Raw genomic sequence first — 115,343 nt, forward strand, 5'->3', positions numbered from 1 at the left:
GTTGATACTAGATTATTAAACGCATAATCAGAAGTTACCTGACCATTAAAGTCAGTATCACAAGTATCAGCACCACACGATTCTAATGCAGCAATGTTCGCAGCATTCCAATCGTTAGCTAAAGTTTCGTTATCAGTACCAGAACACTCAATAGCCTGGTCAGTAACAGAACAGTTATCAAGGTTAGGAGGTGTAGTATCTTCTAAAGTTAATGTTGCATTTAAAGTTGTTGCGTTTCCACAATCATCAGTAATAGTATAAACAACGGCAATTGTACCACCTTGACCACAGGTAGAACTTAAGTTGTTAAAGTCATAATTAGAAGTTACAGTAACACCAAGATCATCAGCACAATTTTCAAGAGCAGTAATATTAGCTGCATTCCAATCGTTAGCTAAAGTTTGATTATCAGTACCAGAACACTCAATAGCCTGGTCAGTAACAGAACAATTAGATAAATCAGGAATTGTTCCATCATCAAAAGTAAGTGTTGCTGTAAGAGACGAAGAATTTCCACAATCATCAGTTATGGTATAGATTACATTTATAGTTCCACAAGGACCACAAGTTGTATTTAAATTATTAAAATCATAGTTAGAAGTCACTTGGCCAGTTAGGTCATCATCACAAGAATCTGTAGCACAAGCTTCAATCGCAGCAATATTTGCTAAATTCCAGGCATCGGCAAGTGTTTCATTATTTGTATCAGAACATTCTAATACAGTATTTTCTATTGTACAAGCGGATAAATTAGGTGCTATATTATCTTCAACGGAAATCGTTTGTGTATCAGATACCGAGTTTCCACATGCATCAGTAGCAGTCCAAGTTCTAGTAATAGTTTGAGTATTACCACAAGCTGCAACAGCACTATCAGTAAATGTTACCGTAGCTGTACCACATGTATCGGTAGCAGTAGCCGTTCCTGTAGCTGAAGGTTCCGTACTTTGGGTACATTCCACAGTAGCATCCGCAGGAACCGTTAACACAGGATCAGTAGTGTCTTCAACAGAAATGGTTTGTATATCAGAAACAGAATTTCCACATGCATCAGTAGCAGTCCATGTTCTAGTAATAGTTTGAGTATTACCACAAGCTGCAACAGCACTATCAGTAAATGTTACTGTTGTTGTTCCACAAGTATCAGTCGCAGTAGCCGTTCCAGTAGCAGAAGGGTCCGTACTTTGAGTACATTCCACAGTAGCATCAGCAGGAACCGTTAACACAGGATCAGTAGTATCTTCAACGGTAATGATTTGTGTATCAGAAATAGAGTTTCCACATTCATCAGTGGCAGTCCAAGTTCTTGTAATAGTTTGGGTATTACCACAAGCAGCAACAGCACTATCAGTAAACGTCACAGTAGTTGTTCCACAGGTATCATTAGCAGTAGCCGTTCCAGTAGCAGAAGGGTCCGTACTTTGAGTACATTCCACAGTAGCATCAGCAGGAACCGTTAATACAGGATTAGTATGATCTTCAACAGTAATAATTTGTGTATCAGAAACAGAATTTCCACATGCATCAGTTGCCGTCCATGTTCTAGTAATAGTTTGAGTATTACCACAATTGCTAACTGAGTTATCCGTAAAAGTCACAGTAGTAGTTCCACAAGTATCAGTCGCAGTAGCGGTTCCAGTAAATGGAGGATTTGTATTTTCAGTACATTCTCTGTTTTTATTTGGTGGAATTGTTAATGTAGGTGGAGTTGTATCTTCAACAGAAATCGTTTGTGTGTCAGACACAGAGTTTCCACATGCATCAGTAGCAGTCCATGTTCTCGTAATAGTTTCAGTATTTCCACAAGCAGCAACAGCACTATCAGTAAATGTTACAGTTGTTGTTCCACAAGTATCAGTCGCAGTAGCCGTTCCAGTAGCAGAAGGGTCCGTACTTTGAGTACATTCCACAGTAGCATCAGCAGGAACCGTTAACACAGGATCAGTAGTATCTTCAACAGAAATCGTTTGTGTATCAGAAACAGAATTTCCACATGCATCAGTAGCAGTCCATGTTCTCGTAATAGTTTGAGAACTACCACATGCTGCAACAGCACTATCAGTAAATGTTACTGTTGTTGTTCCACAAGTATCAGTCGCAGTAGCCGTTCCAGTAGCAGAAGGGTCAGTACTTTGAGTACATTCCACAGTAGCATCAGCAGGAACCGTTAACACAGGATCAGTAGTGTCTTCAACAGAAATCGTTTGTGTATCAGAAACAGAATTTCCACATGCATCAGTAGCAGTCCAAGTTCTAGTAATAGTTTGAGTATTACCACAAGATGCAACAGCACTATCAGTAAACGTCACAGTAGTTGTTCCACAAGTATCAGTCGCAGTAGCCGTTCCAGTAGCAGAAGGGTCCGTACTTTGAGTACATTCCACAGTAGCATCAGCAGGAACCGTTAACACAGGATTAGTATTATCTTCAACAGAAATCGTTTGTGTATCAGAAACAGAATTTCCACATGCATCAGTTGCCGTCCAAGTTCTAGTAATAGTTTCAGTATTACCACAAGCAGCAACAGCACTATCAGTAAACGTCACTGTAGTTGTTCCACAAGTATCAGTGGCAGTAGCCGTTCCAGTAGCAGAAGGGTCCGTACTTTGAGTACATTCCACAGTAGCATCAGCAGGAACCGTTAACACAGGATCTGTATTATCTTCAACTGTTATGGTTTGTGTATCAGACGCAGCGTTTCCACATGCATCAGTAGCAGTCCATGTTCTAGTAATAGTTTCGGTATTACCACAAGCTGCAACAGCACTATCAGTAAATGTTACTGTTGTTGTTCCACAAGTATCAGTCGCAGTAGCCGTTCCAGTAGTAGAAGGGTCCGTACTTTGAGTACATTCCACAGTAGCATCCGCAGGAACCGTTAACACAGGATCTGTATTATCTTCAACTGTTATGGTTTGTGTATCAGACGCAGCGTTTCCACATGCATCAGTTGCCGTCCAAGTTCTAGTAATTATTTCTGTATTACCACAGGCAGCAACAGCACTATCAGTAAACGTCACAGTAGTTGTTCCACAAGTATCAGTCGCAGTAGCAGTTCCAGTGGCAGAAGGGTTAGTACTTTGAGTACATTCTACAGTAGCATCAGCAGGAACCGTTAAAACAGGGTCAGTTGTATCCACAACTGTTATCGTTTGATTTAGAGATACAGCGTTTCCACAAGCATCAGTTGCTGTCCATGTTCTAGTAATAGTTTCAGTATTTCCACAAGCAGATACAGAACTATCTGAATATGTTACAGTAGTTGTTCCACAAGTATCAGTAGCTGTAGCAGTACCAGTGGAAGAAGGGTTCGTGTTTTCAGTACACTCTCTGTTTTTATTAGGAGGAATGATTAAATTAGGAGCTGTAGTATCTTCAATAGTTATAGTTTGTGTGTCTGTATCAGAATTACCACAAGCATCAGTAACTGTAAAAGTTCTAGTAACTATTATAGTACAAGATCCAGAACTCACATCAGCATATGTGATTGTAGCTATAGTTCCATCTAAATCCGAAGCTGTTCCATTTCCATTTAAAGCATTTTCAAGTTGAGCTAATGTAATTGTTGTCGTTGTTTCGTTATAGGTTAAACCAGTAATTGCTGAAACACTACAACCCTCTAAAGTATAGTCATCTGGAGCAGTGATTTCAGGATTTTCAGTATCATCGTTATTAATAGTAATATTGTTTACAGAAGTAGTACAACCATTGTCATCAAGAATATCAATTGTATATGTACCTTGACCCAGGTTAGCAAATGTACCAGTTGCTTGATAGTTAGTTCCACCATTAATTGAATACGAATAAGGAGGAACACCACCTGAAGCTTCAACAATTATTTCTCCTGTAGTATTTCCAGTACAGTCCGCATTAGATGTAGACGTTACACTTGCAGTTAATTCAGTTGGTTGGGTTACTTCATTATCACTAATAATTACATTACAACCTGATGAATCCGTTATTGTAACAGAATAATTTCCGGCTGTTATACCAGATAAATCTTGGCTAACTTCTCCATTATTCCATAAATAAGTATAAGGCGGAGTACCACCAATTACAGTAATGTCAATTGCTCCAGTAGCATCATCGTAACAAAGAACATCTGTTATGGATGCTGTCGCTTCAAGGATATCAGGTAAATTTATTCCTACCTGTGCATCAATACTAGGCAAGGAACATGTAGTTCCAAAAGTACCAGTGTATGTCAATTCAGCAGTAAAATTGCCAACAAAATCATTCGGTCCTGTATATGCGAATGTTCCAGTAAGATCACCAGATATACCAATTAAGTCTCCGTTTAAACGAAATTCCCAGAAAAATGTATCTCCTGTAGAAACACATCCATTTTGATCTAATGTAGCTGAATAATCTATTGAATTTGTACATCCAACTCTTGTTACACTAGGTGTTAATTCTGGACAAGGCACACAAAATTCTGGATTATCAAACACTAATGCGGTCGTTTGACACATAGCGTTTTCATAATTAATAACTGTATTTCCAGAGGTTTGAGGTCCACAGACTGATGAGTCAGTTGGGACAATTGTATATTCTAATGTAATCGTTTCTTCAAATACATCTGCAACAAACCATGATAAAAGTTGACCACTGTAAGTTGTAGTTCCTTTGCTTGGATCGATAGTTCCAGGTACAATTGTAAAACCGGCAGCAATGGTATCAGAAACAAGGGCTTGACCAGGTAACTGCGTTGCCGCAGGAACTAATTGACCTAAAATAGCATCATAAATAGAGGTTAAATCAGCATTGTTTTCAGTTGAAAATGCACCAGCATTCTGTATTCCATTTAGGGTGTTTAAAGCAATTGTTTCTTCAGTTCCACTAATAGCTCCTATTAAACCAATAGTAAAAACACTTTGATTATATACGTCTCCACTAACATTTGTAGTTTGTGCATTAACACCAGCACTTATTGCTGCTGTTTGACATGCAGTATTAGAAGTTGTTGAGCTACATGTAGAACTTGTGCCATTTCTTTTTGTAGCGACTCCATCGGAAAGTAAAATAATACTTCTAGATGTAGCACAGTCGAATGTACCATTATTAGTAAGTTCATTATCTGCAGCTATAATACCAGCTTGAGTATTAGTATAACCTCCTGTAGTTATCAGGTTAATTACCGTTGTAATTGCAGCTTGACCAATACTACCAGTTAAACCAATGTCTAATGTAGCGGAATCACTAAAACTTACTACTGCAACCTTATTTAAACCCGTTGGATTGTTAGCAGGTAAAAAGAAATTATTAACAAATTCTATTGCTGCATCTTTTGCATAGTCAATAGGTTCTGGTACAGGACCATCATCCATACTTCCTGATCTATCAATAACTAATACAACTTCTTGCGGACTTTTAGGCGGTTTACCTATAATTTCCAAAGTGACATCAAATTGATTACAAACAGTTGGGTTTACTACTATATCTTTATTAACAATAACTTGTTGTCCAAAAAGAGTATTAATAGAAAATAGAAATGATATAGCAAACAATAGTTTAGCTATATTTTTGGCATTTCTTTTTTGAAATTGTAATTTATTTCTCATCGAGTTTCTCTTTAAAACGATTCTTTAATCTTATTTTAAATAATAAATATTATTCTTCTGAAGGGTCTACAACAAATACACTTAGTGTTTTTGTTTCAGACAATGATTTACAATCTGAAGACTTAGCTTCAACCTCAATACAACACCATGTATTAAAAGGTGTTCCTTTAGGAACCTTTACGTTAACAATGAATTTATAAGATTCACCACTATTTAATGTGATATCTAATTGAGGGGAAGAATTAGCATTATTTCTATTTAAACTATTATTTTGAATAGAAACATCTAATACAGAATTACTAGAACCAGTACTTCTATTGTATTGTGATTTATTATTATGACAAGGTTCTGTTAGTTGTTTGGAAGACAAATTGAATGTCTTTGTATCACTAGAACTATTAGTAAGTACTAATATAAATTGGGCACCTTCTTCATCGGCTGATTTAAAGCTTCTATCTTTTTCAACAATAAGTTGGGCACTACAATCGTTAGAGGTCGCTGCGTTTTTATCTGTTTTAGACAATGTCACAGCAAGACATGCTATAATTAAGGTTGCTATTAATTTCATAGTTTAAAATTTAATTCAAATTTTATATTCGCTTAGCGATGTTTAAAATACTGTTGTACAAATAGAACTTTAGCCAAGTATGTGATGATACTTAATTAAACGTCCAATATGTTTTGAGGGAAGTACGGTGGTATGACATACCACGTAAATGGATTTATTAATATATTTTTGATTTGGGGTCATAAACATTATATTTAATCTTAACAAATCAAATGATAACCACAATGGTTAACAAATTAATATGTTAAAGGGACGAAAATAATCGTTAAAACGGAAATATGCAACATTTTATCGATAAAATATTACACTTCATCGAGTAGATATGAAACAATTAGTACTAATTAGACATGCAAAATCATCATGGGAATATGATGTTAATGATGATGAAAGACCACTAAATAAGAGAGGTTTTAGGGATGCAGAACTGGTTGCAAAATCATTTCAAAGTGCATCTTTTGCTCCAGATATTATTTTTTCAAGTTTTGCTAATAGAGCGTTGTCAACCTGTAAGATTTTTATGAAAACACTCAATTTTGAGGATAAAATCTTACATATAAAGGACGAATTATATGATTTTGGAGGAGAAAATGTGATAAATTTTATAACTAATATCGATGATCATTATGAAAAGGTTATGATTTTTGGACATAACCATGCTTTCACATCTATTTGCAATATATTTGGAGACCAATTTATTGATAACCTACCAACAAGTGGTTTAGTGGTTATACATTTTGATGTCACCTCGTGGCAGAACATAAAAAAAGGGATAACAAAACTTACAATTTTTCCAAGAGATTTAAAATAATGGTTAAAGACAAAAATAAATACATTAATAGAGAATTAAGTTGGCTTCAGTTTAATGAAAGAGTTTTACAAGAAGCAGAAGATGAAAGTGTACCTCTGATAGAACGATTGCGATTTTTAGGGATTTTTTCAAATAATCTAGATGAGTTTTTTAAAGTTCGATATGCAACTGTAAAACGAATAGATGAAGCTGGTAAAGGTGGGAAAAGCGAATTAGGTGGTGTTAAAGCCGGAGACTTATTAGAAATTATAACTAAAATAGTCATCAAACAACAAAGCTATAGTCTACAAATTCTAAGCAAAATTCAAAAAGCACTTGAAAATGAAAGCATCTTTATTATTAATGAAATGCATATTGATGAGTCTCAACATAAATTTATTAAAGAGTATTTCATCGAACATGTAAGTCCAGCCTTAGTCACAATTATACTAAATGATTTAATTGAAATTCCTTTATTAAAGGATAGTGCAGCATATTTGGCCGTTAAAATGGTTTTAAATAATGAGGAAAAACAATTTGCTTTAATTGAGATCCCAAAAACTATCGATCGTTTTGTTGTATTGCCGAAAAAAGGAGATGATAATTACATTATTATTTTAGATGACTTATTGCGCTATTGTTTAAATGATATTTTTAATATTTTCAATTATAAATCTATTTCTGCACACATGATTAAGATTACTAGAGATGGTGAACTTGATTTTGACAGTGATTTAAGTAAGAGTTTTATTGAGAAAATTTCAGATAGTGTAAAAGATCGACAAATTGGAGAACCTGTAAGATTTGTTTATGATAAAACTATAGATGAAGAAACTTTAGAGTATTTAATGTCTAAAATGGGGATCGATTCTAAAGATAGTGTCATTCCTGGAGGTAGATATCACAATAGAAGAGATTATATGGACTTTCCAAGTTTAGGTCGAACGGATCTTTTATATAATAAGATTCAGCCATTGCAAATAAAAGGTTTGAGTCTTCAAAGTAGTATTTTTACCTCTATATCGCAAAAAGACTATTTACTTCATACACCTTATCAAACCTTTTCTTATGTCGTGAAATTTTTAAGAGAAGCTGCTCTAGATCCAAAAGTTAAGACTATTAAAATCACGATATATAGGTTAGCACAAATCTCGCACGTTGCGAGTTCGTTGATAAATGCAGCAAAAAACGGAAAAAAAGTAACGGTAGTCATTGAATTACGCGCCAGATTTGATGAACAGGCAAATATTGATTACGCTGAACAAATGCAATCGGAAGGCGTCAACCTTCTGTTTGGTATTGCAGGTTTGAAAGTACATAGCAAAATGTGTGTAATTGAACGAGAAGAAGATCACAAATTAAAGCGTTACGGATTTATTAGTACTGGAAATTTTAACGAATCTACAGCTAAAATCTATACCGATTTCGTATTATTTACTTCAAATTCTAAACTATTAAAGGATGTCAACAAAGTGTTTAATTTCCTTCAAACTAATTATTTAATTTATAGGTATAAGCACATTATCACCTCTCCTCATTATACAAAATCTAAACTTTTTGCATTAATCGACACTGAAATTAATAATGTCAAACAAGGTAAGCCTGCATTTATTAAACTAAAACTTAATAGTATTTCTAGTTATAGTATGATTGATAAGTTATATGAGGCTAGTAGAGCAGGTGTTAAAATTCAAATGATTGTAAGAGGTATTTGTTGTTTGGTCCCTGGAGTTAAAGGAATGAGCGAGAATATTGAAGTAATAAGTATTATCGATAAATTTTTAGAGCATACTAGATTATATGTCTTTTGCAATAATGATGATACTAAAGTATATATTTCTTCGGCAGATTGGATGACTAGAAATATTGAAAATAGAGTAGAAGTTAGTTGTCCGATTTATCAAGATGATTTAAAAGAAGAGTTGCTAAATATTTTCGATATTTGCTGGAGTGATAACGTAAAAGCAAGAGTGATTGATGAATCTCAAAGTAATGAATACCGTAGAAATGACAATCCTAAAGTTAGAGCACAATTTGCACTTTATGATTATTTTAAAGAAAAACTGAATTCATAGCATGTTAAATATAAAAAAATATGCAGCGATTGATATTGGTTCAAATGCTGTAAGACTTTTGGTTTCAAGTATCATAGAACAAAAAGGTCAACCTACAAAATTCAAAAAGACCTCCTTAGTGCGAGTTCCAATTCGACTTGGAGCTGATGTGTTTTTGAATGGCGCAATTTCTGAAGATAATATACAACGCATGCTTGATACCATGACCGCTTTTAAATTGTTGATGCAGTCTCACAAAATCGTAAAGTATAAAGCGTGTGCAACATCAGCAATGCGCGAAGCTGATAATGGTAAAGAGGTTGTTAAACTGATAGCTAAAAAAGCTAAAATTGAAATTGATATTATTGATGGTGAAGAAGAGGCTGCTATTATTGCTGCAACAGATTTACATTCTTATATTAAAGAAGATAAAACCTATTTATATGTTGATGTTGGTGGTGGTAGTACTGAATTTTCAGTGATTCACCACGGAAAAACAATTGCATCAAAATCATTTAGAATAGGCACTGTAAGACTTCTGAATGATATTGTAAAAAAAGAAACTTGGCTTGAATTAGAAGAGTGGATTAAAACCAATACTAAAGGATATCATACCATTGATTTAATTGGTTCTGGTGGTAACATCAATAAAATCTTTAAAATCTCTGGGAAAGCCATAGGTAAACCACTGACGTACTTTTATTTAACGACCTACTATAATAAGTTGCAAACCTATTCCTATGAAGAGCGAATTACCGAATTAGAGCTAAATCAAGATAGAGCAGATGTTATTATCCCAGCTACAAGAATATACCTTTCTGCTATGAAATGGAGTGGAGCAAAAGATGTGTATGTACCTAAAATTGGACTTTCAGATGGAATAATTAAAAGTGTTTATTTTGGAACAGTCTCTAGTGTAAACCTTTAAAAATAAGGTTGTTTGACCTCTTTTTTGACATGACATCCATTATTTATTTCTTAATTTCAATTTTCATTATATATTAGCAGTCTCAAATCTATGTTATTTTATATGACATCATTTTGAAAAAACTCAATTAAAACGGTTGAGTCTATTTAAAACAAAATATTATGAATATGAAATCACTTATCCTTACATTATTATTTGTTAGTGTTACCACACTATCTTTTGCTCAAGGTACCAGCTATGGTGTTAGAGGAGCAGTAAATATTTCGAATTTAGATTTTGATCCAAATGCAACTTTTGTAAACCAACACAGAAATGGTTTCGCTTTTGCAGGTTTTGTTGATTATGGTGTTAGCGATACTTTTTCAATTTTAGCCGAATTGCAGTATTCTGCCGAAGGTGGTAAAGCTGAAGAATTAAGAGCTGATTATATTCAATTACCAATTATGGCACGTTTCGCTATTGGTAATAAATTCACAGTTGGTGCTGGTCCTATGATTAGTTTAAAAACTTGGGAGAATCTTGATGGATTTGCAACCTTTACTTTCTCAGGTGTTGGTGGAGTAGAGTATATGATTACTGACGAATTGTTTATTGATGCTCGTGTACATTACGGTTTAACTAATATTCTTGATGAAGACTTAACAACGGTTGAAGCGCAGAATACAACATTCCAGTTTGGCTTTGGTATAAAAATCTAAAACCGGATTAAAAATAGATATTTAAAAGCCTCAGTTTTAATTGAGGCTTTTTTTATTGTTTAATGAATTTCAATGTTTGAATCTGATTGAAATTATTGTAGAATCGAATAACATATAATCCAGAGTTTAAATCATCAACATAGATTGATTCTGAATTGAGCTCTGCTTTCTTGATTAATTTTCCATCCAAAGAATAGATCTTATAATTTATTTCACTTTCAGATTGGTTTACAGTTAGATTTATGACCGAAGTTACAGGATTATTCTTTAGTGCTATTATCGATGAACTCAACTCATTTTCAGAAATAGATAAGGGTTGGTCTCCAAACACTAATCGAGCACCTAATAAATCTGTGACATTTAAAATAGTACCATTATTAATGATTTCGAATTCAGAGAAATTGTTTGGAGGAAAGCCAATAATATTAAAATATTCACTTTCGTAATCAGATTCACAAAAGCCTAATGTTGGCGAAAAATCTACCAATTGTATACTATTGCCATTATTTAAAGTGACTTCATAATCACTCATAAAAGCATTGCATTCACCTTCACCAGAAGCCCTGTTTCTAAAGGTGATTGGATTAATATCGTTTGTTAGTGTTAATGATGGACTTTCAGTAATTGGTATTTCAATTGTAGGGTTTCCAGGAATTTCAATTCTAGATAAATACCAATTTTTTGTTAGGATTTCAGTGTTTTCATTCCTGCCATATATAGCTTTATCTCCTGTCATTGAATTTGTAATCGTTAATATTTGATTGTCATTTTCACCACCTATCATATATGGGAAATCAAATGGTTGTGGTTGACCACTATTGAGTATTGAAAAATATATATTTTCAAAGATTACACCTGGAGTCAGTGCACAATCATCTAATGTAAAGTCAAGTGAGTTAAATGTTATATCATTTTCATCAGGCGTCATGTGACCTCCATATGAATTACAAGCTCCACTACCAATAAAATCCAAAAAGGGTTCGTTCCCAATGTCCTCGGTAATCACTAGTTCAAAGAGACTTTCATTGTTATAATAATTAGGATGAACTACGCCATCAACTTCTATATGATTTAAATACCATTGTCCTAAAATATCTGTTGGTTGTGCTGTTCTTCCATAAACAGCATAGTCTCCACTATAATCATTGGTAATAATTAATGCAGTATCATCATCTGTTCCAGTAATTTCATAGCTAACAATAAATTCATCAAGTACCACTGAGGTGTTAGAATCAAATAAAATAGTATTATTATAATCAGAAAAATACGAACAAACTTCTGGTGGATTTTCACAATTGTTTGTAGCCTCAATAATATTTATAAACTCCATTGAGCCATTTTCAACATTAAATTTACCTTCAAAAGTATTAGTGATTGGACCAAAGCTTTCTACTGTAAATGGTTCATCTGCAGTGGGAGGCAATAAACCAAAATTTAAAATAACGTTGTAATTTTCTTGAGTTGTTAGAGGTGGATATATAGCTACTCCATTATCTGTCCTATAGTGCAAATACCAATCGCCAAATAGGGCTGCTTCATCTTGAGAAAAACTTAATAGGCCTAAACATAAAAAGATAATGGTAAAGTAGAATTTTTTCATGGCTGTGATTTACAACTAAATATACGATAAATTATCCATGAATAGTTTCCTTCCTGCTTAGGTCTTTCATGATGTCTGCCTCGTACTCAAGTAGTTGTTGCCATTTCTCATCGACCTCTTTGCGATCTCCATATTGTCTAGCAAAACCTAAAAACATCGTGTAATGATTGGCTTCACTTACCATTAATTTTCTGTAGAATTCTGCCAATTCTTTGTCTTCTAATTCTTCAGAGAGTAATCTGAAACGCTCACAGCTTCTAGCTTCTATTAACGCTGCATATAATAAACGATGTACTAATTGTGTGGTTCTGCTTCCACCTTTAGGAAAGAATTTTAATAATTGAATCACATAGTCGTCTTTACGGTCTCTACCTAAAGTCCAACCATGTGCTATAATTTTATCATGAACCATTTTAAAATGGCTAATTTCTTCTTTAACAAGAGCAACCATCTCTTGGACCAACTCCGTATATTCGGGAAAACTAACAATTAATGAAATTGCAGTACTCGTCGCTTTTTGCTCACAGTAAGCGTGATCAGTTAAAATATCTTCAATATTTTTTTCAACGATATTTACCCAACGTGGATCTGTTGGTAATTTTAAACCTAACATATTAACTGTGTTCTTCTATTAAATTGATGTATTGCGTACCATTAGTATCTACAACTAGTTCGTATAATTTGTAAGCATTACTGTTAGGGTTTATAAAAGAAAGTCCTAAATTAACTTCTGAAGTGTTTGAAGCTTCTTGATTTACCCAAACATGTTCTAAGGTTGCATTGTCCCAAAACTCTGATGAAGACGCGCTTTTAAAGGCCTCAGCATTTATTTTGGCATCGAATATGTTTTTTGATGCTAGATCTATTCTTATTTCAGATTCAAAAACGCGATGGTAGTTGAGTTTTGTTTTCTTATCATCTGCTTCAGAGCTCACTAAAATTTGAGAATCCATTACTGCATAATTTTTGATGCTAACTTTAAATGTATTTGAAATAAGTGAATCTGTTTGTATTTCGGTATAAGCTTCAGGAAAATAGGTTACAACTTCTAAATTGGTCTGTTTTTTATTAAATTCAGAAATTGAATTCTGTAGATTTTCTCGAGCACTTTCTCGTCTGTCACAACTAAAAATGGCTATTGCTACTAGGACTATTATAAGTATTGATCTTTTCATAATCTAAAAATAATCAAAAATTAATTGATATCTAAACCGAATGTTTGTCTAAGCAATTCAATATTTGGATTCTTTTCTTTAAGCTTTTCGTATTTCTCTTGTGTTGTAAAGGCATATTTTTTAGATACTTCTTCATTAACTCTAATGTCAAGTTTTAAATCGTAATTCATTAATGATTTACGCAAATACTCCATTAACGGATACTGTGCTCTTTCCAGTTCAACTCTAAGCGTATCATTAGGAAATGTGATTTCAATATTTGTTTCAATGAGTTTTGGTGTATCCATTTCAAGAATAGATGCCATAATTTTTTCGCCCTTTTTATGTAGCAATTTGATGTATGAATTCCAAGCGTTTAAAAATGCATCTTCAGAAACATCCTCTTTTGGCAAATCATCAACATCAATAACAACTTCCATTTGTCTTATAAGGTGTTCCTTTTTTGCTTTGATACTTTTAAGAGATAGTCCTGAAGTTCTAGTATCTTTTTTTAACTCAATTTTTGGTAATGGAATATTAGCGTGAGTAGTTTCGGCTTCCTTAGCCTTCTCAGTTTTTTTAACCTTTGATACCTCTGAAGAATTTGAGTTTTCTTTAATTTGTTTGTCCTTAGGAATAACCACTGGAATAGGAGTAATGCCTTTGGTTCTAAAGTAAGATGCTGGAATTATGTAATGCTTGCTATTTTTTTTTTCTCCATCAAAAGTGATAGAGGCTAATTGCATGATACAAAGTTCAACAAGTAAACGTTGGTTTCTACTGCTTTTATATTTGAGATCGCAGTCGTTGGCGAGTTCAATCCCTTTTACGAGAAATGCATGACTTGCTTTTCTGGACTGTTCCTGGTATTTGAGTTTGGTATCTTCACCAACTTCTAGGAGTTCTAAGGTTTGTTCATTCTGACAAACCAATAAATCTCTAAAATGCGAAGCTAATCCAGCAATATAGTGATGGCCATCAAAGCCTTTTGAAAGGGTTTCATTAAATTGAATAAGCAACTCCGGAATTTTATTCTCAAGTATCAAGTCGGTACTTTTAAAATAGGTTTCGTAATCAAGAACATTTAAGTTTTCGGTAACAGCTTGTCTAGTTAAGTTTTTACCTGAAAAACTCACAACACGATCAAAGATGGATAATGCATCACGCATGGCTCCATCAGCTTTTTGAGCAATAATATGAAGTGCATCATCTTCGGCAGTAATACCTTGTTCTTTAGCAATATATTTTAGATATTCCTTTGCGTCAGAAACAGTAATGCGTTTAAAATCAAAAATTTGACAACGTGATAATATCGTTGGAATGATTTTATGTTTTTCAGTCGTTGCAAGAATAAAAATACAGTGTTTTGGTGGTTCTTCTAATGTTTTCAAAAAGGCATTAAAAGCCGCTTGAGATAACATGTGTACCTCATCAATAATATACACTTTGTATTTACCAACTTGAGGAGGAATTCGTACTTGATCCGTTAAACTTCTAATATCATCAACAGAATTATTTGAAGCAGCATCTAATTCAAATATATTAAAGGCAAAATCTTCATCAACAGTTTCTGTACCATCACTATTAATCATTTTAGCCAGAATACGAGCACAAGTTGTTTTTCCAACACCACGAGGTCCAGTAAATAATAAGGCTTGAGCTAAATGGTTATGTTCTATGGCATTCAGTAATGTATTGGTAATAGCTTGCTGACCAACAACGTCATTAAACGTTTGTGGTCTATACTTTCGAGCCGATACGATGAAGTGTTCCATTGAGACAATAATGTGATACAAATTTAAAAAAACAAGCCCAAATTAAAATATAAAATGGGCTTAGTTTAGTTGAGTTATTAACAGCTTACCTAATAAAGAAAACTAGTAGTTTATAAGACGAATAAACATTTCAATATCTTTAATATCTATTTCAGCACCAGCACCAGTTCCAGAAATGACCTCTAGATTTGATGCATTATATACAAGTTTTAAAGCAAAATGCATACTTTCAGTTGTTCCATTTTGAGTTGTAGGTCTTTGAGCCTTAATAAAATGCCTTATAAATAAGATTTTGGGATCTTTCGCCACAATAGCATCGTCTATTTCTTCTTTTGAAACTATTTCATATTGATAATCATAAATGTCATGTATTCCTTTTAGTAATTTTTTAGATACAAAACCTTCATCAATGTATAGAATTTTATGCTCGAGAGAGTCTTTCAAAAATTTTGAAGATAATTTTACTTGTTCTTTTACTATTTTTTTATAATTATTTCCAATCTCAAGGTCTTTTTGCAAATTAGTTACAGATAACATAAGGTCTGCTAGACCAAGATCTGGTGTGAATACGAAATGTGTAACTACTTTTTTTTCTGCTAAACCTATTAATAAACAGTTGTTTGGTGCATTAGCTTGAAGCATTTTTTCGGTATAGTATAAATGCGCATATTTTTTAGCTTCATCTTTATCTTTATAGACTGTTTTCCATTCTTCTTTAGTTATAAACCTTATAGAAGGCGAAAATGTCCAAATATCATTTATAGCTTGTTGAATATTTTCATTATAGTTCTTCATCTTACCATGTTGCTCATCTTCATCCATGAGAACTACCAATAAAGGTCTTTCTTTTAGAGTTTCTACATCTCTAGCTGATTTCTTATTGATTCCCATTTGAGCGTTAACACTATAACACGTGAAAGCAATTGTCGCTAAAAGTATAAGTTTTTTCATATCTAAAATTTCAGTTTTAATTTCAAACAATATAATAAATCTATTTTAATGTTTGTTGTACTTTTGCAATTAGTAAATCGCCTTATCGCTCTTGCGCTGAATTTATTTCAGCATCTTATCAATTTAGCTAAGAACTCTATTGAAAAAGGTACTGAAACAAATTCAGCACTTGGGAGGAAAGTCCGAACACCATAGTGCAATCATAGTGGCTAACAGCCATCCATCGAGAGGTGAGGAAAAGTGCAACAGAAAGTATGTACAGGTTATGCTGTAGTGAAACCAGGTAAACTCTATGAGGTGCAATGTCATGTAAACTAGTGCTTGAGCGTACACGCGCGATGCTAGAGGGTAGGCAGCTAAAGTTTGCTGGTAACAGTAAACGTAGATAAATGATAAGGGCTCTATTGAGTACAGAATTCGGCTTATAGATTTACTTAAACACAAAAAAACCTTTCTTTAAAAAAGAAAGGTTTTTGTTTTATGAATGCTAAGTCATTATTCTTTTTTAGGGTAATAGCTTAAATCAGGACGCACTTCTCCTTTAACCATATCATATCGAGTTACTAATTCAATAACACTAAACATTTTTCCTTTACCTTCTTTACCCATTATTTCATCATTTTCTTTTCCACCTTGTGCTATAGCGACACTATCTTCTCCAGCTATAGATACCATATAATAACTTTCTTCACTACCAAATCCACTGTGAATTACATTATAGCCATTTTTCACACCTTTGGCAGCAAACATGTCTTTTACAGCTTTCATGGCCTCATTCATTGCTTTAGCATTTTTTGGTGCGTAATATAAAAAGTGATATTCTCTTTCGTTTTTGCCTTCTGTCGAATACCCTTCTGGATGGTATGAAAGTTCAGGGATGTAATGGGAGATACTGTTGCTATGTGAGTCATAACATTCGTCCATTTTGTTAAACATGGCACCTGCAGCTTCCTTGCCCATTTTTTCAAATATTTGGGCAAAACCAGGATTATCTAATTCTGCCATGTTTTTAATTGGAGACGAAAAAACGTAGCGTCCATCTGCTAAACTTATGGCTGTCCAACTTGCTCCTTGGATGTTATGTTTAACAAAGTTATCTTTTAATTCTTTAGCTAGACCTTCATATTGCGGTATCATTGAAAATTTCACATTGTCAATGTGAATATTAAACATGGTTGGTTGTTCATCTTGCGCATAAGCAAAATTGTTTACGAAAAGTACTAGAATTAGTAGCTTGAAAATTTGTTTTACTGTTTTCATTTTTGGTTGGTTTTAATTAGTATTATAATCAATTAATTGCATACGTATACCAACGATAAGTAAGTCGAAAAAAAATAAAAGAGGAGCAATAAGTAAATTATGTATTGCGTGGAGAGTTCTAAGATAATCAAAAAAAATAACTTTTGAAATAGAAAGGTCTTAAGTTGTTTTAAAAAAACTAAAACAATTGCCTCCATAACTTTTAGAATGTGAATAGTTTTCTAAATGTGACAAATCAGTGTGTTTTGAATGTTCTACAATTAATAAACCATCATCACTCAACAACTGGTTTTGAAACACCAATTCTGGGATTTTTGAAAATTCTTCAACTGGGAAATCGTAAGGTGGATCTGCAAAAATGACCGTGAATTTTTCTTTGCTTCGTTCTAAGTATTTAAAGACATCACTTTTAATAGTTGCTATTGACATATCAAAGGCTTCTGAAGTTTCATTAATGAATTTAATGCAACCATAATTTTCATCGACAGCTGTAATGTGTTGCGTTCCTCGAGATGCAAACTCATAGCTGATGTTTCCGGTTCCAGCAAACAAATCTAAAACTGTTATATCATCAAAGTAATATTGATTATTTAAAATATTAAATAATGATTCTTTTGCCATGTCTGTTGTTGGACGTACTGGCAGTTTTTTTGGAGCTGTAATTCGTCTACCTTTAAATTGTCCTGAAATTATCCGCATTAGTTAAAACTATTTAAAAGTATAAAATTGCTATGCTTTCCGTTTGGTTGCTTTTTTATATTAAATTCATAATTGCAAAAAGGTTCAATGAAATCAACAAACCGTACATATTTAAAAACGATAGAGTATAAATCATCATCCTTAGTGATTTGTCCTGATAAATGAATCTTTACGGTTTCTGGATTAAGCTTAAGTTGCTCTATTGAAAAAAGAATATAATAGATGAAGTCTTCTTTAGTATTGTAATCAAATGTATTGTAGAAAATCAGTTGAGAGTCTTTTGCAGCAATCATCTCAAAATGAAGATGACCAACATTAACATAAAGTTCAATGGCTTTATGTTTTGAAGAATTTTGTAATACAGATTCAATTAAAATAGTAGATGCATGCTTGTATATGAAACTACCAAATGTGTCAAAAAGATAATTGTTTACATTAACTAAAGGCACATATATATTGACAATATCATTTATAGCGATAGTATCGTAATCAATAAAATCGGTCTTTAATATTTTTGCATTAAATTTTAAATAATCCGCTAAGTGATTTTCATTAAATAATGATTTTGGAACTTGAGCAGATAGGTCGTTTTGATAAATGCACAAAACGGAATCAAATGTTTGTTGGAAATCTGTATTAGATTCAATAATCGTTTTTAATTGATTGAGCAATTCAAAAGGCGTTGCTTTTTTGTCAAGCTGAATTTCTTGAAGTCGCTCTATAGTATTTGTAGAACGATTTAGAATGCAAAAAGAAAGTCCACTCAAACGAATTTGAATGGACAAGTCTTTAATAATATTTGGTTTCAAACCTAATCTTCTTTTTTCGTGTTGAAACTTTTTGGCCAATTCCCTTTAGTATAAACTTCAGTCATTGAGCCAACAGTTAAAGCTGGACCATTAACACCATCAACAGCTACAACTTGCTTTTCTTTATTAACTAGGTTTTTGTCTTGATCAAAAAGAATAATTTCTTTATCTACCGAAGCTTCAAATACAGCGATATTTTCTTCTACTAATTTACCAGCTTTAAGTTCAAATTTAGCACCTTCTTTACCAACAGGCACATTCATCATAGTCTTGTATCTTGTATCGGCACCAAACAAAGAATCTTTAACAGGAACAAAACCAAGCGTATCGATAATTACAATATCACGAGTAGTTTCAACGCCTCCATAACGCTTCGTCAATTCAGCATCAATAATAGTTGAATCTCTTCGTTGTGTAATTGTGAAATTTGCAGTATCTACAAACTTAATTAAGCCATCAAAACTATTTGAAAACTTTCCAGTAACAGTTCTATGCGCTAATTGTGCATCTCTAATATCTTTAAGACTTTCAATAACCACCTTGTAGCGTTTCTCTTTGAGTTGGTTAAATTTTATTTCTCCATATACAGAATTAAAAGTTAAGTAACCCAAAAAGATAATAAGTACCCAAAGTAAAAGATTAAGAATTCCTTTTGCTTTTTTTGGTACAAAATTATCAATTAACCATACGATACCTACCGTAAGGATTATTAAACCTACAACTGTAAGAACTGCTGTTAACATAGTTAGTTTATTTTATTAGTTATTTTATAAAGGTATTACGCAAATCTACAATTTTTTTTTGTTCGTAAAAATCTTAGAAACAAAAAAGAATTAAAAGCGTAAGATATAAAATTTGTTTCAAATAAATCAAATATTGAAAACCATTTTAGGTATGCTCATATTTAGTTTTATCTTGCATTCAAAACGATATTCAGATTACATTGCATGACATCATTAGAATTCTATAAGCTTCTAAAACAAAAGTTCCCTTTTGTGCCTACAACTAAACAATTAATTGTTTTAGAGCAATTGTCACAGTTTGTTTATAGTGATGCTCCAAATATTTTGTACCTCCTTAAAGGTTTTGCAGGAACAGGTAAAACAAGTATTATTGGAACCTTAGTTTCTAATTTATGGGAAACAAAACGGAGTGCTGTATTAATGGCTCCAACTGGTAGAGCAGCAAAAGTGATTTCCAATTATTCAAAAAAGGAAGCCTTTACCATTCATAAAAAAATATACTTTCCAAAGAAAGATAAAGGAGGAGGCGTCCAATTTATCTTACAACCTAATAAGCACCGAAATACCATTTTTATTGTTGACGAAGCCTCAATGATTCCGGATACACCAGCAGATTCAAAATTGTTTGAAAATGGTTCTTTATTAGATGACTTAATGCAATATGTGTATTCTGGACACAAGTGTAAGCTCTTATTAATTGGTGATAAAGCACAATTGCCACCTGTGAAATCAGATTTAAGTCCAGCTTTAAACTCTCACATCCTTAGCATGAATTATAATAAGGAAGTAACAAGTATTGAATTAGATGAGGTGGTTAGACAGGAACAAGATTCAGGCATTTTAGAAAATGCCACACGACTAAGAGAGGTCCTTGATAACGAATTTTATGAGTCCTTTAAATTTAATGTCAATGGATTTAATGATATTATTCGATTAATTGATGGACATGAGGTTATGGATGCCATAAATGATGCGTATAGCCAAAATGGTCATGAAGAAACCGCTATAATTGTAAGAAGTAATAAACGTGCAAATCTTTATAATCAACAAATTCGAAACCGAATTCTCTTCAATGAGAATGAACTAACTGTTGGTGATTTTTTAATGGTTGTTAAAAACAATTATTTCTGGATTAAACCAACTACAGAAGCCGGTTTTATTGCAAATGGCGACATTATTCAAGTTCTAGAAATCTTTTCGATTACGGAATTATACGGATTTCGGTTTGCAGAAGTAAAAGTGCAAATGGTAGATTATCCTAAAATGCGTCCTTTTGAAACGGTTTTATTATTAGATACCATTGAAGCAGAAACACCATCATTACCTTATGAAGAGAGTAATAGGTTATATCAAGAAGTTCAGAAAGATTATGAAGACGAAACATCTAAGTATAAAAAATTCTTAAAAATTAAGGGTAATAAACACTTCAATGCGTTACAAGTAAAATTCTCTTATGCGATAACTTGTCATAAATCACAAGGTGGACAATGGCATACCATATTTGTTGAGCAACCGTATTTACCCAACGGAATGGATAGAGATTATCTAAGATGGTTATATACAGCGGTTACAAGAGCAAAAGATAAATTGTATCTTATTGGCTTTAAAGATGAGTTTTTTGAAGATTTATAATTATGACAATTGAAACTATAATTAGTATTTTTTTAGGCATTGGATTATCGGCTTCTGTTGGTTTTAGAGTTTTTGTGCCATTATTTGCATTGAGTTTAGCATCCTATTTTAACGTTTGGGAACTCAATGAATCTTGGGAATGGATTGGAAGTTTAACTGCTGTTGTGACTCTTGGTGTTGCAACTATAGTTGAAATCTTTGCCTATTATATTCCGTATGTAGATAACGTATTAGATTCGATTGCAATTCCCTTAGCAGCGATTGCAGGAACTGCAGTTATGGTATCAACAGTAGCAGATTTAAGTCCGGCAATTACATGGGCTTTAGCAATTATCGCAGGAGGAGGAACAGCAGCAGCTGTTGCAGGTAGTTCTGGAGTTACGAGGTTAGCGTCTACAACGACTACAGGAGGTATTGCAAACCCTTTGGTTTCAACCGTAGAAACAGGTACTTCAGTGGTCATGTCAATACTATCAATTTTTATTCCTGTCATTGCTTTTGTGTTCGTAATTATCATTTTATATATCATTTTTAGACTTTATAAAAAGATTAGACCAAGTCAGCCTTAAATTCCTATAAAAGTTTTATTTTTGAATGAATTCTTTCAACCATCCATGAAAATAATTTCAATGATACCTGCACGTTACAGTGCATCACGATTTCCAGGCAAACTCATGCAGAATTTGGCAGGTAAATCTGTTATCGTTAGAACTTATGAAGCTACAGTAGCCACTCAATTATTTGATGACGTTTATGTAGTAACAGATAGTGACATCATTTATAATGAAATCATTTCGAATGGTGGGAAAGCAATTATGAGTAAAAAAGAACATCAATCTGGTAGTGATAGAATTGCAGAAGCTGTTGAAGATCTTGATGTCGATATCGTTGTTAACGTGCAAGGGGATGAACCTTTTACTGAACGCGAAAGTCTTGAGAAAGTACTAAAAGCGTTTAAAGACGATGATAATAAAGAAATTGATTTAGCATCTTTGATGGTTGAAATTCACGATTGGGATGAAATTAGCAATCCTAATACCGTTAAAGTAATTGTAGATCAAAACAATTTTGCATTATATTTTTCTCGAAGCCCAATTCCTTATCCTAGAGATAAAAACGTTGGTACTCGGTATTTTAAACATAAAGGAATTTATGCTTTTAGAAAACAGGCGTTATTAGATTTTTACAAATTGCCAATGCAGTTTATTGAAGCCACTGAGAAAATTGAATGTATTCGTTATTTAGAATATGGTAAGCGGATTAAAATGGTTGAAACTACAGTTGAAGGCGTTGAAATAGATACTCCTGAAGACTTAGAGCGTGCTAAAAAACTTTGGAATAATTGAATAACGACTATAAAGACATAAAAGTAATTGGGTTTGATGCAGATGATACGCTTTGGGTAAATGAAACGTATTTTCGAGAAGCAGAATTAAAATTCGCAAAGCTGCTAGCCAAGTATGAAACGGCTAATAAAATTGACCAGGAACTTTTTAAAATGGAAATAACAAATCTTCCACTTTATGGTTATGGAGTTAAAGGATTTGTATTATCAATGGTTGAAATGGCATTAGAATTATCTAACAATGAGGTTTCTAATTCAACAATTAATGCTATTTTGAACATAGGAAAAGATATGTTGAGTAAACCCGTCGAATTACTAGATGGAGTAGAAGAAACATTAAAGACTTTATCAAGTGATTATAGGCTGATTTTGGTAACGAAAGGCGATTTACTTGACCAAGAACGAAAATTAGAAAAATCTGGTTTAACAGATTATTTTCATCATATAGAAGTGCTTAGTGATAAGCAAGAAGCAAATTATTCTAAATTGTTAAATCATTTAGATATTAAACCTTCTGAGTTTTTAATGATAGGTAATTCATTAAAATCTGATATTTTGCCATTAGTAAATATAAAAGCAAAAGCAATCCATATACCATTTCATACCACATGGTTACATGAGCAAGTAAATGATGATGAAACTAAAAGTAAAACCTATAAAACAGTACATAGTTTACTTGATGTAATTCAAGTATTAAACTAAAAATTAAAGCAAAGCTTTATTTAAGATTATAAAACGAATGAGCTATAAAAACTATCCAATGGTGTCCAGAGTTGTGTATGGACGAGGCAGTTTTAACCAATTAAGTGATATTATTTCACCTAAAAGGCAAAACATAAAAGCACCATTTATTTTTTTGGTTGATGATGTATTTAAGGGTAATTCCTGGCTAACGTCCCGAATTCCTATTGCATATAATGATCAATTACTTTATGTATCGGCTAATGAAGAACCTAAAACATCTCAGGTTGATGAATTAGTAGAGCAAATTATTCTATCACATAAAGATCGTCCGTCTGGAATTATCGGAATTGGAGGCGGTACGATTTTAGATCTTGCCAAAGCTGTTGCGATTCTTTTAACTAATGAGGGCGAAGCAAAAAATTATCAAGGTTGGGATTTGGTGAAAACACCTGCAATTTATCATGTTGGTGTGCCTACAATTTCAGGAACAGGAGCTGAGGTATCAAGAACGACAGTGCTTACTGGTCCTGATAAAAAACTTGGTATTAATTCTGATTATACACCTTTTGATCAAGTTATATTAGATCCAGAATTAACTAAAGACGTTCCAAAAGACCAATGGTTTTATACAGGAATGGACTGTTATATTCATTGTATTGAATCTTTAAATGGGACGTATCTTAATGCTTTTAGTCAAAGTTATGGTGAAAAAGCTTATCAATTATGTCTTGAGATTTTTGTTGATGATAATCTTTCAATTGAAGATTCTCAGGATAAACTTATGATGGCATCTTGGCATGGTGGAATGAGTATTGCTTATTCTCAAGTTGGTGTTGCACATGCTATGAGTTACGGATTGTCATATTTACTCGGAACTAAACATGGTATTGGAAATTGTGTCGTGTTTGATCATTTAGAAGAGTTTTATCCAGATGGTGTAAAACTGTTTAAACAAATGAAACAAAAGCATAATATTAAATTGCCTCAAGGCTTATGTGCTCATTTAAGTGATGAAGAATTTGATATTATGATTGATGTCGCTTTAGGTCTTGAACCGCTTTGGATTAATGCTGTTGGTAAAAACTGGAAGCAAGTAATTACAAGAGAAAAGCTCAAAGGCTTATATCAAAAGATGTAATATGCGATGGTTAGCTAAATTTATCTATTTCAAACTTCTCGGCTGGAAAATTACTGGAAACACAAATTTTTCAAGTGATACCATTAAAAAATTAGTAATTATTGCTGTGCCTCATACAAGTTGGCACGATTTCTATATTGGACTACTATTGAGAAAAATCACTGGTGTTAAAACTAATTTTGTAGGTAAAAAAGAATTGTTTAAATGGCCTTTTGGATGGTATTTTAGAGCTGTTGGTGGTGCTGCATTAGATAGAACTCCTGGTCAAAACAAAGTACAAGCAATTGCTAAATTATTCGAAAATAAAGAAGAATTTAGACTCACCTTAGCTCCAGAAGGGACGAGAAAGAAAGTTGAGGAATGGAAAACAGGTTTCTATTATATCGCTAAAGAAGCCAAAGTACCTATCATCATGTTTACTTTAGATTTTAAGAATAAGCAAAATAATATCTCAGAACCCTTTTATCCTACAGATGATATTGAGGCCGATTTCAAGTATATGAAATCCTTTTTCAAAGGTGTTGTTGGAAAAAAACCAGAATATTCTTAGCCTCAATCCTTTACACAGTATACAAATTTTAAACCTGATTTTTTCGCTAAAGGTGTTTTTGAATATCCAGAACTCATGGTCTAATAATTAATAATTCCGTCTAAAAAAATCAACGATTTACATTAGTATGGCATAGAGTTTGAAATATTATTACCGTAGCCACTACTGAAACATAAAGTAAACGTTTCCGTCCCTAAAAAGAAACAGTTTGGTTATAAATAAAAGCTATCTCATTAGTTTGAGTTAGCTTTATTTTTTTCGAAATTATCTAATAATCTATTTGTTTGTGTTTTTAGCTTATTCCTGAAATATTTTGTTCTTCCTATAATAGCTCCTTTTAATCCTAAGGCTTGTTTTGACCACCTGTGTAAATTGAATGAATCCGTATGTTTTACTATTTTGCCATCTTTAAATTCGAAATGCGCTTCAATAGTATTGTGAACTTTCCGCCCTGTTTTACTAAATGTATATATAGCTTCCCAAGACGCAGAACCTTCATGTTCCGCAGCCTTAATATTTGAATATGTGACTTGAAAATCTTTGTTTTTCTGTGATTCACAGAGCATTCTCCACATGTTCTTTGCACGTGGTCCTTTTAAAACTCCGAATGCAGGATCTTTAAATACGATATCATCATGGTAACAATTAACCATGCTTTCTGAATCCAAATTACTAAAGGCGTTATAAAATGTTTCGATTACGGTTGTCATAATTGTACTTAAATGTGTTTTTTAAAGTTACGCATTTTCAACAAAAGAGACACGAAAAAAACCATAGCCCTAAAAACATCGTATATAATATAGCTGTAGGATATTAAGTAATACTATATACTGAACCGTAACACTTTCTTAATTACGAAATGATCGTAAATTTGCTATGAGAAAGAGAAGAAAAGCTGCCAATCTATTTGGTGGCTTTTTTGATTAATTAAAGGTCAATCTATTACGTAGTAGATTTATTGTAATAGCTAAACGCTTCAAGTATTAGGTCATTAGAAACCAAGCAATCAATTTTTGGACAGCCAATGGCTTCTAATAATACAAAATTGATATTGCCGTGTTCATTTTTCTTGTCATATTTTAATAGTTCTATAATCGGAGCATAATCTTTATCTTCAAAAAGAACAGGCTTATAAATGCTGTGCATAGCTTTTGTTATAGCAGCTAAATCAGTTTTAGAAAACTCTAATAATTCAGCAGATAAATAACATTCTAAAATCATACCAATAGCAATGGCTTCACCATGTAGCAATTGTTCTTTATTTTCAGATTCAAGGCAATAAGATTCGATGGCGTGACCAAGTGTATGTCCGAAATTAAGATGCTTTCTTACGCCTTGTTCATTAGGATCTTCAGTTACAATATTATTTTTTATGACTACAGATTCGTAAATCAAATCATCTAAATCATTCAAAGTGAGAGCAGATAAATCTGTTAAGGTTTCAAAATAGGCCTTGTCTTTTATCAGTCCGTGTTTCAGCATTTCAGCTAACCCAGATTTTAGTTGATTTTGCGGAAGTGTATCTAAAAAAGTCGTATCTATTAAAACAATATCACCAGAATTGATAACTCCAACTTGATTCTTCACAGTGCCAAGGTCTACACCAGTTTTTCCTCCAACAGAAGCATCTACCATTGCTAACAAAGAGGTTGGGATATTGATATATTTAATACCTCTTTTAAACGTACTAGCAACAAATCCTCCAAGATCAGTAACGACACCACCACCAAGGTTTAATAAAATGCTTTTTCGGTCTGCATTCAATTCAGATAAAGCATTCCAAACACCCAAACAGGTTTCAATGGTTTTAAATTCTTCACCTGCTTCAATCTCAATAATTTCAAATTCTGTACGTGTTTGTAATTGCGACATAAAAACTGGTAGACAATGTTCATGCGTATTTGAATCTACAAGGATAAAAATCTTTGAAAAGTTATGATCATCTATATAACGATTTAGCTCTTCATAGCCTTTCGAATTAAAATGTACTTTATAGGTATCAGTTTCTATGGAATTCATAGCATTTAGTGTCTTAATAATAAAGTGGAAAATTAGCGGTTTTTAGTAAATTAATAACTACCAAATAATTATTTTTGATATATATTTTTATGAAATGAATACAAATACCCTTTTTGATAATACTGAAGTCGCTTTTGCACTCAAAAATGATGCTCAGTTAGAACGTGCTTATTTCTTATTTAAGATGATTTCGCATCAACCTCTAGTAAGAATAGGAACAGCAGCTACTAATTTTGCCTTAAAAGCAAATTTGCCTGTAGAAGGTTTAATACGATCAACAGTATTTGATCATTTTTGCGGAGGCGTAAATGAAGAAGATTGTCTTCCTGTAATAGATAAAATGTTTACTAAAGGCGTAAGTGCAGTACTAGATTATTCAGTTGAAGGAAAAGAGGAAGAATCTACCTTTAATGATGCGAGAGACAAAATTATAAAGATCATTAAGTTTGCTGATGAGAAAGAAGCAATGCCAATTGTAGTATTTAAACCTACAGGTTTTGGTCGTTTCCATTTGTATCAGAAAAAGGGAGAAGGAAAAGAGTTTACTGATAGCGAACAAGAAGAATGGAATAGGATAGAAGCCCGATTTGATGCCGTTTGTAGTTTAGCCAAAGAAAAAGATGTTGAAGTATTAATTGATGGTGAAGAAAGTTGGATGCAAGATGCAGCTGATGACCTTTGCGAAGCCATGATGCGCAAGTATAATCGTGATAAACCAATAGTTTATAACACGTTGCAAACGTATCGTTGGGATAGGTTTGAGTATTTAAAAGAAATTCATAAACGTGCTAAATCACAAAACTTCACTGTAGGTTTTAAGATTGTTAGAGGTGCTTATATGGAAAAAGAACGCAATAGGGCAGAAGAGAAAAATTACAAATCACCAATTTGCGAGACTAAGAGCGCAACGGATGAAAACTTCAATTCATGCATGACTTACATATTAAATAATCTGGATTCAATTTCATTATTTATTGGTACTCATAATGAGCAAAGTTGTTATTTGGCTATGGATTTAATGCAACAATTAGGCATTGATAAAAAAGATAATAATGTTTGGTTTGGTCAACTTTATGGTATGAGTGACCATATAAGTTATAATTTAGCAGAACAAGGTTATAATGTAGCTAAATATGTGCCATTTGGACCGGTGAAAGATGTGATGCCTTATTTAATAAGACGAGCAGAAGAAAATACTTCAGTAGCAGGACAAACCAGTAGAGAATTGAATTTATTAAAACTCGAGAAGGCTCGAAGAAAATTATAATTAAAAAAGCCACAACGTTTAGTTTGTGGCTTTTTTAATTATATAATTCCGAAGAATTTCTTCTTTTTTCGTTCTGGATTATTTCCATAACCGTAGCCATAGCCTTTCTTTTTTATAGTGCCATTTAAAACGACTGCCATGTTTGGTAATCGTTTTTCATCATACATAGTTTGTGCAATATGCAACTGACGTTTGTCAACGTTATTTGCACTTACAACATATAAAAACATATCGGCATGATTACTTATTAATAAGGTATCTGTAACTAATCCTACAGCTGCAGTATCAACAATAATATAGTCATATTCATTTTTAACCGTTTCAAACAAATAGTCGATACGGTCACTCATTAATAATTCGGCAGGATTTGGAGGAATTGTACCAGATGGTATGATATCCAAAAATTTATTATCGGTTGGTTTTAAGGTAACATCCTTTATGGACAAATCTGAATCACTTACAAAATCGGTTAATCCTTTATCACTTTTAATATTGAAGTAATCGTCAACCTTTGGAACTCTAATATCAGTTTCAATAAGTAACACTCTTTTTTCTGTAAACGAAAAGGAGCAAGCTAAATTAGTTGATGTATGAGACTTTCCTTCCTGACTCGTTGTTGAGGTTACAAAAATTGTTTTAGACGTTCCTTTCTTATGATCTTTTAATAAGAAATCGATATTAGTTCTTAAAATCCTGAAAGCTTCCGCAATAGGAGAGTAATCTACCTTTTTAATCAGTTTTGATTTTTTAGATTCTTTTGGTATATCTCCAATATATCGAGCAGTTAAAACCTTTAATAAATCATCTTTTGTATGAATTTTAGAATTCAGAATATTTTTTCCATAGATATAGGTCACTGGAATAATTAAACCTAGCATTAAAGCCGCTAAGTAAACAAAAGTTGGTTTAGGTGAAACTGGAGTACTTGCCGTATATGCTGAATCTATAATTTTAGCATTGGGAGATGATAAACCTAATTGAATTGCAGTTTCTTCACGTTTTTGTAATAAGTATAAGTAAAGCGATTCTTTAATATCCTGTTGACGTTTTATATCTCTAAACTGTCTTGCTTTTGTTGGAGCTGAATACAATTGAGAACTAATACGTTGATCTTCCTTGTTTAAAGTTTGTAAAGTAATCTTATTTGCAGATTGAATATTATCAAGACTTCGGTTAAGGTTTTCCCTTAAAGCATTAATTTGATTGTTTAAATTAACTACAGTTGGATTTTTGTCTGTAGAAAATTTTAAAATCTTATCACGTTGTAATACTAATTCATTATGATTTTTTGAAATAAGAGCAACCGTATTATCTGCAATTCCAACATCTGCTGGTAATAAATCACTTCCACCATCCTTATTATCTAGATGGTCTTTCATATAATCTATTAACTGGATTTGATTTGAAGTGTTAATTAACTTGGCTTCGTTTTCTTTTTCACTTTGTAAAAATATATCAGCCTGAGCTCCTAAGGCAGTTAACCTATTGTTTTTTTGTAAAGTTTCGGCAGTAAAATCTACTTGTTCAAGTTCGTTAGATACTAAATTTAATCGGTTATTTATAAAATCTGATGTTGCTTGAACAATAAGTTGTTTATCATTAATAACATCTTCATTATACTTCTCAATTAATTTATCAATAATTAAACTGGCTTTAGTTTTTAGATTCTCATTTACTGTAAGATTAATAATATTAGAACCCGATTCGTTAACGACATTAATCTTTCCTAAATATTGTTCTGTAACGATACTTAAAGGTACAATATCAATCTTGATACTTGTTCCAACTTTTACTGAATCCCTTTCTATGTTTGGGATTAATATAAAATCACCAAAACCAGATTCTATTTTTTCACCAAATCCAAATTCCTTTGAATCTTCAGGGTCAATATCTAAAATTGGATTATTTTCAGTGCTCGAAATATTAAATTTAGTCTTTGATTTTATTTTTATATAAAGCGTAGTATCTATTAGGTTAACAATGGAGTCTGATGCTAAAAAATTAATAAGTATTGGAGGGTTTTTATATTCTTCACGATCCTTAATTCTACCTCGAACGTAATATTTGACATTTAGATTTAAATCGTCAACCACACTTTTAATTAAAGACCTTGATCTTATAATTTCGATTTCATCAGTGATATTTGTAAAATCCGATCCAAAAAGCCCATAACTCTGTAAAGATGAGATTTCAGGTAGTTGTGTTGATTTTTTATCATCATTAATTTTAATGGAAGCACTTGCTTGATATTCGTAAGTAGCATATCGTATGTTAAGAAATGCAATGCCTAAGGCTACGATCACACAAAACGCGATTAATTTCCATTTAGAAACATAGATATCTATTAAATTTCTTAAGTCGTTATTTTCTGTATTTAAAGATGTATTACTCATTAAAAAATATATAAATTATTTTATTAAAATAGCTGCAATTGTAGCTAAGGTGGCTACAGCAGAAATAATTACACCAGTGGTTTGGTTGTATGAGGATTGACGTATTTGAGCTTTATTAGGCTCTACATAAATGACATCATTTTGAGATAAGTAATATACAGGTGAGTTTACGACATTTATAGAACGTAAATCAAGTTTAGCATACTTCTTTTTACCATCGATTTCTCGAATTAAAAACAGATTATCTCGTCTTCCAAAAATAGTCAAATCTCCAGCTAATCCTAAGGCTTCAGATAATGAGATTCTTTCATCTTGAATGGTATATGTTCCTGGTCTATTTACGGCACCTAAAACAGTAACAGTAAAATTGACAAGTCTAATATTTACAATAGCATCTGTAACATATTCTCTTAGTTGATCTTTAAGCATTTGCGTTGCTTCAGCTCTTGTAAGACCACCAATTTTTAAAGTTCCTAGAACTGGGAATTCAATATTTCCCTGTGGATCTACTAAATAGGTTTGTCTTAGAGCGTTACCATTTGCATTTAAAGAACCATTTGTTGTGTTTGAATATGAAACTGGAGATAAATTAAATGGCATTACTGCAGCAGGCTCAATAGATGACACATCAATAGTAAGAATGTCATTTGTTTTATATGTTAATTCATATAAATTGTCTAATTCGCTTTCAACATTTAAGGGTTCATCTTGAAAATAAACAATATCTCTTTTAGAGGCACAAGATGATGCAATTACGAAAACTAAAATTGATAAAAGTTTAAGGCTAGATTTTATTTTGTTAGGTTTAATCATTGTTTTGTTATTTAGGACATTCATTATTTTTTCGAATCTAATACTTCAAATTTAGAATTATTAGATATATATTCAGGTAATATATTCTTTATAAGTGAAACAACCTCTAGTTTTTGGACATTTGAATTTACCAAACACAAATTGGCAATTTTATCTGAAATATCATTAACATCAATTGCTTTAGTTTTAGCGATCATTATTTTCTCGTGATAAGTAGGTATCGTTTTTTCACCATCAGCTAAAAGTTCTTCATATATTTTTTCACCTGGACGTAAACCAGTTATTTTTATATCTATATCTTCAGGATATCGAAGTCCTGATAAAATAATCATGTTTTTAGCAAGGTCATGAATTTTTACAGATTCTCCCATGTCAAAAACAAAAATCTCACCTCCATTACCCATTGTAGCAGCTTCTAATACTAACTGACAGGCTTCAGAAATTGTCATAAAATACCTTGTAATATCTTCATGTGTTACGGTTAGTGGACCACCAGCATCAATTTGTCTTTTGAATAATGGAATAACCGATCCGTTAGATCCTAGTACATTTCCAAATCGTGTTGTAATAAATTTCGTTTGTCCTTTACCTTGTAAGCAATTGACGTACAGCTCAGCGATACGTTTGGTTGCTCCCATAACATTTGTTGGGTTTACAGCTTTATCAGTAGAAATAAGAACAAATTTATTTACACCATGTTTTACAGATAGGTTTGCCATATTTCTTGTTCCGCCAATATTTACATTTACGGCTTCATAAGGGTTGTTTTCCATTAATGGCACATGTTTGTATGCAGCAGCATGAAAGACAATTTTTGGTCTGTAAATGCCGAATAAACTTTCCATTCTTATTTTATCGCGAACGTCAGCAACAACAGCTATAAAGTTTTTAATTCCTTTCTGAATAAACTCTTGTTGAAGTTCGTATAAAGCAGATTCAGCGGTATCAATAAGAATCAATTTTTTATACGCATAGTTTGTTGCTTTTCTAGCAATTTCACTACCTATAGATCCAGCAGCTCCTGTAATGAATATGATTTGATTTTCATACTCATGAACTAAAGCAGGATTGGTTATTGTAATTGGTTCTCTTCCTAAAAGGTCTTCAATATTTACATCTTTAATTTGTCCTACACTTAAGTCACCATCAATCCAAGTTTGCACTGGAGGAACGATTTTAACTTTTAGGCCTAATTCAAAAAGTATACTTGAAATCTCTAAGAGTCTAGATGGATCAATATTTTGAATTGAAATAACAACTTCTTCTATAGCTTGCTTCTCAATAAAATCTAGAGTAATTTTTTCTAAGCTATAAACACTTAAGGTGTTTATTTTTTTTCCAATTTTTCGGTCATTATCATCAATAAAAGCAACAATCTCATGATTATTTTTAGGATCATTAGTTATGGCATCATAGGTAAGCATACCCGAATTTCCTGCACCATAAATCATGATTCTTTTTTTGTTTTTAAAATCTTGCATAATATGATTATACATTGATTTTATAAACAACTTGAGACCAATAAGGAATAAGATATTTAGCATCAAGTGGATGTAAATTACAGATCCAGAAATGTTAAATATACTTTCGTAGTTTAATTTTCTACTAAAAAAGGTGGTTACAATAAGAATGGTAGCCAGTATGTTTACTCCAATAATGATGTTTACAACATCTTTAAATCCTGTAAACCTAACAACGCCTTTGTAAGAACCAACCAGTAAAAAGCTTATAAAAGCAGCTAGAAAAACAAAAGGTATTTGCTTAACCATGACGAGAAGGTCAAAGTCTATTTTAAAGTTAAAACGTATGATATATGAAATAACAAATGTAAATGCTACGACTAATAAGTCGAATAACATTACCAACCATCTGGAGGCATATTTTTGCGATATGTTTTGAAGTTGACGTTTTAACATGCTCTAAAATACGTTTTTATTGCAGAAATCACTCTATTCAATTCATTTTCAGTTAAGTTTGACCCACTAGGCAAACATAAGCCTTTTTTAAATAAGTCGTCTGAAACACCATTTAAATAACTCGGACAAGACTTGAAAACTGGCTGTTGATGCATCGGTTTCCAAAGAGGTCTTGATTCTATATTAAATTCTAAAAGTTTTAATCTTAAACCTTCTCTAATAGCTTCAGAAGGCGTTAATATACAACTCAACCATCTATTAGAATAAAAGTCTTTAGGTTCATCTAAAAACGTTAGCTCTTCAATTTCTATTAGATTGGCTTTATACGTGTCATAGTTTTGACGTCTTGCTTTTACGCGATCGTCTAAAACTTCCATTTGTCCTCTACCAATTCCGGCTAAAACATTAGACATCCTATAATTATAACCAATGGAAGAATGTAAATACTCAACAGCATTATCTCTAGCTTGAGTAGATAAAAACACAGCTTTTTCCTTAACCGATACGTTTTTAGTGATAAGGGCTCCACCACCTGAAGTAGTAATTATTTTATTTCCATTAAATGAAAGTATAGCAATATCTCCAAAAGCACCACATTTTATATTCTTATAACTACTTCCAAGTGCTTCAGCACTATCTTCAATTACAGGAATGTTATAATCATTGGCTATTTTATGAATTTCATCAGCTTTATAAGGCATGCCGTAAAGATGAACTGCTATGATGGCTTTTGGTTTCTTTCCTTTTTTAATTCTATCTTGAATTGCAATTTCAAGGGTTTCGGGACACATATTCCAAGTGACTGCTTCGCTATCAACAAAAATAGGAGTAGCACCTTGATATACAATAGGATTTGCAGAAGCCGAAAATGTTTTACTCTGACAAATGACTTCGTCACCTTCTTTTACATCTAATAAAATAAGTGCAAGATGGAGTGCTGCAGTTCCAGAACTTAAAACAGCAGCATAAGTATCTTCTTTAAGATAGTTTTGTAGGTCACTTTCAAAACCATTAACATGAGGTCCTAATGGAGCAATCCAGTTAGTATCGAAAGCGTTTTTGACATAAGATTGTTCCTTTCCACTCATATGTGGAGATGACAACCATATTTTAGATTCCATAATCAAATTGTTAAGTAAGTTAATTACTATTCAATATTCGTGTTAAGTGAGGGATTTGGGTTTGAATCTTCTAGCCGTAACTAAAATATTCTTGATAAAGATGCGCTAATACACTTTCTTAAACCAAATTATCACGATAAATAGCAATTTTTTACGTTATATCTATCAATATGCCTATGGTTTTGTGGTTTTATGGTTTTGAAATTTTAAGATCAAATTAAATTTTTGAAAATTTTTTTATTCGTTAAGTGAAAATATATACATTATGTTACATTTGTTCTATATTAAGAATGTATGTCATAATTATTAATGAAACAAAATCCATTTACATCTACTAGTTTTATTTCTATATGGTCTAAACACTTTAATGGATCAAAAACACCTTTTACATTTGAATTTATATCTGGTGTTAAGTTTCTAAAGCATTCTTTTTTACCACTCTATGAAAATATAGGGGAAAACTTAACCAAAGGCATATTTTATACCATTGATTATTCTAAATCAGATTATAAAGGGAAAACATTATTGATTTATGACGTGCCTCATTATTTTAATGTTGAGGATTTAAATCCGCCTTCTAACTCATCACTAAAACTTAAAAAGATATTTCAGTACCAAGGATTTTTGATGGATATATCATCTTACGAAAGCCAAGATGACTATATTAATGCACAATTCAGTTCAAAAAACAGAAGAGAGTTTAGAGCCAATATGCGAAAGCTAGAAACCTGTTTTAATATTCGGTATTCTTTTATTCATGGTGAAATTTCGCAATCGGAATTTGATGTTGTTTTCAATCAGTTTTATGACCTTTTGAATAAACGTTTCGATGGTAAACAAACCAATTATCATCATTTACGCGCAGATAAATGGACGTATTACCAAGAGCTTGTATTTACAATGCTTCAAGAAAAGAAGGCGTCCTTGTTAATTATTTACAGAGATGACACACCAATTGGTGTCACCTTAAATTTTCATTCTGAAGATGTCCTGTTTGAAACTATTACGGTTTTTGATCCCGATTACTATAAATTTAGTGTTGGAAAGACCTCTATTATTAAATTAATAGAATGGTGTTTTGAAAATAATTACAGAATTTCAGATTTTTCTAAAGGTGATTTCGATTATAAACATAAATGGGGCAATGTAGTTTATGATTTTGATTATCATGTGTTATATGATTCAAAGTCTTTAGTATCTATACTAACCGCTACATATATTGAAACTTATTTTAAATTTAAGTTGTTTTTAAGGCGCAAGAAAGTCAATGAGTTGTATAGAAAATATAAGTATCTGCTAACAGGTGGAAAAGATGATGATAAGTCTTCTGCTAAACAGGTTATTAAATTTGAAAAGATTGATGAGTTTGATGCTACATCGTCAAATTATATAGACGTAGATTACACGGATAAATCTAATGACTTTTTATTGCAGTATGTGTACACATTTGGATTTGCAAATCCAGAACCTATAGATCAAATAAAAGTGTTTAAAGATTCAAGAAACACAAAAGAATTTGTGATTTCTGGATCTAAAAAGGCACAACGTATTACGTTTAAATAGTCGACTTAATTTCCAGCATTCTATCGCATTTAGAAAATAGTTTTCCTGCAGTATACTGATTGAATTTTGAAACGTCTGTATTGCCTTTTAGCCATTCAATATAAATAGCTGTAGTATCAATTCCTGCTTCATGTGAGAACGGGTAACCTCCTCCAAATCTTGGATTTAACTCTAGGACAAAAAGCTGGTTGTTTGCAATAAATACATCACAATCTAAACTCCCAACGTGCTTTAAATGTTTTGATATCGTTTTACCAATATCATCAAACCGTTTATCAATTATAGATACTGCTTTGTCAGTTTCTCCAGATCGCATATTTACTTTTTCTCTCACAAAAGTCCCGTAATAATTACCTTCAAAATCATTAACGATATCCATGCCATATTCTTTACCATTCATTTTCTCTTGAATGAGAATCGCATTGTCTAAATCGTGTTCACTTGCAGTATTTAGAATAGATTTTTTCAATTTAATATGCTGCAATCTAAAAGCCAAATCAAGTTCTTCTTCAGTTTCAGGAAAATCGATACCAATTGAAGCGCTTCCCCAACGTGGCTTAACCACAAGTGGAAATTTAAGGGTTCCGTTGTAAATCTCTTCTTTCGCTTTTTGAAGTGAAGTGTACGTTTGAGGCGTCTTTAAGCCTATTTCAGAAATAAAATTGAATGTTTTTACTTTGTCAAAAGCAATATCAATGACCTTTTCACTAGAGATGATAACTTTAACACCTGTGGTTTCTAATTCATTTTTATGCTTTGATAATATAGGTAATTCAAGATCGTTTAGAGAAATAATGGCATCAATGTGGTGTGTTTTTACAATAGCTTTTAAAGCTGTAATATAAGTCGCATCATAAATGCTTGGAACTACAATAGCAACATCAGCATCAACCATAGCAGGAGCAGAGGTGCTCATATCTGCTGTAAATATTTTGCCTTGACCTTTAATAGCTTCCTTGAAGTAATTAATCAAATAATTACGTCGACCTGCACAAGTAAATAGTAAATTTAAGCTCATCCTTTATTTTGGTTTGATTCGGTACCCATAAAATCAGGTACTATGTCATTATCTACACTATAAATACCATCTTTTTTAAAGACTTTATAGACGGTTAAAAATAGAATTTTTATATCTAATGCAAAAGTAAGATTGTTTACATACCATACATCATATTCAAATTTTTGCTCCCAACTAATGGCATTTCGTCCATTTACTTGAGCCCAACCTGTAATTCCTGGTTTGATGTTATGTCGTTGTTTTTGAAAATCGTTATATCTAGGTAGATATCTAATTAATAAAGGTCTTGGACCAATTAAACTCATGTCGCCTTTTATCACATTTAATAATTGTGGAATTTCATCTAACGAATACTTTCTAACAAAAATGCCAGTTTTAGTAAGACGTTCTCCTGGTGGAAGAAGTTCTCCATTGGCATCTTTTTTATCAGTCATGGTTTTGAATTTAATAATCTTAAAGATGCGTTCATTTTTTCCTGGTCGCTCTTGATAAAAGAAGGCGCTTCCGTTATTTTTTACCATTAAAATCAACCATGTTACTGCAAACACCGGAAACAAAAGTAGAAAGCCGAAACTTGCAGCAATAAAATCTAATAGACGCTTTATGACGTTTTTGTAAATTTTCATTAGTTCAAGCTTTTATAGGTTTTTAGTATTTCATTCCAAACAAATTCTTGCTTATAGCGTTCAATAATTCTGCTACGTGAATGTGTAATCATCGCCTGTCGTTTTTCAGGAAAATCAATCATAAACTGCATAGCATTTTCAATTGCATTTGCATCTTTTACTGGAATAATTAATCCGTTGACATTATGTTCAATAATTTCATTGCAACCATTAATGTTTCCTACAATACAAGGTAATTCCATGCAGCTGCCTTGTAAAACAACATTTGGAAACCCTTCGCGATAGCTAGGAAAAGTGAGTACATGTGAAATAGCTACATAAGGTCTGATATCTTTTTGAAGTCCGACAGCTAATATCTGTTTATTAGTTTGTATTAAATTTTCAGTTTCCGGCAATAAAGGATCTAAATGATTTTCCCTTGGGCCAACTAAAATGAGTTTACAATTGCTGTTCTTCTTAGAAAGGGAGTTAAAAGCAGCGACGAGTTCATTAATACCTTTATCACGTACGATTCGTCCAATGAAAATAAAAACCAAGTCCTCCTTAGAAATGTTTAATTCATTTTTAAGATTAGTTTTTATGTCTTCAGAGACTAAAGCAGTATCATAGTGTTCGGTGTTTATGCCATTAGAACTACCATTTCCTATCACTTTTAATTTGGAAGGTTTCGTAAATTTATGATCTAATATGATTTGTTCCAGTCCAAATGAATTTGGAAGTATGAGTGTTGAGCAACTATACGTGAATTTTTCAACAGCATTCAATAATTTACGTTTTTTACCGGTTGCTTCCAATAATGGTAAACCAGCAATTGTATGCAAACGATGAGGTACACCTGCAAGTTTTGCTGCAAGCATTCCTACAGTTCCTGCCTTTGGCGTATGTGTGTGTACTATAAACGGTTTTTCAGCTTTAAACAATTTATAAAGTTGAAATACGGCTTTTAAATCTTTGAAAGGCGTAATTGTTCTTGTCATTTCTACGACATGAGTTTTAATCCCTTCATTCTGTCTAACTTCAGCTAATGCATCGCCATCTCCCGAAACACCTATAACTTCGTAATGATTGCTCATAAAACGATGTTGACCTCTTAAAAGTGTTCTTAAAGAGGAAGGAACTGTTGTTATGCGAATTAGTTTTTGCATTATTTGGTTACCGATTTATACAGATCTAGATGTTTTTTGTAGACTGAATTGATATCGAACATGTTTTTATTGTCCTCATAAAGCTGATTAGCTTTAGTTTTTGCATTTTGATAATCTTGAATAACAGACGCCATGGCTTCATCAAATGTTTCAATATTAGGCACAAAACAATTTGAAGGTTTGAAAAACTTCGGAATACTTCCAACAGGTGTTGTAATGATTGGAAGTTTTGTTGCTGAAGCCTCTATTAATGAAATAGGAAGGCCTTCCCAAAGTGAAGGCATAATCATACAATGCGCATCAAATAATAATTGTTTTACATTTTTTTGAAACCCTAAGAGCTTGATATGATTTTCTAGATTATTGCTTTTAATTAAAGTCTCTAATTCATCTTTCATGTCGCCATTTCCCGCTACACGAATTTCAAAATTTGAGATGCCTTTTTCAAGTAGCTTTTTTGTTAAATCTACCATTACTAAAGGATTTTTTTGTTCTTCAATACGACCTAAATATAAAAATTTAAACGTCTCATTTTCATTGAAAGTTCGTTCATTATCTAGTTTAAAAATATCAAAGTCGACGCCATTTGCAATGACTTGGATATCTTTTAGATACCACTTGGTAGCATCTTCGCTAAAATTGATATCTATTTTTCTAAATGGCTTAGTAAAAAAGAGAAACCATCGTCTGTATATTTCTTCAACTAAAATATTATGAAGGGTAAAAACAACAGGAACTTTCTTGACAAATAATTTAAAATAAATACCAATAACAAGCGCATGAAACATATGACAATGCAAAACAATATCATCATAATTAGATAAAACTTGCTTCATTTTTTGTATCCCTGAGAAGAAACTCTTCGGAGAATTGATGCCTAAATAATGATATTTTAAGTTGTTTTCGCTAAACTTATATTCTATTTGGTCATTGTTTGTAATGGCTAACACAACAGTTTCTATATGGTCCTGTTGACTTTTTTTAGCCATTTCAAGAATCATGTGCTCTGCGCCACCACCTCCTAATCCGATATTTAAGTGTACGATTGTCATGATTCGTTATTTAGATGCAGCAGTTTCAGAAAACAAAGCTTCATATTTTTTTAATATAATATTTTTCTCAAATTTATCAGTTATAGATTTGCTAACCGTATTTGGATCCCATTGCTTTTCATACAAGGCTTGATTGAGGTAATTTAAGTATTCTTCTTCATTATTTGCAATGAACCCGTTTGTACCGTTTTCAATAATATCTTTAGTTCCGCCAGGAGCTACAAATGCGACTACAGGCGTACCAACAGCGCAACTTTCCATTACTGCATTTGGAAATCCTTCAACATAAGAACCTTGAATAAACACATCACTTTCACTTAAATATTGAGACACGTGACTTGTGTATTTGATATAAGTGACTTTATCTTCAAAATGGAGTGCTTTAATCTGTTCCATTAGTTTTTCATATTGATTGCCTTCACCAATAATTGTGTAATGCCAATCTGTATCGAGTTTAGATAAAATGTTTAAAACACGCTCATGACCTTTTTCTGGACTGAGTCTGCCAACCGTAATTAATTGTTTAACCTTGTTATTTAAAGGCGTTTTTACTTTAGCTTCAACAGTTAATGGGTTATTGATAATATGTATTCTATCCTTAGGAATCCCATGATCATTGTGCATGTATTCGGCCATTTGTTCAGACTGACAAACAATTCTATTTAAGAATTTTCTATAGTTTTTAAATAGCCAAACAAAACCAGTAACATGTGTACTTCTGTTATATTGAGACATGATACTGTTGATGCTAGCTTCTCTTGCAATGAATTTAGTTTTTCTTAAAAAGAATGAATACAGCGCATGGAGTTTATTTACGTGCCCTATTGAGCCCATAACAATGTCTGGCTTATGTTTTAATAAGTATAAAAATAAAGGTCTTGCGACAAGTAATAAGCGCTCTTTGTCAAAATAATGTACATTGGCATGCGTGACATCAAAATCTGTCGATTCAGCCTTTGCGATTACTAAAAGCGTACAATCAAATTTATCTTTATTCATGTTTTGAGATAAAAATGACATGATTCTTTGTGCGCCTCCAGCGTTTAAAGCAGGAAGAACGAAAAAAACTTTCGTTTTACGAGTGTCCATTTAACTGTTGGTTTTGTTTACTTTGATTTGGGTTAAAGCACGCATATTAAATTTAATTTTTTACTCTAGAAAACAATGTCGCTAAAAGGCAAAAATTATGGTTAGTCCGCAAAACTATGTTAGTTTTTATAGGTGTAGGTATACCATTTTTGAAAACAAAAATACGTCCATACTTTAAAGGTATTGTCTTTTTTACCAGATAAGTGGTTGTTCACTAGGTTTATAATTGCATTGCTATCAAAAATACCTTGTTGTTTTAAAAAGTTACTTTCAATATAGCTTTCAAGCTCTTTTCTTAATCCATCACGTAGCCAATCTCCAACAGGAACTCCGAATCCTTGTTTAGATTTCTCTAAAAACCCTTCAGGAAAATCCTCTTTAAAGGCTTCTTTTAAAATATGTTTTTTACTCCATTTTTTTATTAAGTAATCTTCAGGTAAGGTCATGGTAAATTCAAACAATTCTCTATTTAAAAAAGGAGCTCTGCATTCTAACGAATTCATCATACTTGTTCTGTCGACTTTTACTAACATATCACCTTCTAAACTGATGTGCCTGTCTATGGTTCTGAAATCGTTGAGTGATTTTGGAGAACTAATTTGTGTTTCAGCTTTATAATAATCAAAAACTGAAGGACTTTGGAAGTCTGGATTTAAAAATTGGTTGATTTCATCATTCTGAAAGCCTAAAGAAATAATTCCCCAATAATAGTCATCATCATAACTTATTGTTTTGATTAATTTATTGAGTTTGTATTTGAATCCTCTATTGTCATCCTTACGTCTTAAAAAGGAATCTGAAAACTTATCAATTTGATTATGAAGAATTTTAGGGACAGCATTTGTGTATTTCTGATTTAGTTTACCAACATAATATTTATTGTAACCTCCAAATACTTCATCACCACCATCACCTGTTAAAGCAACAGTAACATTAGATCGTGTTTTATTAGAAACCAAGAAGGTTGGGAGTGAAGACGAATCTGCAAAGGGTTCATCAAAATTTAAAAGAATATCATCGACATTATGTTTTAAATCATTTTCATTAATAATAAATTCATGATGATTACTACCTATAAGTTCAGCAACAACTCTTGATTTATCGGATTCGTCATAAGACGCTTTTTCAAATCCAATTGAGAAGGTTTCAACTTTTGAGTCTTTCATTTCAGATAAACATAAAGAGACAACTGACGAATCAACTCCACCAGATAAGAAAGTACCTAAAGGCACATCAGAATTAGACCTAGACTCTACACTATTGAAAACACGTTGTCTAACTTCTTTTTTAGCTTCATTAAATGACAAATCGGAAGTTGTTTGTGGTTTCTCTCTGTGAATTGTTTCTATGCGATGCTCAAAAGTATTGGTATCATAAATAATATACTTATTGGCTTCTAGCTTTTTTACACCTTCATAAATAGTGAAAGGTGCAGGAATGTAGGTGAGTTTAAAATAAAGATTAAGTCCTTTTTTTGATATTTCAGGTTTATAATCTAATTGATTAACAAGTGATTTTAATTCTGAAGCCCAACATAACATGTTATTGTTTTCAGTATAGTATAACGGTTTTTCTCCAAAGAAATCACGCGCAATAAATACTTTATTAATGTTTGCATCGTAAATACTAAACGCAAACATACCATCTAAAAGCTTAAAAGCTTCAACACCTTTCTGTTCGTATAGTTTTAGAATAACTTCTGTATCACTGTTTGTAGTTAATTCTACACCATCCTTAATGAGCTGTTCTCTTAGTAGTTTGTAATTGTATATTTCACCATTAAAAACAATAACAATTGATTTATCCTTTGAATAGATAGGTTGTTGACCAGAGCTCAAATCTATAATAGATAATCGTCTCATTGCCATTCCTAAAGCGAAATTAGTGCCTGAGAAACTAAATGTACCATCTTCATCTGGACCTCTGTGGATAATGAGGTCATTCATTTTGGTAAGCGACTGCCTTATGATTTGTTCATCTTTTGATGACTTGTATAATATGCCATTTATTCCGCACATAATATATATATCTGTTTGTTCATTTATAATTAATTATCACAATATCTTGGGTGATTTAAGATACGTGTTGTTCTAGTACACGATGTCAAATCTAAGAATAATAGATTAGGATTTGAGGTTTTTAGAGACCATTTAAGCGTGTTTAATGATTCTTTTTATATCAATTTCTTTTATTTTTTTTGCTGGATTTCCTGCGATTAAGAAGCCTTCCTCTTCAATAGATTTATGTACGACTGCATTTGCTCCAATAGCAGTATTATTAGCGATATTTATATTCCCATAAATTTTAGCTCCTGGAGCGATATACACATTATCACCTATTTGTGGTGCTTCTTTTTCGCCACCTGATGCACCTATATTAACACACACATGTATTCTACAGTTCTTTCCAACTTTTGTAGCACTATTGATAACTATTGTGCCATAATGGGCAATAGAAAGTCCAGGTCCGAAAACATTTGGAGGAATAGAAAACCCAAGTTTTAATGATATATTTTTGAATTTATATCTTAAAAAATTGTAGTATAGTTTATTAATTCCATTGTTTTTACAGTTTTTATAATACTCTAATTTTCTCAATGTTTTTTGAAATTTCCAGATACGATTAGGCGAAATGAAATTTATAATTTTGTCATTAAAACTCATGTTATTGAGTCCTAAAGCTTTTTGGTCTTGAGCTAAATAATGGTAATAATCTGTTTTTGATTGAATCATATCAATTGGATATAAATAATTTTAGACTACAGAAGTATTGGAAGCATTCAATCGTTTATAAATTAAACTATCAAAAAACGCCAAACTAATTAACATCGATCTATTATAAAAAATATGGTGTGTAACAAAGCCTTCTGCCATAAGCAAAATAACGAAAATTAGATAATAAAATTGATTCGATTTATAGGACAGGTTTAAGCCATAACCAAGATAAACGAAATATAATATTAGTGCTAATATTCCAAAATTTACTGCAATATATAAATAGTGATTATGAGTGTTTAAACTGTTGTATTTTTTATCTGTAGTAAAACCTGTACCATAGCCTAATGGCTTGGCCATAAAATCATCTAAGAAATTTAGTAGCAAATCACCTCTACCACTAGTAGCAGATGTTCCTGAAACAACTCTTCTCTTTTTAGATTGTCCTGTTAATAAATCGATTCGTTCACCAGCAGCACCTCTAGTAAATGCTGGGAAATTTTCTTTGATAATTCCTGCTAATAAAATTAAAGCGAGATATAATACAGCAAAAAGGAATGCCATTTTAAAAAGGCTTTTGATAAGTTTTGGAGGTTCAATATCAAATTTATGACTCCAATTATTTGCTGTACCCAACATGATAATTAGAATTACTGAGACAATTCCACTTCGTGAGAATGTTAAGAAAATAGAGATTACTAAGACTAAAATAAATACGATTCGTTTATTTTTAAGTTTATTCAAAAACACTAAAACACCAATAGCTAAAAACTTCATAGCAGACGCTGATTGGTTAGGGTTTTCACCAAAACCACCTTTACGGACTGCTTCTGAGAGTTTTAAATTGTACTTAGGTAAACCTATAAAGAAATCATACCACAAACTTCCAGCAAGAACAATAAATGAGCTCAATATAACCATGAAAACAAGTTTTTTGTTTTCAGTTCTGAAAAAATGAACAGCGAATATATAAAAGACTATGGCAATAATATTTAAAACAATTTCTTGTTTTATAATCTCAGTAGATGCAGGAGAAAACGCAGCATACACAATAGAAAATACGAGAATTGCTATAAAAAACTTAGAGGTATGTGTTTTAAATATATCAATAAGGTTTAATGTAGAATATTTTAATGCACAAACCACTAAAAAGAATGGTATTAGGAAGTATGCAGGTTGTACAGGAATTATATTTATTCGATAAAGAAAAATATCTGCAAATGAGGCAAACAAAATAATTAATACTGCAATTATGTATTTCATATTTAATCTTTAAATGAACTCTAATTTGTAACTATTATTATGAAAAAACATCGTTTATATTTTTGATTTTATAAGTAAATAAACACGACTAACTAAATTTTTAAAACCCTCACTAAACAGTATTAAAATTGAAAAATAGATTAGTAAGAAAAGTATACCTGACACCAATAATTTAACTAGTAAAAAAAGTATGGTTGAATTTATTTCAATAGTTATAAATCCAGATACATAATAATAAATTACACTAGTGATGGATAAATATAACAAATGAAACCCAAATCCTTTCCAATAGATCAGATGACTAATTTTAAAACCATATGTAAACATGTAATAAGGTTTCCATAACATAGTGACTAAAAATTGACTAATTAAAGTCCCAAGAAAAACGCCTAATATACCATATTTAATCACAAATAGGATGGAGAGCACTAAATTAATCACACTTTGAATTACTGGTGCCCAAATATCGGAATAGAGTCCGTAAGCCTGTTTAAAACTATCAACTGGCTGTCTAATTTGGAGCATAAAAAAGATGATGATAAGCGTGATAAGAATGTTATGGGATAATAAATACTCTTTACCTAACCACAAGGTTAAAAAATCGTCAAAGCCAATATATAAAGCGATCGATGTGCAACCTGCAAAAAAGAAACGCAATGCCATAAACTCCCAAAAGACTTTGAGGGTTTTTTTCATGTCATTCTCAGATACAAGATTACCTACGCTAGCATTTGTACCTTCAAACAATTTTCCAACGAGTAAACTTATATTGTTCATTACCATTTGATAATTACCAACAAAAGCCACTGTAGCTGGATTAATAAAAGAAAAGATGATTATGTTGTCTGTACTGTTGGTGACAAAAGTGCCTAATTTATGAAAGCTTAATTCTTTGATTTTAGTAAGTAGCTTTTTATTATTTCGACGGATGGCTTTTGTGACTTTAAATCTAAAAATCAACCAAGGATATACTTTCCTGATTTTTTTCCGAAGTAGAAATATGTAAATAAATGGAGTGACTAATTCTAATATTATCCACAAGTATATATTCTCAAAATAAATAAGCACAAGACATTGTAATGAAAGTCTAAGTATAAATACAGATTGATTTATAGTTATATTCATATACCCTTTTTGGTCGGCATATAGCAGAAACATATAATAACCAAAAAAGTAACTGAGGATGTTGCTGGTCATTAAAGCAATAAATAAAAATATAATTAAACCAAGACTAACATCAGTATTTTCAAAGAAGAGTGGAAAACACAGCATTAAGATAAACGCAGCGGTCAAAACAAACAAGCCTATTCTTTTGTAAAGAAATCCGAGGTAGCCAATAATTTCATTTATCTTTTCTTTATTATTATCATAAATGGGTTTGTATAAAGAAAAGCCTACAGCAGTACCAATACCTAACTCAGATAGATTTAGAAATTGCAACATACTTTTGAGTGTTTCTACAATCCCTATGAATTCATCTCCTAAATTATCTAGAAATATTTTTCTCGAAAAAAATTGAATAACAATATAAATGATTTGGAAAACTAAAGCTATCCAAGCATTTTTTATTGTTAGTGCAACTCTAGACATTTTGAATTAATTAGTTTTATTATGACTTTATTGATTGATAGCCTGAAGAAATAAATTCCATAATTCTTGCAGGTAAAAGCACAACTAATACTGATCGAAAAGTTACGTTTTTTAAACTTATCGAATGTATTATTGCTTTTTTCAACTTTTTTCTAAATGCTTTATCGGGATCAATTTCCGTATTTCTACTTAATAAAAAATAATGACCTGTATAATAATGTGTTATATAATTATTAATAGATTCTTTTAATTGTTGTTTATCAACCACATTATTTATAATATATTCAGTTGCTCGAATTCCTGTTGAAATTTTCTTCAGTGTATATTTACTTCGTATAATGCTTTCATTTTCTGTGTTGTAATAATATAACGGGCTATTTAAATAGCCATTTTTAGATATTCTTTTCAGCACATCTATGATATAAAAGACATCTTGATGAATAATATGAGGTATAAATCTTAGATCCTTAACTAAAGATGTTTTAAAAATTCTTCTCCAAACCGAAAAACTAGAATTTTTTAAAACCCTTTTGGTTGCCGTAATAGGATCTTCAATTGTAAATGAATCATCAAAAGTATGTTCAGAATTTAAATTTTTAGGAACAATCTCGATGACCTCAAGATTGTTTGTAAGTAAATGATTCATCATGATTTCAATCATAGATAATTCTAAATAATCATCACTGTCAACATATGAAATATAGTCGCCAGAGGCCATATCTAAACCATCATTTCTGGCACAGCTAGAGCCTTCATTTTTAGTTTTGTGAATAACAACAACTCTTTTGTCTTTGCTTGCATAGTCATCACAAATCTGCCCACAATTATCTGGAGACACATCATTGACCAAAATAATTTCTAAATTCTGGTACGTTTGATTAAGAATACTATCGATGCACCTATGAATATAAGATTCGACATTGTATATTGGAACTATTACGCTTACTAAAGGGTTCATTTATAAAAAATTATATTCCTTGCACCATTTACTTAATGTATACAATTTCCAAACATGATGTGTATGATCTTCTTTTCCGGCCATGTGCTCATCTAGTATTCTTTTGAATTTTGAAACATCCAAATTGGGAACTTTATTCAAAAAATCATCATTTAAAGCAGTAAGAACTTCATCCTTCAGTTCATTACGCATCCAGTCACCAATGGGAACGGCAAAACCTCTTTTAGGTTGATTAAACACGTCTTCCGGAATATACTCTTTCAATATATCGCGTAGAATTTTTTTCTGTCTACCTTTTTCATATCTAAAAGACATGGGTAAAGTTCTTGCATATTCTACTATTCTGTAGTCTAAAAACGGACTTCTTACTTCTACCGAATACGCCATACTAGCACGATCGACTTTCACATTGCTATCATTTTCTAACCATAGCTTTATATTTAAATCTGCTGCTTTTTGGAGGAAAATATTAGACCATTTTTTGTAGCCTTGATAATGCTTCATCCAATCTTGCTTTTTCTCTTTTAACAAAAATCCTTTTCTAGAAAATATATTTTCAATAAAATCATTTCTGGTTTTCGTATTTAAAGCATTTCTTACTCTATGCGAATTAATTTTAAAAGCGTTTAAGAAAATAGGTTTTGCTAAAAACTTTCTAATTAAATATGGAATATCAATAATAGATTTGTGTCTTACCAGAGAGTCAAAATAAGGATATCCAATAAAACTTTCATCACCACCATCTCCAGAAAGGGCGACGGTTACATATTGCTTGGTTATTTTATTCAGTAATAAAGAAGGCAAAGCAGAGCTGTCTGCAAAGGGCTCGTCGAATGCATCAACTAGCTTTGGAATTAAATTTAATATATCTTCTGGATTACAAATCGTTGTTTTATGGTTGGTGTCTAGGATTTCAGCATATTGTTCAGCAATTTTACTTTCATCAAATTTTGGGTCTTCAAATCCTATAGAAAATGTATTGACCTTAGTAGGTGATACCTTTGCTGCAATACTAGATACGAGAGCAGAATCAATGCCTCCTGATAAAAAAGACCCAATTGGAACATCCGATTGAAGTCTAATCTTCACCGCATCAATTAATAATTCGTGTAGTTCTTTTTTTGCTGTTTCGTAACTAATATCTTTAACCTTTACATCTTTTAAGTTCCAATACTCATCACTAGTTTTCTTATTAGTGTTGAAATCTATTTCCATGTAATTTCCGGGAGGAAGCTTAAAAACATGCTCAACTATTGTATAAGGACTTGGGATGTACATACAATCAAGAAACATTGAAATGGCTTCATTGTTAATCTGTTTCCCTTTAAGTAATGGCTTTATTTGACTACAAATTTCAAATTCTCCATCATTCCAATAATAATAAAAGGGTTTAACTCCAAGTCTATCTCTAGCAGAAAATAAGGTATTGGTTTCTGAATTGTATATACTAAATGCAAACATTCCATTTAGTTTTTGTAACACATTTTTACCCCATTCTTTATACCCAACTAATAAAACTTCGGTGTCACTCTCTGTAGTAAATGTATAACCTAAGCTTAATAGTTCTTTTTTTATGTCTTTATAATTATAAATCTCACCATTAAAAACAATATGTAGTTTTTCATACTGCATAGGTTGGTGAGAACGTGCGTTTAAATCTAAAATAGATAATCTAAGATGACCAAGAGTGAGTTTGTCTACTGATTTAATTCCTAAATAATCAGGACCTCTAAATGAAATAGATTTTAGTTTGCTTTCTATTTCATTGTTATCATAAGGAATATTAGTTAAGTAAATTCCACACATGCTTTAAAGTATTAATTTGGGGTAAATATTATACAATTATCAAATGTATAAATTAATTTATAATAAAGATGTTTATGGAAAAACATTAGATAAAAAGGTGTATTTAGAGTATGAAATACTTATACCTAGCACATAATTTAGGACCTGTAATTGCAATTATTAATTTGGACTTATTAACAATTACCTGTTAATTACTAATTCATTTTCTGTAATCCAACAACATATTTCGTCACGTATATATTTTTTCGATGATTTACATTTCATTTTATTTCATTATAAAATTTGATTCTAGAAATTTTATTAAGTAAGTGTATTCTTACTTAATTGTGCATTTCATCGAAAATATTTAACCATTTAAAGATGAAACGTAAATTTTTACTTATAATTGTCACATAATTAATAGCAAATAGTAGTCCCAAACCTAAAAATTATGAAATCCCCAAATTTTCAATTCCATTTATTTGGAAGTACCAATTCTGTATTTAAATTAGTATTTCTTTTTCTATGTCTTTTAACGTTTACAACGAGCTTTGCGCAGCCAGCTTTCCCTACAGCTTATGGAGGTGGAGCTTACGCAACTGGAGGTAGAGGAGGTAATGTTTATCATGTAACCAATTTATTAGACGATGGTTCTGTAGGTTCATTTCGTTGGGCTATTGCTCAACCTAGACCAGCAACTATTGTCTTTGATGTATCTGGTACAATTGATTGTACAAATTATATGATAATCCAAGGACAAGATTTAACAATTGCTGGTCAAACTGCTCCAATTGGAGGAATAACGTTTACGTTTTCTGACCCTAACCATTTATTTAGATTTTGGAATGTTGAAAACATGATTGTTAGATACATTAGAATTAGAATGCAAAGAGATAATAATAATATAGGTCTTGATGTCTATGGAAATGGTACAGAGGCAAGAAACTTAATTTTTGATCATTGCTCGATAAGTTATGCAGGTTGGACAGGTTTTGGTTTAAGAGGTACAAATAGTTATAATAATACTTTTCAAAATGGAATAATTGCCGAATGTAAAACAGGATCCATTTTTGGAGATGTCGATCTCAATTATATAGATGAAAGTTATGATAATAGTTTTATAAATAACTTCTTTTATAATACATCTCATAGATTTTGTAATCCAAACAGTACAGCAGGAGGTTCAAGTACTGGTCGAGTTGATATGATTAATAATGTTAGTCAAAACCATAGATTCAGATTAAGTAGAGCTTATGGTGAAATAAAATTAAATCATATTAATAATTATTATGCTGCGGGTTCTAATACATCATTATCATTTACTAAAATGAATCAACTTAATGGTTCTTTTAATAATGTAGAAATTTATACTTCAGGTAATATTATGGATAAAGGATTGTTTACAGATCCAAATGCCGACAACAGATTAATTTGGGCTGAATTTAATAGTGGTAATGCTAATCAAAATGCTCCATTAAGTGAGTTTGTTAGCACACAACATCCTTTAATAGGTAGACCTTTAAACATCAAAACGGCTACAGAAGCTTATAATGATATTATTAATAATCCAACTATTGGTGCGAGTGCATCTTTAAATGCAGATGGATCAATTTCTCCAAATTATGATGCAAATGATCTTGCTTACCTAGCAAAAACTGCTGAAGGAGAAGGTGCTTATGAAGATTATACTACTGGTAATGCTGGTACAGATAGAAGCTTTTTTTATGAGCAACGTTATTTTGATTTTTTAGCTAGTATATCTTCAACTCCAGTTAATACAAGACCAGCTAATTACGATACTAATAATGATGGTATACCTGAAATATGGTTTGCAGCTAATGTTCCAAATGGAGCAACTGCTTCTGATATATCTCCAAGCGGTTATTCTTATTTAGAATTATTTTTAAATAGTGTTGATATTGATAATAACATGACATTTCAAGTTTCTGCTGGAAATGATGTTACTATCTGTGATGGTGGATCTACTACATTAACAGCCACTGGTGCTGATTCTTATGTATGGTCTCCAGGAAACATATCTGGAAATTCTATAGATGTTAATCCAATAACAGATACAGTATATACAGTTACTGGATCACATTCAGATGGTAGTACAACTACTGATGATGTGATTGTAACTGTTAATCCAATCCCAAATGTAGATGCAGGAGCTGATGTTTCTATCAATTACGGTAATTCTACTGTGTTAACTGCAAATGGAGCTGATAATTATGTTTGGAATACAGGAGAAACAACACAAAGTATTACAGTTAACCCATTAATTGAAACTACATACACGGTTACAGGTACAACAGACACCTGTCAAAATACAGATGCCGTCACAGTTTTTATAGTTGGCAACCAGGTTGTTGCCAATGCTGGAGACGATCAAACGATTTGCAATGGATCAGTAGCTACTTTAACCGCTACAGGAGGAGTTGCTTATGTTTGGAATACTGGAGAGACCACTGCAAGTATTAATGTTAGTCCATCTAACACTACAACATATACTGTAACAGCCTCTGACGCCACAGGAACAGTTTCGGATACAGATGACGTAATTGTCTCTGTGAATGATTTACCAACAGTGGATGCAGGTGTAAATGTATCAATTACTGAAGGAGATAGTACAACCTTAACAGCATCAGGAGCAACTACCTATTTATGGAATACAGGAGAAAGTACCCAAAGTATTACTGTAACTCCAAGTGATGACACCATTTTTACAGTCACTGGATTCCAAAATGGATGTGAAGCTATAGATGACGTTTTAGTTAATGTAGAACCAGTAAACATAGTTGCCAATGCAGGCGATGATGTCACCATCTGTGAAGGTGAAACGGTAACGCTTTCGGCTTCAGGAGGACCAACTTACCTTTGGAATACGGGAGAAACAACATCTTCAATAGATGTTAGCCCTAATGCAACAACAACGTATTCAGTAACGGTATCCAATTCACAAGGAACAAGTTCAGATGAAGATCAAGTAACGGTTTTCGTAAATAATTTACCTACTGTAGATGCAGGTGTAAATGTTTCAATTATTGAAGGAGATAGTGCAACATTAACGGCATCAGGAGCAAACACGTATTTATGGAGTACAGGAGAAACAACTCAAAGTATAACAGTGTCTCCGAGTGATAACACTATTTATACAGTCACAGGGTTCTTAAATGGATGTGAAGCTACAGATGATGTTTTAGTCAATGTAGAAACAGAAAACGTAGTTGCCAATGCAGGTGATGATGTTACCATATGTGAAGGCGAAACAGTAACACTTACTGCCATTGGAGGTTCAATCTTTCTTTGGAATACAGGAGAAACTACATCGTCAATAGATGTCACTCCAGATGGAACAACAACGTATTCAGTAACGGTATCCAATTCACAAGGAACAAGTTCAGATGAAGATCAAGTAACGGTTTTTGTAAATGATTTACCAACTGTTTATGCAGGCGTTAATGTTTCAATTATTGAAGGAGATAGTACAACATTAACAGCATCAGGAGCAAATACCTATTTATGGAGTACTGGAGAAAGTACTCAAAGTATAACAGTGGCTCCAAGTGATAATACAGTTTATACAGTCACAGGATTCTTAAATGGTTGTGAAGCTACAGATGACGTTTTAGTCAATGTAGAAACAGAAAACGTAAATGCCAATGCAGGTGACGATGTTACCATTTGTGAAGGTGAAACAGTTACCCTTACCGCTATTGGAGGTACAATATTTCTGTGGAGTACAGGTGAATCAACGTCTTCGATAGAAGTTGCACCAAATACAACCACCACGTATTCAGTAACGGTTACTAACACGTTAGGAACAAGTTCAGATGAAGATCAAGTAACGGTTTTCGTAAATGATTTACCTACTGTAGATGCAGGCGTAAATGTTTCAATTACAGAAGGAGATAGTACAATGTTAACAGCTACAGGAGCAAACACATATTTATGGAGTACAGGAGAAAGTACTCAAAGTATAACAGTAGCTCCAACTGATGATACCATTTATACAGTAACCGGATTCTTAAATGGTTGTGAAGCAACAGATGACGTTTTGGTTAATGTTGAAACAGAAAACGTGGTTGCCAATGCAGGTGATGATGTCACTATATGTGAAGGCACAACAGTAACGCTTTCAGCTTCAGGAGGATCCACTTATCTATGGAATACGGGAGAAACATCAGCTTCAATAGAAGTCACACCAAATGCGACAACAAACTATTCAGTAACTGTTTTTAATACGCTAGGAACAAGTTCAGACGAAGATCAAGTAACGGTTTTCGTAAATGATTTACCTACTGTAGATGCAGGCGTAAATGTTACAATTACAGAAGGAGATAGTACAATGTTAACAGCTACAGGAGCAAATACGTATTTATGGAGTACAGGAGAAACAACGCAAAGCATTATAGTTAATCCAATAAACTCTACAATTTATACGGTTACAGGATTCTTAAATGGTTGTGAAGCATCAGATGACGTTTTAGTCAATGTAGAACCAATTGTGTTTACAGCGAGTGCTGGTGACGATCAATCTATTTGTGAAGGTACTTCAGCAACACTTACGGCTTCTGAAGGAGATGCGTATTTATGGAGTACTGGAGAAACAACTCAGAGTATTGTTGTAAGTCCATGGGCTACAGAAACCTATACAGTTACTGTATTCGAAGGAGATGAACAAGCTCAAGATGATGTAGTTGTTATAGTCAACTTAAATCCGAATGTTAATATCGTAAATGGAGGTGAAGTAACCATCCTTGAAGGAGAATTTATTACGCTTTCTGCAAATGGAGCGAATACTTACGAATGGAATAATGGTGCAACACAACCCAACATTGCTGTTAGTCCGTCATTATCTACAACATATTCAGTAACAGGTTATATTAATAACTGCTCAGATGAAAAGTCGGTGACTGTAAATGTAGTAGAAGCTGTTGAAGCTTATGCAGGTGAAGATCTTGTAGTTTGTGCTAATGAAATGATTACACTTACAGCTGAAGGTGGAGAATTTTATTTATGGAATACAGGAGAAGAAACCCAAAGTATTGAGGTGATGCCAGGAGAAGATACAGAATATTCAGTATTGGTTTACAATGCATTATCTTCAGATGAAGCGACTGTTATGGTTTATGTTAATGATTGTGAACCAGAAGAAATTCCAATTGTAGAACAAGAGTTTAATTTCTTAATATACCAAGATGTTAGTGCTGATGTACTAAAGTTTAAAATCTCTGGTATGGATAGAGTAGATGTTGATCAACTAGTAATTTACGATCTTAATGGTAGAATCGTTTATAGAGAAGAAATAAAAAGCAATGAAAATACGCAATCATTAGACAAAGAAATCAATAGCTCTCAGTTTTCAAGAGGTATTTATATTGTCCGATTGATTTATGATGATACAGAAATATTGAAAAAAATCCCAATAAGATAATTTTAATTTGTGTTAGTCAAAAATGCCAATATGTTCGTTTGAAGATATTGGCATTTTTAATTTGAGTACTACTAATTTAATTAGTTTCTAGAAATGTAATAGAAAGTATTGTTGCTGTCGAATCACAATTTTCAATCCGCATTTCTAAGTCCTTGTCTTTATAGGTGTTTTCGATAAGGTATGTTTTGCAACCTTCACCTTGAGTTTCACTTTTTGAAAAATTCACATCACTAGTTTTAATGAGTTTAGAAATCATTAATGTATCTAAACTATACCTTGACATGGAAACTTTAGCCGCATCGGTGTATGATTTCTTCTTAATAGAAATATTTTTAATTGTTCTGGCATCTGGTCCATAATCGCAAGATGTTTTTTTTCCGCTTAAAAAAAAAGCAAGAACAACAAGACCAATAGAAAATCCGCCTAAGTAGTAGCCAATTCGGTGTATTAATTTCATAAATGAAAATTAGAGATTCTGTTTTTACTAGAAAATTAACAAGTTAACATCGCTACAGTCTAAATCGAACCAATCAGCAACAGATTTATTAGTTAAAATTCCGTGGTAAAAATACAACCCATTTTTTAAACCACGATCAAAACGAATGGCATTTTCAATTCCACCATCTTCAGCAATTTTAAGCAGATAAGGCGTAAAAATATTACTAATAGACACTGAAGCTGATCGTGAGTAACGTGCAGGAATATTTGGAACACAATAATGGGTAACACCATTATAGTCAAAAGTAGGCTTGTCATGGTTAGTAATTTCGCTTGTTTCGAAACATCCACCCATATCTATACTTACATCTATAACTACAGACCCTGTTTTCATAGTATCAACCATAGATTCTGTAACAATCACTGGTGAACGGTTTTTTCCTCTAACGGCACCAATAGCAACATCGCAACGTTTAAGAGCCTTAATCAGATTTTTGGGCTGTAAAGTTGAGGTGTAAATAGTACGTCCTAAATTAGCCTGGATACAACGTAGTTTTGTAATAGAATTATCAAAAACTTTGACATTTGCACCTAATCCTATAGCAGAACGAGCGGCAAATTCGCCAACCGTTCCAGCACCAATAATAACCACTTCTACAGGTGGCACTCCACTTATGTTGCCAAACATTAATCCGTTACCACCATTAACATTCGATAGTAATTCGGAAGCAATTAAAATAGAAGCAGTGCCTGCAATTTCGCTTAAACAACGGACTGCTGGATAAGCGCCATCATCATCTTTTATAAATTCGAAAGCTAATGCTGTAACACGTTTTGCTGCTAAAGCTTGAAAATAGGATTTATGTTGTGTTTTAAGTTGTAACGCAGAGATTAGTATGGTCTGCGGATTAATAAGTTTTATTTCGTCTAAAGAAGGTGGCTCAACTTTAAGAATAATTGGGCAGGAGAATACTTTGGCCGTGTCATTAGTGACTTCAGCTCCAGCTTCACTATAGGTTTTATCTTTAAAATTAGCACCTTTACCAGCACCAGCTTCAATCATTACGCGATGGCCATTAGTTACTAATGCTGAAACTGCGTCTGGAGTTAAGCAAACACGTTTTTCCTGGAAGTAAGTTTCTTTTGGAATTCCTATGAATAGGTTGCCTTTTTGTTTTAAGATTTCAAGAGTTTCTTCCTGTGGAAGTAATTGCGCTTTGGTAAAAGGAGATTTAGATTTACTCATTTAGCTTTAAATTGAAATTTCAAATTACAAATAATTATTTAATAGTTTAAATAAAAGTTTATATATTAGATGTAGATAATTTTCTATATTTAATAATCTATGAAAGATTTTAAATTAAATGATGTATTAATATCGATTTTAATTATTTCGATAACACTGCTATACTTTTTGGATAAATATTTTATTCCTCAAGGGATAGAAACTATAACTATTTATGGGTTTGAAATTGGAAGTTTTGGGTTTTTGGATATTGGAAGTTTTGTTAATTTTTTAAAAACAAAAATTCTTATTATTTTATTCGGTACGATATGGTTTCTTACTTGCAGACATTGGTGGAAACCTGCAATTTTAATCCTTATAACCATCGAATTCACTAAATTGATTGTAACCTTTAATTCAAGTATTGAGCATATCGATGCGATAGATTACTTAATTAGTTTACCAATAACTGTTCCTTTTATATTGGTACTATTATATATTTCAAACAAGTTGAATTCCTATAATTTAAAAAAAGAATTAAGGACCAAAGTTGATAATGAAATTGACGAAGTGTTTTTCCAATTACAAGAAGTAAAAATTAATGAATTTGAAAAATTAAAAAGTGCTCTTGATGAAATTAAGAAAGAGAAATCTATAATAGATACTAAAGAGTATTTAGAAAAAATAATTTTATTAAGAGACAAATTTTATAATACTTAAAAGATGAAATTGGGATATAAGTTCGCAAATAATAAGAAAATGAAAAGGGATTTATTCGTTATGGTGCTAATTATGGCATTGCCCTTTCTTTTTTATTTGTATACAATTTCCCCTAAAAACACAAAAATTTGGAAGACACAATTTTACACTTTTAATTCAGGTTATTTCGAAACTATTGATTTGTATTTTTGGACATTAAGTATTAAGTTTCTAACGATTGGATTATTATCTATTTGGTTTATTAGTTGTCTTAGAAAATGGAAATATGTCCTTGTAATTCCCATATGTTTTGAGTTTTACAAATTGTTTGTAAATATTAATTATGCTGAAAACGGAAGCCAAGATATTAATCTTATAAAAGTTTTATTTATATCGGCTTTATTTTTAGCACTTTTGATAGTTTCTAGTATAAAGTTGCAGTATGTTACTCAAGGTAATAAAATCAATAATTTAATCAATGAAGAAATTAATAATCAATTGATTAAGATTTCTAATTTTGATTCAAATGACTATAAATTAATAAAGAAAGAATTATTGGTTTTAAAAAGACAAAAAGGAATAATTGAAAGAAAAGAATACCTAATTAAACTAATAGAATTAAGAGACCGTCTAACAGTTTGATATTGTTATTTTTTTGAATCCTCAATTTCTTTTAAAATTTCATCTAGAAGAGCTTTTTTCTCATCAGACCATTTAGACTTCAATCGGTTATCGATATAAGATTCAATTTCCTGTGCACTTCTTATTTTTGGACTTTCTTGTTCAGTGATAAACATTTCGCCTTTTCCAGTTATAAGCCAAACCAAGTTGACTTGCGGATATTCTTTAACGATACGTTCAATAACATCACTCCCAACAGAAGCGTTATTCTTTTGCATTCGCAAGATGTAACCATTAGCGGTACCAATTGAAATATCAAATTGTCGAGCACTTAATTTCAACTCTGAAATAAGTTCTATTATACGATGTACTGTTTTGCTCATAATTATATAGGGATTAATTTTGAGTAAATTATAAAATGTAATTTTTACAAATGTAAATTTTTTATCTTATATAGTTTAATAATGAAGACTATATTCTATATAAAGTTATTAAACGAATAGAATCTTATTTATTAAATTATAAAACAAGATTATTAAAGTTTCTATTATACAAAGAAGTTAAAATTGAGTATAATTAAAAATACTGTCGAACTTTATCAAAAAAGTTTTTAGGCTTGAGCATGAATTCTTCCTCTAATTCTTGCATAGTTTTATCTGCATCATTTAATTTATTAAACATTTTTGCTCTAATTAAGTAAATGGATGGAATTACTATCGCCATAACTGGTAGTAAATACAAAAATTGGTTGGAATCTGCAAAAGACAAATCGTCATTGAGAATTACAATAATTTGATAAAGATACATAGCTATGGGTACTAACAAGGCATGATACCACCATTGTCTGCAGGTAAAAAACCAAACAAAAATTAAAAATAAAGGAATAATTTTATTAGTTAGTGTCCATGCCAAAACATATACACTTTGATAGTATGAACTTTCATAAGTAAATAGAAAAGTGTCCCAGATTCTTTGATCTGGAACACTTTCATATACTGTAAACAAATAAGGAGTTGAAGCTATAATTATACCAATTATAGTTCCAAAGATAATATTTCTATTTCCCTCCTCCTTGACCAGGAACTTTGATTCTTGATTTTTCGATTTCAGTTTTGATTTGTCCATCTAAATTGATTAAATCAGTTGCTTGAGCTGTGAATGCAAATCCACCGATAATCGCAATGGCTAATAAATACTTCTTTGTTTTCATAATATAAGGGATTAATTAATTAATTGTTCAAATATACTTCGAGAGTACACTTTATTACAGTTAAACGAGTGTTAAAAACAACTCTATTAATCGTCTTATGCTTACGGTTTTTCCGTACTTGCCAGTAAATATGCGGTGTAAAGGTGTCTATTTATTGTTGCATTTTGCAACGCTCATAAGCAGGTTTTTGGGTTAATAATTCGTTTTGGCTCAATTTGAGGGTTCTTGAGATCTTATCTTTTTCTATTATCGTAATCTTACTTACACCTTCAGGGAGTAAGTTTGATACGTTTTCTGGCCATTCTATAAACAACCAATTTGTATCTGAATTTAAATAGTCTTCAAAACCAAAATTTAAAGCTTCCATTTCATCAGATATACGATACATATCAAAATGAAAAATAGAACCTGTTGAAGACTCGTATTCATTAACTATAGAATATGTCGGACTAGTAACATCGTCAGAGCTTCCCATAGCTTTAACCATTGCTTTTATAAGGGTTGTTTTACCAACTCCCATAGTGCCATGAAACAATACAATTTTTGAATTGATTTGTTCTAAAAGCCTTGTGGCTACCGACTCTAGTTCGTTTATGTTATAGTTTATTTCCACGGTTAACGTACTAAATTTTAAAACTCAAAGCATACTTTAAGTAAAATTCATAGGCAATGATACGTATAAATTTCGAGAAAAACTAGAAAAAAGTGTATTTCAACGGATTTTTCTGCATTACACAGATTTTTTACTTCGGATTCATGACCACAAAAGGAATGATCATTTCTTCTAGAGAGACACCTCCATGTTGGTATGTATTTCTATAATAACCTACATAATGATTGTAATTATTTGGGTAGGCTAAAAAATAATCGCTCTTAGCAAAAATGAATGAACTACTCATAGTAATACTTGGTAAACAAATGCTTTTAGGATCTTTAACCGCTAAAACTTCTTTATCTTCATACGTTAAACTTCGTCCAGTCTTATAACGTAAATTCAGACTAGTATCACGATCTCCAATAACTTTTGACGGATTCTTAACATTAATGGTTCCGTGGTCTGTAGTTAAAATTAATTTGAAACCTAATTGTTGTGCCTGCTGAATCATTTCAAGCAATGGCGAATTTTTAAACCAACTTACTGTTAAAGAACGATAAGCCTTGTCATTTGAAGCCAATTCTTTTACAACATCCATTTCAGTTTTAGAATGTGATAGCATATCTACAAAATTGTATACAATCACAGAAAGATCATTGTCTTTTAGTGTTTTGAAATTTTCAACTAATTTTTTTCCAGCTCTGAGATTAGTGATTTTATGGTATTCGGTTTTTAAATTCTGAAGCCCTAAACGCTTTAATTGTCCTTGTAAAAATTCATTTTCGAAAAGATTTTTTCCACCTTCGTCTGTGTCGTTTTTCCAGAGTTTTGGATGAAGACGTTCCATATCACTAGGCATTAAACCTGAAAAAATGGCATTTCTTGCGTATTGAGTCGCAGTTGGTAAAATGCTATAAAAAGGAACTTCAGACACTTTCTTATAGTAATTATTTACTATAGGTTCAAAAGCTTTCCATTGGTCATAACGCAAATTATCTATGACTATCAAAAGTGTTGGTTGATTGTCACTTAATTCTGGTACAACTTTATCTTTAAACAACGTATGAGATAGAGTAGGTGCATCACTTTTATGGTCAAACCAATCTTCGTAGTTTTTTTCAATAAATCTTCCGAATTGATGATTAGCTTCATTTTTCTGAGATTCCAGAATTTCTGTCATACCAACATCTTCAATGTCTTCAAGCCTTAATTCCCAATACACTAATTTTTGATAAAGATCACTCCATTCTTCAAAGGTATTAACCATAGATAAATCCATAGCTATTTTTCTAAACTCTTGTTGATAATTAGACGTAGTTTTTTCAGATACGAGTCTTGAATGATCTAAATTCTTCTTTAAACTCAATAAAATCTGATTCGGATTTACAGGCTTTATAAGGTAATCAGCAATTTTATTACCAATAGCTTCTTCCATAATATATTCTTCCTCACTCTTAGTAATCATCACTACTGGAAGATTTGCACGCCTTTCTTTAATCTCATTTAGCGTTTCTAATCCTGTTAAACCTGGCATGTTTTCGTCTAAAAAAACAATATCAAAATTAGTGTCATCTATAATTTCTAGAGCTTCAGTACCACTTTGACAAGTGGTTACGTTATACTGTTTTTGTTCTAAAAAAAGAATGTGAGGTTTTAAAAGATCGATTTCATCGTCAACCCAAAGAATATTTATAGTGTTCATGTATATTTGTTTAATATTAATGTAAACTTTAATGTTTGATGGCAAGTAACAAACTTAAAATCTTTAACGATCCAATTTACGGATTTATTACTATTCCGAGTTCGCAAATTTTCGATTTAATTGAACACAAATACTTTCAGCGATTACGTCGTATCACTCAAATGGGTTTGTCATATTTAGTTTATCCTGGAGCAAATCACACCCGATTTCATCATGCCATTGGATGTATGCATTTAATGCAAAAGGCGATTAATGTGCTTCGTTTTAAGGACGTTACGATTTCTGAAGAGGAAGAACAGGCATTATATTCTGCCATTTTATTACATGATATTGGACATGGGCCGTTTTCTCATGCCATGGAACATAGCATCGTTAATGGAGTCTCTCATGAAGAGATTTCATTGTTATTTATGGAAAAACTCAATAAAGAATTTAACGGAAGTTTAACGCTTGCAATTAAAATCTTCAAAGGAGATTATGAACGTCCGTTTTTATGTGAGTTAATTTCTAGTCAGTTAGACATGGATCGAGCAGATTATTTAAAACGGGATAGCTTTTATACTGGAGTGGCTGAAGGTAATGTTAATAGTGAGCGTTTAATTACAATGTTAAATGTTGAAAATGATAGGTTAGTAGTTGAAGAAAAAGGTATTTATAGTGTTGAAAAATTCCTTGTGGCAAGACGTTTTATGTATTGGCAAGTCTATCTTCACAAAACGGGATTAGTTGCAGAACAGTTGTTAACTAGAGTTCTGAAACGTGCAAAAGAATTGACTAATTCTGGAATTGAACTTCCATCAAGTAAAGCCTTACGTTATTTTTTATCCAATGAAGTGTCTATTGAAAATTTTAATGATGCTACATTAGAAACTTTCTCAAAACTTGACGATACCGATATTGTTTCTGCAATGAAAGAATGGCAATATCACGATGATTTTGTGCTCAGTAATTTGTGTGAAATGATAATTAATAGAAATCTGCTAAAAATAAAATTAAAAAATAAGCCAATAAAGCCTAAGCTATTAGAGACTCATCTCACTGATTTAATTGAAAAACATAACATTTCAAAAGATGAGGCTCAATATTTTGTATTTATAGATAGCATATCAAATCAAGCTTATCAATCTAAAATGCAAGCCATTAAGATTCTTCAGAAATCTGGTAAAGTAGTTGACATAACTAAGGCTTCAGACCAGTTTAACATTAAAGCGTTGTCTAAACCTGTAACAAAATATTATATCTGCTTTCCAAAGACTTAAAGAGAATTACCAGCTGATACATAAACTACTGATAATCTACTATAAATATGTGATACATTTTTTCTATTTTTGCGAGAATGAAGTTTACAGCAGAACAAATAGCTGGAATCTTAGAAGGAGACATTATAGGTAATCCTGATGTTGAAGTTTCTAAGCTTTCAAAAATAGAAGAAGGTACAGAAGGCTCTTTAACCTTTCTGTCTAATCCTAAGTATACATCATACATTTATTCTACAAAGGCTTCTATAACTATTGTAAATAAAACATTTCAACCAGAACAGGAGATAAGTACCACACTAATAAAAGTGGATGATGCTTATAAATCGTTTTCTAAACTTTTAGAATACTATAATCAAGTAAAACTTAATAAGCATGGTATTGAACAGCCATCGTTTATATCAGAATCAGCTAACTTAGGAAGCGATATTTATGTTGGAGCGTTTAGTTATATAGGTGATAACGTTCACATTGGAAATAATGTTAAGATTTTTCCAAACACCTATATAGGAGATAATGTTACCCTTGGTGATAATACCATAATCTTCTCGGGTGCTAAAATTTATTCTGAAACTGTTATAGGTAACCATTGTGTAATAAATTCAGGTGTGATAATAGGAGCAGATGGTTTTGGTTTTGTGCCAGATGAAAAAGGAGAATATAGTAAAGTTCCTCAAACGGGGAATGTTATTATTGAAGATTATGTAGATATAGGAGCAGCTACTACAATAGATAGAGCAACATTAGGTTCTACAATAATAAGAAGAGGTGTGAAGTTGGATAATCAAATTCAGATAGCCCATAATGTAGAAATTGGTAAAAACACGGTTATTGCAGCTCAAACTGGAATTGCGGGTTCTTCAAAAATTGGGGAGAATTGTCTTATTGGTGGACAGGTTGGAATCGCTGGACATATCACTATTGGAAATAATGTTAAAGTTCAAGCACAATCAGGAATAGGTCGTCATGTTAAAGACAATGAAGTACTGCAAGGTTCTCCATCGTTTAATTATGGAGATTGGAATAAATCCTATGTATATTTTAAAAATTTACCTAAGATTGTGAAAACGATTAATGATTTAGAAAAGAAAGTAGATGGCAATAATTAAAACAGACGTTAAACAAAGAACAATAGAAAGAGAAATTTCTCTTACAGGAGTTGGATTACATACGGGTAAAGATGTAACGCTTACGTTTTGTCCTGCACCAACAAATAACGGGTTTTCATTTAAAAGAGTTGATCTTGAAGGTTCTCCAGTTATTGAAGCTGATGCAAATTATGTAACGAATACGCAACGTGGTACCTGTTTGGAAAAGAATGGTGTAACGATTCAAACTTCTGAGCATGTTTTGGCTGCATTAGTTGGTTTAGATATTGATAATGCTATTATTGAATTAAACGCTTCAGAGCCTCCAATTATGGATGGTTCTTCAAAGTTTTTTGTTGAAGCTCTTGAAAAAGCAGGCATTGCAGATCAAGATGATTTTAGAGAAGAATATGTCGTAACCGATGTGATATCCTATTCTGATGAAGAATCTGGTAGCGAAATAATAGTTATGCCAGCTAAAGAATATCAAGTGACTACAATGGTCGATTTTGGGACTAAAGTCTTAGGCACACAAAATGCAACACTTAATCATATATCTGATTTTAAACAAGATATTTCAGATTCAAGAACATTTAGTTTCTTGCATGAACTTGAAACTTTATTAGAAAATGGATTAATAAAAGGTGGCGATTTAAACAATGCTATTGTATATGTAGATAAGGAATTATCTGCTGATACCATGGAAAAACTTAAAATAGCATTCAAAAAAGACTCTATATCTATTAAGCCAAACGGTATTTTAGATAACCTTACACTTCATCATCCAAACGAAGCAGCTCGACATAAATTATTAGATGTAGTTGGAGATTTAGCGCTTGTAGGTACTAGAATAAAAGGAAAAGTTATTGCAAATAAACCTGGACATTATATCAATACACAGTTTGCAAAGAAAATATCTAAGATTATAAAAAATGAACGTCGTAATAACGTTCCACAAATAGATTTGAATCAAGAACCATTAATGGATATTATTCAAATTATGGATATGTTACCACACAGACAACCATTCTTGTTATTAGATAAGGTCTTTGAGCTTTCAGAATCTCATGTTATCGGAATGAAAAACGTAACGATGAACGAAGAGTTTTTTAAAGGTCATTTTCCAGGAGCTCCTGTAATGCCTGGAGTACTTATTGTTGAAGCTATGGCACAAACAGGAGGAATTTTAGTGCTGAGTACAGTACCTGATCCTGAAAACTACTTGACATTCTTTATGAAAATAGATAAAGTTAAATTCAAACAAAAAGTTGTGCCTGGAGATACACTTATATTTAAATGTAACTTAATTACGCCTATTAGAAGAGGAATTTGTCATATGCAAGGCTATGCTTATGCCAATGGAAAACTCTGCGCAGAAGCAGAATTAATGGCACAAATTTCAAAAGTAAAATAAAAGCGAGCACAGTTTTACCGCTTTAATAAAATAATATAAAATGAACCAACCTTTAGCATACGTACATCCTGGAGCTAAAATAGCTAAGAATGTAGTCATCGAACCTTTTACAACCATATATAGTAATGTTACTATTGGAGAAGGTACTTGGATTGGAAGTAACGTTACCATTATGGAAGGCGCTCGCATTGGGAAAAATTGCAACATTTTTCCTGGTTCTGTAATTTCAGCGGTTCCTCAAGATTTGAAATATAATGATGAGGACACGTTAACAATAATTGGCGACAATGTGACGATTAGAGAATGTGTAACAATAAACAGAGGGACTACAGACAGAATGAAAACTGTCATTGGTGATAATTGTTTAATAATGGCTTATTGTCATATAGCTCACGATTGTATTGTTGGTGATAATTGTATTTTTTCTAATAATAGCACATTAGCTGGTCATATTAATGTAGGCGATTTTGTTGTTTTAGCAGGTATGACTGCGGTGCATCAGTTTTGCTCAATAGGAAACCATGCCTTTGTAACTGGTGGTTCTTTGGTAAGAAAAGATGTTCCACCATTTGTCAAAGCAGGACGCGAACCCTTATCTTATGTAGGAATAAATTCTGTGGGACTTCGTCGTCGCGGATTTTCTACTGAAAAAATTAGAGAGATTCAAGATATATATAGAATTCTTTATCAAAAAAATTATAATAATACCCAAGCTTCAGATTTAATAGAGGCTGAAAAAGAAGCCACGACTGAACGTGATGAGATTCTTCAATTTATAAAGAATTCTCATCGAGGAATCATGAAAGGTTATTTTAAATCAAATTAATTTAATAGTTTAAATAAACGCTATAGCTAGCTCATTGTTAGTTAAGTATAAAAAATAAATTTATGGCAAGTACTTCAGATATTAGAAACGGATTGTGTATAAAATACAACAATGATATCTATAAAATTATAGAATTTCTTCATGTTAAACCAGGTAAAGGTCCTGCTTTTGTGAGAACAAAAATGAAGAGTGTTACTACTGGTAAGGTTCTGGATAATACATTTTCTGCAGGCCATAAAATTGAAGATGTTCGTGTTGAAACTCATAAATTTCAATATCTATATAATGATGGAGAATTTTATCATTTCATGAATGAAGCGGATTATACTCAAATTAGATTACTTGAGGCGGCTATTGATAGAACTGACTTATTAAAAGAAGGTGAGGTGGTTACGATTCTTATCAATACAGAAGATAATATGCCATTGTCAGTAGATATGCCTGCAACTGTAATTTTAGAAGTTACAGCAACTGAGCCAGGTGTTAAAGGTAATACTGCAACTAACGCAACTAAGCCTGCAACAGTAGAAACTGGAGCTGAAGTTAATGTTCCTTTGTTTATTAATGAAGGCGATAAGATAAAAATTGAAACAGATAAGGGTACTTATAAAGAGCGTATCAAAGAATAATGAAGTTTCCAAAACCGTATACCCTTAAAGATATTGCAGCAATTATTTCAGCAGGTTATGTTGGAGCATCTGATTTTCCTGTGCTTGGAATGAACGAAATACATGTTGTAGAATCGGGAGATATTGTTTTTGTTGATCACCCAAAGTATTACGATAAGGCCTTTCAATCTGCAGCTACAATTGTACTTATTAATAAAGAAGTAGACTGTCCTGAAGGGAAAGCATTATTAATTAGTGATGACCCATTTAGAGATTTCAATAAGCTGACAAGATATTTTAAACCGTTTCAATCATCATCGACATCCATTTCACCTTCAGCTAAAATTGGAGAAAACACTGTAATTCAACCAAATGCTTTTGTTGGTAATAATGTGGTCATTGGTAACAATTGTATCATACATTCTAATGTTAGTATTTATGATGATACTATAATTGGACATAATGTAACCATTCATTCAGGCACTGTTTTAGGTGCAAATGGATTTTATTATAAAAAGCGTCCAGAAGGTTACGATCAATTGCTATCTGGCGGACGTGTAGTTATTGGTGATCATGTTGATATTGGTGCTTGTTGTACTATTGATAAAGGTGTTACTGGAGATACAACCATTGGAGATGGTTCAAAGTTAGATAACCAAATACAAATTGGTCACGATACCATTATTGGTAAAAAATGTTTAATTGCGTCGCAAACAGGAATTGCAGGTTGTGTTGTTATTGAAGATGATGTTACAATTTGGGGACAAGTTGGTACGGCTAGCGGAATAACAATAGGAGCTAATGCAGTAGTGCAGGCTCAAGCTGGTGTTACGAAATCTATTGAAGGTGACAAGGTGTATTGGGGAACTCCAATTCAAGAAGCACGATTAGAATTAAAGCGTCTAGCTTCAATTAAACAAATACCAAGAATCTTAGAAGAATTAAAAAAATTAAAATGAATCCAAAAGACGTAGTAAAAAGTTTTTATGAATCTGATATAGCTAAAGATGAGAATATCATGGCCTATTTTCATGAAGATTGTGAGCTTAATTGGAATAGTAGTAAAGGGTTTAAAAAGTTAAACTTTCTTGGGATTAAAGAAATGTTGGAAGGTGTTCAAAAATCCTATCTTTCCTTTAAGTTTAGGGTGAGTCATCTTTTACAGGATAATAATACAATTACGTCTAGATATACCATATATGCTACCACAATTGAGCGTCCTGAAAAGGAGGAGGCGTTGGCACATTTCATAACTATTTGGGATGTTAAGGATGGTAAAATGTACAGAGGATTTGAGATCAGTCAGTTAGCAGATAATAGTTCTGATAGTTTAAATTCATTTGCAGAAATAAAAGTTTAAAAAGGTTTAAAAATCATAATCAAAAACTTATTTTTGCAAAGCGAATTACCAATTTAAAATTCAACAAATAAATCAAACACAAATGAGCGTTTTAGTTAATAAAGATTCAAAAATAATTGTACAAGGTTTTACGGGTAGTGAAGGAACTTTTCATGCTGGTCAAATGATTGAATATGGTACCAACGTAGTAGGTGGTGTTACTCCAGGTAAAGGAGGTCAAACACACCTAGAAAAACCAGTTTTTAATACAGTTCAAGAAGCTGTAGAAAAGGTTGGAGCTGATACAACTATTATTTTTGTTCCACCAGCTTTTGCTGCTGACGCTATAATGGAAGCTGCAGATGCAGGAATTAAAGTGATTATTACAATTACTGAAGGAATTCCAGTTGCAGATATGATAAAAGCTTCAGATTATATAAAAGGAAGAGAGTGTCGCTTAATCGGTCCTAACTGTCCAGGAGTTATTACACCTGGTGAAGCTAAAGTTGGTATTATGCCAGGATTTGTATTCAAAAAAGGAAAAGTAGGTATCGTTTCAAAATCTGGAACTTTAACTTATGAAGCTGCCGATCAAGTTGTGAAACAAGGCCTAGGAATTACTACTGCTATTGGTATAGGTGGTGATCCAATTATTGGTACTACGACGAAGGAAGCTGTTGAATTGCTAATAAATGATCCAGAAACAGAATGTGTAGTAATGATTGGGGAAATTGGAGGTCAACTAGAAGCAGATGCTGCTAAATGGTACCAAAACAGTGGAAGTAAAAAACCAGTTGTTGGATTTATTGCAGGAGAAACTGCTCCAGCTGGTCGCACTATGGGTCATGCAGGTGCAATTGTAGGTGGTAGTGATGATACGGCTCAAGCTAAAAAAGCAATTATGAGATCATGTGGAATTCATGTTGTAGATTCACCTGCAGAAATAGGAAAAAAAGTGGCTGAAGTTATTAGTTAAGCTACTGTTAAAATATATATAAAAACATCACGTTATCATTCCGTTAGCTTTATTTTAGCTAACGGAATTTTTTTTTAAACTAACAAACACTATATCACAAACATGAAGTACATTAAATTAGTTGCTTTGGTTGCTTTTGTAGCAATAGCTTACAGTTGTAAAACCGAAAACAATAACAAAGATTTAGCCTACGCTGTCGAGGCTCAAAAAGATGCTAATGGGTTTTCTTATGAAACTGTAGCTAATGACCCAACAGGCTTGCGATTATATACCCTAGATAATGGTCTTAAGGTGTATATGAGTAAAAATAGCGATGAGCCAAAAATCCAAACCTATATTGCTGTAAGAGCTGGTTCTAACTATGACCCTAAAGAATCTACAGGTTTAGCTCATTATTTGGAGCATATGGTATTTAAAGGAACAAGTAAAATTGGAACCGTTGATTGGGAAAAAGAAAAAGAGTATTTAGATCAGATTTCAGAGTTATATGAGCAACATAGAGCAGAAACTGATCCAGATAAAAAGTTAGAGATTTATAAAAAAATTGATGAGGTCTCTTTGGAAGCTTCAAATTACAGTGTTGCAAATGAGTATGATAAAATGACAAGTTCCCTCGGAGCTACAGGTACTAATGCTCATACATGGTTTGAAGAAACAATTTACAAAAATAAAATACCAGCCAACGAACTTGATAAATGGTTGACTTTAGAGCATGAACGTTTTGGTGAATTAGTTTTGCGTTTATTTCATACAGAATTGGAAGCTGTATTTGAAGAGTTTAATAGAGGTCAGGATAATGATGGTAGAAAGCGTTATGCAGCAATGCTAAAAGGCTTATTCCCAAATCATCCTTATGGTCAACAAAGTACAATAGGTATAGCTGAACATTTAAAAAACCCATCTTTGGTTGATATCAATAACTATTTCAATAAATATTATGTGCCTAACAATATGGCAATGGTTTTAGTTGGTGATTTAGATTTTGATGCTACAATCAAAAAAGTTAATGAAACTTTTGGCAAGTTAGAAAAGAAAGAGGTTGTGCACCCAACTCTACCAAAAGAAGAGCCAATTACGTCTCCAGTAATTAATGAAGTATTTGGGCCTACAGCAGAAAGTGTTTCCATCGCATTTCGATCTCAAGGTGTTAACACCGAAGAAGAAAAGTTAATGACCGTTGCAGATATGATTTTAGCTAATGGTAATGCTGGTTTAATTGATTTGAATCTAAACCAAAAGCAAGCTGTGCAATATGCTGGTTGTTCTCCAACATTCTTAAATGATTATGGTTATCATTCGTTTAGTGGAGCTCCAAAAGAAGGTCAAACGCTTGATGAAGTTAAAGATCTATTACTAGAGCAAATTGAAAAACTTAAGAAAGGTGAGTTTGAAGATTGGATGATTGATGCCGTTGTAAACGATTTAAAATTAAGTCAAACTCAGCAGTATGAAAATAGTACAGCATTAGCTACTATGTATTATAACGCATTTATTCATCATGAAGATTGGTCTAGAAAAGCTGGATTTTTAGATGATTTAAAAAAGGTAACAAAACAGGAGGTCATTGATTTTGCTAATAGGTTCTACAAAGATAACTACGTGGTAACGTATAAGCGTCAAGGTGAAGATAAATCTATTGTAAAAGTTGCTAATCCAGGCATCACACCTGTTAATGTGAATAGAGATAAAAGTTCTCAATATATGCAAGATTTCAATAAGTTGAAATCTGCAGATTTACAGCCAAAGTTTGTTGATTATAAGAAAGCAATCAAAGAAACAAAGATGAATAATGGAATTAAAGTTTCTTATATTGATAATGAATTAAATGATTTATTCGATATGAATATCATTTTTGATATGGGAAGTGATAATGATAAGAAATTGGGACTTGCTGCTGGTTATATGGAGTATTTGGGTACTGATAAATATTCTGCTGAAGAACTGAAAAAAGAATTCTACAAATTAGGAGTTAAATACTACGTGAGTGCTGGTGCAGAAACTACGTATGTTGGTTTAAATGGTTTGAAAGAAAATTTACCTAAAGGGTTGGAGTTATTAGAGCATTTATGGAATAACGCTGTGCCTGATCAAGAAGCTTATGACAAATATGTTGAATCAATTACAAAAGGTAGAGTAGATGGTAAATCTCAAAAAGGAAATATCTTATGGAATGGATTAATGAATTACGGGAAATATGGTGATAATTCTCGTTTGAGAAATATTTATCAAACAAATGAGCTTAATGCTATGAATCCTTCGGAATTAGTCGATATCATAAAAGGAATGAAAAACTTTGAGCAACGTGTGTTTTACTTTGGAAAAGATATCGATGCGGCAGTTGCAGCTTTAAATACAAATCATAAAGTTGTTGAACCTTTGAAGGCGTATCCAGAAGCAATGGCTTATCTAGAAAAAGAAACAGGTGGAAATGTCTATTTTGTTGATTTTGATATGGTGCAATCTGAAATGCTTTTCTTAGCGAAAGGTGAACCTTTTAAAGCCGAAAACATGGCTGCTTCAACTTTATTTAACACCTACTTTGGTAGCGGGTTATCATCTATTGTTTTTCAGGAAATTAGAGAATCAAAATCATTAGCATATTCGGCGTTTTCTAGTTACAGTACAGCAAGTAAAAAAGAAGATAATAATTACGTAATGGCATACATGGGAACTCAGGCTAATAAAATGCCTCAGGCTGTTGAAGCTATGATGGAACTTATGACTAATATGCCAGAAGCTGAAGAGCAATTTAATGCTGCTAAAGAAGCTACGCTTAAAAAGATTGCTGCACAGCGTATTACGAAATCTAGTGTGTTTTGGAATTATGAGCGTCTAAAGAAATTAGGTATCGATAATGATAATAGAGAGGAAATGTACAATACCATAAAAAACATGACTATGGATGATTTACGTAGTTTCTTTAATACTAATATTAGTGGAGAAAGTTATAACGTAATGGTCATTGGAAACAAAAAAGATATCGACTTTAGTGCTTTAAATAAGTTAGGAAAAGTACAAGAAATGGATGTTGATTATCTATTTAATTACGAAAAACCAGAGGAGGTTAAAATGTAACACAGATAATGTAAGTAATAAAAAAGGCAGTTTCATTTTGAAGCTGCTTTTTTGTTTGTAATTGATTGACTTTTAGTTTTAAAAACAAATTACTTTCTTATCTTTAGATTCTTATTAAAACTAATACTAAAAATGAAAAAATCAACCTTTATTTTTGTGCTTTGTGCTTTGTTTTGTTTGCAATCTGTAGTTGCACAAAAAACCAAGAAAGAAGACAAACAACCTCTAGATGAAATTAAAATTGACGGATTAAAATGGCGTAATATTGGTCCATCTTTAACCTCAGGGCGAATATCAGATGTAGCAGTGAATCCTAACAATCATTTCGAATATTATGTTGCTGCTTCAGCTGGAGGTGTATGGAAAACAGTTAATTCTGGAGTTACTTTTACTCCAATCTTTGATAACGAAGGCTCGTATTCAATTGGAGCCATTACAATCGATCCCAATAATACCAATGTGATTTGGGTTGGAACTGGTGAAAATAATAACCAACGTTCTGTATCCTATGGTGATGGAGTGTACAAATCTATTGATGGAGGAGCTACTTGGAAAAACATGGGTTTAAAAACGTCTGAGCATATTGGAAAAATCATTGTTCATCCAGATAATTCCGACGTTGTATTCGTTGCAGCAATTGGTCCATTATGGAGCAAAGGTGGTGAACGTGGATTATATAAAACTACTGATGGTGGAGATAATTGGGAAGCCGTTTTAACTGTTGATGAACATACAGGTGTTAATGATGTGGTTATGGATTTAACAAATCCTGATGTGTTGTATGCTTCAACATTTCAAAGAAGACGTCATGTGTATACCTATGTTGGAGGAGGACCAGGTTCTGGACTTCATAAAAGTACAGATGGTGGGAAAACTTGGATTGAAAGTCAGTCAGGTTTGCCAACGGTTGAATTAGGTAGAATAGGCTTGTCTATTTCGCCTGCTGATCCAGAAATTATTTACGCTATTGTAGAAGCTGCTGATGGTAAAGGAGGTTTTTTTGCTTCCACTAACAGAGGTGCTTCATGGGACAAAAGAAGTTCTCATAGAACGAGTGGGAATTACTACCAAGAAATTATTGCAGACCCAGTAGATCCTAATACAATATATTCAATGGATACTTGGATGTCTGTAAGTCATGATGGTGGTCGTTCTTTTAATGGTGTTGGTGAAGTTTTCAAACATGTCGATAATCATTGTATGTGGATAAATCCTAATAATAATCAACATTGGTTAGTAGGTTGCGATGGCGGAATGTATGAAACATTTGATGCTGCTAAAACTTGGGATTTTAAAGAAAATATTCCTGTTACTCAGTTTTATAAAGTTGCAGTAGATAATGATTATCCGTTTTACAATGTTTACGGAGGAACTCAAGATAATTTTAGTATTGGTGGACCGTCAAGAGTCTTAACTAATCACGGAATTACTAATTTCGATTGGTTTATTACCAATGGAGGAGATGGTTTCGAATCACAAATAGATCCTGAAAATCCTAATATTGTATATGCGCAGTCTCAAAATGGGTACTTAGTTCGTTTTGATAAATTAAGTGGAGAAATTGTAGGTATTCAACCTGCTGAACGCGATGGGGAAGATGCGTATCGCTTTAACTGGGATTCGCCTTTAGCGGTGAGTAAACACAAATCTGGACGATTATATTTTGCAGGTAATAAAGTATTTCGTTCTGATGATTATGGAAACAGTTGGAACGTGATTAGTGAGGATTTATCAAAACAAATTAATCGAAATACTTTAAAAGTATATGATCGAGTAGTGAGTATTGATGCTGTTGCTAAAAATGGATCAACTTCTTTATTTGGAGCTGTTGTATCGTTATCAGAATCTCCAATTGACGAAAACTTATTAGCCGTTGGAACTGATGATGGACTGGTTCATATTTCAGAAAACGGAGGGAGTTCTTGGCGCAAAATATCTAATATAGCAGGAGCTCCAAATCTATCATATGTAAATTCGGTTTACCTGTCTAAGCATGACGTAAATGTTATTTATGTTGCTTTTAATCATCATAAATATGGCGATTTTAAACCTTATGTGTTTAAATCTTCAGATAAAGGTATGACATGGACAAGCATAAGTTCTAACCTGCCAAAAGGAAGTGTGTATGCCATTGAGGAAGATCATGTGGACAAAAATTTAATTTTCTGTGGAACCGAATATGGTGCGTTCTTCTCACCAAATCAAGGACAACGTTGGAAAGAATTATCTGCTGGATTGCCAACAATAGCAGTTAGAGATATTACGATTCAAGAACGAGAAAGTGATTTGGTTTTAGGAACATTTGGAAGAGGTTTTTATGTGCTTGATGATTATTCTGCATTACGCACAATTGAAAATAGTAAGCCTTCAGAAAAAGCTATTTTATTTCCTATTCGTGAAGCGCTTAGTTGGGAACGTAGTTCGCCTTTAGGATTACCAGGAAAATCATTTCAAGGTGATAACTTTTTTACAGCCGAAAACTTAGGTCCTGAAGCAATGATTACCTATTACTATAACGAAACTTTTAAATCTTTAAAAGAAAAACGTTCAGAAAAAGAAAAGGAGCTTATAAAAGGTGAAAAAGATACACCATATCCAAACTATAATGAATTAAAAGCAGAAGGAGATGAGGCCGATGCTCAACTTGTGTTTACTATAAAAAATAGTGCTGGTACCGTTGTTAAAAAGGAATTTAAAGCGCCAAAAGAAGGCGTTCAACGTTTTCATTGGGATTTAAGATATACGCTTCCAAATCCTATAGATTTAAGTACACCTTCGTTTTATAATCCTTGGGCAGCAATTGATGAAGGTACTTTAGTGGAGCCAGGAACTTATACGGTTCAAATGGATATGTTTAGTGATGGAAAAATGACGTCTTTAGTTGGACCAAAATCATTTTCAGTAAAAGCATTGAAAAACACAGTGATGCCTGCTGATGATAGAGCTGCCAAAGTAGCTTTTCAGAAAGAAGTAGCACAACTTGAAGCTGATTATGCAGCAGCACAAACCATTATGGACGAGACAAATAATAAGTTGCGTTATATTAAGGCGGCTATTAAACGTTCTGAACAATCGTATGAAACATTAACGGCTTCTGTTCTTGCCATTGAAGATAAACTGCAAGCCTTAAACATTGAGCTTTATGGTGATTCTGTGAAAAGGAGATTAGATGTTGATCAACCACAATCACCAGCAAATCGAATAGGTATTATAAGTTACGAACAAAAGTATTCTACATCTGCACCTACAGAAACACATAAAAACAGTTTTGCTATTGCTAAAAGGCAAATTGGTGCAATCAAGACTAAGGTTGAAGCTGTTTATAATGTTGATATAAAACAATTAGAACAAAAACTAATTGCGTCTGGAGCACCTTACACTCCTGGAAGAGGTTATAAAAATTAAGAATCTTAATTATTTAGATTGATTATTAAAGCAGCTACTTATTATTGTAGCTGTTTTTTTTTTTTTTTACTGTTAAGGTTTTTAAAAAATGTCAACTTTTAAGATAGATTTTTTATATCTTATTAATTCGAATCAAGACGCAGATGAAAACGATTAAAACCTACATATATTTATTCGTCATTTTAGTGATTTATGCTTGTGGTTCTAGTAAAACAGAAGTTACTTCTGAGCAGTTATTGGAATTAGACTTACTAGTAAATAATAAGAACTTTGAAATTATTTCAGACAAGGCTTATCCTCATTCAATAAGGTCTATCAATCGCTTACAAAACTTAGGCTTAATTAGACCTGGAAATAGTGTTAGTCGGATTAATTTAAGTGGAAATTCTAATTATTTAAAAGTAGTAGGTGACAGTGTTTATGTTGAGCTTCCTTATTTCGGTGAACGTCAATCAAACGTTGCTTATAATGGTTCTAATAGCTCAATAAGCGTAGAAAATGTAATGCAAAATTATAAAGTAGAGAAAAATGTAGATGGTAACTATTTTAATATTTCCTTTGATGCCAAAAATCAAACAGAAACATTTAGTTTTAGCATTAGTGTATATCCAAATTTGGACACTACGATTTTTTTAACCAGCACTTCACGTTTTTCAATTAGATATTCTGGTACTTCAGAACCATTACAATGATGTTAGTTCAAGATTACAAATCTTTTTTATCTATTAGTTCCATTGTTTCTATGCTTTCTATAACTTGTACCTCTTGTACAAGCACATTCACTTATACCTTGAAGTAAATCGATACCAATAGTAATCATATGTGTTCCTGAATTAAAACTAGAAAGATCATTCATGGTTATTTGATAAGCATAGGCAAAGTAAAAACCGTTTTTCATTATACCTGCCATTGGTCCAACATTTAATGGTTGAAAAAATTGGTCGTTCAAGAAACGGTAAGAACCACCTACCCAATAATAATCTCCATCTCTATTAAACTTTCTATATTTAAAGTTAACATCAGTACTTGAGCGATTATCGCTATCAAACATCTGATAAAATATTGAAGGTTCAAATTCAACACTATTATTTTTTTTAGGGGAAAATATATAACCAGTATATGCTTGATAGTTTAATAATTTACTCGGTTCTAAACCAATAAAATCATCAAGGTCTTTACTCAGGAAATTATTTGCATTAAAACTGAAATAGAAGTCTTTGTATCGATATAAAAAACCAACATCAAAGTTGTTATTTGAGATGGCTCTATCGCCAGTAATACTTGGATCAACTATTGGTGTACCATCACCATTGTCAAAATCTTCAATCGCTATTCTAAAACTATTGATGTTATAAGATAAACCAAAAGATAGAAATTGTTTTGATGTATAATCCAATATTAAATGATGCGCATACGAGAATTTCACACCTTTTTGAATGGTGTTACCGTTTCTATCGTTATAAGCCGATATTCCAACACCAGAACGACTAGCGATTCTGAAATCAGCATAAACCGATTGATTATCTGGAGCATTTTTAATTCCTACCCATTGCGTTAATCCGTTCGCTCTTACTTTTAAATTATCTCCAATTCCTGCATATGTTGGTGAAATAACAAAACTATTATCTGCCAAGTATTGCGTCCAAACTGGTAAATTTAATTCTTGTCCATAACTTGAAGTAAAGACTAAAAAGAGAATATATAGTGTAATTTTTTTCATTGTCATTAATTTTATAATTCCTAAAGAATCATTACCTGTAAAGAGTGAAATGTCCGACATACTGTTTAGCCGAAATTGGACTATTTGGGTTAACTACATACCAGTAATCACCTGTAGGTAATTCTGTGCCATTATATCTTCCGTCCCAATATTCACCTACATTGTAAGTTGCAACCTTACGACCATATCTATCAAAAATATCGAATGTGAGGTTTGGGAAATCTTCAGTACATTCTGGTCCCCAAGTATCTGCAGTACCATCTCCATTTGGAGTAAAGTAATTTGGAATACAAGGACCTATAATGATAATCTCAATAGAAGCAATAGCTTCACAACCAGCACTATCTTCAACTCTAACAGTATACGTGCCTTCTTCAGTTACAGTAAATACATTAGTATCTCCATAATCTTCACCGTTTAGATAGAATGTGTAAATACCAGTTCCACCAGTCGCATTTGCAATAATTTCACCTGGTTCTTCTCCTTGTGTTAGTACTAGCTCTAAAGGTTGATAAGATTCAATATCAAATAATTCAGTGGTTTTTATACAGCCATTTGTATGTCTTACATCAATATAATGACCAATTCCAGGAGCAACATCTGTAAAAGTGTTACTCAATTGAAAAGGACCTCCATCTAATGAATAATCTAATTGTGAAGCGTCAATTTCATCTCCAACTATACTAACAGTTACTGTATTTGAAAGTGTATCATTTTCGCAAAGGAATTCAACCTCAACTAAAGGTTCAAAGGAAATCGAATCTGGGAAGGTGATATTCCATTCAGTTTCACAGCCTTGTGCATCACGCACATAAACAATATGATCGCCTCCACTTAATCCCGTGAAATCAAATACTGTTTGTCCCAAACTTCCAGTTGTATATGTGCCATTATAATCATCTAAGCTTACGCTGTATGGTAACGTTCCACCAGAAATGTCTATGCTAAACTCACCATTATTTTCTCCTTCACAAGTTTCTTCAAACATCGAGTTAGGAACAATACTTAAAATGACTTGTTCTGGATTTGTAAGTGTGAAATCGAAAGTGACATAACAACCTAAAACATCTTGTACAATTACATTATAAGTTCCAGGTGCTAAATTTTCAAAAACATTAGTTTCAAAAAACTGATTCAATTGTGGAGAAATAGCGTATTTAATTGTGCCAGTTCCACCAGTTGCATTTATGACTAGAATACCATCTCCATTTCCACTACATGTAATATTACTTACTGTAAAGTCTACTGATAAAGGCGCAGTAGGTTCTGTTATTGCAATTGGAGCAGAAATTGTTTCACAATCTCCACTTTCAACTGAAACAATATAAGTCCCAGCAACTAATTCAGTAAAAACTCCTGGACTATTCTGAGTTGCAGGAATTGTGGTTCCTGTTGCATCTTCCAATGTATAAACATAATTTCCTAAACCTCCTTGTGCAGTTGCAATTATACTTCCAGTATTATCACCCGAACAATTAATTGTTGGATTAGTTGATTCTAAATTAATAAGCAATTCAGGAAGTGGATCAATTGTAATTTCGTTAGAAACATTAGCAATACATCCATTTAAATCTCTAACATAGTATTGATAGGTTCCATCTGAAACCGTAAATGTTGTAGATGAACTAAATGCACCCAAAACTGTACTGAATGAACTGTCTGTACTATACTCGTAAGTTCCTGTTCCTCCTGAAGCACTTAAAGTAAGTGTCGATTCAGTTAAACAAGTTTGGGTTGTTGCTGTTACTAAATTCGCTTGAATTGGAGTAGGTTCTGTTATTACAATATCTGTCGATGTTAATACACAACCAAGGCTATCTGTAATAGACACGGAATAGGTTCCAACTCCTAAATCACTAAAGACATTTGAAGTTTGTGGTCCAGATGTACTCGCCGTTGGTAGAATAGTATTAAGTGTATAAAGGTATTCCGTTCCTTGTCCACCAGTAATATTGTTTACAGTTATACTTGCGTTTTGATCTCCAAAACATGACAGTACAGTTGTACTCGGATTGAAAGTTGCATTTATCGGACTTGGTTCAATTAAAATAACATTAACTGAAGCAATACAGCCTTCAGCATCTCTTACATTAACTGTATAATTTCCAGCTGATAAATCTGTAAACGTTCCATTAGATGAAAAAGAAACAGTAGCATCTCCAGTTAATTCATATTCATAAGTTCCCCAGCCACCACTTGCAATTGCAGTAATGGTTCCTTGACTATTATCACATGTTACATTAGATGTTTCTGTAGCTATAAGTGATAAAACTTCAACAGGAGATGATATGATAACATTTGAAGTTACTGAGCAAAATGGACTTTCGGTTTCGGTGATTACTACAGAATAAGGTCCTGCAGACATTCCTGAAACTGTTATTGGATTTGTTGATGTATTAGCATTTATAATTCCAGTAACTGAAGTTCCTAGACTATCAAATACTTCATAATCATAGGCACCTGAATACCCATTAACATCAATTTCTATAGCTCCTGAATTATCTCCGAAGCAAGTCACTAGACTTGGCGTTAAAGTAACCATAGGTGGAATTGATTCGGAAACAGAAATAGTTACCTCGTTTGTACAAGAGGTCACAGTATCTGTTACAGTAATAGTGTAAATTCCAGGTGGTACTCCGGAAAAAATATTTCCAGTTAAGTTGATGGACGCTGGATTCGGACTTATACTATAAGCATAAGAACCAGAACCATTGGAACCTGTCACTGTAATTTCACCATCATCATTACTACAGGTTGTTTGTGAGGTAATATCTGCAGAGATTTCGATAGGAACTGGAATATCTATAGCAACTAAATTGCCACAACCATTCACATCTTGTATTTCAATCGTATGTGCTCCCGAATTTAAATTTGAAATTGTAAAAGGCACATTTTGAGTCTGAAAAGCACCTCCATTTATACTAAAACTATAAGGTGCAATTCCAGCAGTATCTAAGTTAATATCTATTTCAAAATTTCCTTCAGTTACAGTACATAGATTATTTACAACTGCTGATATTACTGGAGTAGCATCCATAGGTAGAACTACAACAGGACTAGTTTGAATACAACCATAAGCATCTATAACGTGAACATAATAAGTTCCAGCATCTAAATTGAAAACACTTGCTGAAGCCCAATTGGCATCAGTAGGAAGTGGCGTAGTAGCAGTAGTGGTAATTTGATATTGATAAGGAGCTGTACCATTTTGCGCAACAGCACTAATTACTCCAGAATTTACATTACAATTTGCATTTTGATCTAAAGAAACTACTAAGTCTAAAAGAAAAGCAGATTCAGTAATATTAAAAGGAGCAGTTACAACACCACAACCTGAATTTGGTCCTGAGGTTTCTGAAATAGAAACAAAGTAATTTCCAAAAGGTAAAGGTCCTAAATCAGTTACTACAAGTGAGCCACCAGCAGGAACAATTCCTGAACCAGTAACACCTGTTGTAACTAAACCTAATGAATCAAATATTTCGTAATCTACAGTAACAGGAATTCCGTAAATACTGTTGATGGTAAAGGACACATTACCATCAGCACTGCCAGTACATGTAATATTATTTGAACTTATAGCATTTAATGTTAATGTAGAATTGGTTGGAATTGGCGTCGTCGCAGGTTCATAATAGCTGCAATTTGTTGAAGCATCATAAACTATGAATGTATAAGTGACACCAGGAGTTAAACCTGTAAACGTTGCTGTTTCACTACCAGGTGAGTCTTCAGCAGTCCACGTTCCAATTGGAGGAGGTGGAGGAGGAATAAACCCTTGATAGATATTAAAAAAGAAAGGCCCTGAACTACTTAATGTTGAACCAACGCTTACAACAGCTTCACCACCAGCAAGACAATCTACTGTAGCAATAATAGAAATATCTAAATCTGTAGGAGGAGAAGCTACCAATACATCTTGAACGAGCATTGAACAACCATTGGCATCAACAACATTAATTTGATATAATCCAAAATCAACAACATCAAAACTTATAGAAGTAGATCCTGAAGTATTAAGTTCTGAATTAGAATATCCGTTTGTTCCTGTAACAAAATAATTATATGGTGAGGTTCCACCAGTTACCGAATTTATTATCACAGAACCTTGGGATACACCACCAGCAGTACAAGTAATATCCACTGTTGTGAAATCTAAAACAATTGGATCAGGTTCGTTTATTAAGATTGTTTCAGTCGCAGTACACGATTTAGCATCTGTTACTGTAATTGTATAAGAACCAGCTGGTAAACCAGAAGTTTGAGTTCCGTAATTTGTTCCTGTGGAATCATTATTAATATTGATTACAAAAGGAGGTGTTCCAACTGATGTGTCAATGGTGATTTCCATTGCGCCAGTTTCATCTCCATTACATTGTATGTCTTGCGTTAAAACAACAAGACTTAAATCTGGTAATGAAATAGGATTTACAGTAATAACTGTTGATTCTGCAGTACATCCGTTGGCATCTGTAATTTCAAATTGATATGTTCCAGCAGAAGCTGTTGTATAACTAAAGGTTGCTCCTGTTGCTCCTAAGGAGGAATAAGCACCACCATTTATTGATACAGAATATGTATAAGGTGAAGGTCCTGAAATGGTTCCAGTAATTATAGCATCTGGTGACGCAGTACAATTTAAATCTTCAGCTAATATGACATTTACTGTAGGCGTTGGTATTGGGTCAATTGTATACGATTCACTGTAAATACAATCGTTCTCATCTCTTACTTGAAATGTGTAAGTTCCAGGTTCTAATCCTGAAAATATATTAGACGATTGATATGGAGTCGCATTTGCAGTTGGAGCAATAATTTGATATTCAAACGTTCCAGTGCCACCAGTTACTCCTGTAATAGTAACAGAAGTTGTATTAGTCGGACAGGTAATAGGTGAATTATCGAAGGTTAAATCTGTTGGTGGATTTAAAGGGTCAATCGTAATTTCATTTGTAACTGCTGTACATGAATTTGCATCTTGTATTGTAATCGTATATGTTCCAGCGGTTAAATTTGTAAAGCTATTACTCGCTTGAAAATTAAGCCCATCAATACTATAAGTATAAGGCGCATCTCCACCAATAACACCAGTAACTGTTATTGTCCCGTTTGAGCTACAGGTATAATCTGCAGTAAGTTCTGCAGTACCAGAAATAGCATCTTCCTCTAAAATTGTAACCGTTTGAGGAATAGTGTCACAAATTGTTGCTCCAGTAGAATACTGAACTACAACATCATAGTCTCCAGCTGCAAGTCCAGTAAATGTATTAGAGTTGAAGAAGGTAGAACCTCCATCAATACTGTATTCTATAATAAAACCATTTGATGCTGTTACATTTATTGTAATTGAACCCGTATTGCCGTTTGATGCACATGTAATATCTGTTGTCGCAATATTGAAAGCAGGTTCAGGAATCGCATCAACGGTTATTGACGTACTCGCGCTACAGTTGTTAGAATCAACAACTAAAATATCATAAACTCCAGGAGCTGTCACAACTATTTCTGGAACAGTTTGAAAATCAGTTGATCCATTAATAAAATAGAAGTAAGGTGCAGTGCCTCCAACAGGATAAATTGTAATTTCACCATCTGCACATGTTAATGGAATGGTTATCGCAGCAGTAACTGTTAATAAAGGTGGATCGATAATGGTAATGTCTTCAGAATAAGTACAACCGTTTTCGGTTTCCACTGTTGCAGTATACGTTCCAGGATTTAAGTTTTCAAAGATGTATGTGTTTTCTAATATTGGTCCGACACTATTGACCAATGTTGCGCCTTGATATAAAGCATAAGAATATTGTGGGTCTACATCATTAGCAGCTAATTGTATGCTTCCTAAATCGCCATTACAAAGTGGTTGTAGTATTGTTGTTGATACCGTAAAATCACGATCTCTAATCAATACATCAAGTACTGTAAATACACATGGATTTGTTGGAACTCCAATTTGTCTTACATATACTGTATAATTCCCAGCCGTGTTAACAGTAAACACATTACTAGGTTGAAAGTTCACATTATCTAAACTATACTCATAGCCAGAAGGCACATCATATACTGTAATGCTTCCAGGAGTAGTACATATAATATCTGTTGCAATAACAGTTGGTTCCAGCAAGTTTTGATACACATTGAAATAGAATTGTACAAAACACCCACCTTCATAATTAATGGTTAATCTGAATTGACCTGCAGCATTGACCAAAAAGTCTGGACCAGTACCAACTTGATTCCAGGTACAAGAATTGTCTTCATTTGCACAATCTGGATTAGTAACCGCAGCACAACTCGTTTCATCTAATTGTTCCCAAATGATTGATGATGCACTTGATATATTTGTTTCAATAAACCTTGTGTCATTAGCACCACATAAAAAGATATTTGGTAATAGTTTTCCATCGTTCGGACAGGTTACAACTTCATCTGCATAAGGAATAACTGGGTTTGTTATGGTACCTCCAAAGAGCTGAACGATATATTCTTGCTCAATAGATTGGCAAGGTGCAATGGCAGTATTAAACGAATAATAAGTGCCTGTTGTTGTTACTGTTATAGTTTGAGTTGTTCCTATAACTGGAGTACCTGTAGGGCTTGTAGACCATGAATAAGAATCATATCCATCTGCCGCAGTTAAATCAACACTATCACCACATAACACGATATCTTCTGTAAAAACACAATCAAGATCCGCTAAAAAATTTGTGGCTTGAGGGGACAATAAACAACCAGTATTACTACTTAAACTAGGATCGTCAGTTACGGCGAAATTAGGATTAAAAAACCCATTATAAGACGCAAAGGCTTGATTACTAATAAGATTAGAACACGCATCTGCTAGTTGATTACAAGCATCAACTACTTGTGCTTCAATCCTGATTTCGTAAACAGGATCATTCTCTTCGACTAAATAATCTTCAATAGCAAAAATAATTTCCCTAGTTGCAGGATTATAACTGACAACCGTAACTCCAGGAGGAAGAATTAAATCACTAGGGTAATCGAAAATAATATTGATAGGTAATATATCTCTAATTTGAAAGTTTGTTGCATTATCATTTCCTGTGTTTTGAAAACCTATAACATAGTTTAAAGAAGAACCAAGACCGACTATTTGTCCGCCTATATTGTTTCCTGCGTCATCTTCAACAATTTTTGTGAGCACTATATTTGGTTCTATAATTTCTACGGCAAACGCAAAGAAATATGGGAAATATGTATCACCACTAGTTTCTAACCTGATTGTTCCAGAAGTTGCATCATTGGCAATTACAGAATTTCCTGGATTTGGAATTGCTATAACTCCAGTATCAAATCCTAAGGTATTTGTACTATTGGGTACTCTATTATTAACAGGAAGCGCACTTAACTGAGTCACCGAACTATTAAAAAAGTTTGCAGCTGGCCTATCAGCAGTTGATAAACTAACACCATTAAGACGTAATCGATCACCTAATATTGGACTATCACCTTCTAATGTAGCAAAAGCAAAATTTGCTCTTACTGGAGCGGGAGCAGGAACAGTTCTAAAACCATCAACTGGAATATCTAAATTTGGATTGCCTCCAGCAACACTAATAGCACTGAAACCATCAAAACTAGTTATAGATTTCCCAGGTAAAGTAGGATCTTCGTACACTACAAAAAGTGACCATCCAGCAGATTGACCTGTACCATTATATGGTGTGAAATTCGCAGTTTCACCTTCACCTGATGACACATTAGCGACAGTATAGGTTCCTAAATCTACACCTGGACCAAAACTTGTTACGATATCTGTAACATCTGCGAAACAGGCATAAGAAAAACTATCACCTCCATCAACTGTTGTTCCGTTGGCATCATAGATTATAGTTCCTTGAATATCATTATAGCCACCAACGGGACCTTTAAACTTCACATCAGTAATTGATTCTGATCCTGGATTAACTGCACCCCAATATAAACCAGCATAAATAATTCTGTAACAATTGGGATTTGGAATATCTAAATCAGCACTTGATGAACTAAACGTAGTTGCATCTCCATCAATATCAATGTACATCATATCTACATTATGATTGTATACTGAATTATCATTAAATGCATTATTATCTGGTCCTAGAATATTATTTCCAATAAGGACGATGTCACCTTTTAAATCCTGATTAAATCGAGGCGTGAAAGGTTCATAATTCTGTGAATGCAATTGAAGGCCAAAACATAATAGCATAACGATTATGGCGATTCTAGAAAATGTAGGTCTTTTCATGATACTTAATTTTTTTTAATTCCGTTTTCAACGAGGGCAACGTTAAAAATGAAATTGGGCCTTAGTAATATTTTTAATTTTCAATTTTTACGAGGGACATTTTTTTATTATATGGTTTGTCTCCTTTTGATTTTAATGCTTCATTAGCTTCCTCTATACTGTTGAATTTATCATAATAGATATAATATTCACTAGTATTAACATCATAGAAGAAATCTACATCAGTACGACCAGATGCTACTACCTTAGTTACAAAGTCGTTTCTTTTGTCTTTATCTGTATGAACTGCAATTATTAAATAATAACCATTCTCAACATTTTTAAGGTTTTTAAGAATTTGGATATTACTACTTTGCTCTTCACCAAAATCGAAATCTTCTTCAACAAGAATTGAACTAGCTAAACCTGTCGATTGCTTAATGTTTTTTAAAGCAGCTCTATCTTGAGAATAACGTTCCTCTTCATTATCAAATGCTGCACGTTTAATTCGTCTTCTTCTCTCAAATTCGGTAGCAACCTTAATATCTTTAAGTCTAGTTTCTAATTGAGATTTTGTTGCTATTGCTTCAGCTTGTTCTGTTTTTAGTCGTTTTAAAGTTTTTCTATAGTGTAAGAATACTTCATCATTATAAAGTGTATCTGCTTCAAAATTATCGTCATACAAATCTTGTAACTCATCAATCTTTTTATTTCTGGTTGTAATAATATTATCTAAGTTAGACTTGATAGCATTTAAGGCATTGTTTTCTGCAGTAATACTTTTAAATGGTTTTGGTTGAACAGTAATGCCTTGTTCGCTTAAATCATTTTCCTTTTTTAAATCTTTAAGATCTTTATCTTTAACTCCAACGATGTCATCAAACTGTTTTAATAAATCATTTTGTGATTTTTTGTCATTTTCAGTTTGTTTGGTAATAGCTAACATTGATTTGCCAATTTCATCTTTCGGATTAGTTATTAATTCGTTTTTAGCTTTTTCTTTCGCTTCCTGTTGTGCTTTTTGTTCCGCTAATAGTTTCGCTTGTGCATCAGCTTCTTGTTGTGCTTTTTGTTCTGCTAATAGTTTCGCTTGTGCATCAGCTTCTTGTTGTGCTTTTTGTTCCGCTAATAATTTCGCCTGTGCGTCTGCTTCTTGTTGTGCTTTTTGTTCCGCTAATAATTTCGCCTGTGCGTCTGCTTCCTGTTGTGCTTTTTGTTCCGCTAATAGTTTCGCTTGTGCATCAGCTTCTTGTTGTGCTTTTTGTTCCGCTAATAGTTTCGCTTGTGCATCAGCTTCCTGTTGTGCTTTTTGTTCTGCTAATAGTTTAGCCTGTGCATCAGCTTCTTGTTGTGCTTTTTGTTCAGCTAATAGTTTAGCCTGAGCATCAGCTTTTTGTTGCGCTTTTTGTTCTGCTAATAGTTTAGCCTGAGCATCAGCTTCCTGTAGTGCTTTTTGTTCTGCTAATAGTTTAGCCTGAGCATCAGCTTCTTGTTGTGCTTTTTGTTCTGCTAATAGTTTCGCTTGTGCATCTGCTTCAGCTTTTTTCTCAGCAGCTAATTTGCGATTTGCTTCCGCTTTTTCTTTTGAAATTTTTGAAACTACAGGTTTTCTTTTATTGGTAGAAATTAATCCAGATACTTCGTCACCACTACTATAATCATAGCGATCTCTAATCTTAAATCTATAGGCAAGTGTAATATCATGCGAAGGACCAAAATCTGTTAAATCACCAATAGCTTTTTCAAAGTTGTATTCAATTGCAATTTGTGGTGTGATGTTTAAACCTAATCCACCAGACATTCCGAAGACAGTATTATAACCAACCTGAGCCCAAATCCCTTTAGGAACAGTAAGCATTGCTTGCGCAGAAATAATAGTTTCATCTGTTTTAAATTCTGATCTTAAAAGACCAGAAAATTTGGCTTCATCAAAGAAACCTCTGCTATTCATATATCCAGTATACATTAAATGTGCTTGAATGCCTTGTTCTGGATTGTCTTGTAATAATTCAGACGACTTAAAATTATAAACCGCTAAATTGTTTATTGAAAGACCAATATCTATAAACGCTAAACCGTAATTAATACCTGGATTAATGGTGAGTAATACGTTTTCTGGAATATTTTGCAATGAAGGATCATCAACATTTGAAATCACTTTGCCAGTATTAAGTCCGCTTTTATAGGCACCAATATTAAGTCCGAATGTAAGATTACTATCCCTAGCCATTCTTACGTTATATGCGAAATTTGCTGTACCACCAAAAGTAGTTAATACACCATAATCTTGTTGAAAAAAACCAATTCCTGCTCCAATATTTTCACCAAAACGTCCTGAATAACTCGCTAAATATGTGTTAGGCGCATTATCAAATTGCACCCATTCACGTTTATTAAAAAGACTAATGTATTTATGTTGCTCTCTTACAAAACTAAAAGTTGGATTGATTACAAAACGATTAAAGGTTAAAGAATTTCTTACTGGAAGGCTAAGCGCGACCACTCCATCATCTTCTTGAGAATAGAACATCTGTATAGAACAGATACATAATACTAAAACCAAAAGATGTGTTTTCATTTTATCTTACTACTGTTATTGAACCTTTTTTTGTTTCATTTCCTGATGTGGTGATCACATAGTAAAACACTTGATTTACACTGGTTAAATTCAAATCATTTTCTGGCCAGTTATTGAGATAGTTATCTGTTTGTAAAACTACTTTTCCGCGATTGGTCATAATCATCACATTGGTATCAGTACCAGTTACATATTTAGTTGGAATGATCCATGTGTCATTAAACCCGTCGCCATTCGGACTTACAATATTTGGAATATTATCTACCTCTGGAAAAGGATCATAAGCTTCGTTAATTTCGAATGTAAATTCCCTTGATGCGATGCAACCTGAAGTTTCACTAACAATGACTTTATAACTTCCAATTACCGAAGCTTCAAATGTGTCTTCGCTAGCATCTGCAATTAAATTATCATCTAAATACCATTCAAATTCTGGATTGTTAGCAGTGGTTGTTACCACTACTGAAATACTTTCATCCTCTTCAATAGTGTTTTCTTCTGATACATTAATTGAAGCATCAAACAATTCACTAACGAGTTCAATTGCTCCCATAGCTGAACAACTTCCTAAATCGACTTGTACTGCGTACGTTCCAGATTCATTAGTTTCAAACATTTGATTAGTTGCTTCTGGAATAACAGCACCATTTTTAAACCATTGGTAACTGTTTCCTGACAATGTAGTTAAGGTTGTTACACCAGAACCTGGACAAAATGGATTTCCTAAACTTGATGCAATTCCAGCATTTGCTTCGCCTGAAGCAACTTCAGTTATAGTAACACGGTTTGAAAATGAGTCTGATGTACATGTGCCATAATTTGTTTCAGCAAAATAGGTGCCTTCCTCTGTAACTGTTAATGCTAAACCTTCAGCTACAAAAACAGAAGTCGTTGGACCAGTTTCTTTAAACCAATTAAACGTCAGAGACGGATAATTAAGTGGTGAATCATTAGTTCCTGAACCAGGATTATCAATAGTTAACAGGTAATCTCCACCAGCACAATAAGCTGCCGTAGAGACTAAGTTGTTTATAGTAAATGGTGAATCTTGTATTTTATAATAAGCAGCAAAAGCCATTGAGTTTGAACTTGTCGCTACTGGAGCACTGCTCTTAATTCTTATTTTATAATTCTCACCAGCTGTTGTTTCTGGTAGCGAAAAGTTTAAAGTGGCAGGTGAGGAGGTCACACTTCCAGCGTTAGAAGTAAAAATTACTGTTGCTTCTGAAAAATCGCCATCAGCATCAGACATTTCAATCGTAAATTGATTAGAAGCATTCAAAGCACTAGCAGGAGAAAACACAAATGTTGTGCTGTAAGTATTAAATGACTCACTGGCACACGCTTGACTGAATCCTAAATTTGGAGTTCCAATAACTATTTGGGCACTTAATTGTTCTTGAGTTACAAGGACAAAAAAGCATAATCCAAAAATTAGTTTGCAGGCGGTTTTAGTAGTGTACATTTGGGGTTGTAATTTTCTATTCTATAAGCTATTGTTAATTAAATTAGTTTTATCAATCATTGTCTTCGAGATCATCATTAGCGGCAAATATTCTATTGATTCTTAATCTGAAATCTGGACGTTTTGAATTTTTTAAATCGATGAATGTTTCAGCATCTGGACCTTTAGAGTAAACATTATTGAATGCTCTATTCCCATACCAATTTTCTAAATCCTCATTATTTGTATTGTATTTAATAAAGATGTTGCCTTTACAGTTATTAAAATACGTTCGTGTAAAACCAATTCTCTCTAAATTCTCGCTGTTTATTTTAATTTTATTATCTAGGATAACTGCAGGATTAAAGCCAGAAATAACACTGTTGTCAATGGTAAAAGAAGTGTCTGCACCAATATAAATGGCTTCGTTTACCAAACCAATTTTAATATCGTAATTAAGATCATCACTAATATTTACCAAGGTTAGGTTTTCAGCTTGAATATTGGTTTGTTTTTTTGAAAAATCGGCAGCTTCTTTTTTATCATAAGCTAAAGCATTGATGCATCTTGAAACTTCTGCTCCTGAAGCATAAGGTGATCTAATTGCTAACGAATTTAGTATTTTGCATTGTGCGCCATAATTAAATTCATAATCGTTACTACTTGCTTTATAGGATACTAACTTTTCTAAATTAACATCTCCACCTAATATATTAAATGAATTACCTTCACAATAGCTAACCATTATATTTCCAATTACGGTTTGCTGACCAACACCAGCTAGAGTTAATCCATTAAAGTAGCCATAGTCTCTTGTTCTTTTTCCGGCGAATTCAATTCGCACGTAATTCATTATTCCTGAATAACTATCGATATTGTCTCCTCCATAACTAATATCTTTTGCATCTGAAGGTGTTAAGCCATAATTTAAGGCATCTTCATTACCAAATTTATTGGTTGGAGCATCGCCAAGGATAAAAACGCCTCCCCAATCACCAGGTTTCTTTAAACTTCTTCCAGATGTAAATACAATGGGATCTGTATGCGTACCATTAGCAACTATTTTTGAACCATTACTTATGGTAAGTGAACCTTTAGTTACAAAATCACCAATGATGACTGTTCCTGGTTCAATAGTAAGAGTTGTACTATCGGTAACAAACACATCTCCTAAAAGCAAGTAGACATCACCTTTATATAATTTTGTGTCTCTAGTGATGTCTCCACTTAAGATTTGAGTTGGTTTTCCGTAATCAACTTTATTTGGTTTAAACTCAGTCCAAGGATTTAGCCAATTATCATAGCCTATTATTCCTTTTTCTTGTTGAGCAAACGTGTTGCCATACACTAGTAAGAACAAAAGTGCAATTTGAGTAATTTTTTTCATAGTGATTAAATTCATTTAGATTAGATAAGTGGGCTCTTAAATATAAGTACCAAACATAGGGTTAATACTTATGAAATGCAAATAATATCGATGAAATACACTATTTTGATATCAAAATATGATTTTTCCTACAAAAAAATCAAGAAAATTAAAAAATATTTGCTAATGGTTAATGATCAATAAAGCAATTGTTAATGCAACAAGAGTTGAGATCAAAAAAAAACCTCAACATTGAAGTTGAGGTTAGATTTTTAAGTAATTCTTATTTTATAACGACTAATCTGTTTTGTAATCATTATAGGTATGTAAAGATTTAAGTGTTTCTTCATAAAAGAGAATTGCTGCAATTAAATCTCGTGTGTCAGAATATGGTAAAATGGTTCTTTGAAATTCAATTGTACTATCAAAGTAGCTTACTGATGCATCAAGATTGTTTTCTAAAGCTTTTTTGTTCTCCTTAGTGTCAGGAATACCTAGGTCTGACATAGTGATACCAGGTTTTGTGGCAAAAGCAATATTTGGTAATATATTTACAATAACTTTAATACGTTCTGTGTATAAAGTAAGTAATTCACCCTTTGACATTCGGTCTAATTCATCATGGCTATGGTATTTTGAAATGTTTACTTTGCCATTTATGATATTCATTGATTCATTTTTCTTTTGTGCGAAACTTACGGTTGCAATTAAGAAAAAAGTTAGGATTAATAAAGTAGATTTTGTTCTCATTTTTCGAGTTTTTAGTTAATCTGGGTGAAGCAAATCTATACATTTTATTAAAAAAAACAACTAAATTAATAGATTTTTTACAATTTATTTTTTCATATGAAATGCATATTTCTTGGATAAAGTGCATTTTTACTGGATAAAACGCATATTTTTACGACGAAATACTTTTGTGAATTTTTCAGATATTGAATCTTTAAAATCAGCCAATTTTTGTTTTTTCAATATAATATTCAGTATAACCTCTACTGTTTTTCTAATAGTAAAATACATGGTAAAGTTGAAAATTGGTTGTACTTCATCGGTAGATTTTGCATAATGCATCCTTTCGTCGTACTAATTATACGCTAATTCGATTTTATTTAATTTTTGGCGGTTAATCATTGAAATTTGATGTAACCCAAAACGCATATTCACCATGAAATACCTATTAACCATTATTTGCTTGGCTTGTTTTATTGGTACTAATTTCACAATTAGTGCTCAAGAGGCTATTGATAAATCTGAAGATTATTTAAATAGAAGCCCAATTTACGATTATACAGAGGTTCAATTAAACAACACAGATACGATTCCTGGATTTGAATCTAAATTAAATAAGCTTAAAATTTCTGGAACTATTTATGAAAGCGACGGAATTACGCCAGCAAAGCATGTTATTTTATATCTAGATCAAGCCGATGAAAATGGCGATTTCGATATGAGGTATTCCAACGGAAAGCGTTACAATCATAATAGAGGTTGGATCAAAACTGGTGAAGATGGAACGTATACATTTTACACCTATATTCCTGGAAATGACAGACGTTACAATCAGATGCAACAGTTATTTCCAATTGTAAAAGAACCTTCTAAAGACGAATATGAATTGGCATCATTTCTTTTTGATGAAGATCCTTATTTATCTAAAACCTGTCGTAAAAGAATGGCTAAAAAGGGAGATCCTACACGAATTCTTAAGTTAAAATCTGTTGATGGTATGAGTGTTGTACAGAAAGATATTATTTTGAAAATTGATTCAGAAAGTACTAAATAAGTTTCTTATTTTTCAATCACTAGTTTTTGACCTGGTTTAATTACTGAAGTCTTACTTATAGCATTTGTTTTGCAAATTGCTGCTATGGTTACATTGTTTCTTTTTGAAATTTGTGATAAGGTATCACCTCGTTTTACAACATAAATTTTCTTTTGCTTTTTTAAGCTTGCGATGGCATCTTCTTCAGATAATAATGGAGTTATTTTGCTCTGACGTTTTGAATTATGCACATATGGACTTGTCCATTTTTGGGTTAGCCAGATGTCATTCGCTCGTATTGAATTAGACTCGTTAAATTCAAATAAATACTCAGGGTTTATTGAAATTCCTTTATAATTTACAACCAAATGCAAGTGACTCCCTCTGGCATTTCCTGAAACTCCACCTTTGCCTAAATATTGGCCTTTAAAAACGGAATCATTTTCCTTAACACCGTACTTAGATAAATGTGCGTACACAGTTTCAAGACCATTATAATGTCTAACTACTACTGTTTTTCCATGACCTCTTGAATACCTTGACATTCTTACAATACCATCAAACATTGCAAATAAACTATCTCCAGTGACTAAGTCAATATCGATGCCTTTATGAGCTCGACCTCGTCGCCAACCATAGCGAGAAGTAATTACTTTATTCTTACCAATTGGAGAAGCGTAAGTTGAATCTTTAAATTCTAGTTGCAATGGAAAAATTACAACTTCATTTTTAAAGGGATTGTAAACGGTATGATCCCAATGTTCGGCTTTAATATCTTTAGGAACGATAGTTATTAACTCAATAATTGAATCTCTAGAGTCTTCTTTATTAAGAATCTCAAAATCCAATTCATCTACAATGTTTAGATCAGGATTTTTTTGGCCATAAACACTTAAAGAAAGTACAGTTAGGAGGCACGTAAGAAGTGATTTCATAAATTTAATAAAAAACGCTAATTTTTTCGAAAGCCAAATATAAGAGAATATTATGTAAGAAAATGTTAAAAAGTTGTTAGTGGCATTGAAATCTAACGAATCTAATCGTACATATCTACCTTAAGGTCATCAAAATAAACTGTAGCATTAGATTCGCTTTTGACGTATAATCTGATTCTAAACTTGGCCGTGTCATCTGGAATACATATTGCTGTAGTGCGCAATCTATAAAAGCCAGAACCAACAGCGGTCGTTTCGATTTCAGCATAATGACGTTTAAATTCAGTTTCAGAATCTATGTTGTCATACAAATCAATAATTAAGTTTAAATAGCCGTTTTCAAGAGAATTTGTGCTTTTAAAATTAACTTCGGCTATTAAATTTGAACAATCATCAAAATCTGCAATTGTATAATCTTTGTACCAATTACCATAAGTATTGCTTTCAGAATTTGACGTGGTAGTGATAGCAAGCGCATATGGAGCCGATGTGAATTGATTGGTGTCAATAGAAAAACTATATGGATTATTAGAGTTAGTATTTGCTGGAAATATAGTTTCAGGAATCCAGCCTTCTGCAGTTTCAGAAATTTGGTCGTCGTCTAAAGTACTACTATAAGTTTTTGTTCCAGCCCAACTTGGAATATTAATATTTTCATTTAGTAGTTCATCTAAATAATAACTTCTTTGCGCTTCTTGATAAGCATTATAAATATAAAAGGTGTTACAGCCATTAGAACTGCACATCAATGACGTTGCTAAGCCATTTGGAAGTAAACCAGCTGTATGCGATCTATTTAACAAGGCATGACCAAACTCATGGAATATTAAATTTTCTTTTTCAATATCAGATAAACCTGTCCAACAATATCCTGAGTTTACAATTTCAACTTTTGAAACTCCTGTTTCTATATAATTAAAATAACCAAGGCCACAATAGCTAACATCACCAGGTTGAAAATTTGGATTCACAAACTCAATGCTTATTGGGATATCGCTTAAATCTTCTCCTCTTAATAACATTTCTTCTATAAAGTTATCGTAATAAGATTGGAATTGAATGTGTATGGTTGGATCTGTAGTGCCATTTCCATTCTCATTCTCAAATACAATGTCTTCTTCTGAATTTGGAAGCGTGTGACCAATTCTAGTTTTTGAGCAAGTAAAACATAAGAATGCAATAAGACAAAATAAGATTACTCTAGTCACTTTGATTTTTTGAAATAAAGATAAGAGATTTATCTTATTTTTTAATCCTAATTGGTTTCAATTGAATAAATCCAACAGCATCTAATAGTTTTATAATCAAAAATGTGATGTCAACTTCATACCATTTAACACCAAAATTAGCACGACTGGCATGTTTATGATGGTTGTTATGATAACCTTCTCCCATCATTAAAAAATCAAAACGAAAAAGGTTTTTACTCGTATTCTTCATTGTATAATTGACATATCCATAAATATGACCAAACCAATTAATAATCACGCCATGAATTGGTGCCATTAAAAATGCAATTGGTAATAATAGCCATTGCCACCAAGCTGTCACAAAGTATACAAAGATTAAAATGTAGAGTGAAATCCATAGTAATCTAGAAAAACGAGAACTTGCAAACTTGTCAAATCCTTTCCATTGCGGAACGTTTTTAGTAAAACGCTCATCAATAGTAATACGTTCTTTATTAATATCTTGATAGATGGTTTTTGTTTTCCACATCATAGCAAATAAATTCGCATCATGAGATGGCGAATGTGGATCTTTTTCAGTATCAGTATACGCATGATGCATACGATGCATAATTCCGTAGCCATAGGCGCTTAAGTAACTTGAACCCTGAAATATCCAAGTCAAAACAAAAGTAATACGTTCCATAAGTTTAGACATGGTAAACACTTGATGTGCTGCATAACGATGTAAAAAGAACGACTGAAAAAAAAGACCTCCATACCAGAGTACTAGAACGAAAAGAACAATCACCATAAATTTTTTTTGCAAAGATAAATCGATGATGTAGACGAAACAATGAACCTAAATCAATTAATGACTTTTATAAACGTTTTCTAATTCTGCTTAAGGCTTGAGCAGTTACACCAATATAAGAGCTGATGTATTTAAGTGGAATCACTTTTAAAAGTTCTGGACGTTCTTTAAACAATTTTAAGTAACGCTCTTCGGCAGAAAGATTTAAGAGGTTTTGTTCGCGTTTCGATTTTAGTAGAAATAGACGCTCAGCAGTTAATCTACCAATTAAGTTTCCTATTTGTGTTGTTTTATAAACGTCTTGCAAATCATTATAAGTGATGCTTAAAATAGTGGTTTCCGTAAGTGCTTGTAATTGATAAGCTGAAGGCGTTTGTGTTAAAAAGGAATCATAGGCACTAATAAATTGGTTTTTAAAGCTAAAACCAAAGGTGATTTCTTTTTCTGGGTCGTCTTTCGGAATAAATAAACGTACAACTCCAGATTCGATAAACGAAATATGATTTTCAATAGCATTAAGTTTTAAGAAAACCGTTTTCTTCGGAATTACACGACGTTCTAATTTAGATATAAAGAATTCCCAATCTGAGTTAGATATGGTCGCAATTTGATCTAAGTAATCTTTTATTTGTTGCAAATCTTTTAACTATAATAAATGAGGTTATAAAGATAGGTGATTCGTTAGCTGCTATATAATATTAAACAGTAAATGTGTGATCTAAGCAATGTAGATGACTTTTAACTCATTATTTAATGATTATGATGTTTTGTTTTCTGCTTGTATTGTTTTTGTATTGCCAAGTATTAGCGATGTATTGTTTTTGTATGGGTAATTAAAGCCTTTCATTGAGGAATATTCATTTTCTTGTGCTTAATATTAAAAAATAGATAATAAAACATGAAAAAATTTACATTTTTGCTATGTCTCTTGATCGCTTCAGCAGGTTTTGCTCAAGCTGATTTGGAAGACTTTGAAGGGTACGTTGTAGGCTCAACGATACCATTTGTTAATGGACCAGGTACTGCTACTGTTATTGCAGATAATACAGGTGCTGGAAATGGTAATGTGCTGGAAATTATAACGGCTGCTGCATCTGCACCTTGGCAACAAGCTGAATTAACATTTCAACCAGGTTTTGAACTTGATTTATCAGGAGTAGACAAAACAGTTTTAGTTGAATGGTATTCAGTTGCGCCTTTTGATGCTCTAGTAAGAGCTGACGCAGGTGTTGGAGGTGGAGCTTCAGCTGCACAAGCTATTCACCCAGGAGGTGGATGGGTAACACTAGCATTTGATTTTAATAGTCCACAGGATGGGTTAGGAGTGCCTACTGGTGTTTATGGACAATTATTCTTCTTTAACCTTTGGGATGCACCTGATGTAGATATGGATAATATTCCAGATGGTAATGGTGGATGGGTTTGTGGAGCGCCTGATTGCTCTCCATCTGTAACAACTTTGGTAAATCTTGTTCAAGGTCCAGAGTCAGTGGCAGAAACATGCTCAGACGGCATTTTAAACAATGGAGAATTAGATGTAGATTGTGGTGGACCAAATTGTGCGCCTTGTCCTGTAGTAGAAACTTGTACAGATGGAATTCAAAATAATGGAGAAACTGATGTAGATTGTGGTGGACCAAATTGTACACCTTGTAACCCTAACTTTTTAATTTTAGAAGATTTTGAAGGCATTGATCCTCCATTAGCATTCGTAAATGGTCCTGGAAGTGCAACTGTTTTAGCAGATCCTACAGGTGGATCTAATAATGGTGATGTATTAGAAATAATTACAGCAGCAGCTTCTGCACCTTGGCAGCAAGCTGAGTTGACCTTACAAGATGATATGCTCGATTTATCAACAGCAAACAAAACTGTTTTTGTCGAATGGTATTCTATGACACCTTTTGATGCTTTAATAAGAGCAAGTGCACCAATTTCTGGAGCAGATTCAGCGGCTCAAGCTATCCATCCAGGTGGAGGTTGGGCAACATTAGAATTTGATTTTAATAGCCCACAAGATGGCCTAGGAGTTCCTAATGGTGTTTATGGTAAAATATATTTCTTCCAACTATGGGATGCACCTGACGCCAATATGGATAATATTCCTGATGGTAATGGTACATGGGTTTGTGGAGCACCAGACTGTTCTACGATTACAACAACTTATATTGATATAGTTCAAGGTCCAGATATAACAGGTCCAACATGTACAACTACCTTAGGTAGTACGAGTGCTACTTGTGATACAACAGGACCTGGAGCAACTGACGATACGTACACAGCTACGGTTGATTTTTCTGATGGTTTAAATGGTAACGTTTATATTGTTACTGCGTCATCAGGAACAGTTGGTGGAGATGATCCAAATGCTGTTGCTTCAGGTACGATAACCGTAACTGGAATTACAGAAGGTACTAATATTACGGTAACCGTTGACGATACAGCTGATGGTGGTTCTTGTTCATTAAGTGCAAATATTACAAGCCCTATGTGTATACCACCGCCATCATTAACTCTCTTAGAAGATTTTGAAGGATCACCTGAAGTAACTACGTCAAACGGTCTTGGAGCTGCAAATGTTATTCCAGATCCTTTAAATGGTTCTAATACAGTTTTAGAAATTATTTCTGCCGATTCAGGAGAATCATGGCAACAAGCAAATGTCATTATGCAGGATTACTTTATGGATTTATCTAGTAATGTAACTATTGAAGTAGATGTCTATGCTACGCAAGATTTCTCAATGTTAGTAAGACTTGACGATCTTATAAACGCACCTGCTGCTGCACCAACGGCTTCCGAATTAAGTTATGCTACATTAAATGGAGCTTGGCAAACTTTGACTTTTACGTTTGACCAAATTGTAGATGGCCAAAATCTTCCAAATGGTGAATACTCACAAATCGCATTTTTCCCTAATTGGGCAATAGGTGGTTGGAATCCTCCAGAAAATTTCACCGTGTATGTCGATAATATTAGAGCGGTACAAGGATCAGAAATCCCAGTATTACCTGTAAATTATGTATATAATGATGGATGGGCACCAAGTGACCCAACAGGTGTTTCAGGAGCTATTGATAATATTAATATCATCAATGGTGATCTTGTAGTCTCTGCTGATCTAGAATGTCAAGATCTTACAATGCAGGCCGGAACTTCAATGACTATTAATTCTGGGGTGACTGTGACAACAAGTTCAACAACGTTGTTTTCTCAAACTACATCATTCCCTAGTTTAATTGTTGATGGTACAATTACTGGAACTGTAAATTATCATAGAATGACAGCTATTGTGGGTACAAATGATTTAGCATCTCCACCGCTTTCTGGACAAACTTTTGGTCCTTTTGCAGGTGCAAATCTAAATTTACCTCAACAAGGTGATTTAAGAGCTTATGGACCTTACGATACAGTAGCAGGAGAATATGTAAACTATGATATTACTGCAAATGCAGGAACTGTATTGCAATCAGGAGTTGGTTATAGAGCAGCTACTATTGATGGCAATAGATTAATTTATACAGGATCTCCTTTGAGTTCAGATGTTTTAGATATTCCTATTACTGATGCAGTAGCTGGTAAAGCATGGAATTTAATAGGTAACCCATATTCAAGTTATTTGGATTTTGATACCTTCTTTAATTTGAATCTATCACAGTTTGATTCTGCTGGACCTTTCCAAGCCATTTATGGTTATGATGGTAGTGCTACCAATGGATGGGTAGTATGGAATTTAGCAACAATAGCTGATAGTGAGGTAACTGAATTAATTGCGCCAGGACAAGGATTCTTTGTGAAGTCTCAAGCAGGAGGTGGATTAGTTGATTATACAACTTCTATGAGACGTTCTGGATCTTCTGATGACTTTATCCAAGGTCGTGCAGCAAGTAGTTTAGATGTGGCATTAACAAAGCTTTCATTAACTAGTTCCACTGATGCAGCTAAAACGCGAATTTATTTTATTGAAGGAACTTCTAGAGGATTAGATTCTGGTTATGATGCTGGTGCCTATGGTGGAAATGGAGAAGCTGGCTTCACAATCTTTACTAATTTAGTGGAAGAGAATGAAGGACTGGATATTGCAATCCAATCTTTACCATACTTTGATTTCAATGATATTATTGTTCCTGTGGGTGTAAAAGCATTGGCTGGAACAGTGTTAACTATTGGTTTAGAAGAGAACTTGTATTCTCCTGTACCTGCGAATGTTAATATATATTTAGAAGATACTTTGGAGAATACGTTAACATTATTGAATACTTCAGATTATACGTTCACTCCAACAACGGATATGGTTGGTGCTGGTCGTTTCTTTTTGAGATATTCTGCTGACACTTTATCTTTAAATCCTAATGAAACACTTAATGAATTAGTCATTTATACAAATGAAAATCATGAAGACATTATCATAAAAGGGATGTTAACTGAGGCTACAGATGCAACGTTATATGATATTCAAGGTAGATTAGTTTTAAATGAAAAATTAGAGCAATCTAACATAACGAATACAATTGATGTATCATCAATTAGTTCAGGTGTTTATGTAATTAAAGTATCTAATAAAAATAGTACAAAAACTCAAAAACTAATTATAAAATAATTGAGTAAGTATTTAGTTAATAATTAGTAATTAAACTGTCGCTATAAATTTTTAGCGACAGTTTTTTTTATTTAATATTTCAACATCTTGCCTACAAATTTGTTCTTATGCCAAGAACGGTATCCTTACCTTTGTAAAAATTATCTTTAAAACCTATGTTTCGGTTTAAGATTACCTAAACCAAATCATAATGGTTTACAAAAGCAATTGAATAATATGGCAAATACTATAAAAGCTCAGCAAGATATACTTGAAAAATTAAATATCTATGCTTTAAATCCAATGCAACTTGAAGCTTTAGATGTTATAAAAAATACAACTAATACCATATTATTATCACCTACTGGAACTGGTAAAACCTTAGCTTTTTTATTACCATTATTAGACTTTTTAGATCCAGAATGCGAAGATGTACAAGCCGTAATTATTGTTCCTTCAAGAGAATTGGCCATACAAATAGAGTCGGTTATTAGAGAAATGGGTTCTGGATATAAAGCCAATGCTATTTATGGAGGACGAGCGATTTCAAAGGATAAAATAGAACTCAAACATACACCAGCAATTTTAATAGGAACTCCAGGACGTTTAGCTGATCATTTAGAACAAGCGCGCTTCACGACAAAGCATATAAAAACATTAGTTATTGATGAGTTTGATATTTCGGTAGAAGTTGGAGCAGGTGGTGAGATGAAAAGTATTATGAGTTATTTACCGCATATTTCAAGACGTATATTGACATCTGCAACTGAAGGCACTGCAATTCCAAGTTATTTAAAAATGGCTAATGCTACCACTTTAAATTGGCTTAAAGACAAAGGAAGTACAAAACTCACAGTGAAAACAGTTCTATCGCCATCTAAAAACAAACACAATACTATTGTCGATTTATTAAACCATTTGGGTAATGATCCTGGAATTATTTTTTGTAATCAAAAAGAACGTATTATAGATCTTAGTCGGTTTTTAGATAAAAAAGGAATTGCTCATACTTGTTTTTATGCGGGAATGGAGCAAAAAGATCGAGAGCGTGCATTAATAAAACTTCGAAATCGTAGTGTTTCCATCCTTATAGCGAGTGATTTGGCCTCTAGAGGTATTGATATTCCAGAAATGAAATACATTATTCATTACGAAATCCCATCTGCTTTGCAAGAGTATACACATAGAAATGGTAGAACTGCCAGAGTTGATTCTAAAGGCACAGCGTATGTAATAAAAGGTGACCAAGAGGTTTTCCCTGAGTTTATAGGTAAACCTAAAGTTCAGATGCTTTCTAAGGGTGGAGGAAATCGTAAGCCAGAATTTTGGACAACCTTATTTATTTCTGGTGGTCGAAAAGACAAAATTTCAAAAGGAGATATTGCAGGACTATTTTTTAAACAAGGTGCTATTCAAAAAGACCAGTTGGGTGTTATTGAATTAAAACAAGACTGTGCATTTGTAGCTGTACCTGTTAGTATTGCTGATGCATTGGTGTTGAAACTGAACAATGTACGGTTGAAAAAGAAAAAAGTTAGAGTGACTATAATCTAAAAACATATTACCAAATTCAGTCTTTCAGTAGCTAATTTTTGAATGAATTTTTAAGACTTGATTTATAATAAATTGAAAATAAGTGAATTAATGTATGGTAAGCCCGAAAAATGGCATCATATTTGTAATTCAATAAGTATTATAAATTAAATTACATTACAATGAGTAAAGGAACAGTAAAATTTTTCAATGATGCCAAAGGATTTGGTTTTATCACTGAAGAAGGCGTAGACAAAGATCACTTTGTACACATTTCAGGATTAATTGACGAAATTCGCGAAGGCGACCAAGTTGAATTTGATCTTCAAGAAGGAAACAAAGGATTAAACGCAGTGAACGTAAAAGTTATCTAATACATATACTTCAAGTTTAATAAAAAGCCCATCAATATTGATGGGCTTTTTTATTTGTTATAATAATAAGCTTGTGCTACCGACAAACATTGTCTTTTAGTTTAATTTTATTTAGCTCTTTCCAAATAGAGTCATTATAAGCTTTAGGTGAAAACTTAAATACAATGATTGATTTTCCTGTTACTTCGCATAGCTGCTGACGACCTAAAATATTTAGAGTGACCATTTGTCCAGTATGAAAACCGTCAAAAATCGTCAATTGTCCTTTAAATTCTGTGCTAGTTTTGGATTTGATAAGCTCAAAAAGTTCTAATTTAGGTTTAGGAAACTCTTGAGACCAATGATTAGGTGTCATTAACCCATCATAGTATGCTTCAAGATTAGTTTGTAATTCGTCTATAGTAATTTCGCTTGTAGCACTTACTTTCCATGCCATAACCAATGACCAAAAATCTTCATGTTTTGCATCTGACCATTTTGGAGCAAATCGTAACTCTTCGAACCCTTTAACTGTCATTTTCGGAGCCCATTCAATGGGAAATGTAATAATCTCTTTTCCCCAAGTAAAATCTGCTTGCAGTAGATTCACATCATATGAAACACCCATTTCTTTAAGCATGTTTTTGGCATTCCTATTTTTTGGGTTAAGGTCTATTGATTTCTTATAATTTTCAATGGCCTTTTTGCGTTGTCCTAATGCTCTAAGTGCTTCGGCATAACTATCATAAGGGTTATCTTTTTCTGGAAAGATTTCAGTACTAAGTTTAAAGACTTCAGCTGCATCTTTAGCATTTCCAGCATGTAGTAACTTATAGCCTTCTACAATGAGTTCTTGTTCGTTAACATAGTAATTTGGTAAATCTTTATGCTTTTTATAATACTGAACACCTTTTTCTATGCCTTCTTGTTTAATGGTTTCAGTCATAAATTTCGCTAAAGGTTTTAAAGGAAAATCATATGGTTTATCAAATAATATTCCTGTAATTGCCTTCGTCATAGACCTATGAAACGCACGACTCGAATTGCTTAAGAGAATAACTGAAGCATTTCGAGATGGAATTCTTGTATACAATGCTCTAAAACCGTCAATAGAACCACTATGACCAATGGTTTCAATAGTATCTTTAGTATTACCAATAGCTTTATTTTTAAATTCCCAACCATATCCATAATGTCCACCTTCTTCTGAATCTATGATGTGTTTTGTGAGCATAAGATCCATATACATTTTTGGGAGTAAGCTTTCATTACTGACTGCCTGGTCCCAAAGAAACAAATCTTCAACAGTAGAATAAATTGCACCAGCAGCATAGGCTGTAGTTTTATCAGAAGCATCACTATCGTAGAATTCGCCAAAACCTTTATTATAACCGGAAGCCATATTTTTTATAAGTGGTCTGTGTTTATGAAATCCAGAATTTTTCATTTTAAGAGGTTCAAATATTCTTTCTTTCAATAGCGTTTCATAAGATTTTTCGGTTACCATCTCCATAATATATCCTAGTAATGTATATCCATTATTGCTATATCCAAAACTGGATCCTGGAGGAAACTGGAGTTGGACACTTGAAAACTGATTGACCATGTCTTCTGGTTTATTGTATTTTTTATCATCAACACCATGATTAAAACCAGCTGAATGGGTGAGAAGGTGATGAATTGTTATTTGATCACCATTTGTTTTAGGATAGTCTTTTAAATAGGTGGAAATTGGTGTGTGTAAATCCAATTTGCCTTCTGCTACCAATTGCATAATTAACATGGCTGTAAATGATTTGGTCATCGATGCAATTTTGAATTTGGTAGCAGCAGTATTAGGAATATCCCATTCCATATTAGCGAATCCTAATCCGTTTTTGTAAACAAGATCACCTTGATCAACAACCAGTATTGCACCATTAAACATGTCGTACTCATCAAATAGATTTACGATTTCATCAATTTTATTGGCTTTGTCTGTTATATTGGTATCTACATTCTTGTCTTGATGACAGGTTAGAAGAACCATAGATACTATGACAAATAAAATTTTAAAGAAAACCGATAGACTTGATTTTAAAACGTGCATAAAATGTGTTTGATTAATTTATGCTAAAAATAGTTTTATAGAATCAATCCGTTTTAACAAAAGATGTCAAAAAAGTGTAAAACGTTTGTGAAATTAGAGGTTTGCATTCGCATTTGATATGAGAATATTTCTTACCAACCTCTAAATCTACAAATTAGAACAAACTCAATATTTTAATTTCAAAGAAGACCAATTTATTCATCACAAATAGACGAGGTTGGAACTTCAAAAGATCCTTGCACATTTATATTACCAGGTGCATTATCTTGACGTCTATAATTGATATTTAAACTCCCCTTAATAGTTGTGCAATTTCCATCAGTTATAATTTCACTTATAAAGACATTTCCGTCTTGAGACAGATAAATACCATTGTCTTGTAAAATGATACTTGACACACTTGTTTCACCATTAACATAAGGTGCAATGCCATATTGAAAGGTGTCAATTGGACTAGGAAGAACAAAGTACAAGCTATTATTGGGATTATCGCGAGAGGTGAATTTCAAGCCAATATTACTGCTTTCAATAGAATCTCTATAAAAGCTAAAAAGTTCGTCATTAAAGCCATCACCATTTACTCTCAGTGAATAGTGAAAAATTTGTGGATCGCCATCCATCATTTGGTCATTTGTGCTGTCATCTGATGAACAGGCAAATAAAACGGAGGTAAAAATAAGTAAACAGTACATAAATTTTTTCATGAGTATAGAATTTGTTGGTTTTAATGTCATCGCTAAGCATTAAAAATGTCATCACTATATGTTGAGTTATTTTGTTTTTTTGACAATTACTAAGCAGTTTAATAGTGTTCATAAACACATATGTATTCAATCCTAACGCTTATGGCTTAAAACCTCACAAAAAAAGATTCCCTGTTTTTTAGTGTGTTTCATAAAACTACTTTGGCTTTATATAAACTTATAAAACCTATTTATTATGAAAAAAACACTACTTTTTTTAATGACTCTATTTACAATTGGAATAGGGTATTCGCAAACTTTTATTGAAAATTTTATCACGTATTCAGTTACTTCAACTACACCTAATACTGTTGCTATTATAGACTATAATATTAATGGCGGTACTGATGTTGTAATACCTGCAACAGTTACACCTAATGTTTCTGGGAGAATGTCATCATTTGAAGATGCAAACAGTCCAATGGAAACATACAGTATTACCAGCATAGCTAATAATGCTTTTACTTCTAAAGGACTAACCAGTGTTATAATTGGTGACAATGTTTTGACCATAGGGAATCAAGCTTTTTCAGTTAATTTTATTACAAGTGCGATTATCGGTAATAATGTCACCACTATTGGTTTTAATGCATTTTACAATAATAATTTAACAACTATTGATTTACCAAATAGTGTTACGACCATTGAAGCAAGAGCTTTTGATGATAATCTATTAACCAGTATTACTATACCGAGTAATGTTACTTCTATAGGATTTGCCGCTTTTAGAGATAATTTAATTACATGCATTTCTTCAGAAGCTACAACACCTCCAGCTATTATAACAGAATCTAATTCTAATGATACATTTGCTAGTGATCGTAGTGGTATCAATTTAAACATACCAGATGGAGCAACAGCAGATTATGTAACTGACCCTGGAGCAGAATGGACTGGTTTTAATACAGTTACAGAAGTACTAGGCAGTACATTTGTTTTTGATAATATAACATATCAAATTAATGCTACTCCAAATAATGAAGTCACAATTACAAATTATAACACAGCTGGTGGCACTAATGTTAATATACCTGCTACGGTTAGTAGTGCCTGTACTGAATACAGCGTTGTGATCATTGGTTTTAATGCTTTTAATGGCAAAAATTTATCAAGTGTAACTATTCCAAATAGTGTTACAAGTATTGAGAATTCTGCTTTTCAAGGCAACAACTTAGTTAGTGTTACTATTCCGGATAGTGTTACAAATATTGATATTGAAGCTTTTTATGGTAATCAATTAACGAGTGTTATACTGTCTAATAATCTTATAAATATAGGCGAAGCTGCTTTTGCATTTAACGATTTACAAGGGGTTACTATTCCTGATAGTGTTATTACTATTGACGATGGTGCTTTTGTGCAGAACAATAATATGACGACTCTTGTGCTAGGAAATAGTGTTACAAACATTGGAGCTTATGTTTTCCGTTTTACCGCTTTAACAATCATTACCTTACCAGCAAGTGTTACCAATATTGGTGTTATTACTTTTGGAAGTCATTTAATAACAGATGTTTATTGTGAAGGTTTAGTTCCACCTATAATTGCTACAACTGGTGCACCTAACACAGATACTTTTGATGTATATCGAAGTAATATTAATTTGCATATACCTGTTGGTACAACAGGAGCTTATGTTACAGATCCTGGTGCTTTATGGACAGACTTTAACTCGGTAACTGAAGATGCAGCTTTAAGCACTTCAGATTTCGAGTTAGCTAATCAAGTAAAAGTAATAACAACTACTGATGACATAAAAATAATCTCATCTGGTTCGGCTCAACTTAAAACCTATGCCATTTACAGTATTACAGGAGCTAAAGTTGCTACAGGTAAAGAAGGCAGTATTCCAATAAGCTATATGTCTAATGGAATCTATATTTTAGAACTGACTTTTGATCAAGGTAGACTTGTTAAAAAGTTTGTAAAATAAATAAGTCTTGGCGCTATTAATTAATTGAGGGATAATTTTTTGTTTCATGTCAAGAACTAACCGTAAGCGTTTTACTTAAAACACTTGCGGTTTGTCATTAACTTGGTTTTTTGTTTCTATTATAAATCTTATCTTTTCGTTTTTATAGATTACTGTAAAAGGTTATATCGTTATTAAACTTAAACTAGTTCTGTTTTCATTATGAAATTCAATTGTACATCATTTCTCTTTTTTATACTCCTTTTGTCTTATTCGACACTTGCTTTGTCACAGGAGAAAGTTATAGATAGCTTAGAAAATGTATTGCGATATCATAAGCAAAACGATACTACTAAGGTGAATTTATTGAATAAACTAGCTTATAGGTATTCTAGTTTTGACATTGTGAAAGCGGATGAAAAAGCTCAAGAAGCATTAGATCTTGCCAAGCAACTTAATTTCAAAAGAGGTGAAGCTAAAAGTTACATAAGGTTTGGTTATAACCATATAAAAAAGTCAGAAAAAGATAAGGCAGAATTGCTTGCTAACAAAGCACTTAAATTGTGTGAAGAGATTAACAATCAGGCTTGTATTAACGCTTCTTATATCTGCTTGGCAGAAATTGCTCTTCGTAATAGTAATCTAGATAAAGCTTTGACTTATTACGAAAAACTACTTCATATTTTTAGAGAGGATGGTGATCTATTAAATCAGGCCGATATGTTAAATAATTTGGGAGTCACTAACTATAAAAAAGGAGATTTCGATGAAGCAATTAACTTCTATAAACAATCGCATGCTATAAGAGTAGAATTGGGTCAAGAAAAATTAAGCTTAGGCACCTTAAATAATATTGCTATTATTTGTCTTAACCAAGGTAGGTATTCTGAAGCATTACAATATTTTAATCAAATTCTAAGCGTACATAGAAAGGACAATAACAAAAGTGGCATAGCCTTAGTCACCTATAATATGAGTGCGGTGTATAATGAACTAAAACAGTACGATAAAACCCTTAAATACCTTGAAGAATCACTAGAACTCAATAGGGAATTAGAGAATCGAATACAGATATCCAGTTGTTTGGTTAATATGGGATCTGTTTATGCCGATTTAAAAGAATTTCCGAAAGCACTAGATTTAATGACAGAGTCTTTGATTATAAGTAAAGAAATAAATGATAAAGTAGAATTATCTGCCGTACTCTTTCAGCTTGGGGATTTACATTTGAAAATGAAGCAGCCTGAAATTGCTTTAAAACATTTCAAGACGTCCTTAGAATTAAGTTCATCAAACAATGACAAGCTATATATCTGTCATTCTTCTATTGGTTTAGCACAAACTTACGTTTTACTTGAAGATTATTCAAAAGCCTTAGATCATGCCTTAAAGGGTAAGGAAATTGCCGATGACATGGAGCTTCTAGCACAGCAAAAATTAGCAACAGGTGCTCTAGCAACTATTTATAGTGAAACAAGAAATTATAAAAAAGCATTTGAAAGTCATCAACTATTTAAAAAAATAAACGATAGTCTTTTTAATAAAGAAAATATTGAAAAAATAACCCAGTTAGAGTATGATTATAAATATAAGCAAACCATAGATGCTGCAAGGATTAGAGAATTACAGCTCACGAAAACTGTAGCAGCCACTAATAAAAATTTAGCAAAATCAAAACAAAATTATTTATGGGCAATTATTGGTTTTTTATTGGTTTCAATAGTATTAGGAGGAATTATTTTCTATTTGAAATTCACTAATATAAAATCAAAAGCAAAAAATATAGAAATCGAACAAAAGCTACTGCGCTCACAAATGACACCACATTTTATTTTTAATTCATTGTCTGTATTGCAAGGAATGATACTAAATAAAGAAGAAAAAAAGTCTGTTTATTATCTTTCAAAATTTTCGAAATTACTACGTATTATTCTAGAAAACTCAAGAGATAAGGCAGTTTCACTTTCTCAAGAATTAGCTGCAATACAGCACTACTTAGCACTTCAAAATTTAGAAAATGAGGCTTATAATTATACTGTGCTAGTAGAAGACACCATTGATGTTCCATTATTTGAAATCCCACCAATGCTTATCCAGCCATTTGTTGAAAACGCCATAGAACATGCCTTTGCAGACCAAAAGGAAAACCGAAAAATAGATATTCGATTGCGATATTTAGATAAAAGCATGATCTGTAAAATTACAGATAATGGAGTAGGAGTTGAATCGCGAAGACATGATAAAAATGAACATAAAAAATCGTTATCCACGGTCATTACTTCCGATCGATTAAAAATATTATCCAAAGATTTCAAGATGAAAGGCTCTGTAACCATCGAAGACCGAAAAAAATACAATGAACAAGGAACAATAGTTACTTTAGTCATTCCACATAAAATACTCATAGAGCATTGAAAACATTAATAGTAGAAGATAAAGCATATATAAGACAAGCGCTACTCAATTTATTACTTTTAATTGATACTGAGGTTGAAGTAATAGGAGAGTGTGGAGCGGTTAGTGATGCCGTTATTGTTGCTAATGCATGTCAGCCAGAATTGATATTTCTAGATATAAATCTTTTAGATGGCACTGCTTTTGATTTTTTAGAACAAACGGAACACCTAACTTTTAAAATCATTTTTATTACGGCCTATGAAGAATATGCACTAAAAGCTTTAAAAATTGGAGCCGTAGATTATATTTTAAAACCTGTAGATGTTGAAGATCTTAAAATGGCACTTCACAAAGTTAAAAGCCTTCCTGTTGAAGAACAAAAGAAGCAAATTAATACTGTAAAAGAGGCTTGGGCTGGTGAAGATTCGAAACTCATACTTTCGCTACATGATAGCTTTCAAGTGGTCGATTTAAATGAACTTCTATTTTGTGAATCAGATAAAGGCTATACTACGTTTTATTGTAGTGATGGCAAAAAATATTTGGTTTCAAAAACAATAAAGGAGTTTGAAGAACGACTCACTGCTACAAATTTTATTCGTCCACATCAATCGTTTATTGTCAATTTAAATTACATAGATAAATATGAAAAATCAGGTGTGATTTATTTAAAAAACGGAAAAAAAATACCTGTGTCATCACGAAAAAAAGAGCATTTTGTCGCTACATTTTTAAATTGGAATAAAGGCTAATCGGTACTTTTTTATCGAATATGCTGTCAAGTATTGCGTTTATTTATTCTGAAACTTCAGAAATGCATTCTTTGTTTTCTCTTTCAATAGTTCCGTATACATTTAGGTATAAATTAAACCCAAACATTTCAATTAATGGAAAACTTAATAGAAGTAAAAAGCGCGTATAATTCTTTAGATAAACTGTGTACTTTTTTTAAAAATGAATCGGTTTATCGCTGTTCCAAAATTTATGATACTTGGGAAATTCGTACAGATTCTAATGGACAAATGGAACATTGCATCGTAGTTAAAAAAAGTTCGATGCATGCCATAAAGGTCTTTTTTGTAAATGAAGACACTGTAAAAATCAATTATGTCATTCCTAATAAATTGATGAACGCATACTTTGGTAAGAGCGTTAAGGCACGTCAAAATATTATTGAAATTGCTACAGGTGTTATTAAACAAGCCTTGCTATATGGTTTTCAAAAAAAAGCATTTAGCGAATTAGAACAATTGGTTTTAAAAGCTTCATAAAGTTTATGAATTAGATCTTGTTCAAACCTATTTTACAACAAGACAAATTATAATATAGAATGGCGTTATAATCATTTTCCTTTTTTTATTTCAACAACTCAGGATTAAAATTACAGCTTGAAATTTAGCGGTTACGCATATTAAATCAATCCCAACGCATACTGCTTAAAACCTAACTAAAATAGATTCCCTGTTTTATAGCATATGTAATCTAACTACTTTGGTTTTAGAGATCCATTTAAAACCAATTCATTATGAAAAAAATTAAGTTTATTTTGTTATTGCAGCTTGTAGTTTCTATTGTTTATGCTCAAGACAAGTCTTTATCGGCTTCCATAGATTCTCGTTTTGTTAATGAAGAAGGTGTTGTTCAATTTGTAAAATTCGATGAGGCTTCTAAATTAAATTTTGAAAACAGGTCTAATTTATTACAAGAATTTTTTGAATCACCTGAACACACTAAATTTGTTAAAGTAGATTCTAAAACAGATAAAATTGGAATCCTACATGAAACATTTCAGCAGTATTTTAATGCTATCCCTGTTGAATTTGGGATATACAAAGCACATTTAAAAAACAAAATGATATCTGCCATCAATGGAGACTATTTCCCAATTACTGATATTAATACAGCACCTACCATTTCCGAAAGTAATGCTATTTCTATAGCTAAAGGCCATGTTAACTCCACAAATTTTTATGAATCTTTAACTAATAAAATAGGTTATGATGGACCTAAACCTACATTAGTAGTTTTTCCTAAAATGAAGAACATTACTACTGTTGATAGGTTGGCATTCAGACTTGATATCTATGCAGAAAAGCCATTATATAGAGCTGATGTATATGTAGATGCGCATACAGGAGAAGTTTTTTTTGAAAATAATAAAATTCATCATACTAATGCCCAAGCATCTGGAACAACGGTTTATAATAACACACAAGATTTTACAGCAGATCAAATTTTAGGTGGCTATAGATTGCGTGAAACAACTTCAACTGGAAGTGGCATACAAACTTTTAATGCAACTAATGGCGTACAAAATGCGACAGATATTATAAGTTCTACAGCAAACTTCAATAATATAAATAATGCCGCTGTTCAAGTACATTGGGGGACTGAAAAAGCGTATGACTATTTTTTTCAAGAGCATAACCGTAATTCCTTTGATGATAATGCCGCACTTATTAAATCTTACATTACACCTCAAACCATAAATGCCAATGCCTATTGGACAGGAGATGTGTTGCATTATTCTGCAGGTAACACTCAAAATATTGGTCCATTAACATCCTTAGACATTGTTGGACATGAGTTTTCGCATGCTGTTGTTGATCATACTGCAGATTTAATATACTCTAATCAGTCTGGCGCTATTAATGAATCGTACGCTGATATTTTTGGTGAAATGGTGGAGCATCATGCTCTAGGAAGTAACGACTGGTTATGCGGTGCCGATGTCTTTAATAGTGGTTTGCGGTCTATGAGTAATCCTAAAACTAAATTACATCCAGACACTTATTTAGGTGAATATTGGCAAACCACATCTAATGATAATTTTGGGGTGCATTCTAACTCTGGTGTGCATAACAAATGGTTTTACCTTTTAGCTGTAGGAGGAACTGGTACCAATGATAATGGGTTAAGCTATTCTGTAAATGGTATTGGAATTCAAAAAGCTGCAGAAATTGCGTATAGAAATCTAACGTTATATTTAACGCCAACCTCTAATTATAATTATACTGTTGAAACTTCAATTTATGCAGCCATCCAATTATTCGGTCCAAATTCACCAGAACATATAGCTACTGCTCAAGCATGGCAAGCTGTTGGCTTACTCATACAACCAACAGATTATATCTCACCAACAACTCCTATAAATCTTGTTGCAACTAATACAACTTCAAATTATGTAATCTCTGGAATCCTATCTTGGGATGCTTCAACAGATAATGTTGGCGTACTCGGTTATAATATCTATAGGAACGGATCTTTAATAGGTGTTTCTGATACCACAAGTTATAATGTTCCACAAAACATGTTAAGTAATACAATGTATGATTTTAGAGTTCAAGCTTTTGATGCTGCTGGTAAAATTTCGGGATTAAGCAATATAGATAGTATTTGGTATGATACCACTGGACCAACAGCGCCAACAAATCTTACAAGCTCAAATACGACAGAAACAACAACTGACTTGAATTGGACGGCCTCAACAGATGGTATTGGGGTTGTAGGGTATAAAATATATAATGGCCTCGTATACCTTGAAACGGTTACTAATACATCTCACACATTAACCAATTTGACACCAAATACCAATTATAATTTTCGTGTAGTAGCTTTTGATGCTGCTGGTTTTGATTCTAATTCTAGTAATACTGTAAATGTACTAACACCAATAACAATACAATGTACAGGTGGGAATGGGAACCTAACGCTAACCATTAACTTTAGTAACACAAGTAATTCGAATTCTTATTTTTATTTTTGGGAAATTATAGATGCAACAACTAATTCTGTGGTAGAGCAAGAATATTATTTTTCACCTCCAGGAAATAGTACATTGATAGAGACTATAGCAATAGGTCCTGGTTCATATTACTTTGATTTCTTTGATTATTCCTCACCAGCTGCTGTTCAAGATTTTGAGTTAGTTGGTAGCAGTCAGGTTATAATTCCATCAACAGGTTTAACTAATAATATGTATTTTTCATTAAACCCTTTTTGTGTATCTGCTTCTGGAAATAGAGTGACTTCCAACACGATAAAATCAACCATTAGTAACACGAAACGTTCTGGTACAATATACCCAAACCCAGTACTAGATAGATTACATTATAGAAATTTAAATAATGAAAATAAAGCGTTCTTAATTGTAGATTTAACAGGGAAGATTTTCATGAAAGGAATGCTCGATTCTGAAAAATCAATAGACGTGAGTTTACTTAAATCAGGATTATATATCCTTAGAATTGTTGATAAAGAAAATACTGAATATCATAAATTTATTAAAAAATAAATTCTGTTTGATACGATATAGCAATAATGGATAAATTGCTAAAAAACTTAGAATATCTATGATTAGATGAATCAAAAAAAGCAAGCTTTATTAAGCTTGCTTTTTTCTTTTCAAATTTTACTTTATAATCTAATTAATTACAATTTTTTGTGTTTTATAAGCATTTCCATTTGATAATTGCACAATGTAAACTCCACTACTTAGTGTGTCAACATTAACCGTATTAATGAGGTTTGAACTATCAAGCGTTTTATTAGTTACCAATCTACCTTGGAGATCATAAATATTCACCTTGCTATATTCTGATAATTGACCTTTTATAAAAACTTCTCTACTAGAGTTATTTGAATAAATTAAAATGCCATCTAACCCAGCAATTAGTGTCGATATTTCGTTATTAGAATACCTTAAAAAGAAACGACCAGTACCTGCTTCATTTGAGGTTGGCGTAAATACATAATCAGAATCATTTAAAAGCGTTAAGGTTTTTAATAAGGTATCTTCAAGATAAACGTACACATTATCTGATAACGTAGAGTTATCTCCTAAACTAATGGTTAATGATGTTCCTTCTTGTGCTTTTACGCCTAACGGAATTACAACATCATTGAAATCATTATGTGGCAACGATTGTATAGCCATATCTAAACCTTGATTGTCTTCAACAAGATGTGTAAAGATTGAAAAATCACCTGACACACCTCCATAAACACTGGCATCATAGCCTATATCCAAACCTTTTGTCGTCCCTTCTATAAAATAGATACTAGTTTTAGTCGTTCTAATTGCACTTGATAATTGCAAACTACTTAATATTGAAGTTGAACTATTTGCAGATCGACCAATAATAAAATCGTCAGATGTTCCTGTAGCACGCATTGCAGGCGTGAATTCTAAATTGTAAAGCGGTACATTGATTGCATTTGCACTCACAAAGAATCCTTGACCTGGAGCAATTACTGTAGACGCCGTTGTGTTGGCTAAATTATAAATTGTCCAATCATCTGCTGCGTTTCCGTCGTAGCCATATATTGCCGCTGTTCCAGCATTCATTAAATTAAGATTACTAACACCAGTACTCACTTCATGATTCAAGAAGGCTTGAACATTTAAATAGGAAGGGTACGGATTTCCAACAAGATTCCATTCTTGTTCTGCAGGTTCAGTAGGTCCAGAATTTATGATATCAATACTTACAAGCGCAGTATTAGCTGTACCAGTAAACGTAAATGTACCATTATCGCTAGATGCTGCTCTATAACCAACTCCAGCGTCTAAAGTAGTTGTGTTAGTTCCTTCATAAGTTAAATATGTTCCGGTAGTTTTATCAAAAGGACCAAATAAATATAATGTTCCATTGTTTAAAATGTTTGGATTAGCAGTAGCAAACTCATTAAATGCTTGACCAGTTAAAGGTGCAGAAATTAAGTCATTACTTCCAGTTGTACCAGAACCATTAATATTAACATGGCGTTCGTAGTTTATTGTTCCAGTTAAAGACCCATCTAAAATTAAACTTGAATACATCTGAGATGTAGATCTTAATGTCGTCGTATTTGCCGATAAGGTTACGCCTGTATTTACTGTTAAAGCTGCACCAGCATCGACTGTTATAGCATCAATTGCAGTATTCATAGAAATTACAGCTTCACCAGCTTCAACTACAATAGCATCGTTAATACTAGATACGTTATTAGGGTCACTAGGAGACCAAACGTTGTTATTATAGGTGTAAATTATTGAAATATCACCCAAACAGAAATTAGTGGTCTCGGAGTTTCCAAAGTTTCCACCAGAAGCAACTGTTGATCCATTAACTGTTACAGCATATGATCCATTGCCATATCCACAGCAAATACCATCTCCGTAAGAATCATTAATGATAAAGTCATAACAACCATCATCAAGGCATTCTTCAATATTGATTGTAGAGCCATCTGCTTGATTACCATAAGTTCCGCCGGAAGCAACAGTAACACCAGAACTATTTTGAATAGACCAGCTTGTTTCTTGTGGATAGTCATCAAATGTAATAGAGATATCAATACATGTCGGAGTTGGGCAAGCATCTGGACAAGAACCACCGCAATCAATCCCAGTTTCATCACCATTTTGAATACCATCAGAACATGTAGGCTCTGGGCAAGCATCTGGACAAGACCCACCACAATCGACTCCAGTTTCATCACCATTTTGAATACCATCAGAACATGTTGGCTCTGGTTGGGTTTCAATAATAT

The 115,343-nt window shown here is 32.6% G+C and carries 83 protein-coding genes and 1 other RNA gene (1 of these 84 running past the window's edge); 36 read left to right on the plus strand and 48 right to left on the minus strand.

All coding sequences use genetic code 11. The features are described from left to right. Nucleotides 1-5,561: VWA domain-containing protein (locus tag VOI25_RS09430; protein WP_323788816.1), on the minus strand; the 5,561-nt coding region annotated here is incomplete at its 3' end. A 49-nt stretch (nucleotides 5,562-5,610) separates the two neighbouring features. Beyond that, nucleotides 5,611-6,129 carry a hypothetical protein gene (locus tag VOI25_RS09435; RefSeq protein ID WP_323788817.1) on the minus strand — a complete coding sequence of 173 codons (519 nt, stop codon included), beginning with the start codon at nucleotides 6,127-6,129 and terminating at the stop codon, nucleotides 5,611-5,613. A 322-nt stretch (nucleotides 6,130-6,451) separates the two neighbouring features. Between VOI25_RS09435 and VOI25_RS09440 the strand changes: the two genes are divergently transcribed. From VOI25_RS09440 to VOI25_RS09455, 4 genes are all read left to right on the plus strand, one after another. Further along, nucleotides 6,452-6,937, plus strand: a complete 486-nt coding sequence (locus VOI25_RS09440; protein WP_323788818.1) for a SixA phosphatase family protein — start codon at nucleotides 6,452-6,454, stop codon at nucleotides 6,935-6,937. After that, nucleotides 6,937-8,991: a polyphosphate kinase 1 gene (ppk1, locus tag VOI25_RS09445; protein ID WP_323788819.1), complete on the plus strand. Its 2,055-nt coding sequence runs from the start codon at nucleotides 6,937-6,939 to the stop codon at nucleotides 8,989-8,991. Before VOI25_RS09440 ends, ppk1 begins: the two co-directional genes overlap by 1 nt. A gap of 1 nt (nucleotide 8,992) precedes the next feature. Next, nucleotides 8,993-9,898: an exopolyphosphatase gene (locus VOI25_RS09450; RefSeq protein WP_323788820.1), complete on the plus strand. Its 906-nt coding sequence runs from the start codon at nucleotides 8,993-8,995 to the stop codon at nucleotides 9,896-9,898. A 167-nt stretch (nucleotides 9,899-10,065) separates the two neighbouring features. Beyond that, nucleotides 10,066-10,596 (plus strand): porin family protein, encoded by a 531-nt coding sequence (locus tag VOI25_RS09455; protein ID WP_323788821.1) that lies wholly within the window; start codon nucleotides 10,066-10,068, stop codon nucleotides 10,594-10,596. Between the two features lie 52 nt (nucleotides 10,597-10,648). On the opposite strand, the gene VOI25_RS09460 is transcribed toward VOI25_RS09455, so the two are convergent. From VOI25_RS09460 to VOI25_RS09480, 5 genes are all read right to left on the minus strand, one after another. Continuing rightward, complete coding sequence (locus VOI25_RS09460) at nucleotides 10,649-12,196, minus strand: T9SS type A sorting domain-containing protein (protein ID WP_323788822.1); 1,548 nt, start codon at nucleotides 12,194-12,196, stop codon at nucleotides 10,649-10,651. Nucleotides 12,197-12,227: 31 nt separating this feature from the next. Continuing rightward, nucleotides 12,228-12,809, minus strand: coding sequence for a tRNA-(ms[2]io[6]A)-hydroxylase (locus VOI25_RS09465; RefSeq protein WP_323788823.1), 582 nt, complete (start codon nucleotides 12,807-12,809; stop codon nucleotides 12,228-12,230). A gap of 1 nt (nucleotide 12,810) precedes the next feature. Then, a complete protein-coding gene (locus VOI25_RS09470; RefSeq protein WP_323788824.1) occupies nucleotides 12,811-13,371 on the minus strand; it encodes a hypothetical protein in 561 nt (186 codons plus the stop codon). Between the two features lie 20 nt (nucleotides 13,372-13,391). Beyond that, the gene (gene dnaX, locus VOI25_RS09475) at nucleotides 13,392-15,125 is read right to left on the minus strand and encodes a DNA polymerase III subunit gamma/tau (RefSeq protein ID WP_323788825.1); all 1,734 of its coding nucleotides are present in this window, start codon (nucleotides 15,123-15,125) and stop codon (nucleotides 13,392-13,394) included. 102 nt (nucleotides 15,126-15,227) lie between these two features. Beyond that, nucleotides 15,228-16,076: a hypothetical protein gene (locus VOI25_RS09480; RefSeq protein WP_323788826.1), complete on the minus strand. Its 849-nt coding sequence runs from the start codon at nucleotides 16,074-16,076 to the stop codon at nucleotides 15,228-15,230. 69 nt (nucleotides 16,077-16,145) lie between these two features. On the opposite strand from VOI25_RS09480, the gene rnpB reads away from it, so the two are divergent. After that, nucleotides 16,146-16,517, plus strand: an RNA gene (rnpB, locus tag VOI25_RS09485) — RNase P RNA component class A. A 54-nt stretch (nucleotides 16,518-16,571) separates the two neighbouring features. Here the strand turns inward: rnpB and VOI25_RS09490 are convergent. The 4 genes from VOI25_RS09490 to VOI25_RS09505 all read right to left on the minus strand — a co-directional run bounded on the left by VOI25_RS09490 (nucleotide 16,572) and on the right by VOI25_RS09505 (nucleotide 19,587). Further along, nucleotides 16,572-17,336, minus strand: a complete 765-nt coding sequence (locus tag VOI25_RS09490) for a hypothetical protein (RefSeq protein ID WP_323788827.1) — start codon at nucleotides 17,334-17,336, stop codon at nucleotides 16,572-16,574. A 159-nt stretch (nucleotides 17,337-17,495) separates the two neighbouring features. After that, nucleotides 17,496-18,035 (minus strand): 16S rRNA (guanine(966)-N(2))-methyltransferase RsmD, encoded by a 540-nt coding sequence (gene rsmD / locus VOI25_RS09495; protein ID WP_323788828.1) that lies wholly within the window; start codon nucleotides 18,033-18,035, stop codon nucleotides 17,496-17,498. Further along, nucleotides 18,035-18,844 (minus strand): DUF3822 family protein, encoded by an 810-nt coding sequence (locus VOI25_RS09500; protein ID WP_323788829.1) that lies wholly within the window; start codon nucleotides 18,842-18,844, stop codon nucleotides 18,035-18,037. The genes rsmD and VOI25_RS09500 overlap by 1 nt, the downstream gene beginning before the upstream one ends. A 2-nt stretch (nucleotides 18,845-18,846) precedes the next feature. After that, nucleotides 18,847-19,587, minus strand: coding sequence for a hypothetical protein (locus VOI25_RS09505; protein ID WP_323788830.1), 741 nt, complete (start codon nucleotides 19,585-19,587; stop codon nucleotides 18,847-18,849). A gap of 204 nt (nucleotides 19,588-19,791) precedes the next feature. Here VOI25_RS09505 and VOI25_RS09510 point away from each other — a divergent pair, with 204 nt between their 5' ends. Genes VOI25_RS09510 through VOI25_RS09535 form a run of 6 tightly spaced genes read left to right on the plus strand, consistent with a single transcriptional unit; the run spans nucleotide 19,792 to nucleotide 24,936 of the window. After that, the gene (locus VOI25_RS09510; RefSeq protein WP_323788831.1) at nucleotides 19,792-21,219 is read left to right on the plus strand and encodes an ATP-dependent DNA helicase; all 1,428 of its coding nucleotides are present in this window, start codon (nucleotides 19,792-19,794) and stop codon (nucleotides 21,217-21,219) included. Between the two features lie 2 nt (nucleotides 21,220-21,221). Continuing rightward, nucleotides 21,222-21,788 (plus strand): DUF4126 domain-containing protein, encoded by a 567-nt coding sequence (locus VOI25_RS09515; RefSeq protein ID WP_323788832.1) that lies wholly within the window; start codon nucleotides 21,222-21,224, stop codon nucleotides 21,786-21,788. A gap of 45 nt (nucleotides 21,789-21,833) precedes the next feature. After that, complete coding sequence (gene kdsB / locus VOI25_RS09520) at nucleotides 21,834-22,565, plus strand: 3-deoxy-manno-octulosonate cytidylyltransferase (protein ID WP_323788833.1); 732 nt, start codon at nucleotides 21,834-21,836, stop codon at nucleotides 22,563-22,565. After that, nucleotides 22,562-23,266: an HAD family hydrolase gene (locus tag VOI25_RS09525; protein ID WP_323788834.1), complete on the plus strand. Its 705-nt coding sequence runs from the start codon at nucleotides 22,562-22,564 to the stop codon at nucleotides 23,264-23,266. The genes kdsB and VOI25_RS09525 overlap by 4 nt, the downstream gene beginning before the upstream one ends. Before the next feature lie 37 nt (nucleotides 23,267-23,303). Continuing rightward, the gene (locus VOI25_RS09530; RefSeq protein WP_323788835.1) at nucleotides 23,304-24,386 is read left to right on the plus strand and encodes an iron-containing alcohol dehydrogenase family protein; all 1,083 of its coding nucleotides are present in this window, start codon (nucleotides 23,304-23,306) and stop codon (nucleotides 24,384-24,386) included. Between the two features lies 1 nt (nucleotide 24,387). Next, entirely contained in the window at nucleotides 24,388-24,936 is a 549-nt protein-coding gene (locus VOI25_RS09535) for a 1-acyl-sn-glycerol-3-phosphate acyltransferase (protein WP_323788836.1), read from the plus strand. Between the two features lie 233 nt (nucleotides 24,937-25,169). Here VOI25_RS09535 and VOI25_RS09540 read toward each other — a convergent pair whose 3' ends face one another. Both VOI25_RS09540 and aroB read right to left on the minus strand, forming a co-directional pair. Then, on the minus strand, nucleotides 25,170-25,646 hold the full coding sequence (locus VOI25_RS09540) for a nuclear transport factor 2 family protein (RefSeq protein ID WP_323788837.1): 477 nt from the start codon (nucleotides 25,644-25,646) through the stop codon (nucleotides 25,170-25,172). Between the two features lie 232 nt (nucleotides 25,647-25,878). Then, a complete protein-coding gene (gene aroB, locus VOI25_RS09545; RefSeq protein ID WP_323788838.1) occupies nucleotides 25,879-26,955 on the minus strand; it encodes a 3-dehydroquinate synthase in 1,077 nt (358 codons plus the stop codon). Nucleotides 26,956-27,049: 94 nt separating this feature from the next. On the opposite strand from aroB, the gene VOI25_RS09550 reads away from it, so the two are divergent. Next, a complete protein-coding gene (locus VOI25_RS09550; protein ID WP_323788839.1) occupies nucleotides 27,050-28,222 on the plus strand; it encodes a proline dehydrogenase family protein in 1,173 nt (390 codons plus the stop codon). Between the two features lie 38 nt (nucleotides 28,223-28,260). On the opposite strand, the gene VOI25_RS09555 is transcribed toward VOI25_RS09550, so the two are convergent. From VOI25_RS09555 to VOI25_RS09570, 4 genes are read right to left on the minus strand one after another with little or no spacing between them, the layout of a single operon-like run. After that, nucleotides 28,261-30,615, minus strand: coding sequence for a GumC family protein (locus VOI25_RS09555; protein WP_323788840.1), 2,355 nt, complete (start codon nucleotides 30,613-30,615; stop codon nucleotides 28,261-28,263). 15 nt (nucleotides 30,616-30,630) lie between these two features. Then, complete coding sequence (locus VOI25_RS09560; RefSeq protein ID WP_323788841.1) at nucleotides 30,631-31,428, minus strand: polysaccharide biosynthesis/export family protein; 798 nt, start codon at nucleotides 31,426-31,428, stop codon at nucleotides 30,631-30,633. Between the two features lie 23 nt (nucleotides 31,429-31,451). Then, complete coding sequence (locus VOI25_RS09565; RefSeq protein ID WP_323788842.1) at nucleotides 31,452-33,344, minus strand: nucleoside-diphosphate sugar epimerase/dehydratase; 1,893 nt, start codon at nucleotides 33,342-33,344, stop codon at nucleotides 31,452-31,454. Continuing rightward, complete coding sequence (locus tag VOI25_RS09570; protein ID WP_323788843.1) at nucleotides 33,338-34,465, minus strand: DegT/DnrJ/EryC1/StrS family aminotransferase; 1,128 nt, start codon at nucleotides 34,463-34,465, stop codon at nucleotides 33,338-33,340. The genes VOI25_RS09565 and VOI25_RS09570 overlap by 7 nt, the downstream gene beginning before the upstream one ends. 309 nt (nucleotides 34,466-34,774) lie before the next feature. On the opposite strand from VOI25_RS09570, the gene VOI25_RS09575 reads away from it, so the two are divergent. Further along, complete coding sequence (locus tag VOI25_RS09575) at nucleotides 34,775-36,028, plus strand: GNAT family N-acetyltransferase (RefSeq protein ID WP_323788844.1); 1,254 nt, start codon at nucleotides 34,775-34,777, stop codon at nucleotides 36,026-36,028. Here VOI25_RS09575 and VOI25_RS09580 read toward each other — a convergent pair. The 11 genes from VOI25_RS09580 to asnB (VOI25_RS09630) form a co-directional block, all read right to left on the minus strand. After that, complete coding sequence (locus tag VOI25_RS09580; RefSeq protein WP_323788845.1) at nucleotides 36,021-37,046, minus strand: ATP-grasp domain-containing protein; 1,026 nt, start codon at nucleotides 37,044-37,046, stop codon at nucleotides 36,021-36,023. The two genes, VOI25_RS09575 and VOI25_RS09580, sit on opposite strands and share 8 nt — an antisense overlap. After that, complete coding sequence (locus VOI25_RS09585) at nucleotides 37,043-37,666, minus strand: sugar transferase (RefSeq protein WP_323789093.1); 624 nt, start codon at nucleotides 37,664-37,666, stop codon at nucleotides 37,043-37,045. The genes VOI25_RS09580 and VOI25_RS09585 overlap by 4 nt, the downstream gene beginning before the upstream one ends. Before the next feature lie 5 nt (nucleotides 37,667-37,671). After that, nucleotides 37,672-38,817 carry a glycosyltransferase family 4 protein gene (locus tag VOI25_RS09590; protein WP_323788847.1) on the minus strand — a complete coding sequence of 382 codons (1,146 nt, stop codon included), beginning with the start codon at nucleotides 38,815-38,817 and terminating at the stop codon, nucleotides 37,672-37,674. Continuing rightward, nucleotides 38,817-39,869 carry a glycosyltransferase gene (locus tag VOI25_RS09595; protein ID WP_323788848.1) on the minus strand — a complete coding sequence of 351 codons (1,053 nt, stop codon included), beginning with the start codon at nucleotides 39,867-39,869 and terminating at the stop codon, nucleotides 38,817-38,819. Before VOI25_RS09595 ends, VOI25_RS09590 begins: the two co-directional genes overlap by 1 nt. Before the next feature lie 6 nt (nucleotides 39,870-39,875). Continuing rightward, entirely contained in the window at nucleotides 39,876-40,958 is a 1,083-nt protein-coding gene (locus VOI25_RS09600; RefSeq protein WP_323788849.1) for a glycosyltransferase, read from the minus strand. Nucleotides 40,959-41,077: 119 nt separating this feature from the next. Then, nucleotides 41,078-42,976: an asparagine synthase (glutamine-hydrolyzing) gene (asnB, locus tag VOI25_RS09605; RefSeq protein WP_323788850.1), complete on the minus strand. Its 1,899-nt coding sequence runs from the start codon at nucleotides 42,974-42,976 to the stop codon at nucleotides 41,078-41,080. Nucleotides 42,977-43,108: 132 nt separating this feature from the next. Next, nucleotides 43,109-43,690, minus strand: a complete 582-nt coding sequence (locus VOI25_RS09610) for a serine acetyltransferase (protein WP_323788851.1) — start codon at nucleotides 43,688-43,690, stop codon at nucleotides 43,109-43,111. Nucleotides 43,691-43,711: 21 nt separating this feature from the next. Continuing rightward, complete coding sequence (locus VOI25_RS09615; protein WP_323788852.1) at nucleotides 43,712-44,935, minus strand: O-antigen ligase family protein; 1,224 nt, start codon at nucleotides 44,933-44,935, stop codon at nucleotides 43,712-43,714. 54 nt (nucleotides 44,936-44,989) lie between these two features. Next, the gene (locus VOI25_RS09620) at nucleotides 44,990-46,525 is read right to left on the minus strand and encodes a hypothetical protein (RefSeq protein WP_323788853.1); all 1,536 of its coding nucleotides are present in this window, start codon (nucleotides 46,523-46,525) and stop codon (nucleotides 44,990-44,992) included. Between the two features lie 19 nt (nucleotides 46,526-46,544). Further along, complete coding sequence (locus tag VOI25_RS09625; RefSeq protein ID WP_323788854.1) at nucleotides 46,545-47,483, minus strand: glycosyltransferase family 2 protein; 939 nt, start codon at nucleotides 47,481-47,483, stop codon at nucleotides 46,545-46,547. Beyond that, complete coding sequence (gene asnB / locus VOI25_RS09630) at nucleotides 47,484-49,289, minus strand: asparagine synthase (glutamine-hydrolyzing) (protein ID WP_323788855.1); 1,806 nt, start codon at nucleotides 49,287-49,289, stop codon at nucleotides 47,484-47,486. A gap of 430 nt (nucleotides 49,290-49,719) precedes the next feature. Here asnB (VOI25_RS09630) and VOI25_RS09635 point away from each other — a divergent pair, with 430 nt between their 5' ends. After that, nucleotides 49,720-54,705 (plus strand): T9SS type A sorting domain-containing protein, encoded by a 4,986-nt coding sequence (locus tag VOI25_RS09635; protein ID WP_323788856.1) that lies wholly within the window; start codon nucleotides 49,720-49,722, stop codon nucleotides 54,703-54,705. Nucleotides 54,706-54,781: 76 nt separating this feature from the next. On the opposite strand, the gene VOI25_RS09640 is transcribed toward VOI25_RS09635, so the two are convergent. Continuing rightward, nucleotides 54,782-55,162, minus strand: coding sequence for a hypothetical protein (locus VOI25_RS09640; RefSeq protein ID WP_323788857.1), 381 nt, complete (start codon nucleotides 55,160-55,162; stop codon nucleotides 54,782-54,784). Nucleotides 55,163-55,189: 27 nt separating this feature from the next. After that, nucleotides 55,190-56,389 carry an alanine dehydrogenase gene (locus VOI25_RS09645; protein ID WP_323788858.1) on the minus strand — a complete coding sequence of 400 codons (1,200 nt, stop codon included), beginning with the start codon at nucleotides 56,387-56,389 and terminating at the stop codon, nucleotides 55,190-55,192. Nucleotides 56,390-56,488: 99 nt separating this feature from the next. On the opposite strand from VOI25_RS09645, the gene VOI25_RS09650 reads away from it, so the two are divergent. Both VOI25_RS09650 and VOI25_RS09655 read left to right on the plus strand, forming a co-directional pair. Further along, nucleotides 56,489-57,088 carry a hypothetical protein gene (locus VOI25_RS09650; RefSeq protein ID WP_323788859.1) on the plus strand — a complete coding sequence of 200 codons (600 nt, stop codon included), beginning with the start codon at nucleotides 56,489-56,491 and terminating at the stop codon, nucleotides 57,086-57,088. A 39-nt stretch (nucleotides 57,089-57,127) separates the two neighbouring features. Beyond that, nucleotides 57,128-57,709, plus strand: a complete 582-nt coding sequence (locus VOI25_RS09655; RefSeq protein WP_323788860.1) for a hypothetical protein — start codon at nucleotides 57,128-57,130, stop codon at nucleotides 57,707-57,709. A 5-nt stretch (nucleotides 57,710-57,714) separates the two neighbouring features. On the opposite strand, the gene VOI25_RS09660 is transcribed toward VOI25_RS09655, so the two are convergent. The 5 genes from VOI25_RS09660 to VOI25_RS09680 all read right to left on the minus strand — a co-directional run bounded on the left by VOI25_RS09660 (nucleotide 57,715) and on the right by VOI25_RS09680 (nucleotide 61,195). After that, a complete protein-coding gene (locus VOI25_RS09660; protein WP_323788861.1) occupies nucleotides 57,715-58,071 on the minus strand; it encodes a hypothetical protein in 357 nt (118 codons plus the stop codon). 193 nt (nucleotides 58,072-58,264) lie between these two features. Continuing rightward, a complete protein-coding gene (locus tag VOI25_RS09665) occupies nucleotides 58,265-58,693 on the minus strand; it encodes a hypothetical protein (protein WP_323788862.1) in 429 nt (142 codons plus the stop codon). 52 nt (nucleotides 58,694-58,745) lie between these two features. Beyond that, nucleotides 58,746-58,898, minus strand: a complete 153-nt coding sequence (locus tag VOI25_RS09670) for a hypothetical protein (RefSeq protein WP_323788863.1) — start codon at nucleotides 58,896-58,898, stop codon at nucleotides 58,746-58,748. A 151-nt stretch (nucleotides 58,899-59,049) separates the two neighbouring features. After that, nucleotides 59,050-59,511, minus strand: a complete 462-nt coding sequence (tsaE, locus tag VOI25_RS09675; protein ID WP_323788864.1) for a tRNA (adenosine(37)-N6)-threonylcarbamoyltransferase complex ATPase subunit type 1 TsaE — start codon at nucleotides 59,509-59,511, stop codon at nucleotides 59,050-59,052. 130 nt (nucleotides 59,512-59,641) lie between these two features. Continuing rightward, on the minus strand, nucleotides 59,642-61,195 hold the full coding sequence (locus VOI25_RS09680) for a bifunctional response regulator/alkaline phosphatase family protein (RefSeq protein ID WP_323788865.1): 1,554 nt from the start codon (nucleotides 61,193-61,195) through the stop codon (nucleotides 59,642-59,644). Between the two features lie 35 nt (nucleotides 61,196-61,230). On the opposite strand from VOI25_RS09680, the gene VOI25_RS09685 reads away from it, so the two are divergent. The 11 genes from VOI25_RS09685 to VOI25_RS09735 all read left to right on the plus strand — a co-directional run bounded on the left by VOI25_RS09685 (nucleotide 61,231) and on the right by VOI25_RS09735 (nucleotide 75,874). Continuing rightward, complete coding sequence (locus VOI25_RS09685; protein ID WP_323788866.1) at nucleotides 61,231-62,454, plus strand: HD domain-containing protein; 1,224 nt, start codon at nucleotides 61,231-61,233, stop codon at nucleotides 62,452-62,454. Nucleotides 62,455-62,531: 77 nt separating this feature from the next. Continuing rightward, nucleotides 62,532-63,560: a UDP-3-O-(3-hydroxymyristoyl)glucosamine N-acyltransferase gene (gene lpxD, locus VOI25_RS09690; RefSeq protein WP_323788867.1), complete on the plus strand. Its 1,029-nt coding sequence runs from the start codon at nucleotides 62,532-62,534 to the stop codon at nucleotides 63,558-63,560. Beyond that, a complete protein-coding gene (locus tag VOI25_RS09695) occupies nucleotides 63,547-64,953 on the plus strand; it encodes a bifunctional UDP-3-O-[3-hydroxymyristoyl] N-acetylglucosamine deacetylase/3-hydroxyacyl-ACP dehydratase (protein WP_323788868.1) in 1,407 nt (468 codons plus the stop codon). The genes lpxD and VOI25_RS09695 overlap by 14 nt, the downstream gene beginning before the upstream one ends. A gap of 40 nt (nucleotides 64,954-64,993) precedes the next feature. Beyond that, nucleotides 64,994-65,779 carry an acyl-ACP--UDP-N-acetylglucosamine O-acyltransferase gene (gene lpxA, locus VOI25_RS09700; protein ID WP_323788869.1) on the plus strand — a complete coding sequence of 262 codons (786 nt, stop codon included), beginning with the start codon at nucleotides 64,994-64,996 and terminating at the stop codon, nucleotides 65,777-65,779. Between the two features lie 62 nt (nucleotides 65,780-65,841). Continuing rightward, a complete protein-coding gene (gene efp / locus VOI25_RS09705) occupies nucleotides 65,842-66,408 on the plus strand; it encodes an elongation factor P (RefSeq protein ID WP_323788870.1) in 567 nt (188 codons plus the stop codon). Next, nucleotides 66,408-67,346: a UDP-3-O-(3-hydroxymyristoyl)glucosamine N-acyltransferase gene (locus tag VOI25_RS09710; protein ID WP_323788871.1), complete on the plus strand. Its 939-nt coding sequence runs from the start codon at nucleotides 66,408-66,410 to the stop codon at nucleotides 67,344-67,346. The genes efp and VOI25_RS09710 overlap by 1 nt, the downstream gene beginning before the upstream one ends. Next, a complete protein-coding gene (locus VOI25_RS09715) occupies nucleotides 67,343-67,747 on the plus strand; it encodes a nuclear transport factor 2 family protein (protein WP_323788872.1) in 405 nt (134 codons plus the stop codon). Before VOI25_RS09710 ends, VOI25_RS09715 begins: the two co-directional genes overlap by 4 nt. A gap of 82 nt (nucleotides 67,748-67,829) precedes the next feature. Continuing rightward, nucleotides 67,830-68,702, plus strand: coding sequence for a succinate--CoA ligase subunit alpha (gene sucD, locus VOI25_RS09720; protein WP_323788873.1), 873 nt, complete (start codon nucleotides 67,830-67,832; stop codon nucleotides 68,700-68,702). 102 nt (nucleotides 68,703-68,804) lie between these two features. After that, entirely contained in the window at nucleotides 68,805-71,777 is a 2,973-nt protein-coding gene (locus VOI25_RS09725) for a M16 family metallopeptidase (RefSeq protein ID WP_323788874.1), read from the plus strand. A gap of 132 nt (nucleotides 71,778-71,909) precedes the next feature. Then, nucleotides 71,910-75,182, plus strand: a complete 3,273-nt coding sequence (locus tag VOI25_RS09730) for a glycosyl hydrolase (protein ID WP_323788875.1) — start codon at nucleotides 71,910-71,912, stop codon at nucleotides 75,180-75,182. 143 nt (nucleotides 75,183-75,325) lie between these two features. Further along, the gene (locus VOI25_RS09735; RefSeq protein WP_323788876.1) at nucleotides 75,326-75,874 is read left to right on the plus strand and encodes a DUF4251 domain-containing protein; all 549 of its coding nucleotides are present in this window, start codon (nucleotides 75,326-75,328) and stop codon (nucleotides 75,872-75,874) included. Between the two features lie 26 nt (nucleotides 75,875-75,900). Here the strand turns inward: VOI25_RS09735 and VOI25_RS09740 are convergent, their stop codons facing one another. The 6 genes from VOI25_RS09740 to VOI25_RS09765 all read right to left on the minus strand — a co-directional run bounded on the left by VOI25_RS09740 (nucleotide 75,901) and on the right by VOI25_RS09765 (nucleotide 91,273). Next, nucleotides 75,901-76,902 carry a type IX secretion system membrane protein PorP/SprF gene (locus VOI25_RS09740; protein WP_323788877.1) on the minus strand — a complete coding sequence of 334 codons (1,002 nt, stop codon included), beginning with the start codon at nucleotides 76,900-76,902 and terminating at the stop codon, nucleotides 75,901-75,903. A gap of 31 nt (nucleotides 76,903-76,933) precedes the next feature. Then, entirely contained in the window at nucleotides 76,934-85,156 is an 8,223-nt protein-coding gene (locus tag VOI25_RS09745; RefSeq protein ID WP_323788878.1) for a T9SS type B sorting domain-containing protein, read from the minus strand. 73 nt (nucleotides 85,157-85,229) lie between these two features. Next, nucleotides 85,230-87,713, minus strand: coding sequence for a PorP/SprF family type IX secretion system membrane protein (locus VOI25_RS09750; RefSeq protein WP_323788879.1), 2,484 nt, complete (start codon nucleotides 87,711-87,713; stop codon nucleotides 85,230-85,232). Nucleotide 87,714: 1 nt separating this feature from the next. Further along, complete coding sequence (locus VOI25_RS09755) at nucleotides 87,715-89,178, minus strand: gliding motility-associated C-terminal domain-containing protein (protein WP_323788880.1); 1,464 nt, start codon at nucleotides 89,176-89,178, stop codon at nucleotides 87,715-87,717. 52 nt (nucleotides 89,179-89,230) lie between these two features. Next, the gene (locus tag VOI25_RS09760) at nucleotides 89,231-90,544 is read right to left on the minus strand and encodes a hypothetical protein (RefSeq protein ID WP_323788881.1); all 1,314 of its coding nucleotides are present in this window, start codon (nucleotides 90,542-90,544) and stop codon (nucleotides 89,231-89,233) included. Nucleotides 90,545-90,820: 276 nt separating this feature from the next. Next, on the minus strand, nucleotides 90,821-91,273 hold the full coding sequence (locus VOI25_RS09765) for a hypothetical protein (protein WP_323788882.1): 453 nt from the start codon (nucleotides 91,271-91,273) through the stop codon (nucleotides 90,821-90,823). Between the two features lie 415 nt (nucleotides 91,274-91,688). On the opposite strand from VOI25_RS09765, the gene VOI25_RS09770 reads away from it, so the two are divergent. Further along, nucleotides 91,689-92,306: a hypothetical protein gene (locus VOI25_RS09770; protein ID WP_323788883.1), complete on the plus strand. Its 618-nt coding sequence runs from the start codon at nucleotides 91,689-91,691 to the stop codon at nucleotides 92,304-92,306. 5 nt (nucleotides 92,307-92,311) lie between these two features. Here VOI25_RS09770 and VOI25_RS09775 read toward each other — a convergent pair whose 3' ends face one another. From VOI25_RS09775 to VOI25_RS09790, 4 genes are all read right to left on the minus strand, one after another. Continuing rightward, nucleotides 92,312-93,220, minus strand: coding sequence for a peptidoglycan DD-metalloendopeptidase family protein (locus VOI25_RS09775; protein WP_323788884.1), 909 nt, complete (start codon nucleotides 93,218-93,220; stop codon nucleotides 92,312-92,314). Nucleotides 93,221-93,321: 101 nt separating this feature from the next. Beyond that, the gene (locus VOI25_RS09780) at nucleotides 93,322-94,428 is read right to left on the minus strand and encodes a hypothetical protein (protein WP_323788885.1); all 1,107 of its coding nucleotides are present in this window, start codon (nucleotides 94,426-94,428) and stop codon (nucleotides 93,322-93,324) included. 34 nt (nucleotides 94,429-94,462) lie between these two features. Further along, nucleotides 94,463-95,203 carry an acyl-CoA desaturase gene (locus VOI25_RS09785; protein ID WP_323788886.1) on the minus strand — a complete coding sequence of 247 codons (741 nt, stop codon included), beginning with the start codon at nucleotides 95,201-95,203 and terminating at the stop codon, nucleotides 94,463-94,465. A 67-nt stretch (nucleotides 95,204-95,270) separates the two neighbouring features. After that, nucleotides 95,271-95,840 (minus strand): Crp/Fnr family transcriptional regulator, encoded by a 570-nt coding sequence (locus VOI25_RS09790; protein WP_323788887.1) that lies wholly within the window; start codon nucleotides 95,838-95,840, stop codon nucleotides 95,271-95,273. A 261-nt stretch (nucleotides 95,841-96,101) separates the two neighbouring features. On the opposite strand from VOI25_RS09790, the gene VOI25_RS09795 reads away from it, so the two are divergent. The 3 genes from VOI25_RS09795 (at nucleotide 96,102) to VOI25_RS09805 (ending at nucleotide 101,689) form a co-directional block, all read left to right on the plus strand. Continuing rightward, entirely contained in the window at nucleotides 96,102-99,803 is a 3,702-nt protein-coding gene (locus tag VOI25_RS09795; protein WP_323788888.1) for a T9SS type A sorting domain-containing protein, read from the plus strand. A 216-nt stretch (nucleotides 99,804-100,019) separates the two neighbouring features. Then, entirely contained in the window at nucleotides 100,020-101,336 is a 1,317-nt protein-coding gene (locus tag VOI25_RS09800) for a DEAD/DEAH box helicase (RefSeq protein WP_323788889.1), read from the plus strand. Between the two features lie 161 nt (nucleotides 101,337-101,497). Further along, nucleotides 101,498-101,689, plus strand: coding sequence for a cold-shock protein (locus VOI25_RS09805; protein WP_034058905.1), 192 nt, complete (start codon nucleotides 101,498-101,500; stop codon nucleotides 101,687-101,689). 76 nt (nucleotides 101,690-101,765) lie between these two features. Here VOI25_RS09805 and VOI25_RS09810 read toward each other — a convergent pair whose 3' ends face one another. After that, the gene (locus tag VOI25_RS09810; protein WP_323788890.1) at nucleotides 101,766-103,757 is read right to left on the minus strand and encodes a serine hydrolase; all 1,992 of its coding nucleotides are present in this window, start codon (nucleotides 103,755-103,757) and stop codon (nucleotides 101,766-101,768) included. 194 nt (nucleotides 103,758-103,951) lie between these two features. Then, nucleotides 103,952-104,461 carry a hypothetical protein gene (locus VOI25_RS09815; RefSeq protein WP_323788891.1) on the minus strand — a complete coding sequence of 170 codons (510 nt, stop codon included), beginning with the start codon at nucleotides 104,459-104,461 and terminating at the stop codon, nucleotides 103,952-103,954. Between the two features lie 235 nt (nucleotides 104,462-104,696). On the opposite strand from VOI25_RS09815, the gene VOI25_RS09820 reads away from it, so the two are divergent. The 5 genes from VOI25_RS09820 to VOI25_RS09840 all read left to right on the plus strand — a co-directional run bounded on the left by VOI25_RS09820 (nucleotide 104,697) and on the right by VOI25_RS09840 (nucleotide 113,103). Continuing rightward, the gene (locus VOI25_RS09820) at nucleotides 104,697-106,433 is read left to right on the plus strand and encodes a leucine-rich repeat domain-containing protein (protein ID WP_323788892.1); all 1,737 of its coding nucleotides are present in this window, start codon (nucleotides 104,697-104,699) and stop codon (nucleotides 106,431-106,433) included. Between the two features lie 201 nt (nucleotides 106,434-106,634). Then, the gene (locus VOI25_RS09825; protein WP_323788893.1) at nucleotides 106,635-108,827 is read left to right on the plus strand and encodes a tetratricopeptide repeat protein; all 2,193 of its coding nucleotides are present in this window, start codon (nucleotides 106,635-106,637) and stop codon (nucleotides 108,825-108,827) included. Next, entirely contained in the window at nucleotides 108,824-109,561 is a 738-nt protein-coding gene (locus tag VOI25_RS09830; protein WP_323788894.1) for a LytTR family DNA-binding domain-containing protein, read from the plus strand. The genes VOI25_RS09825 and VOI25_RS09830 overlap by 4 nt, the downstream gene beginning before the upstream one ends. 135 nt (nucleotides 109,562-109,696) lie before the next feature. Beyond that, on the plus strand, nucleotides 109,697-110,080 hold the full coding sequence (locus tag VOI25_RS09835; protein ID WP_323788895.1) for a hypothetical protein: 384 nt from the start codon (nucleotides 109,697-109,699) through the stop codon (nucleotides 110,078-110,080). A 254-nt stretch (nucleotides 110,081-110,334) separates the two neighbouring features. Beyond that, the gene (locus VOI25_RS09840; protein WP_323788896.1) at nucleotides 110,335-113,103 is read left to right on the plus strand and encodes a M4 family metallopeptidase; all 2,769 of its coding nucleotides are present in this window, start codon (nucleotides 110,335-110,337) and stop codon (nucleotides 113,101-113,103) included. Nucleotides 113,104-113,232: 129 nt separating this feature from the next. Here the strand turns inward: VOI25_RS09840 and VOI25_RS09845 are convergent, their stop codons facing one another. After that, nucleotides 113,233-115,343: the end of an FG-GAP-like repeat-containing protein gene (locus VOI25_RS09845; protein ID WP_323788897.1), read on the minus strand. Its footprint extends 2,863 nt past the window's final position; only the last 2,111 of its 4,974 coding nucleotides appear in the window; its start codon lies off the right edge, out of view — the gene reads right to left on this strand; its stop codon occupies nucleotides 113,233-113,235.

Source organism: Psychroserpens sp. (assembly GCF_034670085.1).
Classification (GTDB): domain Bacteria; phylum Bacteroidota; class Bacteroidia; order Flavobacteriales; family Flavobacteriaceae; genus Psychroserpens.

Coding starts and splice junctions, on each gene's coding strand:
- VOI25_RS09435 (WP_323788817.1), bottom strand. CDS start 6,129: ATGAAATTAATAGCAACCTTAATTATAGCATGTCTTGCTGTGACATTG.
- VOI25_RS09440 (WP_323788818.1), top strand. CDS start 6,452: ATGAAACAATTAGTACTAATTAGACATGCAAAATCATCATGGGAATAT.
- ppk1 (WP_323788819.1), top strand. CDS start 6,937: ATGGTTAAAGACAAAAATAAATACATTAATAGAGAATTAAGTTGGCTT.
- VOI25_RS09450 (WP_323788820.1), top strand. CDS start 8,993: ATGTTAAATATAAAAAAATATGCAGCGATTGATATTGGTTCAAATGCT.
- VOI25_RS09455 (WP_323788821.1), top strand. CDS start 10,066: ATGAAATCACTTATCCTTACATTATTATTTGTTAGTGTTACCACACTA.
- VOI25_RS09460 (WP_323788822.1), bottom strand. CDS start 12,196: ATGAAAAAATTCTACTTTACCATTATCTTTTTATGTTTAGGCCTATTA.
- VOI25_RS09465 (WP_323788823.1), bottom strand. CDS start 12,809: ATGTTAGGTTTAAAATTACCAACAGATCCACGTTGGGTAAATATCGTT.
- VOI25_RS09470 (WP_323788824.1), bottom strand. CDS start 13,371: ATGAAAAGATCAATACTTATAATAGTCCTAGTAGCAATAGCCATTTTT.
- dnaX (WP_323788825.1), bottom strand. CDS start 15,125: ATGGAACACTTCATCGTATCGGCTCGAAAGTATAGACCACAAACGTTT.
- VOI25_RS09480 (WP_323788826.1), bottom strand. CDS start 16,076: ATGAAAAAACTTATACTTTTAGCGACAATTGCTTTCACGTGTTATAGT.
- VOI25_RS09490 (WP_323788827.1), bottom strand. CDS start 17,336: ATGAAAACAGTAAAACAAATTTTCAAGCTACTAATTCTAGTACTTTTC.
- rsmD (WP_323788828.1), bottom strand. CDS start 18,035: ATGCGGATAATTTCAGGACAATTTAAAGGTAGACGAATTACAGCTCCA.
- VOI25_RS09505 (WP_323788830.1), bottom strand. CDS start 19,587: ATGTTAACAGCAGTTCTTACAGTTGTAGGTTTAATAATCCTTACGGTA.
- VOI25_RS09510 (WP_323788831.1), top strand. CDS start 19,792: ATGACATCATTAGAATTCTATAAGCTTCTAAAACAAAAGTTCCCTTTT.
- VOI25_RS09515 (WP_323788832.1), top strand. CDS start 21,222: ATGACAATTGAAACTATAATTAGTATTTTTTTAGGCATTGGATTATCG.
- kdsB (WP_323788833.1), top strand. CDS start 21,834: ATGAAAATAATTTCAATGATACCTGCACGTTACAGTGCATCACGATTT.
- VOI25_RS09530 (WP_323788835.1), top strand. CDS start 23,304: ATGAGCTATAAAAACTATCCAATGGTGTCCAGAGTTGTGTATGGACGA.
- VOI25_RS09535 (WP_323788836.1), top strand. CDS start 24,388: ATGCGATGGTTAGCTAAATTTATCTATTTCAAACTTCTCGGCTGGAAA.
- VOI25_RS09540 (WP_323788837.1), bottom strand. CDS start 25,646: ATGACAACCGTAATCGAAACATTTTATAACGCCTTTAGTAATTTGGAT.
- aroB (WP_323788838.1), bottom strand. CDS start 26,955: ATGAATTCCATAGAAACTGATACCTATAAAGTACATTTTAATTCGAAA.
- VOI25_RS09550 (WP_323788839.1), top strand. CDS start 27,050: ATGAATACAAATACCCTTTTTGATAATACTGAAGTCGCTTTTGCACTC.
- VOI25_RS09555 (WP_323788840.1), bottom strand. CDS start 30,615: ATGAGTAATACATCTTTAAATACAGAAAATAACGACTTAAGAAATTTA.
- VOI25_RS09560 (WP_323788841.1), bottom strand. CDS start 31,428: ATGATTAAACCTAACAAAATAAAATCTAGCCTTAAACTTTTATCAATT.
- VOI25_RS09565 (WP_323788842.1), bottom strand. CDS start 33,344: ATGTTAAAACGTCAACTTCAAAACATATCGCAAAAATATGCCTCCAGA.
- VOI25_RS09570 (WP_323788843.1), bottom strand. CDS start 34,465: ATGGAATCTAAAATATGGTTGTCATCTCCACATATGAGTGGAAAGGAA.
- VOI25_RS09575 (WP_323788844.1), top strand. CDS start 34,775: ATGAAACAAAATCCATTTACATCTACTAGTTTTATTTCTATATGGTCT.
- VOI25_RS09580 (WP_323788845.1), bottom strand. CDS start 37,046: ATGAGCTTAAATTTACTATTTACTTGTGCAGGTCGACGTAATTATTTG.
- VOI25_RS09590 (WP_323788847.1), bottom strand. CDS start 38,817: ATGCAAAAACTAATTCGCATAACAACAGTTCCTTCCTCTTTAAGAACA.
- VOI25_RS09595 (WP_323788848.1), bottom strand. CDS start 39,869: ATGACAATCGTACACTTAAATATCGGATTAGGAGGTGGTGGCGCAGAG.
- VOI25_RS09600 (WP_323788849.1), bottom strand. CDS start 40,958: ATGGACACTCGTAAAACGAAAGTTTTTTTCGTTCTTCCTGCTTTAAAC.
- asnB (WP_323788850.1), bottom strand. CDS start 42,976: ATGTGCGGAATAAATGGCATATTATACAAGTCATCAAAAGATGAACAA.
- VOI25_RS09610 (WP_323788851.1), bottom strand. CDS start 43,690: ATGATTCAATCAAAAACAGATTATTACCATTATTTAGCTCAAGACCAA.
- VOI25_RS09615 (WP_323788852.1), bottom strand. CDS start 44,935: ATGAAATACATAATTGCAGTATTAATTATTTTGTTTGCCTCATTTGCA.
- VOI25_RS09620 (WP_323788853.1), bottom strand. CDS start 46,525: ATGTCTAGAGTTGCACTAACAATAAAAAATGCTTGGATAGCTTTAGTT.
- VOI25_RS09625 (WP_323788854.1), bottom strand. CDS start 47,483: ATGAACCCTTTAGTAAGCGTAATAGTTCCAATATACAATGTCGAATCT.
- asnB (WP_323788855.1), bottom strand. CDS start 49,289: ATGTGTGGAATTTACTTAACTAATATTCCTTATGATAACAATGAAATA.
- VOI25_RS09635 (WP_323788856.1), top strand. CDS start 49,720: ATGAAATCCCCAAATTTTCAATTCCATTTATTTGGAAGTACCAATTCT.
- VOI25_RS09640 (WP_323788857.1), bottom strand. CDS start 55,162: ATGAAATTAATACACCGAATTGGCTACTACTTAGGCGGATTTTCTATT.
- VOI25_RS09645 (WP_323788858.1), bottom strand. CDS start 56,389: ATGAGTAAATCTAAATCTCCTTTTACCAAAGCGCAATTACTTCCACAG.
- VOI25_RS09650 (WP_323788859.1), top strand. CDS start 56,489: ATGAAAGATTTTAAATTAAATGATGTATTAATATCGATTTTAATTATT.
- VOI25_RS09655 (WP_323788860.1), top strand. CDS start 57,128: ATGAAAAGGGATTTATTCGTTATGGTGCTAATTATGGCATTGCCCTTT.
- VOI25_RS09660 (WP_323788861.1), bottom strand. CDS start 58,071: ATGAGCAAAACAGTACATCGTATAATAGAACTTATTTCAGAGTTGAAA.
- VOI25_RS09670 (WP_323788863.1), bottom strand. CDS start 58,898: ATGAAAACAAAGAAGTATTTATTAGCCATTGCGATTATCGGTGGATTT.
- VOI25_RS09680 (WP_323788865.1), bottom strand. CDS start 61,195: ATGAACACTATAAATATTCTTTGGGTTGACGATGAAATCGATCTTTTA.
- lpxD (WP_323788867.1), top strand. CDS start 62,532: ATGAAGTTTACAGCAGAACAAATAGCTGGAATCTTAGAAGGAGACATT.
- VOI25_RS09695 (WP_323788868.1), top strand. CDS start 63,547: ATGGCAATAATTAAAACAGACGTTAAACAAAGAACAATAGAAAGAGAA.
- lpxA (WP_323788869.1), top strand. CDS start 64,994: ATGAACCAACCTTTAGCATACGTACATCCTGGAGCTAAAATAGCTAAG.
- efp (WP_323788870.1), top strand. CDS start 65,842: ATGGCAAGTACTTCAGATATTAGAAACGGATTGTGTATAAAATACAAC.
- VOI25_RS09710 (WP_323788871.1), top strand. CDS start 66,408: ATGAAGTTTCCAAAACCGTATACCCTTAAAGATATTGCAGCAATTATT.
- VOI25_RS09715 (WP_323788872.1), top strand. CDS start 67,343: ATGAATCCAAAAGACGTAGTAAAAAGTTTTTATGAATCTGATATAGCT.
- sucD (WP_323788873.1), top strand. CDS start 67,830: ATGAGCGTTTTAGTTAATAAAGATTCAAAAATAATTGTACAAGGTTTT.
- VOI25_RS09725 (WP_323788874.1), top strand. CDS start 68,805: ATGAAGTACATTAAATTAGTTGCTTTGGTTGCTTTTGTAGCAATAGCT.
- VOI25_RS09730 (WP_323788875.1), top strand. CDS start 71,910: ATGAAAAAATCAACCTTTATTTTTGTGCTTTGTGCTTTGTTTTGTTTG.
- VOI25_RS09735 (WP_323788876.1), top strand. CDS start 75,326: ATGAAAACGATTAAAACCTACATATATTTATTCGTCATTTTAGTGATT.
- VOI25_RS09740 (WP_323788877.1), bottom strand. CDS start 76,902: ATGAAAAAAATTACACTATATATTCTCTTTTTAGTCTTTACTTCAAGT.
- VOI25_RS09745 (WP_323788878.1), bottom strand. CDS start 85,156: ATGAAAAGACCTACATTTTCTAGAATCGCCATAATCGTTATGCTATTA.
- VOI25_RS09750 (WP_323788879.1), bottom strand. CDS start 87,713: ATGAAAACACATCTTTTGGTTTTAGTATTATGTATCTGTTCTATACAG.
- VOI25_RS09755 (WP_323788880.1), bottom strand. CDS start 89,178: ATGTACACTACTAAAACCGCCTGCAAACTAATTTTTGGATTATGCTTT.
- VOI25_RS09760 (WP_323788881.1), bottom strand. CDS start 90,544: ATGAAAAAAATTACTCAAATTGCACTTTTGTTCTTACTAGTGTATGGC.
- VOI25_RS09765 (WP_323788882.1), bottom strand. CDS start 91,273: ATGAGAACAAAATCTACTTTATTAATCCTAACTTTTTTCTTAATTGCA.
- VOI25_RS09770 (WP_323788883.1), top strand. CDS start 91,689: ATGAAATACCTATTAACCATTATTTGCTTGGCTTGTTTTATTGGTACT.
- VOI25_RS09775 (WP_323788884.1), bottom strand. CDS start 93,220: ATGAAATCACTTCTTACGTGCCTCCTAACTGTACTTTCTTTAAGTGTT.
- VOI25_RS09785 (WP_323788886.1), bottom strand. CDS start 95,203: ATGGTGATTGTTCTTTTCGTTCTAGTACTCTGGTATGGAGGTCTTTTT.
- VOI25_RS09795 (WP_323788888.1), top strand. CDS start 96,102: ATGAAAAAATTTACATTTTTGCTATGTCTCTTGATCGCTTCAGCAGGT.
- VOI25_RS09800 (WP_323788889.1), top strand. CDS start 100,020: ATGGCAAATACTATAAAAGCTCAGCAAGATATACTTGAAAAATTAAAT.
- VOI25_RS09805 (WP_034058905.1), top strand. CDS start 101,498: ATGAGTAAAGGAACAGTAAAATTTTTCAATGATGCCAAAGGATTTGGT.
- VOI25_RS09810 (WP_323788890.1), bottom strand. CDS start 103,757: ATGCACGTTTTAAAATCAAGTCTATCGGTTTTCTTTAAAATTTTATTT.
- VOI25_RS09815 (WP_323788891.1), bottom strand. CDS start 104,461: ATGAAAAAATTTATGTACTGTTTACTTATTTTTACCTCCGTTTTATTT.
- VOI25_RS09820 (WP_323788892.1), top strand. CDS start 104,697: ATGAAAAAAACACTACTTTTTTTAATGACTCTATTTACAATTGGAATA.
- VOI25_RS09825 (WP_323788893.1), top strand. CDS start 106,635: ATGAAATTCAATTGTACATCATTTCTCTTTTTTATACTCCTTTTGTCT.
- VOI25_RS09835 (WP_323788895.1), top strand. CDS start 109,697: ATGGAAAACTTAATAGAAGTAAAAAGCGCGTATAATTCTTTAGATAAA.
- VOI25_RS09840 (WP_323788896.1), top strand. CDS start 110,335: ATGAAAAAAATTAAGTTTATTTTGTTATTGCAGCTTGTAGTTTCTATT.